Annotated in this window: 82 protein-coding genes (1 of these 82 running past the window's edge); 24 read left to right on the forward strand and 58 right to left on the reverse strand. The window is 70.3% G+C overall.

All coding sequences use genetic code 11. The annotated features are described in order from the left end of the window. The 4 genes from MJ607_RS12225 to rpmB form a co-directional block, all read right to left on the reverse strand. Nucleotides 1-135, reverse strand: the start of a protein-coding gene (locus tag MJ607_RS12225) for an alpha/beta hydrolase (protein WP_243075879.1). The gene continues 966 nt to the left of window position 1, outside the view; the window shows 135 of its 1,101 coding nt (coding positions 1-135); the start codon lies at nt 133-135; its stop codon lies off the left edge, out of view. Between the two features lie 157 nt (nt 136-292). Next, a complete protein-coding gene (gene rpsN / locus MJ607_RS12230) occupies nt 293-598 on the reverse strand; it encodes a 30S ribosomal protein S14 (protein WP_243075880.1) in 306 nt (101 codons plus the stop codon). Between the two features lie 4 nt (nt 599-602). After that, complete coding sequence (gene rpmG / locus MJ607_RS12235) at nt 603-773, reverse strand: 50S ribosomal protein L33 (RefSeq protein WP_005051772.1); 171 nt, start codon at nt 771-773, stop codon at nt 603-605. Continuing rightward, nucleotides 773-1,009 (reverse strand): 50S ribosomal protein L28, encoded by a 237-nt coding sequence (rpmB, locus tag MJ607_RS12240; RefSeq protein ID WP_165140428.1) that lies wholly within the window; start codon nt 1,007-1,009, stop codon nt 773-775. Before rpmB ends, rpmG begins: the two co-directional genes overlap by 1 nt. A 339-nt stretch (nt 1,010-1,348) precedes the next feature. On the opposite strand from rpmB, the gene MJ607_RS12245 reads away from it, so the two are divergent. Further along, nucleotides 1,349-6,238 (forward strand): DUF2157 domain-containing protein, encoded by a 4,890-nt coding sequence (locus MJ607_RS12245; RefSeq protein ID WP_243076264.1) that lies wholly within the window; start codon nt 1,349-1,351, stop codon nt 6,236-6,238. Nucleotides 6,239-6,260: 22 nt separating this feature from the next. Here MJ607_RS12245 and MJ607_RS12250 read toward each other — a convergent pair whose 3' ends face one another. From MJ607_RS12250 to MJ607_RS12285, 8 genes are read right to left on the reverse strand one after another with little or no spacing between them, the layout of a single operon-like run. After that, on the reverse strand, nt 6,261-6,932 hold the full coding sequence (locus MJ607_RS12250; RefSeq protein WP_374238058.1) for a DNA-3-methyladenine glycosylase: 672 nt from the start codon (nt 6,930-6,932) through the stop codon (nt 6,261-6,263). Next, entirely contained in the window at nt 6,929-8,404 is a 1,476-nt protein-coding gene (locus MJ607_RS12255; RefSeq protein ID WP_243075881.1) for a hypothetical protein, read from the reverse strand. The genes MJ607_RS12250 and MJ607_RS12255 overlap by 4 nt, the downstream gene beginning before the upstream one ends. Next, nucleotides 8,394-9,149: a TIGR03943 family protein gene (locus MJ607_RS12260; RefSeq protein ID WP_243075882.1), complete on the reverse strand. Its 756-nt coding sequence runs from the start codon at nt 9,147-9,149 to the stop codon at nt 8,394-8,396. Before MJ607_RS12260 ends, MJ607_RS12255 begins: the two co-directional genes overlap by 11 nt. After that, on the reverse strand, nt 9,142-10,173 hold the full coding sequence (locus MJ607_RS12265; RefSeq protein WP_374238053.1) for a permease: 1,032 nt from the start codon (nt 10,171-10,173) through the stop codon (nt 9,142-9,144). The genes MJ607_RS12260 and MJ607_RS12265 overlap by 8 nt, the downstream gene beginning before the upstream one ends. Next, nucleotides 10,160-10,573: a Fur family transcriptional regulator gene (locus MJ607_RS12270; protein ID WP_243076255.1), complete on the reverse strand. Its 414-nt coding sequence runs from the start codon at nt 10,571-10,573 to the stop codon at nt 10,160-10,162. The genes MJ607_RS12265 and MJ607_RS12270 overlap by 14 nt, the downstream gene beginning before the upstream one ends. A 12-nt stretch (nt 10,574-10,585) precedes the next feature. Beyond that, entirely contained in the window at nt 10,586-11,509 is a 924-nt protein-coding gene (locus tag MJ607_RS12275; RefSeq protein ID WP_243075883.1) for a metal ABC transporter permease, read from the reverse strand. Beyond that, a complete protein-coding gene (locus MJ607_RS12280; protein WP_243075884.1) occupies nt 11,506-12,339 on the reverse strand; it encodes a metal ABC transporter ATP-binding protein in 834 nt (277 codons plus the stop codon). Before MJ607_RS12280 ends, MJ607_RS12275 begins: the two co-directional genes overlap by 4 nt. Further along, the gene (locus tag MJ607_RS12285) at nt 12,336-13,298 is read right to left on the reverse strand and encodes a metal ABC transporter solute-binding protein, Zn/Mn family (protein WP_243075885.1); all 963 of its coding nucleotides are present in this window, start codon (nt 13,296-13,298) and stop codon (nt 12,336-12,338) included. The genes MJ607_RS12280 and MJ607_RS12285 overlap by 4 nt, the downstream gene beginning before the upstream one ends. A gap of 130 nt (nt 13,299-13,428) precedes the next feature. On the opposite strand from MJ607_RS12285, the gene MJ607_RS12290 reads away from it, so the two are divergent. Further along, a complete protein-coding gene (locus MJ607_RS12290; protein WP_243075886.1) occupies nt 13,429-14,082 on the forward strand; it encodes a hypothetical protein in 654 nt (217 codons plus the stop codon). Between the two features lie 130 nt (nt 14,083-14,212). Here MJ607_RS12290 and MJ607_RS12295 read toward each other — a convergent pair whose 3' ends face one another. From MJ607_RS12295 to MJ607_RS12310, 4 genes are read right to left on the reverse strand one after another with little or no spacing between them, the layout of a single operon-like run. Beyond that, nucleotides 14,213-15,598, reverse strand: coding sequence for a dihydrolipoamide acetyltransferase family protein (locus MJ607_RS12295; protein ID WP_243075887.1), 1,386 nt, complete (start codon nt 15,596-15,598; stop codon nt 14,213-14,215). A gap of 15 nt (nt 15,599-15,613) precedes the next feature. Continuing rightward, on the reverse strand, nt 15,614-16,579 hold the full coding sequence (locus MJ607_RS12300) for an alpha-ketoacid dehydrogenase subunit beta (protein WP_243076256.1): 966 nt from the start codon (nt 16,577-16,579) through the stop codon (nt 15,614-15,616). A 50-nt stretch (nt 16,580-16,629) separates the two neighbouring features. After that, nucleotides 16,630-17,790: a thiamine pyrophosphate-dependent dehydrogenase E1 component subunit alpha gene (locus MJ607_RS12305; RefSeq protein WP_243075888.1), complete on the reverse strand. Its 1,161-nt coding sequence runs from the start codon at nt 17,788-17,790 to the stop codon at nt 16,630-16,632. After that, complete coding sequence (locus MJ607_RS12310) at nt 17,787-18,908, reverse strand: histidinol-phosphate transaminase (protein ID WP_243075889.1); 1,122 nt, start codon at nt 18,906-18,908, stop codon at nt 17,787-17,789. The genes MJ607_RS12305 and MJ607_RS12310 overlap by 4 nt, the downstream gene beginning before the upstream one ends. A gap of 91 nt (nt 18,909-18,999) precedes the next feature. On the opposite strand from MJ607_RS12310, the gene MJ607_RS12315 reads away from it, so the two are divergent. Next, nucleotides 19,000-19,392: a phage holin family protein gene (locus tag MJ607_RS12315; RefSeq protein ID WP_243075890.1), complete on the forward strand. Its 393-nt coding sequence runs from the start codon at nt 19,000-19,002 to the stop codon at nt 19,390-19,392. On the opposite strand, the gene MJ607_RS12320 is transcribed toward MJ607_RS12315, so the two are convergent. From MJ607_RS12320 to MJ607_RS12330, 3 genes are all read right to left on the reverse strand, one after another. Continuing rightward, nucleotides 19,364-20,695: a hypothetical protein gene (locus MJ607_RS12320; RefSeq protein WP_243075891.1), complete on the reverse strand. Its 1,332-nt coding sequence runs from the start codon at nt 20,693-20,695 to the stop codon at nt 19,364-19,366. The two genes, MJ607_RS12315 and MJ607_RS12320, sit on opposite strands and share 29 nt — an antisense overlap. Nucleotide 20,696: 1 nt before the next feature. Beyond that, entirely contained in the window at nt 20,697-20,948 is a 252-nt protein-coding gene (locus tag MJ607_RS12325) for a hypothetical protein (protein WP_243075892.1), read from the reverse strand. 112 nt (nt 20,949-21,060) lie between these two features. Beyond that, nucleotides 21,061-23,805: an ExeM/NucH family extracellular endonuclease gene (locus MJ607_RS12330; RefSeq protein WP_243075893.1), complete on the reverse strand. Its 2,745-nt coding sequence runs from the start codon at nt 23,803-23,805 to the stop codon at nt 21,061-21,063. A gap of 165 nt (nt 23,806-23,970) precedes the next feature. Here MJ607_RS12330 and MJ607_RS12335 point away from each other — a divergent pair, with 165 nt between their 5' ends. Then, on the forward strand, nt 23,971-24,477 hold the full coding sequence (locus MJ607_RS12335) for a low molecular weight protein-tyrosine-phosphatase (protein WP_243075894.1): 507 nt from the start codon (nt 23,971-23,973) through the stop codon (nt 24,475-24,477). Between the two features lie 41 nt (nt 24,478-24,518). Further along, complete coding sequence (gene purB / locus MJ607_RS12340; RefSeq protein ID WP_243075895.1) at nt 24,519-25,934, forward strand: adenylosuccinate lyase; 1,416 nt, start codon at nt 24,519-24,521, stop codon at nt 25,932-25,934. On the opposite strand, the gene MJ607_RS12345 is transcribed toward purB, so the two are convergent. The 17 genes from MJ607_RS12345 to rpsF all read right to left on the reverse strand — a co-directional run bounded on the left by MJ607_RS12345 (nt 25,931) and on the right by rpsF (nt 38,651). Continuing rightward, a complete protein-coding gene (locus MJ607_RS12345) occupies nt 25,931-26,272 on the reverse strand; it encodes an amino acid transporter (RefSeq protein ID WP_243075896.1) in 342 nt (113 codons plus the stop codon). The two genes, purB and MJ607_RS12345, sit on opposite strands and share 4 nt — an antisense overlap. Beyond that, complete coding sequence (locus tag MJ607_RS12350) at nt 26,269-26,943, reverse strand: acyl-CoA synthetase (RefSeq protein WP_243075897.1); 675 nt, start codon at nt 26,941-26,943, stop codon at nt 26,269-26,271. The genes MJ607_RS12345 and MJ607_RS12350 overlap by 4 nt, the downstream gene beginning before the upstream one ends. Before the next feature lie 206 nt (nt 26,944-27,149). Then, nucleotides 27,150-28,328, reverse strand: a complete 1,179-nt coding sequence (locus tag MJ607_RS12355) for a cystathionine gamma-synthase (protein ID WP_243075898.1) — start codon at nt 28,326-28,328, stop codon at nt 27,150-27,152. Beyond that, nucleotides 28,325-29,329, reverse strand: coding sequence for a pyridoxal-phosphate dependent enzyme (locus MJ607_RS12360; RefSeq protein WP_243075899.1), 1,005 nt, complete (start codon nt 29,327-29,329; stop codon nt 28,325-28,327). Before MJ607_RS12360 ends, MJ607_RS12355 begins: the two co-directional genes overlap by 4 nt. Nucleotides 29,330-29,525: 196 nt before the next feature. Then, nucleotides 29,526-30,191, reverse strand: a complete 666-nt coding sequence (locus MJ607_RS12365) for a hypothetical protein (protein ID WP_243075900.1) — start codon at nt 30,189-30,191, stop codon at nt 29,526-29,528. Further along, complete coding sequence (locus tag MJ607_RS12370) at nt 30,188-30,664, reverse strand: MarR family winged helix-turn-helix transcriptional regulator (RefSeq protein ID WP_243075901.1); 477 nt, start codon at nt 30,662-30,664, stop codon at nt 30,188-30,190. Before MJ607_RS12370 ends, MJ607_RS12365 begins: the two co-directional genes overlap by 4 nt. Nucleotides 30,665-30,705: 41 nt before the next feature. Continuing rightward, a complete protein-coding gene (locus MJ607_RS12375) occupies nt 30,706-31,632 on the reverse strand; it encodes a S1C family serine protease (protein WP_243076257.1) in 927 nt (308 codons plus the stop codon). Nucleotides 31,633-31,827: 195 nt separating this feature from the next. Further along, nucleotides 31,828-32,625 carry an alpha/beta fold hydrolase gene (locus MJ607_RS12380; protein ID WP_243075902.1) on the reverse strand — a complete coding sequence of 266 codons (798 nt, stop codon included), beginning with the start codon at nt 32,623-32,625 and terminating at the stop codon, nt 31,828-31,830. A 54-nt stretch (nt 32,626-32,679) separates the two neighbouring features. After that, entirely contained in the window at nt 32,680-33,423 is a 744-nt protein-coding gene (locus MJ607_RS12385) for an SUMF1/EgtB/PvdO family nonheme iron enzyme (protein ID WP_243075903.1), read from the reverse strand. A gap of 19 nt (nt 33,424-33,442) precedes the next feature. Continuing rightward, nucleotides 33,443-34,288 carry a hypothetical protein gene (locus tag MJ607_RS12390; protein ID WP_243075904.1) on the reverse strand — a complete coding sequence of 282 codons (846 nt, stop codon included), beginning with the start codon at nt 34,286-34,288 and terminating at the stop codon, nt 33,443-33,445. Nucleotides 34,289-34,332: 44 nt separating this feature from the next. After that, a complete protein-coding gene (locus tag MJ607_RS12395; RefSeq protein WP_243075905.1) occupies nt 34,333-34,611 on the reverse strand; it encodes a putative quinol monooxygenase in 279 nt (92 codons plus the stop codon). Nucleotides 34,612-34,671: 60 nt separating this feature from the next. Further along, nucleotides 34,672-34,896, reverse strand: coding sequence for a YkvA family protein (locus MJ607_RS12400; RefSeq protein WP_243075906.1), 225 nt, complete (start codon nt 34,894-34,896; stop codon nt 34,672-34,674). Nucleotides 34,897-34,962: 66 nt separating this feature from the next. Beyond that, entirely contained in the window at nt 34,963-36,339 is a 1,377-nt protein-coding gene (gene dnaB / locus MJ607_RS12405; protein WP_243075907.1) for a replicative DNA helicase, read from the reverse strand. 671 nt (nt 36,340-37,010) lie between these two features. Further along, on the reverse strand, nt 37,011-37,463 hold the full coding sequence (gene rplI, locus MJ607_RS12410; RefSeq protein WP_243075908.1) for a 50S ribosomal protein L9: 453 nt from the start codon (nt 37,461-37,463) through the stop codon (nt 37,011-37,013). A 10-nt stretch (nt 37,464-37,473) separates the two neighbouring features. Next, entirely contained in the window at nt 37,474-37,728 is a 255-nt protein-coding gene (gene rpsR, locus MJ607_RS12415; RefSeq protein ID WP_005054609.1) for a 30S ribosomal protein S18, read from the reverse strand. Nucleotides 37,729-37,752: 24 nt separating this feature from the next. Next, complete coding sequence (locus MJ607_RS12420) at nt 37,753-38,262, reverse strand: single-stranded DNA-binding protein (RefSeq protein ID WP_243075909.1); 510 nt, start codon at nt 38,260-38,262, stop codon at nt 37,753-37,755. A gap of 5 nt (nt 38,263-38,267) precedes the next feature. Next, the gene (gene rpsF / locus MJ607_RS12425; RefSeq protein ID WP_243075910.1) at nt 38,268-38,651 is read right to left on the reverse strand and encodes a 30S ribosomal protein S6; all 384 of its coding nucleotides are present in this window, start codon (nt 38,649-38,651) and stop codon (nt 38,268-38,270) included. Nucleotides 38,652-38,835: 184 nt separating this feature from the next. Here rpsF and MJ607_RS12430 point away from each other — a divergent pair, with 184 nt between their 5' ends. The 3 genes from MJ607_RS12430 (at nt 38,836) to MJ607_RS12440 (ending at nt 43,332) form a co-directional block, all read left to right on the forward strand. Continuing rightward, nucleotides 38,836-39,834 (forward strand): hypothetical protein, encoded by a 999-nt coding sequence (locus MJ607_RS12430; protein WP_243075911.1) that lies wholly within the window; start codon nt 38,836-38,838, stop codon nt 39,832-39,834. Continuing rightward, nucleotides 39,831-41,051, forward strand: coding sequence for a DUF3137 domain-containing protein (locus tag MJ607_RS12435; protein WP_243075912.1), 1,221 nt, complete (start codon nt 39,831-39,833; stop codon nt 41,049-41,051). The genes MJ607_RS12430 and MJ607_RS12435 overlap by 4 nt, the downstream gene beginning before the upstream one ends. A gap of 202 nt (nt 41,052-41,253) precedes the next feature. Continuing rightward, nucleotides 41,254-43,332 carry an immune inhibitor A gene (locus MJ607_RS12440; RefSeq protein ID WP_243075913.1) on the forward strand — a complete coding sequence of 693 codons (2,079 nt, stop codon included), beginning with the start codon at nt 41,254-41,256 and terminating at the stop codon, nt 43,330-43,332. A 65-nt stretch (nt 43,333-43,397) separates the two neighbouring features. Here the strand turns inward: MJ607_RS12440 and MJ607_RS12445 are convergent, their stop codons facing one another. The 8 genes from MJ607_RS12445 to MJ607_RS12480 all read right to left on the reverse strand — a co-directional run bounded on the left by MJ607_RS12445 (nt 43,398) and on the right by MJ607_RS12480 (nt 54,759). Then, entirely contained in the window at nt 43,398-45,092 is a 1,695-nt protein-coding gene (locus tag MJ607_RS12445) for an ABC transporter ATP-binding protein (RefSeq protein WP_243075914.1), read from the reverse strand. Beyond that, on the reverse strand, nt 45,089-46,078 hold the full coding sequence (locus tag MJ607_RS12450) for an ABC transporter permease (RefSeq protein WP_243075915.1): 990 nt from the start codon (nt 46,076-46,078) through the stop codon (nt 45,089-45,091). The genes MJ607_RS12445 and MJ607_RS12450 overlap by 4 nt, the downstream gene beginning before the upstream one ends. Then, the gene (locus tag MJ607_RS12455) at nt 46,078-47,154 is read right to left on the reverse strand and encodes an ABC transporter permease (RefSeq protein WP_243075916.1); all 1,077 of its coding nucleotides are present in this window, start codon (nt 47,152-47,154) and stop codon (nt 46,078-46,080) included. The genes MJ607_RS12450 and MJ607_RS12455 overlap by 1 nt, the downstream gene beginning before the upstream one ends. Nucleotides 47,155-47,237: 83 nt before the next feature. Beyond that, complete coding sequence (locus MJ607_RS12460) at nt 47,238-48,875, reverse strand: ABC transporter substrate-binding protein (RefSeq protein ID WP_243075917.1); 1,638 nt, start codon at nt 48,873-48,875, stop codon at nt 47,238-47,240. Nucleotides 48,876-49,053: 178 nt separating this feature from the next. Next, nucleotides 49,054-51,219 (reverse strand): 4-alpha-glucanotransferase, encoded by a 2,166-nt coding sequence (gene malQ / locus MJ607_RS12465; RefSeq protein ID WP_243075918.1) that lies wholly within the window; start codon nt 51,217-51,219, stop codon nt 49,054-49,056. A 68-nt stretch (nt 51,220-51,287) separates the two neighbouring features. Then, the gene (locus tag MJ607_RS12470) at nt 51,288-51,686 is read right to left on the reverse strand and encodes a DUF779 domain-containing protein (RefSeq protein ID WP_243075919.1); all 399 of its coding nucleotides are present in this window, start codon (nt 51,684-51,686) and stop codon (nt 51,288-51,290) included. 82 nt (nt 51,687-51,768) lie between these two features. Continuing rightward, on the reverse strand, nt 51,769-53,316 hold the full coding sequence (locus MJ607_RS12475; RefSeq protein ID WP_243075920.1) for an aldehyde dehydrogenase family protein: 1,548 nt from the start codon (nt 53,314-53,316) through the stop codon (nt 51,769-51,771). 123 nt (nt 53,317-53,439) lie between these two features. Next, nucleotides 53,440-54,759, reverse strand: a complete 1,320-nt coding sequence (locus MJ607_RS12480) for a GAF domain-containing protein (protein ID WP_243075921.1) — start codon at nt 54,757-54,759, stop codon at nt 53,440-53,442. Between the two features lie 169 nt (nt 54,760-54,928). Between MJ607_RS12480 and MJ607_RS12485 the strand changes: the two genes are divergently transcribed. Continuing rightward, nucleotides 54,929-55,288, forward strand: coding sequence for a PadR family transcriptional regulator (locus tag MJ607_RS12485; protein ID WP_243075922.1), 360 nt, complete (start codon nt 54,929-54,931; stop codon nt 55,286-55,288). Next, nucleotides 55,285-56,334 carry a hypothetical protein gene (locus tag MJ607_RS12490; protein WP_243075923.1) on the forward strand — a complete coding sequence of 350 codons (1,050 nt, stop codon included), beginning with the start codon at nt 55,285-55,287 and terminating at the stop codon, nt 56,332-56,334. Before MJ607_RS12485 ends, MJ607_RS12490 begins: the two co-directional genes overlap by 4 nt. Nucleotides 56,335-56,371: 37 nt before the next feature. On the opposite strand, the gene MJ607_RS12495 is transcribed toward MJ607_RS12490, so the two are convergent. Further along, complete coding sequence (locus MJ607_RS12495) at nt 56,372-56,710, reverse strand: helix-turn-helix domain-containing protein (RefSeq protein ID WP_243075924.1); 339 nt, start codon at nt 56,708-56,710, stop codon at nt 56,372-56,374. A 79-nt stretch (nt 56,711-56,789) separates the two neighbouring features. Here MJ607_RS12495 and MJ607_RS12500 point away from each other — a divergent pair, with 79 nt between their 5' ends. Further along, on the forward strand, nt 56,790-57,443 hold the full coding sequence (locus tag MJ607_RS12500; RefSeq protein ID WP_243075925.1) for an FMN-dependent NADH-azoreductase: 654 nt from the start codon (nt 56,790-56,792) through the stop codon (nt 57,441-57,443). A 49-nt stretch (nt 57,444-57,492) separates the two neighbouring features. Here MJ607_RS12500 and MJ607_RS12505 read toward each other — a convergent pair whose 3' ends face one another. The 3 genes from MJ607_RS12505 to MJ607_RS12515 all read right to left on the reverse strand — a co-directional run bounded on the left by MJ607_RS12505 (nt 57,493) and on the right by MJ607_RS12515 (nt 88,680). Then, nucleotides 57,493-58,920 carry a CCA tRNA nucleotidyltransferase gene (locus MJ607_RS12505; protein WP_243075926.1) on the reverse strand — a complete coding sequence of 476 codons (1,428 nt, stop codon included), beginning with the start codon at nt 58,918-58,920 and terminating at the stop codon, nt 57,493-57,495. A 134-nt stretch (nt 58,921-59,054) separates the two neighbouring features. After that, nucleotides 59,055-86,951 carry a calcium-binding protein gene (locus tag MJ607_RS12510; protein WP_243075927.1) on the reverse strand — a complete coding sequence of 9,299 codons (27,897 nt, stop codon included), beginning with the start codon at nt 86,949-86,951 and terminating at the stop codon, nt 59,055-59,057. A gap of 184 nt (nt 86,952-87,135) precedes the next feature. Next, nucleotides 87,136-88,680, reverse strand: coding sequence for a methyltransferase (locus MJ607_RS12515; RefSeq protein WP_374238054.1), 1,545 nt, complete (start codon nt 88,678-88,680; stop codon nt 87,136-87,138). Nucleotides 88,681-88,788: 108 nt separating this feature from the next. Here MJ607_RS12515 and MJ607_RS12520 point away from each other — a divergent pair, with 108 nt between their 5' ends. The 5 genes from MJ607_RS12520 to MJ607_RS12540 all read left to right on the forward strand — a co-directional run bounded on the left by MJ607_RS12520 (nt 88,789) and on the right by MJ607_RS12540 (nt 94,764). Continuing rightward, entirely contained in the window at nt 88,789-91,032 is a 2,244-nt protein-coding gene (locus MJ607_RS12520; RefSeq protein WP_243075929.1) for a DUF6049 family protein, read from the forward strand. Next, nucleotides 91,029-92,627 carry a murein biosynthesis integral membrane protein MurJ gene (murJ, locus tag MJ607_RS12525; protein ID WP_243075930.1) on the forward strand — a complete coding sequence of 533 codons (1,599 nt, stop codon included), beginning with the start codon at nt 91,029-91,031 and terminating at the stop codon, nt 92,625-92,627. Before MJ607_RS12520 ends, murJ begins: the two co-directional genes overlap by 4 nt. Before the next feature lie 115 nt (nt 92,628-92,742). Then, a complete protein-coding gene (gene trxB / locus MJ607_RS12530) occupies nt 92,743-93,729 on the forward strand; it encodes a thioredoxin-disulfide reductase (protein ID WP_243075931.1) in 987 nt (328 codons plus the stop codon). Between the two features lie 64 nt (nt 93,730-93,793). Then, a complete protein-coding gene (gene trxA, locus MJ607_RS12535) occupies nt 93,794-94,117 on the forward strand; it encodes a thioredoxin (protein WP_243075932.1) in 324 nt (107 codons plus the stop codon). A gap of 218 nt (nt 94,118-94,335) precedes the next feature. Further along, nucleotides 94,336-94,764, forward strand: a complete 429-nt coding sequence (locus tag MJ607_RS12540) for a YciI family protein (RefSeq protein WP_243075933.1) — start codon at nt 94,336-94,338, stop codon at nt 94,762-94,764. Nucleotides 94,765-94,777: 13 nt separating this feature from the next. On the opposite strand, the gene MJ607_RS12545 is transcribed toward MJ607_RS12540, so the two are convergent. Continuing rightward, nucleotides 94,778-95,125 (reverse strand): tryptophan synthase subunit alpha, encoded by a 348-nt coding sequence (locus MJ607_RS12545; protein WP_243075934.1) that lies wholly within the window; start codon nt 95,123-95,125, stop codon nt 94,778-94,780. A gap of 53 nt (nt 95,126-95,178) precedes the next feature. On the opposite strand from MJ607_RS12545, the gene MJ607_RS12550 reads away from it, so the two are divergent. Further along, a complete protein-coding gene (locus MJ607_RS12550; RefSeq protein ID WP_243075935.1) occupies nt 95,179-96,489 on the forward strand; it encodes an RNA polymerase sigma factor in 1,311 nt (436 codons plus the stop codon). On the opposite strand, the gene MJ607_RS12555 is transcribed toward MJ607_RS12550, so the two are convergent. From MJ607_RS12555 to rpmH, 9 genes are all read right to left on the reverse strand, one after another. Further along, a complete protein-coding gene (locus MJ607_RS12555) occupies nt 96,486-97,487 on the reverse strand; it encodes a ParB/RepB/Spo0J family partition protein (protein ID WP_243075936.1) in 1,002 nt (333 codons plus the stop codon). The two genes, MJ607_RS12550 and MJ607_RS12555, sit on opposite strands and share 4 nt — an antisense overlap. Next, nucleotides 97,487-98,422, reverse strand: a complete 936-nt coding sequence (locus MJ607_RS12560; RefSeq protein WP_243075937.1) for a ParA family protein — start codon at nt 98,420-98,422, stop codon at nt 97,487-97,489. The genes MJ607_RS12555 and MJ607_RS12560 overlap by 1 nt, the downstream gene beginning before the upstream one ends. Nucleotides 98,423-99,189: 767 nt before the next feature. Next, nucleotides 99,190-99,519, reverse strand: a complete 330-nt coding sequence (locus MJ607_RS12565; RefSeq protein WP_243075938.1) for a GIY-YIG nuclease family protein — start codon at nt 99,517-99,519, stop codon at nt 99,190-99,192. 2,181 nt (nt 99,520-101,700) lie between these two features. Beyond that, entirely contained in the window at nt 101,701-102,333 is a 633-nt protein-coding gene (gene rsmG / locus MJ607_RS12570; protein ID WP_243075939.1) for a 16S rRNA (guanine(527)-N(7))-methyltransferase RsmG, read from the reverse strand. A gap of 19 nt (nt 102,334-102,352) precedes the next feature. Then, nucleotides 102,353-102,865 carry a R3H domain-containing nucleic acid-binding protein gene (locus MJ607_RS12575; protein ID WP_243075940.1) on the reverse strand — a complete coding sequence of 171 codons (513 nt, stop codon included), beginning with the start codon at nt 102,863-102,865 and terminating at the stop codon, nt 102,353-102,355. Between the two features lie 57 nt (nt 102,866-102,922). Continuing rightward, the gene (yidC, locus tag MJ607_RS12580; protein ID WP_243076258.1) at nt 102,923-104,062 is read right to left on the reverse strand and encodes a membrane protein insertase YidC; all 1,140 of its coding nucleotides are present in this window, start codon (nt 104,060-104,062) and stop codon (nt 102,923-102,925) included. A gap of 12 nt (nt 104,063-104,074) precedes the next feature. Further along, nucleotides 104,075-104,425, reverse strand: coding sequence for a membrane protein insertion efficiency factor YidD (gene yidD, locus MJ607_RS12585; RefSeq protein WP_243075941.1), 351 nt, complete (start codon nt 104,423-104,425; stop codon nt 104,075-104,077). Further along, nucleotides 104,422-104,760, reverse strand: coding sequence for a ribonuclease P protein component (rnpA, locus tag MJ607_RS12590; protein ID WP_243075942.1), 339 nt, complete (start codon nt 104,758-104,760; stop codon nt 104,422-104,424). Before rnpA ends, yidD begins: the two co-directional genes overlap by 4 nt. A 9-nt stretch (nt 104,761-104,769) precedes the next feature. Further along, nucleotides 104,770-104,907 carry a 50S ribosomal protein L34 gene (gene rpmH, locus MJ607_RS12595; RefSeq protein WP_036304730.1) on the reverse strand — a complete coding sequence of 46 codons (138 nt, stop codon included), beginning with the start codon at nt 104,905-104,907 and terminating at the stop codon, nt 104,770-104,772. Nucleotides 104,908-105,217: 310 nt separating this feature from the next. Between rpmH and dnaA the strand changes: the two genes are divergently transcribed. From dnaA to MJ607_RS12630, 7 genes are all read left to right on the forward strand, one after another. Further along, nucleotides 105,218-106,657, forward strand: coding sequence for a chromosomal replication initiator protein DnaA (gene dnaA / locus MJ607_RS12600; RefSeq protein WP_243075943.1), 1,440 nt, complete (start codon nt 105,218-105,220; stop codon nt 106,655-106,657). Between the two features lie 537 nt (nt 106,658-107,194). Further along, nucleotides 107,195-108,346 carry a DNA polymerase III subunit beta gene (gene dnaN / locus MJ607_RS12605; protein WP_243075944.1) on the forward strand — a complete coding sequence of 384 codons (1,152 nt, stop codon included), beginning with the start codon at nt 107,195-107,197 and terminating at the stop codon, nt 108,344-108,346. 61 nt (nt 108,347-108,407) lie between these two features. Further along, nucleotides 108,408-109,583: a DNA replication/repair protein RecF gene (gene recF / locus MJ607_RS12610; protein ID WP_243075945.1), complete on the forward strand. Its 1,176-nt coding sequence runs from the start codon at nt 108,408-108,410 to the stop codon at nt 109,581-109,583. Further along, a complete protein-coding gene (locus MJ607_RS12615; RefSeq protein ID WP_243075946.1) occupies nt 109,576-110,121 on the forward strand; it encodes a DUF721 domain-containing protein in 546 nt (181 codons plus the stop codon). The genes recF and MJ607_RS12615 overlap by 8 nt, the downstream gene beginning before the upstream one ends. A gap of 125 nt (nt 110,122-110,246) precedes the next feature. After that, nucleotides 110,247-112,283 carry a DNA topoisomerase (ATP-hydrolyzing) subunit B gene (gene gyrB / locus MJ607_RS12620; protein ID WP_243075947.1) on the forward strand — a complete coding sequence of 679 codons (2,037 nt, stop codon included), beginning with the start codon at nt 110,247-110,249 and terminating at the stop codon, nt 112,281-112,283. Between the two features lie 81 nt (nt 112,284-112,364). Beyond that, on the forward strand, nt 112,365-114,926 hold the full coding sequence (gene gyrA, locus MJ607_RS12625) for a DNA gyrase subunit A (protein WP_243075948.1): 2,562 nt from the start codon (nt 112,365-112,367) through the stop codon (nt 114,924-114,926). Next, nucleotides 114,923-115,327, forward strand: coding sequence for a DUF3566 domain-containing protein (locus tag MJ607_RS12630; RefSeq protein ID WP_243075949.1), 405 nt, complete (start codon nt 114,923-114,925; stop codon nt 115,325-115,327). The genes gyrA and MJ607_RS12630 overlap by 4 nt, the downstream gene beginning before the upstream one ends. The last annotated feature ends 16 nt before the right edge of the window (nt 115,328-115,343 follow it).

Here is a 115,343-nt window from a genome sequence, read left to right on the forward strand (position 1 = left end):
GGCGGCCGCCGGGAAGGCGACACGCCCGAACGGCAGCAGCGTGGCGAGCCGGGCCCGCATCTCGGTGATCGCCTTGTCGGCGAGGTATCGCCGGTGGACGCGGAGGCGCTCGGCGAAGACCGGATCCAGCGGCATCCCACTCCCCTCCCTTCACCTGCCGAGAGTGTAAGCAGCCTCCTCGCCGCGCAGCGGGGGGCTTGCGCAATGCGACGGGGCGTATCTCGTACGGGGCGGGAACGCGAAAGGGCGGGAGTTCCGAGGAACCCCCGCCCTTTCGGCGGTCAGCGAATGCTTACCAGGACGACTTGGTCACGCCGGGCAGCTCGCCACGGTGCGCCATGTCGCGGAAGCGGACACGCGAGATGCCGAACTTCGAGAGGTTGCCGCGGGGGCGACCGTCGATGACGTCGCGGTTGCGCAGGCGCACGGGCGACGCGTTGCGCGGCAGCTTCTGCAGGCCGAGGCGAGCGGCTTCGCGCTGCTCGTCGGTCGACTCGGGCGAGACGAGCGCCTTCTTCAGTTCGGCGCGCTTGGCGGCGTAGCGGTCGACGACCACCTTGCGCTGCTCGTTGCGCGCGATCTTGCTCTTCTTGGCCATGGGATCAGCGCTCCTCTCGGAATTCGACGTGCTTGCGGATGACCGGGTCGTACTTCTTGAGCACGATGCGGTCGGGGTTGTTGCGGCGGTTCTTGCGCGTCACGTAGGTGTACCCCGTGCCGGCCGTCGAGCGCAGCTTGATGATCGGACGGACGTCCTGAGCCTTCTTGGCCATCAGAGCTTCACACCCTTCGCGATGAGGTCCTTGACGACGGACTCGATGCCGCGTGCGTCAATGACCTTGATGCCCTTCGCCGAGACGTTGAGCTTGATGTTGCGACCCAGCGACGGAACGAAGTAGGTCTTCTTCTGCACGTTCGGGTCGAAGCGGCGCTTCGTCCGGCGGTGCGAGTGCGAGATGTTGTGACCGAAGCCGGGAACTGCTCCAGTCACCTGGCACACTGCTGCCATAGTGATGTCTCCTTAGTACCGTGAGGCCGGACGGCCCCACCCAAGATCCCTTGTCTGCACCCACGCCTCAGTCGACCGTTTCCGGTCTGGAAGAGGGAGTGGGCACGAAACTGCGTGCAGGAGTGCGCGCAGACGAAGAGTCAGTCTAGCACGGAGGACACCTGTCCCCAGAACGGCGGACAGGCGAGAGCCTTTGGCTCGCCTCCACAGGCGAATCGCCGCGCGCGTTATCAACAGGCTACAAAGATTCGCGGATGCGGCGCGGTACAACTGCCATCATGGACGCCTCTTGGGGGAGACGACTTGGGGAGACGATGATGTCTCGGAATGCGAGGAGCGATGACCGCTTCGCCTGAACGGCCCCGCCTGTGGCCGTCGTCACCGTACGAGATCGCGGACGCCACACGGTGCCCCTCGTGCTTCGCCCCGGCTTCGCCGCCGATCTGCGACCAGTGCGGCCTGCTGCTGGACGATCCGCGCACGCCGCGCCTCGTCGAGCTGGGCGGCCAGATCCTGTCGATCGAGCTCAAGCGCCAGGCCATCATGGACGCGATCCGCCTCACGCAGCTGCAGGCCGCCGCCGCTGCGGCGGCTGCCGCGATGGCCCCGCCGGTCGTCGAGGTCGTGTCGATTCAGGATGCCGCTCCCGCCGCCGTCCCGATGGCGGTCGTCGACTCCGGGCCCATGCTCCTCGCCGAACCCGTCCCTGCGGCACCGGCCGCGATCGTCGAGGCGCCTCCGGCCGCCGCGGCATCCCCTTCCGCTCCTGCCGCCCCGACCCTGCCGCCCCCCTTCCGGGGCGAGCCGCCCGTCGCGGCGGCTCCGCCGGCTGAACCGCGCGCACCGCGACGCAAGCTCTCGGTGCCGGTGCTGCTCCTCATCGTCGGCGTGACGCTCGTGGGCGTCGCCGCGATCTTCTTCCTCGTGTACGCGTGGTTCGTCTGGGGGATCGCCGTCCGGGCCCTCATCATCGGGGCGATCACGCTCGCGTCGATCGCCACGGCGTCGCTGCTGCGCCGTCGTTCACTCACGGCGACGGCCGAGGGCATCGCGGTGCTCGGCGTCGTGCTGCTGGGACTCGATGCCTGGGCGGTGCGTGCCAACGACTTCTTCGGCACGGGCGCGAGCGATCCGGCCGTCTACGCGGGCGTCTCGGCGCTCGTCATCGGGGTCATCTGCCGCGTATGGGCGGGAGTGTCGAGACTGCGAGGACCGGATGTCGCGGCGGCCCTCGCGCTCCCCGCGGGTCTCGGACTCGTCATCGGCGGCGTCCTCGACCTCCCCTCGACGGAAGCGCTCGTCGCGGGCCTGCTGGGAGCGGCGGCCGGCGGCCTCCTCCACGCCGTCCCTGCTCCGTGGTCGTCCGCCCGCACCGGCGCCGAGGCGATCCCCGAGCGCACGGTGCTCGCCGTCATCGGCGTGGCCTCGCTGACGGCGGCGGCGGCAGCCGCGGCGCTCCTGACGGCCGACGCCGTGCCCGTGCTCGTCTGGTCGACGGCCGGCGTGCTCGGGGTCGGCATCGCGCACGCCGTGCTGCTGCGCACACGCGAAGGGGCCGAGCCCCTGCCCGCCGCCCGCGGACTCGCCGAAGTCGCGTCATCCGTCGCCGTCGCCGCCGTCGGCCTGCTGGGCTGGCAGCTCGCATTCCGCGTCGTCGAACCCGTCTACAGCATCCTCGTCGCGCCGCTCCTCGCCGTCGGCACGGCCGTCGCCGTCGACGCGCTGCGCGCCCGCCGCGGCGGGATGAAGGCTGCGTGGGCGACGTCGGGCATCATCGGCGCCCTCAGCGTCGTGAGCGTCATGATCTCGTGGGCGTACACCGGGGTCGGTGCCCTCTCGTCCGACTGGTCGACCTGGACGACGGATCCGTTGGCGGTGCACGGCGGCGCGGACGCGCCGTTCCTCGCGCTCCCCGTTGCGATCGTGCTCGCAGCGCTCCTGTTCGCGGCGCCGTCGCTGCGCCGCCGCGGGTTCGGCGACGCGCGCGTCGTCACCGCCGCGCTGCTGATCCTCGCGGGGGCAGCCCGATCCGGGGTCCCCGCGCTCCTCGTGGGCGTCGCGGTGCTGATCGCGGTGGCCGCGACCTTGGCGCTCGTGCGGGCGACCTCGCGCCCGGGCTGGCTCCTCGCCGCGGCATCCGCGACCGTCATCGCATACGGAGTCGGGACGGCGGCGCCGTGGCTGTGGCTCATCGGCGTCGCGATCGCGATCGCGCTGCCCATCGCCGTGCGCGCGCTCCTGCGCCCGGCCGGCGAGATCGCCGTGGTGCTCGCGATCGCGCCGGTCGCGATCGCGGCGCTCTCGGCCCTGATCGCTCCCGCGGCTCTCAGCGCGGTCACGGGGATGTCGGGGGGCGAGTGGCAGGTCGCCGTCGCGCTCCTGCAGTGGGTCGCCCTCGCGACGCTGGCGGTCGCGCTCATCGCACGCACCGACGAGACGACGCGCTCGGCACTCGCGCTCGCCGCCTGGACTCTGGTCGCCTCGACGCTCGTGTGGACGGCGGCCGGGTACTCCTTCATCGCGGATGCCGCGGCCGACGCCCCGCTGCGCGGCGCCATCGCCGACCCGGCTCTCGGGATCGTCCGCGGCGTCGCACTCGTGGCCGCCTTCGCTCTCATCGCCACGGGCCGCACGCGGCTGCGCGGCACGACCGCGTACCTGTCCGCCGCCCTCGTCGCGCCATCCCTCGCGTACGCGATCCACGAGACCCTCGGGGTGCTCGGGGTCCGCAACCTCGGCGCCGTCCCGATCGTCCCGGTCACGGGTGCCGTCGCGGTCGTCGGGATCGGCGCGTGGGCGGCGCTCGCGCGCGATGACACCCCGGCGCTGCGGATGACGCGCCTCGCCGCCGACATCGGAGCCGTGGCCACGGCGCTCATCGTCGTCTGGACCATCGGGTCCGAGTACGTATGGGAAGTGTGGGGCCTCGCGGCGCTCGGGTTCACGGCCCTCGCCGCCACGACGGGGTGGGCGGCACCCGCCACCTCCCCCGAGACCGACGTCTTCGCGACGCGCACGACCGGCGCACCCTTCCCGGCCGCGCCGCGCCGCATCCTCGTGTGGCCCGCCGTCATCGCCCTCGTCGTGGCCTGGTGGTCGCTGCTCGGGGCCGGCACACCGGGCACGGTCTTCACGACCGAGGTCGAGTCGATCCCCGCAGGCGTCGCCTTCATCGCCTTCGCGGCACTGCTCGTGTGGCTGCGTCGACGCGGCGAGGCCGCGGTCGCCCTCGGGGCGGGCCTCGCCCTCGCGCTGTGGCCATCGGCGGTCGAAGGGTGGAGCGGCGCCCCGCTGCGCGGCACGCTCGTCGCAGTCGCCGCGGCCGTGATCTGCCTCGCCCTCTCGGCACCGCCGCTGCGCGGCATCCGTCCCCCCGCTCTCGCGGGTGCGGGAGTGGCCCTCGTCGGCGTCGCACTCGTCACGATCGAGCGGGCGCTGAACGACCGACCCGAAGGGTCGGCGTGGCTCGTGCTGCTCGTCGGCGTCGCATACGCGTCGGGCCTGGGCATGGCGGTCGCGCGGCCCGCGGACATCTCGACGCGGGTCTTCGCGCTCCTCGTCCCGGTCCTCGCGCTGGGCGTCTCGGTGATCGCGCTGTACCCCTCGACGGATGTCCCCGCGGTCGTCGCGGTGGCCCTCGGCGTCCTCGCGGCGCTGCATCTCGGCGCCGCAGCGCTGCACCGTCTGCCCCTCACGGGCGTCACCCGGTGGACGGCGGTCGGCGGTGCCGCGGTCGTCGCGACCGGGGCGATGCTGCAGGGTGGGGCCGACGACGTCGAGTGGGTGTCGCTGCCGATCGCCGCGATGCTCCTGGCCGGCGCCGTCCTGGGCTCCCTCCGGCGCCGCCGTGAATCGCAGATCCTGCCGGGTGCCGAAGCGCCCGTGTGGCTGGCCGGCCTCGTCCTCGCGACGCTCCCGAGCATCATCGCCCCCGCCGAGCCCGCACGCGTCTGGACGGTCATCGTCGCGGCACTCGTCGCCGCCGCGGCGGCCGCCCTCTCGCGCATCCCCGACTCGTGGACGGTGCGCGAGCCCAGCGCACTCCTGCTCGGCATCGCCGCCGTCGCGATGGGCGCACGGGCGCTCGCCGAGCCGTCCCTCGCGAGCGCCGAGGCCGCGGCGGTCACCGCCGCGTGCGGCGCAGTGGCGGTCGCCGTCCTCCTCGTGGCGACGTCGCGCGCCGACCGCGCGACCTGGCCGCCGACGCTGCTCGCGGCACTCGGCTCCGGGCTGCTCGTCTACGTCGTCCTCGCCCGCTCGGACGGCGAGCTCGCGACGTCAGCCGTCACTGCGGCGCTCGGCGGGGCCGTCGGCGTTGTCGGCGCGGCCCTGCTCGGCATCCGGCGGTGGACGGGGGTCGCGGGTGTGCTCTCGATCGCCGGACTCGTCGTCGCGGTCGCGGCCTGCGGAGTGCGCTTCGCGGCCGTCCTGACGCAGCCGGGGTTCGAAGCGGACTTCTGGGTGCTCGCGGGAGGCGCGATCGTCCTCGCGATCGTCCTCACGGCCCTGCGCGCCGTCCCGACCCGCAAGATGGGCTCGGCGGCGGGTGCAGTCCTGGGTGCGGCCGTCGTCGCCTTCGCCGCGGCGGAGTTCCTCGTGCTGCAGACGCAGTCGGCGCTCGCGCAGCCCGAGGCCGTGCAGGATGCGCGCACGGTGCTCACGATGAGCGTCCTGACCGCGGCAGCCGTGGCCGGCGCGGTGTGGCGCACGCGGATCGACGTCACGATCTTCATCGCCGCGGCGGCCGCCGCGCCGCTCTTCGGCATCGCCGCCGTCGCCGTGGTCGGGATCGAACCCTTCGAGCTCGTCTCCGTGCCGCCCGCGCTCGGCGGCATCGCGTACGGGGCCTTCCGGCTCACGCGCGATCCCGGCGTGCGCACGTGGCCCTCGCTCGGCCCGTGGCTCGCGCTCTTGACCGTCCCGTCGCTCGTGCAGGACTTCGGGCAGACGGAGCTGTGGCGGGTCGTGGCGCTGGGCGTCGTCGGCATCGCGATGGTCGTGGTCGGGGCGGTCCTGCGGCTGCAGGCTCCGCTCGTACTCGGCTCGATCATCGTCGTGACGCACGCCGTCGCGCAGCTCTGGCCGTGGATCCGCGCCGGCTACGATGTCGTGCCGTGGTGGCTGTGGCTCGGCATCGGCGGGGCGCTGCTCATCTTCCTGGCCGCGACCTACGAGCGCCGCGTGCGGCAGATGCGGACGGCGTTCGTCGCGGTGACGTCGCTGCGGTGAGGTCTCGAGGCGCCGGCGCCGCTCAGCTCCCGTTCGCCACGGCGGCGCCTCTGCCCCACCGGAAGGCCGAGACCGTCGGGTCGCCCGGGATCCAGAAGCGCCAGGGGAAGGCGTCCGTGCCCGCGTGACCCGCGACGCCGACCCGGGGTCCCGCCGCGAAGGAGACGAGCGGCTCGGCAGGCAGCTCGAGGCGTGCGACAGCGCCATGCCACGGGGCCCCCGTGATGGCGTCGATGCCGTCGTGCACGGGATGCCGCAGCCCCACGGCGTCGCCGAGGCGGCCGGGACCCCGCGCGAGATCGCGATCGGAGCGCGCCGCGGGGCGGCGCCGGCGTGCGGCATCCACTCCCTCGACGACCTCGGCCCCGCGCAGCAGGATTCCGCCCGCGACGCCCTCGGGCCCGCACACGACGTTGACGCACGAGTGGATGCCGTGGCTCAGGTACACGTAGAGGTGACCGGGTTCGCCCCACATCGTGGCGTTGCGCGCCGTCGGGCCCATCCGGGCGTGCGAACCGAGGTCGACGACGGGACCCGTGCCGCGCCCGTGGTACGCCTCGACCTCCGTAAGACGCACCGCGATCGTCTCGTCCGCGATCGCGACCCGCAGGACGCCGCCCAGCAGCCGCGGCGCGACCTCGGCGGGGAGGCCGAGGAAGTCGTCGCGGCGGGCCGCGCGCAGCGCGGTCGTCACTGCGGCGGCACTCGGCACCACGAGCTGTCGAAGCCCGAGAGGGCGACGACGGGCTCGCCGGTCGCGATCTCGACGATGTGGCTCTCGGACTGCTTCGGCATCGGCAGCAGGTACGTGTCGTAGGGGTTGGCGATGATGTCGGGCGCGACGACCCACAGGGCGTAGCGTCCGCTCGGCGAGACGCACGTGCGGATGACGGAGTCCTCGCGCGGCGCCGTCGCGACGACGCTCGAGGTGCCGTCTTCGGCGACGAACGAGAGCACCGAGCCGTCCGGGATGCCGTCCGCGTCGAGCGGCGCCGAGAGGCGCAGCGTCCCGCCGCCGGGCACGGCCTGCACCGTCCGCAGCTGGCCCGCATCGGTGTCGGGCTCCACGAGCGGCGCGTCGGTCGCCGTCGTGAGGTCGAGCAGCACGAGGCCCTCGGCCCGCTCCACGACGGCGCCCGACGCCGTGACGTCGTCGAGGGCGAGCGCCGTGCCGAGCGAAGTCGCGCCCTCGGCCGCGGCATCCGTCAGCCACAGGGTCCCGTCGAACCCGATGAACAGGACGCTCCCCGAATCGGGTACGAACCGCCACTGCACGACGCGGCTGTCGGCGCCGTCCACCTCGATGGGAACGGGCTCGGCGTCGGGGTCCTTGAGGGACGTCGTGAAGAGCATGCTCTCGCGCCCGCCCGACGCGCCGAGCGAGTCGTCGGTGAAGGTGTAGCCGACGAGCTCGCCGCGATCGGCGCTCTGCAGGTTCGTGATCGAGCCCTCGCCCGGCAGCGGGAGCGTGCGCTCGTCGCCGCCGTCGAGGTCGGTCACGACGAGCGCGGCGGGACCGAACGACCCCCGCTCGTCGGACGGCGCGGCGCCCCGCACCGAGACGACGAGATGCGACGACGTCGTGCGGAAGTCCTCGATATGAGGGTGCCGGTAGACGGGAACCGCGTCCTCGCCCGTGAGGTCGGTGCGGAAGATCGTGTCCTGCTCGTCGCCGCGCTGCAGGACGAACAGCTCGGCCTCGGCCGTGCGGAACGTCTGCTCGATCGTGCGGGCGGGGCCACCGCCGACGCCCTGGACGTCATCGATGCGGATCGTGTACTGCGTGTCGTCCCACAGCGGGTTCGCGAACCGGATGCCGACGCTGCGACCCGCCGTATCGACGGCGAAGGGCGTCGCGGGCGTGATCGTGACCTGCTCGGGCGTGACATCCTTCAGCGCCTGCGACGTCGTGATGATGAGTCGGGCGCCGGATGCCGCGACCGCCGCCGCGGGATCCACCTGCACGTCCGTGGCGCGCGGTCCCCGCGCCGTGCTCGCCGCTGCACCCGCGATGCCCACGAGCAGGAGCGCGCCGACGACGCCCGTGAACGCGAGCGCGAAGGCGCGGCCGCGGCGCCGGCGCGACCGGGCTCGCCGCGTTCCGGGCGCCGAGCCGCGGGGCGCCGACCCACGCGTCACGGCGGGTGCGGGGGTCTCAGTACTCATACGGGTCACCCGGCTCGTCGATGCGCTCGACGCTCTCGGCGACGATCGACAGGCGCCCGTCGGCGCTCGCGCGGACGGTGCCCGTGATGCGCAGCCACGTGCCCGTCTCGGGGGCGGCCGCGCCGATGTCGACGGGGATGCTCGCGGGCTGCGCGTCGATGACGCAGTGCGTGATGACGAGGCGCGTCAGGTCGAAGCCCGTGTCGCCCGGCGTCGCGAAGCCCGTGAGCGTCACGGGGTCGCCGTCGTAGGTGTCGGGGTTGGTCGCCGTCGCGAACACCGTCGCCCACTCGCCGACGCCGAACGACGCCGTATCTCCCGAGGTCGCGAGGGCGACGGCATCCGCTCCCGCGAACAGCGGCGGGGCGTCGATGTCGCGCGACATCGCGAGCTCGGCGGACAGCGACGCGGGCGGGGCGACGAGCGCCGTGAGGACGAGGACGGATGCCGCGACCCCGCCGATCGCGGTCGCGGCGGCAGCGAGCGGCCGTCGGCGGTGCTCGCCGTGGTCGTGACCGTGGTCGTGACCATGTTCGTGGTCGTCCTCGGCGCCGAGCGGCAGCAGGAAGCTCAGGACTGCTCCGACGAGCACGACGACGGCCATCGCGACGGCGAACCAGGTCGAGTCGGGGTTGATGTACAGGCCGAGGCGTCCCGTCGCGGCGAGCCCCAGCGTCAGGACGGCGAGCACGCTCGCAAGCCCGACGCCGAGCCAGCGGGTCGAAAGTGCGCGAAGGCTAGGCAATGAGGTTCACCACCGTTCCGATCGCGAAGGCGGAGACGACGACGATCACGACGAGCCCCACGAGGACGCGCGTCGTGAAGGTCGTGCGCAGGAGGGCGAGCATCTTGACGTCGACGAGCGGGCCGACGAGCAGGAACGCCACGATCGACCCCGGGGTGAACGTCGAGGCGAACGACAGCGCGAAGAACGCGTCGACGTTGGAGCAGATCGAGACGACCATCGCGAGGACGATCATCGCGACGATCGACAGGGCGGGGTCCGAGCCGATCGCGAGCAGCGCGTCGCGCGGGACGAGCACCTGCACGGCCCCGGCGAGCGCCGAGCCGATGACGAGGGCGGGCAGCACGGCGCGCAGCTCGACGACGAACTGCGCGAGGCTGCGACGCCCCCGCCCCGTGAGCGCGGGGCCCTCGGCCCACCGGAGTGCGCGCGTGTCGGCGAAGCGGTCGGTCAGGAGGGCGTCGGGGTCGGGATGCCGGCTGTACAGCCAGCCGATGAGGTTCGCGATCGCGTACCCGCCGAGCAGGCGCGCGATGAGGATGCCGTCGTCGAAGCCGAACGCCTGATGCGTCGTGATGATGACGATGGGGTTCACGATCGGCGCCGCCATGAGGAACGTGAGCGTCTCGGGCACCGTGAAGCCGCGCAGCAGAAGTCCGCGCGCGAAGGGGACGTTGCCGCACTCGCAGACCGGCACGACCATGCCGAGCAGCGACAGCACGGCGCGGCGCGCCCACGCGCGGCGCGGCATCCATCGCTCGATGACCCCCGGGGGGATCCACACCTGCACGACGATCGACAGGACCACGCCGAGCACGACGAACGGCAGCGACTCGATGAGGACGCTGAGCGCGAGCGTCAGGCCGTCCTGCACGCGCGTCGGAAGCGCGACGGGGTAGAGCGACGGCGCGAGCGCGTCGATCGCGAAGAGCAGCCCGATGAGGGCCGTGCCGATGACCAGCCAGACGATCCCGCGACCCCGTCCGGGGCGCGCGGCGACCGCCGCCGGCTCAGTCCGCGTCACGCTCGCTCGCCCGGGCCGCGGCGCAGGAGGCGCACAGCCCGAAGATGTCGACGATGTGCTCGGCCTCGATGAAGCCGTTCGCGGCGGCCGTCGCCTTCGCCCACTGCTCGACGTCCTTCGCCTCGATCTCGACGGCGAGCCCGCACGAGCGGCAGATGAGGTGGTGGTGGTGGCCGCGGGTCGCGCAGGCGCGGTAGAGGCTCTCGCCCTCGGGGCTCTGCAGCGAATCGGCGTCGCCCTGCGCCGCCAGCCCCGCGAGGGCGCGGTACACGGTCGCGAGTCCGATGCCCGTGTTCTCGCCGCGGAGGGTCGCGTGCAGCGACTGCGCGCTCACGAAGCCGCGGGCGTCTGCGAGAGCCTCGCGGACGCGCTCGCGCTGCCACGTGTTGCGCTGGACCACCATGCCCGGATTCTACCCGCGGGTCCCTGGAGCAGCCTGGGCGGCCGCTCCGGCGAGCGAGCGCGCGGACGCGGCATCCCGCTCGCGCTGCACGCGTCCGCGGCGCGCGCCGATGAGGCGGCAGACGACGTACACGAGGAACGAGATCGTCGTGATGTAGGGGCTCACGGGCAGGGTGCCGGCGATCGCGATGAGGATGCCGACGACGGCGGAGGAGAACCCGAACACCGCCGCAAGCACGGGCACCGAGACAGGTCCCGACGCGATGCGCATCGCCGCGGCCGCGGGCGTCACGAGCAGCGCCATGACGAGCAGCGCCCCGATGATGTGCACGCTGACAGCCACCACGAGCCCCAGCACGAGCATGAAGCCGAGCGAGACAGCCGTCGTCGGCACGCCGCGCGCCGCCGCCGACACGGGGTCGAGCGAGTCGAACCGCAGCGGCCGCCACATCAGCACGAGGGCGAGCAGGGCGACGGCGCTGATCGCGATGAGCAGGCCCAGCTGATCGTTCTGCACGGAGACGATCGAGCCCGTCAGGAGGCTGAACTGGCTCGCCGAGCGCCCGGGGTAGAGCGAGAGGAACAGGATGCCGAGGCCCATCCCGAAGGGCATGAGCACGCCGATGATCGAGTTGCGGTCGCGCGCCTTCGCGCCGAGCCAGCCGATGAGCAGGGCCGCGGCGACCGACCCGACGATCGAGCCCGTCACGACGTCGACCCCGAGCAGCAGGGCGGCCGCGGCTCCCGCGAACGAGAGTTCGCTGATGCCGTGGACGGCGAAGGCCATGTCGCGCTGCATGATGAAGACGCCGATGAGCCCGCCGACGAGGCCCAGCACGGCGCCCGCCCACACGGCGTTGGAGACGAGCGCGAGGATCTCGCCGTAGACGGGCAGACCCCCGAACATGGCCTGCCAGACCTCGTCCCAGTTCATGCGTGCGCCCCCGCCCCGGCGTCCTCGTCGTCGTCGTGATGGTGGTGGTGCGGCTCCTCCGCGTCGGGCGCGCCGACCACGACGAGCCGGCCACCGGCCCGCAGGACGTAGACGGGCGCTCCGTAGAGGTCGCTCAGCACGCGGGAGTCGAGCACCTCGTCGGGGCGGCCCAGCATGAACCGGCCGCCCGCGAGATAGAGGATGCGGTCGACGATGCGCAGGACGGGGTTGATGTCGTGCGTCACGAAGAGCACCGCGGCATCCGTCTGCCGGCGGTGAGCGTCGATGAGCGAGACGACAGCCTGCTGATTGGCGAGGTCGAGGCTCGTGAGGGGCTCGTCGCACAGCAGCACGCGGGGGTCGTCGGCGAGGGCTTGGCCGATGCGCAGGCGCTGCTGCTCGCCGCCCGACAGGATGCCGACGGGCTTGTCGGCGAACGCCTCGGCCCCGACGGCGCGCACGAGCCCGTCGACCCGCTCGCGGTCGGCCCGGCTCGGGAACGGCAGTCCCCAGCGGTGGCCGTCGACGCCGAGCGAGACGAGGTCGCGCCCCCGCAGCGACGTGTCGCGGGGCAGCGGCCGCGACTGCGGCACGTAGCCGATGCGCCGGTTGCCCTTGCTGCGGACGGGCTCTCCGAGCGCCGTGATGGTTCCCTCGCTGAGCGGCTCGAGGCCGAGGATCGCGCGCAGCAGAGTCGTCTTGCCCGAGCCGCTGGGGCCCAGGATCGCGACGAACTCGCCCGGTTCGACGGCGAGGTCGAGGTGTGCCCAGAGTTCGCGGTCGCCGCGGCGCAGCGCCGCGCCCTCGATCCGCAGCAGGGCGTCCGTCACTCCTCCAGCGCGTTCTGGAGCTGCTCGATGTTCTCCTGCATCCACGAGATGTAAGTGTGGCCCTCGGGGAGCGTCTCGGCGAACTCCGCGATCGGGATGCCGTTCGCGTCGGCCTCGGAGGCCACCTGCGCCGTCTCGGCGCCCGCGGTCTGCGCATTGATCAGGACGATGCGCACGTCGCCGCCCTCGAGCAGCTTGATCGACTCGAGCAGCACCGCGGGAGCGACATCCTGCCCCTCCTCGACCGCCTCGGTGAAGGCGGGCGGAGCGACGTCGGTGAGCCCCGCGGCCTCGACGAGGTAGAGCGGAACGGGCTCGGTCGCGAAGACGTCCTCACCCGCGTGGGCGGCGGCGATGTCGGCGAGGGATGCCTCGAGCCCCGCGATCTCGGCGACGAGCCGGTCGGCGGCGGCCGCGAACGTGTCGGCGTCGTCGGGGCTCAGCGCCTCGAGCTCTGACGCGATCCCCTGCACGAGCGCCGCCATCGTCGCGGGGTCGTACCAGACGTGCTCGTTGAAGCCCTCGATGTGCTCGTGGCCGTGGTCGTCGGCGTGGTCGTCGCCGCTGTCGTCGTGCGCGCTGCCGCCCGTCCACAGCGGCGAGAACTCGACGGCGGAGATCACGTGCGCGCTCGTCCCGCTCGCCTCGATGAGGTCGTCGATGAAGGGGTCGTAGCCTCCGCCGTTCTCGATGACGAGGTCGGCGGAGGCTACGACGAGCTGGTCCTGCGCGCTCGCCTGGAATGCGTGCGGGTCCTGCGCCGTCGAGGTGATGAGCGAGGTCACGTCGACGACATCGCCGCCGATCTCCTCGACGAGCTGGCCGTACACGTTGGTCGATGCGACGACGTCGAGACGGCCGTCGTCGCTCGGCTCCGCCCCCTCGCTCGTCGCGCAGCCGGCGAGCAGGAGGGCGGATGCCGCGGCGAGCGCGGCAGCGGACAGACGGCGGGAAGTCATGGCCCGACTCTACCGTTAGTGATAATCGTTCTCAACTCGGCGCCCGCGTGCCCGGTGCCGGACGGGTCCCGCCGCGGCGGGCGGCTAGTCTCTCGGACAAGCGGTCGCCGGACCGCGGGGGAGAGGACCGATGGCGACGCGCACGAAGGATGCGGCATCCATCCCCTCCCTCGGCGCGCGCGCCCGCCGTGCCGCGCTGCTCGCGCTGCCGTTCCAGGTGGGCTCGATCGTCATCGCGCACATCGTGGCCGCCACCGGGCGACTCGTCGATCTGCCGCTCACCTATCTGCTCGTCCTCGCATACGCCGTGCCCATGCTCATCGAGCTCGTCTTCCGCACGTCGCTGCCGCGTGTCCTGCAGCTGACCTATCTGACCTTCATCGCGGCGAGCTCGTTCGCGGGGAGCGCCCTGCAGGTGTACTGGAACTTCCCGCCGTGGGACTTCATCGTGCACGCCTATTCGGGACTCATGCTCGCGTGGCTCGGGATGCTGCTCCTCCGGCGCGTCGAGGAGCGCATCGGCGTTGGACTTCCGGTCTGGTTCTCGTGCACCGTCATGCTCCTGTTCGCGATGGCGGGCGCCGCGGCGTGGGAGCTGTCCGAGTTCGGCAGCGACATCATCATCGGCACGGCCGCGCAGCACAGCAACGAGGACTCGATGACCGACATGCTCGCGGGGACGCTCGGCGGGGCGATCGCGATCCTGATCGCCCTCGTGCTGCGGCGGCCCGAGAGCCTCGCGCCGGAGTCGCTCCTGCGGCGACCGTCTCGACCCGGTCGTTGAGCGAGGAGCGCAGCGACGAGACGAAACGCTCGCGCACGGCAACGTCCTGAGGCCTGGACAGCGCTCGAGCGTTTCGTCTCGCTCCGCTCGCTCAACGAGCGGGAGTCGGCGACGGCGCTCGAGCGTCGACCTAGTCGAGCAGGAGCGCCGGCTCCTCGAGGATCGAGGCGACGTCGGCGATGAAGCGCGACATGCCGTCCCCGTCGATGACGCGGTGGTCGAAGGATCCCGCCACGGTCGTGACATAACGGGGGCGCACTTCGCCGTCGACGACCCACGGCTTCTGCCGGATCGTGCCGAGAGCCAGGATGCCGGCCTCGCCCGGGTTGATGATCGGCGTGCCGGCATCCATCCCGAACACGCCGATGTTCGTGATCGTGATCGTGCCGCCCTGCTGGTCGGCGACCGTCGACTTTCCGTCGCGCGCCGTGAGCGTGAGCTTCTCGAGCGCCCGCGCGAGATCGCGCAGCGAGAGGTCCTGCGCGTCCTTGATGTTGGGGACGAGCAGGCCGCGCGGCGTCGCGGCCGCGATGCCGAGGTTGACGTAGTGCCGCAGGCGGATCTGCGCGCCGTCGGCGGTGTCGACCCACGCGGCGTTGACCATCGGCGTGCGGCGGACGGCCCAGATGACGGCGCGCGCCACGATGAGCAGGGGCGAGACCTTGACGTCGGCGAAGTCGGGCGAGGTCTTGAGCCGCCGCACGAGCTCCATCGTGCGCGTCGCGTCGACGTCGGTCCACACCGAGACGTGCGGCGCCGAGTACGCGGACTGCACCATGCCGCTCGCGACGGCCTTGCGCACGCCGCGGACCGGGATCGACTCCTCGCGCTCGCCGAGCTCGGCGACGGGGCGCGGAGTCGTCGTCGCGGGTGCGGGCGCCGGGGCGGGGGTCGCGACGGGGATCGTGACTTCGCGCTCGGCGGGCCACTCGGGGGTCTCGATGTTGCGGAACACGCTCGCCTGCGACGCGTGCCGCACGACGTCGTCGCGCGTCACCTCGCCCGCGGCGCCCGTCGGGACGACGGCGGCGAGCTCGACCCCGAGGTCGCGCGCGAGCTTGCGGATCGGCGGCTTCGCGACGACTCCGACGGATGCCTCGACCCGCTCCTGCGCCGTGACGGCCGGCTTGCGGCGCCGCGACTGGGCGTGACCGCCCGTGCCGTAGCCCACCAGGACGGCGCCCCCCTCGGGCTCGGCGGGAGCCGGGGCGCCGTGCTCGCTCTGGCCGACGACCGAGGGACCGGCGGATGCTGCGGCATCCGTCCCCTGCGCGGCGGGAGCCGTGATCGTGATGATCGCGGTGCCCACGTCGACCGTGTCACCCTCGGCCGCGAGCAGCTCGCCCACGGTGCCCGAGAACGGCGACGGCAGCTCGACGAGGGACTTCGCCGTCTCGATCTCGACGAGGACGTCGTTGACCGAGACGGAGTCGCCGGGCGCGACGCGCCACGACACGATCTCGGCCTCGGTGAGACCCTCGCCGACGTCGGGGAGGAGGAAGGTCTGAGTGCTCATCCGGATGCTCCTGGGTCAGTAGGCGAGGGCGCGGTCGACGGCCTCGAGGATGCGGTCCGCATCGGGGAGGAACTTGCCCTCGAGCTTCGCGGGCGGGAACGGCACGTCGAAGCCCGACACGCGCAGGACGGGGGCCTCGAGCGCGTAGAACGCCCGCTCCATGACGGTCGCGGCGATCTCGGAGCCGAGGCTCGTGAAGCCGTGCGCCTCCTGCGCGTAGACCATGCGGCCCGTGCGCCGGACCGAGTCGAGGATCGGGCCGTAGTCGACGGGCGAGAGCGACCGCAGGTCGATGACCTCGCAGCTCGTGCCCTCGGACTCGGCGAGCGCTGCGGCCTGCAGGAGCGTCGTGACCATCGCGCCGTGGCCCACGAGCGTGACGTCGGTGCCGCGGCGGACGAGTCGCGACGCGTGCAGCGGCAGGGCGCGCGAGGTCGTGTCGACCTCGCCCTTCTGCCAGTACTTGGCCTTCGGCTCGAGGAAGATGACCGGGTCGAGCGAGGCGATGGCGTCCTGGATCATCCAGTACGCGTCGTTCGCCGTCGAGGGGCTCACGACCCGCAGGCCCGGCGTGTGCGTGAAGTACGCCTCGGGGCTCTCCTGGTGGTGCTCGACGGCGCCGATGTGACCGCCGTACGGGATGCGGATGACGACGGGGAACGAGAGCGCGCCCTCGTGCCGGTTCGTGAGCTTCGCGAGCTGCGTCGTGATCTGGTCGAAGCCCGGGAAGACGAAGCCGTCGAACTGGATCTCGCACACGGGGCGGAAGCCCGTCATCGCGAGCCCGATCGCCGTGCCGATGATGCCCGACTCGGCGAGCGGCGTGTCCAGCACGCGTCGGTCGCCGAACTCGGCCTGCAGGCCCTCGGTGACGCGGAACACCCCGCCGAGCGGGCCGATGTCCTCGCCCATGAGCAGGACGCGGTCGTTCTCGGCGAGCGCGCGGCGCAGCCCCGCGTTGAGGGCGCGGCCGATCGGCATCGTCTCGATGCCCGTCGGTGTCGCCTGGTCCACCACTGTCGAACTGTCGGTCACGATGCCCCCTCCTCGAAGGATGCCTCGTACTCGGCGAGCCACGTCCGCTGCTCGTCCATGAGCGGATGCGGCTCGGAGTACACGTGCGCGAACATCGAGTCGGCTGCGATCGAGCCGAGCTGCGTCGTGCGGGTCCTGACGTCCTCGGCGACGGACTCGGCCTCGGCCTCGACGTCCGCGAAGAAGGCGGCGGACGCGCCGCGCGACTCGAGGTAGGTGCGCATGCGGCGGATCGGATCGCGCCGGGCCCACGACTGCTCCTCGTCTGAGGTGCGGTACTTCGTCGGGTCGTCGCTCGTCGTGTGCGCGCCCATGCGGTAGGTCAGCGCCTCGATCGCGCGAGGGCCTTCGCCCGACCGCGCCTCGTCGAGCGCGACGCGGGTGACGGCGTAGCTCGCGAGCACGTCGTTCCCGTCGATGGGGATGCTCGGCATCCCGTATCCCTCGCCGCGCTTGTAGAGCGGGAAGCGGGACTGCGTCGCTACGGGCACCGAGATGGCCCAGTGGTTGTTCTGCAGGAAGAAGACCTCGGGCGTCCGGTAGCTCGCGGCGAACACCATCGCCTCGTGCACGTCGCCCTGGCTCGACGCGCCGTCGCCGTAGTAGACGATGACTGCCTCGTCGCGCTCGGGGTCGCCCGTGCCGCAGCGCCCGTCGAAGACGAGTCCCATCCCGACGCCGGTCGCGTGCAGCGTCTGCGAGCCGAGCACGAGGGTGTAGATGTGCGTGTTGCCGTTGCGCGGGTCGGTCGGATCCCAGCCGCCGTGCGTCAGGCCGCGCATGACGCGGATGATGTCGAGCGGGTCGACGCCGCGGATGCGGGCGACGACGTGCTCGCGGTACGAGGGGAAGATGTGGTCCTGCGCGCGGGCGGCGCGCGCCGAGCCGACCTGCGCTGCCTCCTGGCCGAGGCTCGGGGGCCACAGCGCCAGCTGGCCCTGCCGCTGCAGGTTGGTCGCCTGCTGATCGAACGTCCGGATGACGAACATGTCGCGATACAGGCCCTCGAGCTCGCTGTCGCCCAGTGCGTCGATGAGAGGGAGGTACCGCTCCGCGGCTGGACTCGGCGCGTAGGCGCCGTCGGCGTCGAGCACCCGGACGACCGCGGAATCCGCGGTGGCCGAGACGGGAGGAACCGAGTCTTCGGTCGTGGTCACTTCTCCACGCTAGCCGCTCGTCCCCGGTGGCCTTCTGGGAGCGTCCCCACAACGGAGCCCGCGATCCCTAGGACCTTCTCCACTGACTCATGCTCACCGACGGATATACGGATGCCGTCTCCCGCGAACGGGCGGACGATGAGCCCGGCCTCGACGAACCGCTCCGCGATGTCGATCGTCTCGTCGCCCGCGGGCAGCCAGACGAAATTGCCCTGCGCATCGGGGACGTCCCATCCGGTCTCGCGGAGGGCGGCGACGAGGGCGTCCCGGCGTGCGGCGATGACGCTCACACGCTCGAGCAGCTCGGACTCGGCGTCGAGGCTCGCGAGCGCCGCGACCTCGGCGTGGGCCGTGACCGACAGCGGGATGGCCGTCGACCGGGCCGCGTCGAGCACCCGGGGATGACCGACGGCGTAGCCCACGCGGAGCCCCGCGAGCCCGAACGCCTTCGAGAACGTGCGGAGCACGACGACGTTGGCGCGGGGGTGGCCGCCCGGCGCGCGCAGCCCGTCGACCGCGTCGGGGGCGGTCACGAACTCGGCGTACGCCTCGTCGAGGATCACGAGCACGTCGGCGGGCACCTTCTCGACGAACGCGTCGAACTCCGCCTGCGTCACGACGGGCCCCGTCGGGTTGTTCGGCGAGCAGACGATGATCGCGCGCGTGCGCTCCGTGATCGCGGTGGCCATCGCGTCGAGGTCGTGACGGGCGCCCAGTCCGAGCGGCACGGGCACCGCCGTCGCTCCGGCGACGATCGCGAGCCACGGGTAGGCCTCGAACGACCGCCACGCGTAGATGACCTCGTCGCCGGGACCCGCCGTCGCCTGCACGAGCTGCGCGAGGATCGACACGCTGCCGGCGCCGATGTGGACGGCGTCGTCCGACACCCCGAAACGCTCGGCCAGGCGCGCGCGCAGGCGCGCGGCCGAGGCATCCGGATACCGGTTGAACCCCCCGATCTCACGGACCTGGTCGAGCACGCCGGGCAGCGGGTCGAAGGGGTTCTCGTTGCTCGAGAGCTTGAACGCGTCGGAACCGGCCTGGCGGCCCTGCTTGTAGGGAGGCAGCGCGGCGACCTCGGGGCGCACGCGGACGGGGATATCGGAGGCGTCGGTCACCCTCCGAGTTTAGGAGCGGGTGCCGGATCGAGGTGCGCCCCGAAGATCTCTGCCGGAGCCGGGCGGGTCTTCGTGACAGACTGAGCGCACCATGGGCTTCCTCATCCGCGTCGTCGTCAACGCCTTCGCCATCTGGGTCGTGACCCTCATGCCCGCGTTGCAGGTCTCGGTCATCGCCTTCCCGCCCGGCGACACGCTGCAATACGTCCTGACGCTGCTCATCGTCGCGGCGATCTTCGCGATCGTGAACACGTTCATCGGCACGATCGTCAAGATCATCTCGATCCCGCTCTACATCCTGACCCTCGGCCTCATCGGCCTCATCATCAACGGGTTCCTGCTGTGGTTCACGGCGTGGATCACGAGCTTCTGGGGCTGGGGCCTGCGGGTCGAGGACTTCTGGTGGGGCGTGCTCGCCGCCATCGTCATCTCGATCATCAACTGGATATTCGGCATCATCCTGCGCCCCCGCACGAAGCGCTGACGTTCGTCGCGGGGACGCCGGCGCGCTGCGCGGCGTACTCCGTGACGGTGACGGATGTCGCGCCCTCGAGCCGATCGAACCGTTCGCGCACGGTGTCCATGCGCGGATCGGCCGACTCGTCGAGCATCACCGCGGTCTTCTCGTACTCCGCGAGGTGATGCGGGCCGAGGGTGACGTCGTCGACGCTCGGCGGCGGGTCGACGACGCGCTCGGCGACGAAGCTGCCCGGCGCCCCGACCGACGTGTCGTGACCGCCGCCCGCGAGCGTCGCGACGAGATCGTCGGTGTGCCGGACGCCGACGCTGAGCGTGTCCGCGCCGACGTCGGCCTCGACGGGCGAGCCGAAGGTCACGAGGGTCTGCGTGTCGAACCCGCCCTCGAGCGCGAGGTGCGACGCGATCATGGCGCCCTGCGAGTGCCCGAAGGCGTGGACGACATCGCCGCGCTCGGCGCCCGCGTCACGGAGCGCGGCGAGCACCGCCTCGTACGACGCCGAGCGCTCGCCTCCGTAGAGCTGCTCGTTGGACTTCATGTCGAAGGGTGGCGAGCTGGTGCCCCTGATGTACACCGCGAACTGCCGCGAGCCGTCCGCCATCGTGTAGCGCTCGACGCGGATGTGGGCGGCGCCCGTCGGGATCCGCTCCGCCGCCGAGGCGAGCGAGACGGGCGACGGCGTCGACAGGTGGCGCGCCGGGACTTCGCGCAGCTCGACGGGCTGGACGGGCCCCGTCAGGCGCGCCCCCGTGGGGATCGCGCCGTACCCGCCCTGCCGGAGCGCGGCGGGCAGCGCCCACGCGCCTACGGTGAGCGCCGTTCCGAGGCCGGGGCCTGCCGCGAACCCCACGGCGGTCAGCTGCGCGGCGAAGTCCGCCGGCCACGTTCCCGCGCGCCACACGCCGTCCCACCAGCCGACGAGCCGCGCCCCCGGATGCTCGCGATCGATCGTGTCGAGCCGTGCGTCGATGCGCGCCATCGCCGCCGTGTCGCCGGCGGCCTCGGCGGCGGCGCGCTGCGCCCGCAGCTCGATCGTCTCGTACGACGCGGCGAGCACGCGCAGTCGCCGCGCGAGTCCGCGCGGAACCTGCGCGAGCATGTCGGCCCGCTCCGCGAGGAAGAGCGCGCGCGAGTCGCCGTAGATCGTGTCGCTGCCGGGGAGGGCGCCGATGTGCGCGGCGGCTCGGCGGAACGTCGCCGCCGTGCCTTCGAGCCCGCCGCCGAGTCCGTCGAGGCGGTCGGCGGCGGCGTGCAGCGATGCCGTGTCGACGGCGACGACGCCGCCGCTGCGGATCTCGAGGTCGCCCATCTCACCGCATCCCGACAGACGATCGCGCCCACGCGTCGCGCAGCTCGTGCTCGAGCACCCGCGCGGCGTCCCGCAGGGCCTCGAGCTCGCCGTCGAGCCGGCCGAGCCGCGCACGGAAGCGGCGTGCCGCCTCGCACTCCCATGCGGTCTCGGCGCGGATGCTCTCCGTCGTCGCCGCCATCGTCGCGAGGGCGTGCCGCGCCGCCGGCAGCAGCCCGTCACCGCCCGCGGCGGCTCCCCACATCGTGTCCATCGCACGAGGATGCCTCCGCCGCGGCTCCGCGCGACGCGTCGTCCCGGGTCCCAGGACAACGCGCCGCGCGGACGGCGCTGGGGAGGAGCGGCCGCTCCGCCCCAGCGGTGCATCACCGCAGGATCGCGGTCCCCACGACGACCTTCGTCGACGCGGTCGTGCTGTTGCCCGCGGCATCCGTCGCCCTGTAGGTGAAGGTGTACACCGCCTTGTTGACGGCTCGGACCCGGAACGACGTGTCGGTGACTGTGACGACCTCCGCCTTCTTCGCCCCCGCGGCCTTCACCTCGATCAGCTCGACTGTCGGTGCGTCACCGCTGTCGTCAGCGGCCTGCACGGCGATGGTGATCGGGCGCAGCGTGCCCGTGGGCAGGACGATCCACTTCTGCGACGGCTGGACCGTGAGCGTCGGCGGCGTCGTGTCGAGCTCGATGCCGACGAGCACCGGGTCGTGGTCGCTCGACCGGTAGGCGTCGGGGGCATACAGCCCCGCCACCTGCGGAGCCGGCTTGAACTCCGTGTTGTAGTCGAGCACCTGGGCCTCGTCGGCGTTGATCGACCATGTCGAGGCGCCTGCGACGTCGCCCACGAGTCCCGGTCCCGCGAGTGCGTGGTCGAGGTAGCCGAGCTGCCCGTCGAAGACGTACGAGTAGGCGCCCTCGCCCTGGAACTGCAGGAGCAGGTCGGTGTACCCGGCGCCGGTCAGCACATCGATCGGGTCCTCCTTGTCGTACGAGTTGAGGTCGCCGATGATGAGCGTGCGGTCACCGGTCCCCTGGCCCGTCGGGTCGCCTGCGAGCCAGTCGGCGAGTGCCTCGGCCGCAGCCGTGCGGGTCTGGTTGCAGTTGCCCGATCCGTCGCCCGTGTCGGGGTCGCCCGCCGCCGTGCAGGCGGAGCTCTTCGACTTCAAGTGGTTGACGACGACGGTGAACGGCTCGCCGCCCGCTCTCCCGCCGAAGGTCTGGGCGAGCGCGGGCCGATTGAGCGAGTCGATGAACCGCGGGTCCACGTCCGACGTCAGCAGCTCGGGGTCGCCGAGCGGCTCGACGGTCGCCGTCTTGTAGACGAAGGCTGTCGTGATGACGTCGGTGCCGATCTTTCCGGTGTCGATGTACGAGTACGCCTCGTGACCGACGGCCAGGTTGAGCGCCTCGGTGAGCGTCGCGACGGCCGGGGTCTCGGCATCGCCGTTGTTCTCGATCTCGATGAGGCCGAACACGTCGGCGTCGATCTCGACGAGCGCCGCCACGATCTTCTCCTGCTGCCGCGTCAGCTCGAACGGCGTGCTCGCACCACGCGAGCCGATCGTCGTGAAGTAGTTCAGGACGTTGAAGCTCGACACCTCGAGGTCGCCGCCCACGTCGGGCGCGGCCGTCCGCGGGTTGTGCACCTCGTAGCCGGGATCCTGCGTCGGCTGGATGCCGTACGAGAAGACCTGCGGGGTGTCGCCCGTTCGCACCCGCTGGTCGAGGATGCCCGTCACGCCCGTGAGCACATCGCCGCCGCGGAAGACGTGCTGGAGGGTGAACGGGTCGCCGTCCGGGTGCAGGAGCGGGTCGGGGTTCTGCCGCGTGCGCGCGTCGTCGACGATGATCTGCTCGGCGATGTTGGATGCCGCGAGCGCCTGCTGCTCGGCGGAGCCGGGCTCGTAGGTCGCGGTGGGCTGGTACTGCCGGCCGAGCGACGCCGTCACGGTGTTGAAGCGGCCGAACTCGAAGTACTCGGCGATCGTGAGGGGCTGCGCGAAGGTCACGTACATGCCCTCGAAGGCCTCGCGCTCCTCATCCGAGAGCGGAAGCGCGAGGACGATCGGGGCGGGCACGGCACCGCCGGTGGTGCACACCTCGGTATCGGCGGCCGTGACCTCGGTGAGTCCCTGGAACTCGCTCACGGCGCCCGCGACGTTCACGACGTCGCCGACCTGGACGTCGGTGATCCCGTCGCCGTTGCCCGGCGTGTTGTCGGGGTCCTGCTGGTACACGAAGACTCCGTCGGACGTCTCCGCGACGCCGTCGCCCACGTCCTGCAGGTAGAAGCCGTCGAGATCGGTGTGCTGGAAGTCGGCAACGACCGTGCCCTGGATGCGCACGACCGAGCCGGCGGCGGGCGACGCGGCGCCGGCGCCCTGCACCGAGCCGATCGTCACGCTCGTCGACGTGCAGTCGGCGTCCCCGGCGGGGGCGTCGGGCTTCGGCACGAGCGCATTGGCCGCGCCGGGAGTGTTGAACGCCTCGCCGAAGTCGGGTGTCCCCGCGATGTTCGGGATGCCGGCGAGATCGAAGTCGTTGCGGACCCAGTCGGCAACGCTGTCGGTGTCCGTGCCGTCCGGGATGCGCGATGCGCCGCCCGGGAGGAAGGTCACGCCGTCGAAGGATGCCGTGAGTGCGACGCCGCCGTACGCGCGGTCGCCGGCCCCGCCGTCGCTGATCGCGATCGCGTCGACGACGGTGAGCGCGGGATCGTCGACGACGCCGTCGTCGTTCGCGTCGATGTCGGAGCCGGCGGCCGGGATCGTCCCCGTCACGAGGAGCAGGCTCACCGTGCCGTTCTCGAGCTCGTTGGCGGGGAGCGAGAGCAGGACCCGCCCCGCGGCATCCGGTGTCCCCGGCGCGAAGACGCCGTCGACGGTGCCTGTCGCGGGCGCGTCGCCCTCGATCTCGAGCACGCGGTAGCCCGACAGGTCGGCGCCCGGCGCCGCGAGCAGCTCGATGAACTCGACATCGGTGCCGGCGGTGCTCGCGGAGAATTCGTTGATGACGGGATGCTCCGCCGCGGCGGCGGGAGGTGCCGCGACGAGCGTCGCCGCAGCGACTGCTCCTGCGGCGACGAAGACGGATGGGCGGACGAACCTGTTCACGGGGCCTCCTCGAGCGTGCACGCGGAAAGGAGGCCTCGTGGGCCCCCGCGGTCACGCTAGGGGAGCCGCTGCGACGGCGGTAGATCTTGCGGTGGCCGTCGGGTGAACGATATGGGGGCATCCGGGGCTGTGCGATAGCTCGCCTCAGGACACAGAATGGAACGCATGACCTCGAGCACCGTGGAGCCCTTCCGCGTCGTGTTCGTCTGCACCGGCAACATCTGCCGCTCCCCGATGGCCGAGATCGTGTTCCGGGAGTTCGCGGATGCCGCGGGCCTGCGCGAGCGCGTCGGCTCGACGAGCGCCGGCACGGGCGACTGGCACGTCGGCGAGCGCGCCGACCTGCGCACGATCGAGGCCCTCCAGCGCCGCGGCTACGACGGCGGCCAGCATCGCGCGCGGCAGTTCACGCTGGGTGACTTCGCCCACAGCGACCTCGTCGTCGCGCTCGACCGCAGCCACGAGCGCATCCTGCGCGGGTGGGCGCGCACCGAGGCGGACGCCGACAAGATCGCGCTGCTCATGTCGTTCGACTCGCAGGCGCAGACGCTCGACGTGCCCGACCCCTACTACGCGGGGCCCGGAATGTTCGACGAGGTGCTCGGTATGATCGAGAGCGCGAGCCGGTCGCTCTTCCGGCAGCTCGAACCCGCGATCCGCCCCGCCGTCTGAGACGGCGCCGGGCTCGCGTGAAGCGTCCCGACGGGAGTCCCGTGACCACCTCCGCCCTCGGCATCCAGCCCCTCAGCCCCCTCGACGGGCGTTATCAAGCCGCCGTCGCCGGCCTCGGCGACTACCTCTCGGAGGCGGGCCTCAACCGCGCCCGCGTCGAGGTCGAGGTCGAGTGGCTCATCGCCCTCACCGACCGATCGCTCTTCGGCACCCAGCCGCTCGGCGAAGTCGAGAAGGACCGCCTCCGCGTCCTGTACCTCGACTTCGGCACGGACGACATCGCGTGGCTCGCCGAGCGCGAAGCCGTCACGCGTCACGACGTCAAGGCCGTCGAGTACCTCGTGCGCGACCGGCTCACGCAGCTCGGCCTCGACCGCATCGCCGAGCTCACGCACTTCGCGTGCACGAGCGAGGACATCAACTCCACCGCCTACGCCCTGACCGTCAAGCGCGCCGTCGAAGAGGTCTGGCTGCCGGCGCTGCGCTCGGTGAGCTCGACCCTCGCCGCCCTCGCGCGCGCGCACCGCGATGCCGCGATGCTCTCGCGCACGCACGGCCAGCCCGCGACGCCCACGACGATGGGCAAGGAGCTCGCCGTCTTCGCGTGGCGCCTCGACCGCGTCGCGGCGCAGATCGCGGCATCCGACTTCCTCGCGAAGTTCTCGGGTGCGACCGGCACGTGGTCGGCGCACCTCGCGGCCGAGCCGGACGTCGCGTGGCCGACCGTCGCCCGCGAGTTCATCGAGTCGCTCGAGCTGGGCTTCAACCCGCTCACGACGCAGATCGAGTCGCACGACTGGCAGGTCGAGCTGTACGACCGGATCCGGCACGCGGGCGGCATCCTGCACAATCTCGCCTCGGACATCTGGACCTACATCTCGATCGGCTACTTCACGCAGATCCCCGTCGCGGGCGCGACCGGGTCCTCGACGATGCCGCACAAGATCAACCCGATCCGCTTCGAGAACGCCGAGGCGAACCTCGAGATCTCGGGCGGGCTGCTCGCGACCCTCTCGCAGACGCTCGTCACGAGCCGTCTGCAGCGCGACCTCACCGACTCGACGACGCAGCGCAACATCGGCGTCGCCCTCGGCCACTCGCTGCTCGCGCTCGACAACCTGCGGCGCGGGCTCGGCGAGATCTCGCTCGCAGAGGACGTGCTCCTGGCCGACCTCGACGGCAACTGGGAGGTGCTCGGCGAGGCGATTCAGACCGTCGTGCGCGCCGAGATCGTCGAGGGCCGCTCGCAGATCACCGACCCGTACGCACTGCTCAAGGAGCTTACGCGCGGCCGTCGCGTCGGCGCCGCCGAGCTCGCGGAGTTCGTGCGCGGGCTCGACATCGGCGACGAGGCCAAGGACCGCCTCGTGGCGCTCACGCCCGCGACCTACGCGGGGCTCGCCTCCGAGCTCGTGGGTCTGCTCGGGGAAGCCCCCGCCTCGAGCCCCGAGGACTAAGCGCGCGGCTGATCACCGGATGCCGCGGCATCCGGTGCATCGCCGTCGGCGGGCTTCTCGTCGGGCAGCAGGACGGCCCGGTCGACTGTCTTCTCGACCTGCGCGGGATCGACCGCGAGCAGCAGCAGCGAGACGATGAGCAGGACGGCGATGAAGGCTACGCCGGCGGCGACCGCCGCGACGACGCCGACCTGCTGCAGCTCCTCGCCCGTACGCTGCTGGAAGAAGCCCATCGAGACGAGCGTCACGATGCCCGTGAAGGCGGCGGCGCCGAACGCGAGGCCCAGCAGCTGGACGGGCTTCATGAGATCGCGGCGGGTGGGCTTTTCGTCGGTCATGAGGGGTTCTCCTGATCGGATGCCGCGGTCGCGGCCTCCGTCGAGGGCTCGAGGGCTGCGCGGCGAGGCGAGAAGCCCGCGATGCCGAGGTAGACGGCGATGATCGCGGCGTAGCCGCCGAAGACGCCCACCCCGATCGTGATGCCGGTGAGGGTGAAGGACTGGCCCGCGTCGGCGATGTAGTAGTCCAGCGCGTACTGCGTCGGGACGACCGCGAGACCGACCGCGAGCAGCAGCGTCATGATGCCGACCGTGAGCGCGTCGCGCGCCTCACCGCGGGCCTGAGGGTCGTGGGACTCGGCCGCGGTGCGCCGGGCGCGCAGACCCGCCGCCGTCTCGATGACACCCGCGAGAACCGCCCACACGATCACGACGACGAAGAAGATCGTCGTCGTGCGCCACGTCGAGACGCCGCCGACCATTCCCGCGATGACGGTCACGATGCCGAGCAGCACCGACGGCCAGCGGCTGCCGGCCGGGTAGACGAGCCAGATGGCGACGAAGAACACGATCGAGGTCGCGATCGCCCAGCCGCTGAAGACCGCCATGCCGACCGCTGCGGAGTGGTCGGGCGAGAAGGTGATCATGACCGCTGCGAGCGCCGCGAAAGCGGCGCGCGCGAGCTGCACGTGGCGCACTTCGAAGGTGCGCGGGGCAGGGGATGTCGACACGGGTCCACTCGACGGAGAGGCGGAAAGGGATGCTTCCAGTCTAGGTCGCCCCGCGATCAGGCGTTTCCTCGCGGCGGTCGCGGCGGATCCACAGGTCAACCACGCGAGTGCAGGTCGAAATCCGGCGGCCATATCGTCCTGTGAACGCGTGGTTGACCTGTCGGCGCGGGGTCGAGGCAAGCCCGGTGCCGCCGCAGGATGCGGTCTCAGAGGAGTGCGAGAGCTCCGTCCAGGTCTGCGAGGAGGTCGTCGATCGCCTCGATGCCGACCGAGAGACGCACGACCTCGACGGGGACGGCGAGCTCGGTGCCGCGCACCGACGCGTGAGTCATCTCGTCGGGGTAGTTGACGAGCGACTCGACGCCGCCGAGCGACTCGGCGAGCTGGAACATGCGGGTCGACTCCGCGAACCGCCGAGCGGCCGGCCCGTCGGCGAGCGCGAGCGACACGATCCCGCCGAATCCCGACATCTGGCGGGCCGCGATCTCGTGCCCCGGATGATCGGGCAGACCGGGGTAGTACACGTGCGCGACGCGTTCATGCCGCGAAAGGAATTCAGCGACCGCACCCGCGTTCTCGCTGTGCCGCTGCATGCGCACGGCGAGCGTCTTGATGCCCCTCGTCGTGAGGAACGCGTCGAGCGGTCCCGAGACCGCGCCGACGGCGAACTGCAGGAACTTGACCTTCTCGGCGAGCGCGTCGTCGTCGACGACGAGCGCCCCGCCGACGACGTCGGAGTGCCCGCCGAGATACTTCGTCGCGGAGTGCACGACGACGTCGGCGCCGAGCGACAGCGGCTGCTGCAGCGCGGGCGAGGCGAACGTGTTGTCGACCACCACGAGGGCTCCCGCCTCGTGGCCGAGCCGTGCGAGGCCCACGATGTCGGTGATCTTGAGCAGGGGGTTGCTCGGCGTCTCTACCCAGAGGATGCGGGCGGGGCGCTCGGCGAGGCTCGCCGCGACGGCATCGAGGTCGCTCATGTCGACGACGCGGACGCCGACGCCCCACGGCCCGAGGACGCGGGCGAGCAGCCGATAGGTGCCGCCGTACACATCGCTGCCGAGGAGCACTTCGTCGCCGGGCTGGAGGACGGCGCGCAGCAGGGCGTCCTCGGCCGCGAGACCCGATGAGAACGAGAACGCGTGCAGGCCGCCCTCGATCGCAGCGAGCTGCCGCTCGAGCGCCGTGCGCGTCGGGTTGCCGCTGCGCCCGTACTCGTATCCGTTGTGCAGGCCGCCTATGCCTGCCTGGGCATACGTCGTCGAGAAGTGCACGGGCGGGATGACGGCGCCCGTCGTCGGGTCGAAGGCCTGGCCCGCGTGGACGGCGAGGCTCTCGAAGCTCCGGGCGGGAACCGTCGTGCGGGCGGCGGGCGATTCGGTCACGCGGAGCTCCTTGCGCTCGTGTCTGCGGATGCGGGGTCTTCAGCGTCGATGGAGTACCCATGCGAGGTCATCCAGTCGTCGTCGAAGAGCTTGCTCAGGTACCCGCGGCCGTGGTCGGGCAGCAGGACGACCATGACGGCGTCCGCGGGGAGGTCGCGCGCCGCGCGGAGCGCGCCGACGACGGCCATGCCGCTCGAGCCTCCGACGAGCAGCCCCTCTTCGCGCGCGAGCCGGCGCGCCATCGCGAACGACTCCGCATCGCTGATGCGGTGGATCTCGTCGACGACGGAGGGGTCGTACGCGGCGGGCCAGAAGTCCTCACCCACGCCCTCGACGTCGTACCCGTGAACGGGCCCGCCCGAGTAGATCGACCCGACGGGATCGGCCGCGATGATGCGCACCTCTCCCGCGGATGCCTCCTTGAGGAAGCGTCCCGTCCCCGTGATCGTCCCGCCTGTGCCGACGCCCGCGACGAAGTGCGTCACGCGACCCTCGGTGTCGCGCCAGATCTCAGGACCCGTGGTCTCGTAGTGGCTGCGCGGGCCGTTCTGGTTGGCGTACTGGTTGGGCTTGAAGGCCCCGGGGATCTCGCGCACGAGCCGGTCGGACACGCTGTAGTACGAGCGCGGATCCTCGGGCTCGACGGCGGTCGGCGCGACGACGACCTCGGCGCCGTACGCGCGCAGCACGCCGCGCTTGTCCTCGGCGACCTTGTCGGGCACGACGAAGATGCAGCGGTACCCGCGCTGCTGCGCGACGAGGGCGAGACCCACGCCCGTATTGCCGCTCGTCGGCTCGACGATCGTCCCACCGGGCCCCAGGAGTCCCTCGCGCTCGGCTGCGTCGATGATGTTGGCGGCGATCCTGTCCTTCGACGATCCGCCGGGGTTGAAGTACTCCACCTTCGCGAGCACCGTCGCGGCGATGCCGGTGGTGACGCGGTTCAGGCGGACGAGGGGGGTGTTGCCGACGAGGTCGGCGACGCTCTGCGCGTATCGCACGGTGTGTCCTCAGGGTAAGGCCGCGCTGAGATCGCGCGGGAGCTGTCGGGGTCGTCGAAGGCGAGTGCGAGGCACTCAGCGACAACAGCGACAGGTCAGCACGGTTCGTAGCCTACGTTCGGCCGCGCGGCGCGGCGCCTTTGTTACGTGATGTCACGCTACGCCGCGGCGCGGACCGCGTCGATGGGGGCGGCGCTCACGGGATGTTCCGGCGCACAGCGTCCATGAAGCCCTCGACGTCGTCGGTCCACAGCCGCACGACGGTGACGAGCTGCTCCCCGCCCTTGGGCGCGCGACCGGGCAGCCGTACGGGCGTCGGGCCCTCGAGGGCGATCTCGACGTTGGTCTCGTGCTGCATGCGCAGCGACAGCATCCGTCCGTCATCATCCTCGGTGATGCGCGGCGTCTTCGGCTCGTCGATGCGCGCGCTGCGCGAGACCGACGCGATGTCGTCCCACGAGAGCGGGATGTCGGTCTCGAGGCCTTCACGCACGCGGATGCCCTCCGGCCCGACGGTGTGGGGCCGCATGAGGTACGCGCAGAGGAGCCCGATCATCCACGTGACACCCCAGATGCCCAGGATCAGCAGCGCGATGCGCGGCACGGGCCAGCGGTGCACGATGAGGTCGATGATCGGGATCTCGACCGCCGAGAGCCCGATGAACACGAGCAGGATCGTCAGCACCGGCCGGTGGTAGCCGAAGCCGGCGGCGCCGGGGGCGATCGCGGGACGGCGTGCGATCGCGCGTGCGATGTTCGCGTAGATGCGCAGCTCGAGCAGCACGACGCGGACCACGAGCGACCACCAGCCCCTGAGCCGCTCGAGGGTCGTCGCGGCTGCGAGGGTCTGCGACGCGGTCATGAGGGGGTTCCTGATGCCGCGGCCCGCGCCGCGCCCTGTGCCTCGGCCTCGGCCAGCAGGAGCGCGAGCCGATCGGCGATCGCCTCGACACCGCGCTCGACCGCCTCGCGGTCGTCGGGGCGCACCGCATCGAGCAGCGTCGCACTGAGTTCGCCGTGCTCGCGGACCGTCGTCTGCATGAGCTCGACGCCGAGGGGCGTGAGGCTCACGAGCACGGCGCGACGGTCGGTCGGATGCGGCGCGCGGTGCAGATAGCCCGCCTCCTCGAGCACGTCGACGAGGGCCGTGATGTTGCGCGGCGTCACCTCGAGGGCCTGCGCCAGGGCGTGCTGCCTCGTGGGCCCCGCGTGGTGGACGACCCAGAGCACCCGCATCCGCGCCGCCGACAGCGGCGTGCCCGCGAAGGCGCGCGCCATGTCCCGCTCGAACAGGGCGCCGATGAGCAACAGGCGGTCGAGGATCGTGACGGACATACCGTTACATTACTACATCGTTACCTGTGTTCACTAAATGCTCAGCCGGCGCGGAGCTCCTCAGGTTCCACGACGACGTCGACGAGGGCGCCGCTGCGCCAGAGGGTCATCTCGATCCGCCGGCCGATCGCGTGCTCGACCATCTGCCGCTGGACTCCCGTGACCGACGTGATCGGCGTGCCGTCGAGTGCGATCACGATGTCGCCGCGGCGAGCGCCCGCTTGGGCCGCGGGGCTTCCCTCGACGACCGACGCGACCTGCATGCCCGTGCGCGAGCCGACCTTCGCAGCGATAGGCGGCGCGAGCGGCACCTGCGCGCCGGCGACGCCGAGCCAGGCGCGGCGCACCCGGCCGGTGCGGATGAGCGAGTCGATGATCTCCCGGGTCGTGGGGTTGATCGGCACCGCGAGCCCGAGCCCGATGCCGGCGACCGCCGTGTTGACGCCGATCATGCGACCGCGGCTGTCGGCGAGCACGCCGCCGCTGTTGCCGGGGTTGAGCGCGGCATCCGTCTGGATCACCTCGTCGATCACCCGACCCGACCGGGTCGGCAGCGAGCGCCCGAGGGCCGACACGATGCCCGCCGTCACGCTTCCCGCGAGGCCCAGCGGATTGCCGAGGGCGACGACGAGCTGCCCGACCTTGAGCGCCGTCGCGTCGCCCCACGGCACGGGCGGCGGCGTGGCGCCGTCCGCGCGCAGCACAGCGAGGTCGCTCAGCGGGTCGCTCCCCGCGACGGTCGCCGGCAACTCGGTGCCGTCCGCGAAGGCGATCGAGACGCGGGCGGCGCCTTCGACGACGTGCGCGCTCGTGAGCAGGTGGCCGTCGCGCGAGATGACCGAGGCGCTGCCGCCGCCGGAGCCCCGGTCGGAGCGCACCGTCACGGCGGCGACCGATGGGAGGACGGATGTCGCGACCGCCGTCACGGCGCGCGAGTACGCGTCGAGCACCGAGTCGTCGTCCGGCATCGCATCTGCGTTCACGAGGCCATCCTGATCCCGCACGGGGGGAGGTGGCCGCGTGTTCGCGGTGGGCTGAGCAGCCGCCGACCTCTCGGGCAGCTCGAGGACGGTGCGGCCGGGAGAGCCGTGACGGCCGCGCGCCGTTCCCTGACGGTCCTGCGCGAGTGTGCGGCGAGCCTGCCGCGAGCGTGCGGCGGTGGGTCACCGCTCCGACAGGTAGGCGATCGCCTCCTGGCGGAACACCCGCGACCCCGGCGCATTGAAGTGGTGGCGCTCGGGGATCTCGAGGAAGGTTCCGCGCGGCGTGGCGGCCGCAAGCTGGCGCGACTGCTCCAGGATCGCGTCCTGACTTCCCGTCGCGAACAGGACGGGCTGCGGCGGCGGGTTCGCCGGATCCGGGTCGGCGTCTCCGAGCCGCATGCCCTCGGCGAGCGCGACGAGCACGCCGAGATCATTGCCCGGCACGCGCTCCGCGAGGGTCACGTAGTTCAGCGTGACGCGATCCGTCACCGGGATGCCGCTCTCGGCGTAGGCGCGCGCCTGGTCGATGTCGACCCGCGCGAGGGGCCGCCCGTCAGGGATCCCGCCCAGCACGCCGCGTGTGACGCGGTGCGGCGCATCGACCAGGAGCTGCCAGCCGACGCGGCCGCCGAGGGAATACCCCGCGTAGAGGACGGTGTCGAGCAGGTAGGTGTCGAGCACCGTCAGCAGGTCGCCGACGAGCGCGGGCATCGTGTAGTCGCGGGGGTCATGCGGCTTGTCGCTCGCGCCGTGACCGCGCTGGTCGACCGCCAGGACGCGGAACCCGGCCCGCGTGAGGTCGCGCACCCACCCCGTGTCGACCCAGTTGTCGCGCGTGCTCGACGCGAAGCCGTGCACGCACAGCACGGTGTCGGCCGAATCGTCGCCCCACGCGTAGGTCGCGATGCGGTGCCCCTCGGCCGACATGATGTACTGCGGCGGCGGCATCTCGGTCAGGCCGGCGGGGGTGCTCTCCATGACTCCCACAATGGCCCCTCTCGCGACAAGTCGCACGGAGCCCGACACGCGAGGTCAGCGGCGCGGCGTCCACCCGGGCGGCAGCGGGTCGTCGATCGCCGCCCGTTCGCGGTCGGCGGCAGCCGACCACCCCTGGGCCTCGCCGGGTGTCGAGAAGCTTCCACGCGCGACCCGCAGGCCGACGTCCTCGTGATGCATGCGCGGAGCGCCGCCTCGTCTCGTCGACGCGCGGACGCTCCACGCGTCATCCGCGAATCCTCCCCCGCGGAAGACGCGATAGTCACCGTAGCGTGCGGGATCCAGCAGATCCCAGCACCACTCCCACGCGTTGCCGAGCGTGTCGAACAGGCCGTGGAGATTGGGCAGCTTGCCGCCGACGTCCTGCGGAGCGCGCACGCCGTCGGCGCCCGTCCACGCGACCTCCGCGAGCGGTCCGTAGTGCGGGCCGGTCGAACCCGCGCGGCACGCGTGCTCCCATTCCGCCTCTGTCGGCAGCCGGAACCCGTCGGCCTCCACGTCCCACGCGACATCTTCGCCGTCGAACGTGTAGACCGGGTCGAGGCCCTCCCACTCCGAGGCCGCGTTGCAGAAGCGGACGGCCCGGAGCCAGCTCACGTCGGTCGCGGGGCGACGGGGGTGGGATGCCGCCTCCCCCAGCATCTCCGAGAGCTGCTCCTGCGTCACGGCGTAGACGCCGAGATCGAACGGCTCGAGCTCGACCGTCCACCGGCGCTTGCGGCGCGCGTCGTGCAGCTGGACGGTGCCGCCGGGGATGCGCGTGAGCTCGAGGTCCGGCATCCGTCCAGTCTTCCAGCCGTCAGGGCCCGTCGGCGTAGACGATGACCTGGCCCTCGTGGAGGACGAACTGCAGGGCGCTGCCGACGGGGAACTCGTCGAGCACAGCGGCGGGCAGGCTCTCGGTGATCAGGATTGCGGCGGTCGGGTCGAAGTCGCCGGCGCCGCACCCCGCGCCGAGCAGCGTCGAGTTGCGCGAGTCGGGGACGACGAACAGGCACGGCAGCTTCTCGTCGCCGTAACCCCAGTTCTGCGGCACGAGGACCACTTTGAGGCCGTGAAACGTCTGGTAGACGGTGCCGCCGTCGGGCCGGTCGCCGAGGGAGTCGGGCCACGGCTCCTCGGAGTCCGCGCTCAGCACTCCGACGCTTCCCGGGTGGAACTGCATGGTCGTGTAGGTGAGGATCGCCCCGGCGAGCAGGGCGAGGGTCAGCGCACCCGCCCAGATGAGTGCGCCGCGGCGGCGCGGCGTCGTCGTCTCGTCCTCCGCGTCGTCCTCGGCGTCGGGGCCGGCCGGGTCGTCGGCGCCGGCCGCGGCGTCGGAGGCCGTGTCGTCGGGGTCGGTATCGCCGAGTCGGGCGGGGTCCCGGGCGATCGGCTCGAAGGCTCCGCGCTCGAAGCGCTCGGGCTCGGCATCGGGCTCATCGGCTGGCGACTCGAGAGACGCGGGCCCGAACGCGAGCTCGGAGTCCGTCTCGATCCCAGCTCCCGCACCGGCGACCGTGAAGACCGGCTTCGCGTCGGCCTGCGCGCGCTCCTCGAGATCCCGCAGGCGCTCCACGGCGGCGGGATCCTCGTGGATGTCGGCATTGCGCCCGTACGCGCGTGCGCGCAGCGAACGCAGCTCATCCCCAGACGGCTCGTGCATCAGGGCAATCGTCTCACCCTGACGGCCGGCAGTCTCCGCCCGCTTCAGAGTCCTTCGATCGCGTACCGGCGCTCGATCCCCGCGGTCGCGCGGCCCCACTCGCTGTCCGCGGTGCGCACCTGATGCTCGTGGAAGGATGCGGCATCCCGGAACACCTCTTCGACCGACCAGGTGCGCTCGTCACCGGTCGCCGCGACCTCGAATGCGACACAGCCCGGCTCGCTGCGCGTCAGCTCGACGTGCCGATCGAGATGACGTGCGATGATCTCGGCTTCGCCCTCGCTGCTGCAGATGAGCTGGCCCTTCAAACGGATGTCCGTCATGAACCCATCATGCCTCTGTGGTTCGCGGACCGTGGGTCCGCGTGCACCGGTGGCCGAAGCTCACGACCCCAGGCTTTCCTTCCATCGCCGCTGCTCGCGGAGGAAGAGCGCCGCGAAGATTCCCCAGATGCCGATGTCGTCCGCGAACCCCAGCGGCCCGAGAACGAGCTCGGGGATGAGGTCGATCGGCGAGAACGTGTAGACGACGGCGGCGATCGCGACGACCCACGTCGTCGGCGCGACACTGTACTCACGGCGCTTGACAGCCTTCAGGAACCTCCGCATGCGTCAAGTGTGCGGCACAGCGGGCGGAACGCGGGCGGGCGCTACCAACTCGTGACCTTTCGTGGGTCAGGCGAAGTCGCCACCCGGCGCCATGTCGGTGAAGCGCGAGAAGTGCCCCTGGAAGGCGACGGTGATCGTGTCGGTCGGGCCGTTTCGGTGCTTGGCGACGATGAGGTCGGCCTCGCCGGCGCGCGGGCTGTCCTTCTCGTACGCGGCCTCGCGGTGCAGCAGCACGACCATGTCGGCGTCCTGCTCGATCGAGCCCGATTCACGCAGATCCGAGAGCGCGGGCTTCTTGTCGGCGCGCTGCTCGGCGCCACGGTTCAGCTGCGAGAGGGCGACGACGGGTACTCCGAGCTCCTTCGCGAGGAGCTTGAGGGCGCGGGAGAACTCCGAGACCTCCTGCTGGCGCGACTCGACGCGCTTGCCGGACGTCATGAGCTGCAGGTAGTCGATCACGACCATCTTGAGCCCCTCGCGCTGCTTGAGCCGGCGGCACTTCGCGCGGATCTCGACGAGCGTCATGTTCGGGCTGTCGTCGATGAAGAGAGGCGCGTCGTTGATGCGGCCGCGCACCGAGGCGATCGTCGTCCAGTCCCGCGAGTCGAGCGTGCCCTTGCGCATGTTCTGCAGCGGCACCGCTCCCTCGGCGCTCATGAGGCGCATCGCGATCTCGCTGCGCCCCATCTCGAGCGAGAAGAAGATCGTCGGCATGTTGTGCTTGATCGCCGCCGTGCGGGCGAAATCCAGAGCGAGCGTCGACTTACCCATCGCCGGGCGTGCCGCGATGATGATCATCTGGCCCGGGTGCAGACCGTTGGTCAGCTGGTCGAGTCCCGAGAAGCCGGTCGGGATGCCGGTCATCTGGCCGTCGCGGCCACGGGCCGCCTCGATCTCGTCGACGGCCGCATCGACGGCGATCGTGAGCGGCACGTAGTCCTCGGCGGCCTCGGCTCCTGTGACGGAGTAGATCTCGGCCTGCGCGTTGTTGACGAGGTCGAGGGCCTCGCCCTGTCCCGAGTAGCCCATCTGCACGATGCGGGTGCCCGCGTCGACGAGGCGGCGCAGCAGCGCGCGCTCGCTCACGATCGAGGCGTAGTACCCGGCATTCGCGGCTGTCGGCACGATGGAGGTCAGCGTGTGGAGGTAGTCCACGCCGCCGGCGCGCTGCAGCTCGCCGCTCTTGATCAGCTCGTCGGTGACCGCGACGACGTCGGTCGGCTCGCCGTGCGAGTAGAGCGTGAGGATCGCCTCGAAGATCAGCTCGTGCTTCGGGACGTAGAAGTCGACCCCGCGGAGCGTCTCGATGACGTCGGCGACGGCGTCTTTCGACAGCAGCATGCCACCCAGGGCGCTCTGCTCGGCGAGGAGGTCATGCGGAGGCGTGCGCTCCGGCTGGCGCGGTCCGCCCAGGCGATCTTCGGAGATGTCGGCGATCGACAATTGCTTTTCCTCCTGATGATGCGACGGGCTCGCTTCGGGTTGCGCGCGGACATGCGTGGCGGGAGCGGCGAGCACTTCCCAGGTGTCTCGTCGTTCAGTTCAGCATCGGCACCCGACATCCACGTCGAACGCCGCGCCTCGCCCGCGGGCCGCACCCCACGCTAGAGACGGCCCCTCCGCATCGCAACACAGCCTGTGGATAAGTGTGTGGACAATCTGAGAGAAACGCCGCAAGACCTGTGGGCAACCCCTGTGGACAACATTCGATGATTGCCACCGACGTCGAGCAAATAGGTAGCCTGACCAGGGATTTGAGTTTCCACACCCTGTGGATGCAGATGTGGTTGAAGTCGGGCTTGAAGGTTGCGTCTGATAGGCGAGGTTGTGCACAGGTCGCGGCAGTCGATTCTCTCCGCGAGCGTCGAAACCTCTGGACAAGCCTGAGGCGCAGGAGTAGCTTCAGCTGTCGCTCATCACCCCCAGACGGCGTTCACCGGCGAACGTCCGCCCGCCCGGTGTTCGACGTCCGCCCGCCACGGCCTCCAGCGCCCTCCTGAGCCCCTTCCCGCACGCCTTCCGCCCACACATCGACCTCGAGAAACACGAATGCCGCGAACCCCGAAGGGTTCGCGGCATCCATGGTGCGTCAAGAGCACCAGCCGGGGGCTGGACTACTTGGCGGCGACCACCTGCAGCGTGATCACGGCGGTGAGGTCGTCACGAAGGCGGATCGTCGCCTCGTGCTCGCCCACCGACTTGATCGGAGAGGTGATGTGGATCTTACGCTTGTCGAGGTCGCCGAAGCCGGCGGCCTTCACAGCGTCGGCCACGTCGGCGGTCTTGACGGAGCCGAACAGGCGGCCCTCGGCGCCGGCCTTGACGGCCAGACGGACCTTGTTCGACTCGAGGGTGTCCTTGAGGGCCACGGCCTCTTCGTGGTCGTGGATCGCGCGCGACTCGCGGGCGGCGCGGATCGACGCCACCTGCTTCTCGCCACCGCGGGTCCACGCCACGGCGAAGCCCTGGGGGATGAGGTAGTTGCGGGCGAACCCGTTCTTGACCTCGACAACGTCACCGGCGCTTCCGAGCCCGGCGACCTCATTCGTGAGAATCAGCTTTGCCATTGGGTGCTCCTTAGCGGCCAGCGCCGGCGTAGGGCAGGAGCGCCATTTCGCGCGCGTTCTTGATCGCCTTGGCGATCAGACGCTGCTCCTGCACCGAGACACCGGTGATACGACGGGCGCGGATCTTCCCGCGCTCCGAGATGAACTTGCGAAGAGTGGCGACGTCCTTGTAGTCGATGACGCCGACACGGATCGCCTTTGCGGGGGCCGCGTTCTTCGCGCCCTTCCGCGGCTTGCGGCGGTCGCCGGTTGCCTTTCCAGCCATGGGTTTTCCTTAGATCAGTAAGAGTTAGAAGGGGGTGTCGTCGCCGTAGGACGTGCCGGGCGTGCTCCACGCGTCGGCCGAGCCGGAGCTCGACGCCGACCCGGGGGTCGACCAGGGCTCGTCGGCGACCTGCGGACGGGACTGCCCGCCGCCGCCACCACCGGAGCCGCCGGCAGCGCGCGTCACCTGAGCGGTGGCGTAGCGCAGCGAGGGTCCGATCTCGTCGACCTCGAGCTCGATGGAAGTGCGCTTCTCGCCTTCCTTCGTCTCGTAGGAGCGCTGCTTGAGGCGACCCGTCGCGATGACGCGCGAGCCCTTCGTGAGCGATCCTGCGACGTGCTCGGCGAACTCGCGCCACACGCTCGCGCGGAGGAACAGCGCTTCGCCGTCCTTCCACTCGTTCGCCGCACGGTCGAAGCTGCGCGGCGTCGACGCGATCGTGAAGTTCGCGACGGGGAGACCGTTCTGCGTGTAACGCAGTTCGGGATCAGCCGTGAGGTTGCCCACCACGGTGATGATCGTCTCGCCGGCCATCGTCGTTACGCGTCCTGCTTGGCAGGCTTGGCGGGACGGGCAGCCTTGCGGGCGGCCTTCTCTTCCGAGCGCTTCGCTTCGGCGGCGACCTGGGCGATCGCCTCTTCGGCACGCAGAACCTTGGTGCGCATGATCTGCTCGCTCAGGTTCAGCTGGCGGTCGAGCTCCTGCGTCGCGGCGCTGGTCGCCGTGAAGTTGACGACGGCGTAGATGCCTTCGGTCTTCTTCTGGATCTCGTAGGCCAGACGGCGCTTGCCCCAGATGTCGACCTTGTCGATCGAGCCACCATCGTTAGTGATGACCTTCAGGAACTTGTCGAGATTGGGAGCGACCTGTCGCTCGTCGATCTCAGGGTTGAGGATGACCATGAGTTCGTACTGGTGCGTCACTTACCCACCTCCTTCGGACTAGAACGGCTGCCGGGCATTTCCCGGCAGCAGGAGGGTGTGTTTTGCACGTGTCCGAGGCGTACGCGACGTGGGTCGCAGCCCGGACAACCCTCCTATGCTACCGGATGCCCCGGTCGAGCCCGAATCCGCACTCTCGCAGGCGGCCGCCGGTAGCGTGACAGGCATGGAATGGACAGCGGATGTCGCATTCGGCGAGTGGATCCGCGCGCGAGTGGACGATCCCTGGCGCGCGACGATGCACGACGTCGTCCCCCGCGGATTCGAGGCCTACGCCCGCATCTTCCACGCCGCAGACCGCGATCGCCCCGTCGGCCGGGCGTGGCCGCCCCTGCCGTATGGCGCGCATCAGGACGAGTGGGACGCCTTCCAGGCCGCCGCACCCGACATCGAGTCGGAGCGCATCTCGTGGGCCGAGTCCGCGACGGCGTTCGGCACGACGATGCACGCCCTCGCGCAGTGGGATCACCTCGTCGAGCGGTTCCGCGAGGTCGAAGGTGAGGACGGGCCTCGGGATGCCGCGGGCTGGCGCTACGGCCGACCCATGTGGGGGCAGCTCGCACCGGACGCCCTCGCGATCGTCGCCGGCATCCTCGCGGAGCACACCACGGCACCGGATGACGCGTACGCGGCCGTCTGGGAGGGCTGGGGCGGACTCGTCGGCGGCATGGGCCACGGACCGTCCCGCGTGCTCTTCACCCTCTCTTCCGGCGACACGCCCGCCGGCGACGCCCCGCAGCACGAGGACTTCCTCGCGCGCTCGGCGCAGGACCAGCTGAACAACGCGTTCCGCAAGCCGACCTGGCAGCCGGGGATCCTCTCGGACGACATCTCGCGCGGGCCGCGCCTCGAGCTCCCCGGCCGCGCGCACGTCGTCTTCCGCGGGAGCGTCCGGGAGTTCGCCGATCCGGAATGGGAGCACCGGATGCCGTGGGCCGATCACGCCGGGGAGGAGTTCGAGCGGGCGGCGACGGCCGAGTCGCCGAGCCTGCTCTGGCCCGCCGATCACGCGTGGGTGCTCGTGAGCGAGGTCGACTACGACTCCACGATCGTCGGAGGCTCCCCCGCCGCGATCCGTGCGCTGTGCGCCGACCCGCGCCTCGAGGCACTGCCGATCCCCGCCGGCGCATACCTCACGTGGGACGCCGACGAGGTCAATCGGTGAGCGACCCGCGCAGCGCGGGGGCCCTCCCCTTCGACGCGCGTCCGCTCGTCGACGCCGTCGATCGCCCCGCGGCCCGCGAGTTCGCGCGGCGCCTGCGGGCGCAGGGCCGCGTGACGGGCTGGGGATCGGCGACCACGATCGTGACGATCGTCGTGGTCGCGGTCATGGTGCTGGCGTTCGGCGGCACGTTCGTCTCGATCTTCGTCAGCATCCTCACGACGGTCTTCGCGAGCGGCGGCCAGGGAGCCTGGATCGGGACGCTCGTCCTGATCGTGCCGCTCGTCCTCTTCGGCGTCGTCGCGGCCGCGATCGTCGTCGGTGTGATCCGCGGCACGGCGGGGCAGTCCGAGCGCTGGTGGCGCCTGGACCGATTCGCGCGCGCGAACGCGATGTCGTACCTGCCGCACGTCGGGCAGCCCGCTCTGCCGGGGATGATCTTCGGCATCGGCAGCTCGCGCGCGGCGAGCGATGTCGTCCGCGGAGATCGGCCGAGGTTCGTCGAGTTCGCGAACTACCGGTATACGACCGGGTCCGGCAAGAACCGCACGACCCACGCGTGGGGTTACGTCGCCGTCAAGCTCGACGTGCCGCTGCCCAACATCGTGCTCGATGCGCGCGGCAACAACGCGATCTTCGGCACCAACCTGCCCGCGACGTTCGACGCCGACCAGCGCCTGCACCTGGAGGGCGACTTCGATGAGCACTTCGCCCTCTACTGCCCCGAAGGCTACGAGCGGGACGCGCTCTATCTCTTCACGCCCGACATCATGGCGCGGTTCATCGACCATGCCGCAGCGCTCGACGTCGAGATCGTCGACGACTGGCTCTTCCTCTACGCCAAGCGCGACTTCTCGACGCTCGACCCCGCGACCTGGGCGTGGCTCTTCTCGGTCGTCGCGGCGCTGCTCGACAAGCTCGCGCAATGGGGTCGCTGGCGGGACGAGCGCCTCGCCGAGGCGGCGGCGGATCCCGTCGCGGGGACGGCGATGGCCGCGGCCGGCGGAGCGGTGCGGGATGCGGCATCCGGAGCCCTCGTGGGCGGCGCCGCTGTGCCGTTCGCCGCCCCTGCAGGCCTGTTGCGTCCCCCGCCCGGCGTCGCTCCCCAGGGGCGCCGACTCACGCGCCGGGTGTCGTGGGTGTCGATCGCCCTGATGGTCGCGATCATCGTGTGGTGGATCGTGAGCCAGACAGGGATGCTCGGGCTCTTCTTCCGATAACCGCACACTCTTATATCGCGCGGAGTCGTGCGGCAGAAGTCCCTAGACCTGACGCGCTCTCAGTGATCTACTGGCCCAGGCGACGGACCAAGGACGGTCCGCCGCAGATCCGACTGGTCACGCCCGAGACCACGAGTCCCGCGCGAGGCACGACTCTGGAGGTATTCCCGTGGCACGATCTCGACGCCGGACAATCGGCGCGATGACAATCAGCGGCATAGCCGCTGTGGCGATGACACTCACCGCCGCCGCCCCCGCCCTGGCCGCTCCCGGCGACCCGACCATCACTCTGCCGATCAACGACAGCGCCGCCGGCGGCACGTACAGCCAGGACTTCACGCGCGTCTACGACGGCGTGACGCCCGACGGCACGCCCGTCTACATCTACGTCCCCAAGGACACACCGCTGGACGGCAGCGCTCCGGCCGGCGTGGCGAGCCTCGATCCCGCGTTCGACCATGACCCGGGCGACGACTTCACGCCGTGCGCCGACGCGACAGCGGCTGAGTTCACCATCACGCAGGCGCAGATCGACTACATGGGCGACCAGCTCGCGAACCACATCGTCGCGATCGACGAGGAGCACTACGGGCCCATGGGCGACGCCGTCCCCGGTGACGACTCGACCGACGCGCTCGTCATGGTCGTCTACAACGTGCAGGACGACGCGTACTACGACTGCGCCGAGACGAGCTACACGGCGGGATACTTCGCACCCGACTTCCTCGAGGACCCGGGCATGAACGTCATCGTCATCGACGCGCTCGACTGGGCCAACCGCGTCGGCCCCGCCGATTCGCCGTGGAACGACGGCGACGCGACGAACGACCGCCCGACGCTCTATGAAGGCGTCATCGCGCACGAGCTCGAGCACCTGCTGCACAACTACAGCGACCCGGGTGAGCTCTCGTGGGTCGACGAGGGCCTCGCGGACTTCGCCGTCTTCCTCAACGGCTACGACGTCGGAGGCTCGCACCTGTCGAACCATCAGGTGTTCTACGCCGACACGTCCCTCACGAGGTGGGGCGGATCGCTCGCGAACTACGGCGCCGCGTACACCTTCTTCCAGTACGTCTGGGAGCAGGCGGGCGGCAACGGCGACGGCACGTACACGCCGGACTTCGAGTACGACGGGGCCGGCGGCGATCTGCTCATCAAGCTGATCTTCCAGAACCAGGCCGACGGCATGGACGGCGTCCAGGCCGCGATCGATCAATTCAACGCCCAGACCGGCGCGAACCTGCGCTCGGCGAAGACGATCTACCAGGACTGGGCCGTCGCGGTCTACCTCGACGACGAGGGCTCGAGCCTCTGGGACATCAAGGCCGTCGACTTCGGCAACCCCGCTGACACGCGCTGGACGATGGACATCGCCGACAACGACTTCTGGGGCGGCCGCGGCAGCAACCAGGGTGCGCAGCCGGACGCGAAGTGGAACAAGCGCTCCAACGGCCAGGTTCCCGTCGCCGTCCCGTACGGCATCCAGGTCGAGCGCTTCCGCAACCCGGGCCCGAACGTGACGGTCTCGCTCGACGGCGACGACTCGACGGTGATCGCACCCCACACGGGTGAGACGCACTGGTATGCCGGGTATCAGAGCCAGTTCGACAGCATCCTGAATCTGGATGTCGCGGCCGGCGTCACGTCGCTGGACTTCTGGACGTGGCACTTCATCGAGGAGGGCTGGGACTACGGATTCGTCGAGGCGCTCGTCGGCGGCGAATGGGTCACTGTCCCGCTCGTCGACGACGCGGGCACCACGGTGACCTCGAACGACGATCCTCACGGCGGCAACCCCACGGGCAACGGCCTGACGGGAACCTCGGGCGGCGCGTACTTCATCGACGACCCGGAGTACATCCACCTCACGGCGCAGCTGCCCGCAGGGGCCACGGACGTCCGGTTCCGCTACTCGACCGACGCCGCGTACCTCGACACGGGATGGTTCGTCGACGACGTCATGGTCAACGGCGCCGCGGCGACTGTCTCGGCCGACAGCGACTGGTACGAGACGACCGGCGAGCAGAACAACAACTGGACGCTCCAGGTCATCTCGACGTGCGACCTCACGCCGGGCGTCGTCTCGCCCTTCGAGATCACGGACGGCCAGGGCAACTACGTCTACCGGCTCGAGGGTGACGCGATCACGCAGGGCGGGTTCAACACGAAGTGCGCGAACGGCAAGAACCGCGACTTCGCGACCCTCGTGTCGAACCTCCCGACGGGTGACCTCACGTTCCTCGACGCCGGCTATGCGCTGACGGTGAAGAACAAGAAGTAGGCACACCGCACAAGGAAGGAGCCCCGGGTGATCCGTCACCGGGGGCTCCTTCTCTGCGCGGATCGTCAGACCGGGCGCGTCGCCTGCCATACGGCGCGGCGCGCGGCCTGCTCGACGGGGTCGGGCACGGGCAGCGACGCCAGCAGGCGCTTCGTGTAGTCGTCCTTCGGTGTCGTCAGCACCTGCACCGTCGTCCCCTGCTCGCGGATCTCGCCCTGACGCAGCACGATCACACGGTCGGCGACCTCGTCGACGACCGCGAGGTCGTGGCTGATGAACAGCGACGCGAAGCCGAACTCGCGCTGCAGCTCGGCGAACAGCTCGAGCACGCGCGCCTGGACCGACACGTCGAGCGCGCTCGTCGGCTCGTCCGCGATGAGCAGCTTCGGGTTCAGGGCCAGGGCGCGCGCAAGCGAGGCGCGCTGCCGCTGGCCGCCCGACAGCTCGTGCGGATAGCGGTCGCCGTACGAGGTCGGCAGGTGCACGGCATCCAACAGCTCATCGACGCGCTTGCGGGCCGCCTGCGCCGACAGACCCCGCCGATGCACGACGAGCGGCTCGGCGATGCACTCCGCGATCGTGAGGAGCGGGTTGAAGCTCGTCGCGGGGTCCTGGAAGACGAAGCCGACGTCGGGACGGATCCTCGCGAGCTGCCGCGGCTTGACGCCCTTCATCTCGAGGCCGAGCACTTCGAGCGATCCTCCGAGAACTTCGGTCAGGCCCACCATGGCGCGGCCGATCGTCGTCTTGCCCGAGCCGGACTCGCCGACGAGGCCCAGCACTTCGCCGGGCCCGATCCAGAAGTCGACGCCCTTGACCGCGATGACGCCCGCAGCGCCGAAGCGTCCCGGGTAGCCGATCTGCACCTTCTGCGCCACGACGAGCGATCCCGCGGGCGGCTCGGTCGGGGCAGGGGTCGCGGGATTCTGGGTCGAGCTCTTTCCTCGTCCGACGTGCGGGACGGCCGCGAGCAGCTGCTTCGTGTACTCCTGCTGCGGGTTCGCGAAGAGTTCGTGGACGGGCGCCTGCTCGACGATGTCCCCGCGGTACATCACGATGACGCGGTCGGCGAGGTCGGCGACGACTCCCATGTTGTGCGTGATGAGCACGATCGTCGCGCCGAAGTCGTCGCGGCACGCGCGCAGCAGCTCGAGGATCTCGGCCTGCACCGTGACGTCGAGGGCGGTCGTGGGCTCGTCGGCGATGATGAGCTTCGCGTCGAGCACGAGCGCCATCGCGATGACGACGCGCTGCTTCTGGCCGCCTGAGAACTGGTGCGGGTAGTCGTCGACGCGCTTCTCGGGATCCGGGATGCCGACCTTCCGGAGGATGTCGACGGCCCTGGCCTTCGCCTCAGCCTTCGACAGCCGCTCGTGGGCCTGCAGACCCTCGGCGATCTGGAACCCGACCGTGAAGACGGGGTTGAGCGCGGTCGAGGGCTCCTGGAACACCATCGCGGCATCCCGTCCGCGCATCTCCTGCAGCTGCGCGTGCGACGCGTGCACGACGTCGGTCTCGCCGCCGTCGCGTCCCCGGATGACGACGGCGCCGGAGAGCGTCGCCGTCTCGGGCAGGAGCCCCAGAAGCGTGTTCGCCGTGACGGTCTTGCCCGAGCCGGACTCGCCGACGATCGCGAGCACTTCCCCCGAGTGCGCCTCGAGGCTGATGCCCGTGACGGCCCGAACGGGGTCGCCGTCGGTCGCGAACGTGACCCGCAGATCGCGGACGCTCGCGACGGCGGTGTCATCGACGGTGGTCATACTGCACCTCCTGCACGGCGACGGCGGCGCAGCCGCGGATCGCTCAGATCGTTGATGCTCTCGCCGACGAGAGTGATGCCGAGCACGACGACCACGATCGCTATGCCTGGCGGGATGGCCGTCCACCAGATGCCGCTCGAGACATCCGCGACGGAGCGCCCGAGGTCGTAGCCCCACTCGGCCGCGGCGGTCGCCTCGATGCCGAACCCGAGGAAGCCGAGACCTGCGAGAGTCAGGAGCGCCTCGGACGCGTTGAGCGTCACGATGACCGGGATGGAGCGGGTCGAGTTGCGCAGCACGTGGCGCGTCAGGATGCGGTAGGTCGGAACGCCGATGACCCGCGCCGACTCGACGAACGGCTCGGCCTTGATGCGCACGACCTCGGCGCGGATGACGCGGAAGTACTGCGGCACGAAGACTACCGTGATGGCGAGCGCCGTCGAGATGATCCCGCCCCACAGTGTCGACTGTCCGCGCGAGATGGCGATCGCGAGCACGATCGCGAGGAGCAGTGAGGGAAGGGCGTAGATGGCGTCCGCGATGACGACGAGGACGCGATCGAGCCACCCTCCGAAGTAGCCGCTCACGAGACCGAGGAAGATCCCGAGGAAGATCGAGAAAAGAACGGCGAACAGGATGACGAACAGGGCGGTCTGCGCACCCCAGATCACGCGTGAGTAGACGTCGAAGCCGCCCACGGTCGTGCCCCAGATGTTGACGGGGTTCGGCGGCATCTGCGTTCCGAACGACACACCGTCCACGCCGCGCTGCGCCCAGCCGAACGGTGCGATCCATTGTGCGAACGCGGCGACCACGACGAAGACGACCGAGAGGACGATTCCGAACAGGAGCATTCCGCGCTGGAGGCCCACACTCTGGCGCAGATGGGAGATGACCGGAATGCGGTCGAGGAGCGGCACCTTGCGGGGTGAGACCGCCTGCGGAGCGGCATCCGTCGCCTGCGAAGGTGAGTTGTCTGCGGACATCAGTACCTCACGCGCGGGTCGATGACGGCGGCGATGATGTCGACGAGGAAGTTCGTGAAGGCGACGATGATCGCGATCATGATGATGATGCCCTGCACGGCGACGAAGTCGCGGGCCTTGATGTACTCCGAGAGCATGAAGCCGATGCCCCTCCACTCGAACGATTTCTCGGTGAGGACCGCACCCGAGAGGAGCAGGGCGATCTGCAGTCCCATGACGGTGACGATCGGTATGAGCGCCGGTCGGTACGCGTGCTTCGTGAGGAGCCGGTATTCGTTGACGCCGCGCGAGCGGGCCGATGTGACGTACTGCGAACCGAGGGTGCCGATGACGTTCGTGCGCACGAGGCGCAGGAAGATCCCGGCGGTGAGCAGTCCGAGCGCGAGACCCGGGAGCACCGCATGCCACAGGACATCGGTGACGGCGGCGGGGCTGCCGAGCCGGATCGCGTCGATGAGGTAGATGCCGGTGGGACTCTCGAGGCCCTGCAGGCGAAGCTCCGTGCGCGTCGACGCGCGGCCCGCGACGGGAAGCCAGCCGAGCCACACCGAGAAGACGAGCTTCAAGACGATCGCGACGAAGAAGATCGGCGTCGCGTAGAAGAGGATCGCGCCGAACCGGAGCAGGGCGTCCGGCACTCGGTCGCGCTTCGCCGCAGCGAGGATCCCCAGTGGGATGCCGACCGCGAACGCCACGACGAGTGCGTAGAAGGCGAGTTCGAGCGTCGCCGAGCCGTATGTCAGGAGGATCACGCCGACGGGACGGTTGTCGGTGATGGTCGTGCCGAAGTCACCGCGGAAGACCCCCGCGAGGTACTCGAAGTACTGGATGATCACGGGCCGGTCGTAGCCGGCTGCCGCGATGCGCTCCGCCAGCTGATCGGGCGGGAGACGCCCGCCGAGCGCGAAAGTGATGGGGTCACCCGTGAAGCGGGTGAGGAAGAAGACCACCGTGACGACGATGATCACGGTCGGGATGATGAGGAAGAACCTCACCAGGATGTAGCGCCACATCCCGCCGCTCTTGGGAGAGACGAGCGGGGATGAGGCGACTCCTGCATCGGTCACTGTGACCATGGAGAACCTTCGGGCTTAGGGCACGAACCGGGGTCCGGTCGGCGGGACGAACCCGTCGGCCGGACCCCGGCACGCACTGACTGCTACTTGTGGATCGGCGCGTAGCGGAACTTGAACGACCCGTCGAGGGTCGTTCCCTCGACAGCCGCGCCCACGACGGCGATCTGCGCACCCTGGAGCATCGGCAGCGTCGAGAGGTCGGCCGCGACGAGATCCTGGATCTGGCCGAGGTCCTCCTCGCGGGTTGCGGCGTCGGTCTCCGTCAGCTGCGTCGAGATGAGGTCCTGCACCTCGGTGTTCTCGTAGTGGTTCGCGAGGAAGTTGTCCGCGGCGAAGAACGGACGCAGGTAGTTGTCGGCATCCGAGTAGTCCGGGAACCAGCCCAGCTGGTACTCGGGGTACGCGTCGGCGACGCGGTCCTTCGAGTACTGCCCCCACTCGGTCTGCGCGAGGTTCACCGTGAACAGGCCGGTCTCCTCGAGCTGCGACTTGATCGCGGCGTACTCGTCACCCGACGAGGGGCCATAACGGTCGCCCGCGTACTGGAGGTTGAGGGTCACGGGCGTCGCGACTCCCGCCTCCTCGAGGCGTGCCGCAGCCTTGTCGGCGTCGGGGCCGCCGTTGCCGTCGCCGTAGAGGCCCTTGAGGGCCTCGTTCGCGCCCGTGAGCCCCTGCGGGACGTAGGAGTAGAGCGGCGTGTAGGTGCCCTTGAAGACGTCCTTCGAGATCGCCTCGCGGTCGATCAGGTCGGCCGCCGCCTGGCGGACGGCGAGCGACTTGGCGGCGTCGGCCTCGGGGGTCGTCGCGCCGAACGGCATCGTGTCGAAGTTGAAGACGATGTAGCGGATCTCTCCACCGGGCCCGTCGACGATCTTGACGGCGTCGTTCGTGGACAGGTCGTCGATGTCGGTCGCCGAGAAGCTGCGGAATGCCACGTCGATGTCACCGCCCTCGACATCGAGCTTCATGTTGGAGGCGTCGGTGTAGTACTTGACCGTGACGCCGGCGTTCTCCGCCGCACCGAGGTTGCCCTGGTAGTCGGCGTACGGCGAGTACGAGATGAGCTCGTTGACCTTGTACGAGTCGATGACGTACTGGCCCGCGAAGGGCTTGCCCGCGACGATGTCGGCGTCGGCCGTGACGCTGTCGGCCGAGAAGACGTCCTCGTCGACGATCGGGGCGGCGGGGCTCGAGAGGATCTGCTCCCACGTCTGGTCGTTGCCGCTCTTGAGCGTGAAGACGACTGTCGTGTCATCCACGGCCTCGGTGCTCTCGAGGTTGCCGAGCAGCGACGAGGGACCGTTCTCGTCCGCGATGGCGGTCTGACGATCGAAGCTGAACTTGACGTCCGACGCGGTCAGGTCGTTGCCGTTCGCGAACTTCAGACCCTCCTTGAGCTTCACCGTGTACTCCGTCGGCGAGGTGAACTCAGCCGACTCGGCGATGTCGGGGGTGACCTCAGCGGTCCCGTAGACGCTGTTGAGGAGGAACGGGTAGATCTGGTTCATGACCGCGAACGAGCCGTTGTCGTACGAACCCGCGGGGTCGATGGACGTGATGGTCTCCGTCGTGCCGACGATGAGCGGCTCGCCCGATGCGTCGCCGCCGTCGTCGGTGGTGTCTCCCCCGCCGCCGGCGCATCCGGCGAGGAGGAGTGCCGAGGCCCCGAGGGCCCCGATGGCGAGACCGAGACGGCCGCGCCCGCTGTGGTGCAGTGACATAGTGCTACCTCTGCTGTGAAAGGGGTCGACCGCACCCAGGTGGCGCGGTCCTCGGGATATCCTCACCCCGCACCAGGCAAAGGGCAATCGAGTGAACGATTCGTAACGAGACTGCAATCCAGCGAAAGTGGCACGGGATGCCGCATCCGCCGTGCGACATGCTCGGCGCGGACGTCGATCAGCCCAGCGGATTGCGCAGTGCGCGGCTCACGGCCGCCGTGAGCGAGACGAACCGCTCGTTGGCGGCGAGGTCCTCGATGAGGATGCACGCGCCGTCCGGGCCCGCGAGCGGCACCTGCCAGTTCGGGTACTCCCGGTGCGTCCCGGGCTGGTTCTGCACACGCCGCTCGCCGACGGCGTCGACGAGCCCGACGCCGAGCAGGAGCGAGGGCGACGCCGTCAGCAGCACGTGGAGGGCCTCGACGACCTCCTGTTCCGTGGCATCCGCTCCGATGAGTCCACGCTCGCGCAGGACCTGCAGCATCCGGTCGCGCTCGGCGATCGCCTCGGCGCGGACTTCTTCGAGAGGCTGCGTGAGCAGACCGAGGCGCGCGCGCAGATCGACGTGCTCGAGCGCGAGGTAGCCCGCCGTCGGCGGCAGGTCGTGCGTGTTGACGGTCGCGAGCACCGCCTCGCGGTAGTGCTCGGGCGGGCGGAACGACTCTCCCTCGTACTCGAACCACAGCACCGACGTGCCCAGCACGCCCCGCGACGAGAGGTAGTCGCGCACCCAGGGCTCGACGTTGCCGAGGTCCTCGCCGATGACGACCGCGCCGGCCCGCTCGGCCTCGAGCGCGAGCACGCCGATCATCGCCTCGTGGTCGTAGCGGACGTAGGTGCCTGTCGTAGGCCCCTGACCGGCGGGGATCCACCACAGCCGGAACAGGCCGATGACGTGGTCGATGCGCAACGCTCCCGCGTGCCGCAGGAGGTTGCGGATCATGTCGCGCAGCGCCGCATACCCGGTCGCCGCGAGCGCCGGCGGAAGCCATGGCGGCTGGCTCCAGTCCTGGCCCTGCTGGTTGTACATGTCGGGCGGGGCCCCGACGCGGATTCCCGGCGCGTAGAGATCGCGCAGGGACCAGGCATCCGATCCCTTCGGATCGACGCCGACGGCGAGATCGTGCATGACGCCGATGCTCATGCCCGCCTCGCGCGCCGCGCGGTGCGCCGCCTGCGCCTGCTCGTCGGCGACCCACTGCAGCCACGTGTGGAACGCGATGCGGTCGGCGAGCTGTGCGCGCAGCTGCGCGACGAGCGGAGAGCGGATGTCGCGCGCCTCGTCGGGCCGCGTCGTGCCCGCGGGCAGTCCCGCGTAGTGCTCCTCGAGCGCGCACCACAGGGCGAAGTCCTCGAGCGCCGTGCCGCCCGCCGCGGTGAAGGCGTCGAGCGCGTGCTGGCGTGCCGCCGTGCGCGGCGCGGCGTGGACGATCTCGAGGGCCGCGAGCTTCGCGGTCCACGCGAGGTCGCGGTCGACGCGCTCGGCATCGGTGTCGGTCGCAGCGGCGGGCGCCTTCGCGGCGGCGAGGAGCGCGCGGTCGGCGGCGCTCAGGTACGACGCCTCGCGGATGTCTTCGGGGCGCACATAGAGAGGAGCGATGAACCGCCGCGTCGCGGGAAGGTACGGCGACGGCTCGATGGGCGTCGTGACCTCGGCGGCGTGGATGGGGTTGACGAGCAGGAAGTCCGCGCCGTGTTCCGCCGCGACGGTCGCGAGGTCGCCGAGGTCGGCGAAGTCGCCGATGCCCCACGATTCCCGCGAGCGCACGGAGTAGAGCTGAGCCATGAGCCCCCACGCGCGGTCGCCCGCGCCCCGGCGGGTCGGCGGCGGAGAGATGCGGTCGGGCGTGACGACGAGCGTCGCCTGCCCCGCGCGCGAAGGCACGCCGTGCCGATGCTCGCCCGCGCGCAGCAGGTGCCAGCCGAGCGGCAGATCCGGAGGGAGCGGCACCCGCACGCGCCACACCCGGCGGCCGTCGATCGTGCGGGACTCCGGTTCTTGATCAGGGATCGGGATGCTGCGCCGCGAACCATCCTCGAGGGTCACGGCGATCTCGACGTCGCAGCCGTCGGCGACGTGCACGAGCACCTCGCCCGCACCGCGCCGCACGACGGCGGACGGCGGCAGGAGGCTGCGCCAGGGCGCCTCGTCGGCCGCGGCGAGCGCCGCCGCGGCCGAGGGCTCGTCCTCGGCATCGATCCCCATGGCATGCAGGATCAAGCGCAGCGTCGTCGCGGGCACATGCACCCGGTCGCCGAAGAACGACCAATACTCGGTCGCGATGCCGTGTGCGTCTGCGAGCGCTGTGAGCGTCGGCGTGGGACTGTCGTCGTTCGCGGTCATCGGGACCCCCCGTCACCACGATCCTTGCAGGGGGAGGGAGGCCGCGGCTACCGCGTGCCTTGGGCCGGTCAGTCGGCGGGTCCCAGCCCGAAGTGCTCGAGCTCGGGCGGCGTGAGCATGCGGCTGCGGATGATGAAGCGCCGGCCCGTCGGACCCTCGACGCTGAAGCCCGCGCCGCGGCCCGGGACGACGTCGATCGTGAGGTGCGTGTACTTCCAGTACTCGAACTGCGACTCCGAGATGAAGACGTCGATGACCGCGCCCAGGCCGACGTCGAGCGCGCCGAGATGCACGTCGCTCGGGCCCGTGAGGAACATGCCGACGGGGTAGCACATGGGGGCGCTGCCGTCGCAGCATCCACCGGACTGGTGGAACATGAGCGGCCCGTGCTGCGTCGTGAGCTCGCACAGCAGCGCGGCCGCGGCATCCGTCACCGCGACTCTGGAGTGCGTCGTCGTCTCTGTCATCGTCGTTCCTTCTGTCGCTCGCGCCCCGCCCGACGACCGTCAAGGGGACCCGGTCGTCGGGTGAGGGCGGCGAGGTCGGGGCTCAGAAGAAGCCCATGGCTCCTTCGGCATATGACACGAGGAGGTTCTTCGTCTGCTGGTAGTGGTCGAGCATCTTGAGGTGGTTCTCGCGCCCGATGCCGGACTGCTTGTACCCGCCGAACGCGGCGTGCGCGGGGTACTGGTGGTAGGTGTTCGTCCAGACGCGGCCCGCCTCGATCGAGCGGCCGGCGCGATAGGCCGTGTCGCCCGAGCGGCTCCAGACACCCGCGCCGAGGCCGTAGAGCGTGTCGTTGGCGATGTGGATCGCGTCGTTGAAGTCGTCGAACGACGTCACCGAGACGACGGGTCCGAAGATCTCCTCCTGGAAGATGCGCATGCTGTTCTGGCCCTCGAACACCGTCGGCTGCACGTAGAAGCCCTCGCTCAGGTCGCCGCCCAGGTCGACGCGCTCGCCGCCCGTCAGCACCTTCGCCCCCTCCTTCCTGCCGATGTCGATGTAGCTCAGGATCTTCTCGAGCTGGTCGTTCGACGCCTGTGCGCCGATCATCGTCGCCGGGTCGAGCGGGTTGCCCTGGATGATCCTGCCGACGCGCTCGAGGCCGTCGCCGAGGAACCGGTCGTAGATCGACCGCTGTATGAGCGCGCGCGACGGGCAGGTGCAGACCTCGCCGCCGTTGAGGGCGAAGAACGTGAAGCCCTCGAGCGCCTTGTCGTAGTAGTCGTCCTGCGAGCGCGCGACGTCCTCGAAGAAGATGTTCGCGCTCTTGCCGCCGAGCTCGAGCGTGACGGGAATGAGGTTCTGCGACGCGTACTGCATGATGAGGCGGCCGGTCGTCGTCTCGCCCGTGAACGCGACCTTGCGGATGCGCTTGTGCTGCGCGAGCGGAGCGCCCGCCTCGATGCCGAAGCCGTTGACGATGTTGACGACGCCCGCGGGCAGCAGGTCGCCGATGATCTCGAAGAGGAACAGGATGCTGGCGGGCGTCTGCTCGGCGGGCTTCAGCACGACGCAGTTGCCTGCCGCGAGCGCCGGCGCGAGCTTCCACGTCGCCATGAGGATCGGGAAGTTCCACGGGATGATCTGGCCGACGACTCCGAGCGGCTCGTGGAAGTGGTACGCGACGGTGTCTTCGTCGATCTGGCTGAGCGACCCCTCCTGCGCGCGGAGCACCCCGGCGAAGTAGCGGAAGTGGTCGACGACGAGGGGGATGTCGGCGGCGAGCGTCTCGCGCACGGGCTTGCCGTTGTCCCAGGTCTCGGCGACGGCGATGGTCTCGAGGTTCTGCTCGATGCGGTCGGCGATCTTGTTGAGGATGTTCGCGCGCTCGGCCGGTGTCGTGCGCTTCCAGGACTCGAATGCCTGCCACGCGACATCCACCGCGCGGTCGATGTCTTCGACGGTGCCGCGTCCGACCTCGGTGAAGGGCTTGCCGTTGACCGGCGAGATGTTCTCGAAGTACTGGCCCTTGATCGGCTCGACGAATTCGCCGCCGATGTAGTGGCCGTAGCGCGGGCGGTAGTCGGCGACCGAGCCGCGCTGCCCCGGGGCGGTATAGACGCTCGAGACGCCCTCTTCCACGATGGTCATGTGTGTCTCCTTCGACGCTCATCCGCGGCTTCGGCGCCGCGTTGCGTCGACGGTAGGCCGGGGCACGTTGCATGACGTTGCACGGGATGCCGCACCCCAGCCGCGGGAGACCGGAGACCGCGGCTACTCGGCCTGGAGCCGCTCGATGCGCGCCACGAGGCCCGCGCGCTTCGGCGAGCGCGCCGGCAGCATCGAGAGGCAGAGCCGCAGCACGTCTTCGTCGTCCGCGCCCGCGGCAGTGTCGGCGAACGCGAGGAGGACGTCGACGGAGGCCTCGGCCATGAGCGCTTCGCGCAGGGCCGTGCGGACGCTCGCACGGAACTCCTCGACCCCCGGTGCGTTCGAGTCGGGGAGCACCTCGCCGCGATAGGCGGCGAGCGCGACGCGGTGCGCGCCGCGGTCGAGGAGCGAGAGCACCTGGTGCGCGTCGGTCTCGACGGTCGCACCCAGTCGGTAGGGGCGCGAGTCGATCGTGACGTGCGGCGCCGACTTCTCGAGCGCCTTGCGCAGGCGCACCATCTCGGCGCGGAGCGTGACGCTCGCATCGGGGTCGCCGTAGACGAGCTCGCCGAGCCGCTCGCCCGAGACACCCTGCCGGTGGGTCGCGAGCATGAGCAGCAGCTCGGCGTGCCGCGCGCCGAGCTCGGAGACCGTCTCGATGCCGTCTCCCGCGACCTCGAGCAGCGCACGGTCGCGGCCGAGCACCCGCAGCGTCGCGCGGGCCGTCTCGGCGCGGCGCGCGGGACGGCGGGACGGCGTGCGTTCGCGCGCCCGCAGCCGGGCGAGGAGCAGCTCCCCCTCGACGGCGCGGGCCGTGGCATCCACGAGCAGCTGGGCCTGGGGCGTCACGACCTGATCGCCGCCCGTCACGTCGATGACTCCGAGGATGCGGCGGGTCTCGGGATCGTGCACGGGCGCCGCGGTGCACGACCACGGCTGGACGAGGCGGTTGAAATGCTCGGCGCCGCGGATCTGCACGGAGCGGTCGAGCGCGATCGCCGTGCCCGGTGCCGAGGTGCCGACGGCGCGCTCCGACCAGTTCGCACCCGGCATGAAGCCCATGTCACCCGTCAGAGCGCGGATGCTGCGGTCACCCTCGACCCACAGGAGGCGTCCCGCGGCATCGCCGACCGCGACGACAACCCCCGCGTCGTCGACGTCGCCCGGCACGAGCAGTCCGCGGATCATGTCGATCACTCCGGCGAGCGGATGTGCGCGGCGGTACTCCTCGAGCTGCGGCGCGGGCAGATCGAGAGGCGGGAGGTCCTCGGCGCCGACGAGTCCCGCGACCGACCTCCGCCACGAGTCCCGCACGAGGGGCCGCACGTCGTCGAGCCGAAGGTCGCCCGCATTGCCCGACACGAGCTCTTCGTGGGCGCGCTCGATGAGGAGTCGCGAGTTCTCGGGGGAAGCCTCGCGCCTCGTAGACCACGGTGAACTCATCGCGGGCTCCGATCGCCGTCGGGGAGCGTGCGTCCAGTGTAGGCGGGCGGTGCGTGCGGGTCTCCTGCCGCGATGCCGCATCCCCTGGCAGATCGCGGCAGTGTGTCGTGCGCACTAGTACGCAGTCCGTGGTACCGTGCCACTCACAACAGTCCGACGAGGAGCCCGCATGGATACGACCCAGCTGCTGAAGGGGGTGCTGGATGCCGCCGTGCTCGCCGTCGTCCAGCACGACGACGGCTACGGCTATGACATCGTGCGGCGCCTGCGCGACGCGGGGCTCGGCGATGTCGGCGACGCGTCCGTCTACGGGACGCTCCGCCGGCTGTACAGCGCCGGAGTGCTCTCGAGCTACGTCGTCCCGTCGGACGGCGGGCCGCACCGCAAGTACTACGCGATCAACGCGCAAGGGCGCGAGATGCTCGCGGCGCAGCGCACCGACTGGACGTCGTTCGCGACCGCGATGACGGGACTGCTCGCCGAGCCGTCGCAGACCAAGACCCTTCGCACGATCGGAGAGAACCGATGACCCTCGCGACGATCGACGAGCGCATCACGGCGTTCGCGGCCTCTGTCCGCTCCCACCTCGACGACCTGCCGGCCGAGGACGTCGACGACCTCGTCGAGGGGCTCGAGGCCGACCTGGCCGAGCAGGCGGCCGAGAGCGGCGAGGACTTCGAGATCCCGGATGCCCCGGCCTACGCCGACGAGCTGCGCGCCGCCGCGGGGTTCCCCGAGCGCGCGACCTCGACCAGGCGGGTGCCGATGAGCGCGCGGTTCGCGGCGCGTCGGGCAGCGGCATCCCGTTCCCTGCGCACCCACCCGCTGGGGGCCTGGCTGCTCGACCTCGCCCTGGTCCTGCGGCCCGTGTGGTGGATCGCGCGTGGCTGGGCGATCTACTTCCTCCTGACATTCTGGGTCGGCTCCGGCCCGATGCCGCCGACGATCCTGCACTGGGCGCTGCTGCTGGGCAGCGTGCTCCTGAGCATCCAGTGGGGACGCGACCGGTGGATGCCGCTCCCGTGGCTGCGCATCGTCCGGACGATCGCGGGCGTCGTCGCCGCCATCACCCTGCCGATCGCGCTCGTGGCGTTCTCCCAGGCGGTGACCCAGTCGCAGAACATGGTCGAGTACGTGGACTCGAGCCAGCCGGGCCTCACGGTCGACGGCGAGCGCGTGCGCAACATCTTCGCGTACGACCAGGACGGCCGGCCGATCGAGGCGGTGCAGCTCTTCGATCAGGACGGCCGCCCCCTCACGACGGTCGGCGACCAGGCGCAGTACGAGGACTGGCAGTGGGACTACTACTTCTACGCCGGCTACGGCAGCGGTCCCGTGCCCGTGCCGTACACCGAGACGGGCCGCGCGCCACTGTGGAACGTGTTCCCGCTGAGCGAGGCGAGCGTCGGCGTCGACGGCGACCTCGACCCGGCCGATGCCCTCGTTCCGCAGCATCCGTTCGTGCAGGTGCCGGCCGTCGCCGGGACCGATGACGAGTCGACGGATGCCGCGACCCAGCCCGAGCCGTCGCCCATGTCGACCGACCTGGCCGAGACGCCCGCGCCGACGCCGTGAGCGATCGGGAGCGGCCCTGACCGTCGCGCCCGCTCGCTCAGCGCGCGGGCGCCGCGAGGTTGCCGGAGGCCCAGCGACCGAGATCGTCGAGGATCGGGAGCAGCCGTCGACCGCTGTCGGTCAGCGAGTACCCCACGGCGACGGGCGGCCCCGGATCGACCTCGCGCACGACGAGTCCTGTCTCTGAGAGCTCGGCGAGGCGGTCGGACAGCACCGCGTCGCTGATGCCCGTGACGGCGCGGCGGAGGCCGACGAAGCTCGTCGCACCCGCCCCGAGCGACGAGACGATCATCCCGTTCCACCGCTTGCCGAGCACGGAGAACGCGAGCGTCACTGCGGCGTCGCAGGCGCTGTGATCCATGTCGCTCTCGGCCATACCCTCATGCTACCCGTGCTACAGTCTCGATAGCCGCTATGTTTTTCTTAGTCGCTCTCATTCGCTGATCGGAGTTCTCATGTCGCTCTTCCGCCTGGACGCCAGCATCCTTCCGTCCTCGTCCGCCAGCCGCTCGCTCGCCGACCTCGTCGAGGCCGAGTGGGTCGCCGCCCACCCCGATTCGACCGTCGTGCGCCGCGATCTCGCGGCCGACCCCGTCCCGGCGACCGCCTGGGCCGATGCCGTGACGTCGGGCTTCGTCGACGCCGAGCAGCGCACCGAGCGTCAGCTCGAGGCGCGCGCCCTCGCAACGTCGTTCGCGGACGAGCTCATCGGCGCCGAGGCGCTCCTGTTCGCCGTGCCGCTCTACAACTACGGCGTCTCGCAGCACTTCAAGACGTGGTTCGACCTCGCCTACACCGACCCCCGCATCGACACGCAGGGCACGGCGCTGCGCGGCAAGCCCGCGACCCTCGTGACGGTGCTCGGCGGCAACTACGCGCCCGGCACCCCCAAGGAGGGCTGGGACCACTCGACCGCGTGGCTGCGGCGCGTGCTCGAGGATGTCTGGGGGCTCGACCTGCGAGTCGTCGAGCGTCCGTTCACGCTCGTGGGCGTCAACCCCGCGCTCGACGCCTTCGCCGACACCGCGGCCGCGCTCAAGGAGAAGGCCGAGACCGCCGCGACGGCCTACGGCCAGGAGATCGCCGCGCTGCGCGGCCGCGTGGCCTGACACCTCGTGTGCGCCGGGCTCGGGCGTTTCGCACGGGCCCGGCGCCGACTCAAGCCCGGGCGGCCCACCACTCGGTGAGGCGGCGCTCCGCCTCGGCCTCGCCGACGAGCCCTTCGTCGAGGCGCAGGTCGAGCAGGAAGCGGTACGCCTCGCCGACCTCGCGCCCCGGGCCGATGCCCAGCAGCCCCTGGATGCGGTTGCCGTCGAGCTCGGGCCGCATCGCGTCGAGCTGCTCCTGCTCCGCCAGCTCGGCGATGCGCCGCTCGATGTCGTCGTACGCCCCCGCGAGCCGCGTCGCCTTGCGCTTGTTGCGCGTCGTCACGTCGGCGCGCGTCAGGATGTGCAGGCGGTCGAGCTCTGCTCCGGCATCCCGCACATAGCGGCGCACGGCGGAATCGGTCCACGCGCCCTCGGCGTAGCCGAAGAACCGCAGGTGCAGCTCGATGAGCCGCGAGACGACGCCGATCGTGTCGGAGTCGAAGCGCAGCGCCTGCAGGCGCTTCTTCGCCATTCGCGCGCCGCGGATGTCGTGGTGGTGGAAGGTCACGCCGCCGCCGGGCTCGAGCTTTCGCGTGGACGGCTTGCCGATGTCGTGCAACAGCGCGGCGAGGCGCAGCGGGACGTCGGGAAGGGCATCCGGATTCCGCGCCTGCTCGAGCGCGATCGCCTGACGCAGCACCGTGAGCGAGTGCTCGTAGACGTCCTTGTGGTGGTGGTGCTCGTCGACCTCGAGGCGCAGAGCCGAGATCTCGGGGAGGAAGACGTCGACGATCCCGGTGTCCACGAGCAGACGGATGCCGCTCACGGGGTCGTCGGCCTGCAGGAGCCGTGTCAGCTCGCCCTGGATGCGCTCGGGGCTCACGATCGACAGCGTCTCGCGAAGCTCTCCGATCGCGGCCGCGGTGCCGGGATCGACGTCGAACTCCAGCTGCGATGAGAAGCGAGCCGCGCGCAGCATGCGCAGCGGATCGTCGCCGAAGCTCACGCGCGGGTCGATCGGCGTGCGCAGGCGCTGCGCGAGGAGGTCTTCGACTCCTCCCGTCGGGTCGACGAGCGTGCGCCCCGGGAGGCGGAGCGCCATCGCGTTGACGGTGAAGTCGCGGCGCACGAGGTCGCCCTCGAGCGTGTCGCCGAACTCGACGGTCGGCTTGCGCGTGACGCCGTCATAGCTGTCGGCGCGATACGTCGTGACCTCGACCTGCTCGCCCGCGATGCGGGCGCCGATCGTGCCGAACTCGCGGCCGACATCCCACTGCGCCGAGCTGATCGGCGTCACGATCTTCAGGATTTCGTCGGGCAGGGCGTCCGTCGTGAAGTCGAGGTCGTTCGTGCGGCGGCCGAGCAGCGCGTCGCGCACGGGACCGCCGACGATCGCGAGCTCACGGCCCGCGTCGGCGAAGGCCCGGCCGAGCGTCGCGACGACGGGCGACTCGGCGAGCGCGCCCAGGCGCTGCACGCCCTCGGCCATATTGAGCATGCATCGAGCCTACCGAGCGGGATGTGAAGAGCCGGAGCGGCGTCGGCCGGGCCGCCGCTCGCGGACTCGACGAGGGCACGAGGATCCGGCGGTGCGGTGACGAGGGGACCTTTCAGCTCGCGCCGCGCCGGTGGTCAGTCGTCGTCGAGGATCGTGATGATGCCGGTGCCGTCGGCGATGGTGGCGCCGGCACCGACACTCGTGATGCCGACGATGATCGTCTCGGTGGGCTCGTCGATCTTGTCGCCTGTGATCGTGAGCGAGAACGTCGCCGTCGTCTGGCCCGCAGCGATCGTGAGAGTCAGGGTGGTCGCGCCCTTGTAGTCGGCGCTCGTGGCCGTCCCCCCGACGATGGACACGACGATCGTGACGGCGGTGGTCGTGGGCGCCGACAGCGAGATCGTGAGCGATGCCGCCGTGCCCTTGCCCGTCGAACCCTCGGTCACCGTCGTGTCCGAGATGCTGACGGTCGGAGCGGGCGGGGGCTCGACGGGGTCGGGCACGATCTGTCCGCCGCTGTTGCCGTGCTGATCGAGGTCCGAGCCGTAGTTGTTGTACTTGTCGAACTCGTTCATCTGCGTCGAGATGAGCGTCGCGTTGCCGCTCGCGAGCGCGGCGTTCGTGCGGGCGATCACCTGAGTCGTCGTGTACGGGTACGCGATGTCGGGGTGCGCCGACGACAGGAGCGCAGAGACGGCCGCCCGCAGCAGGGCGTCGATGCCGCCGCCGCCCGTGCCGAGCGCAGCGAGCAGCGTGCGGCCCGCATACGCCGCCGGCGCCGAGGCGAAGACGCTCCCGACTGTCTGGTCGGGACGGAAGACGAGGGTGCCGTCGGCGTTGCGCGGCCAGGCCACGGCGCCCCAGTTGGCGGCGTTGGTCTTCCAGAAGCCCGGCGTGTGGCCCTCGGCGCCGCCGATCGCCGCACGGTAGGCCGCGGCGTCACGATCGGTGGCGACGGCACCCGATACGGGGTCGGTGCCCGTCGCGGTGGCGATGTTCGTGTAGTTCGTGCTGCGGACCGTTCCGGTCGCCGAGTAGAGCCACACCTCACCCGGATCGAGCAGGCCGTTGCCGTTCGTGTCGCCGCCGACGCGGGACGGGATGAAGTCGTCGGGGTCGGCCGTGCCGTTGTCGTCGACGAGGCTCACGGCGAGCGAGGTGTTGCCGGTGTTGCGCACGAGGTAGGTCCAGGTCACGGTCGCGCCCGGCAGCAGCTGCGGACCACCCGTGTCGGCGTCCTCGAGACTTGTCGGCTGCCACGCGTTGAGGGCGTTGATCGCCTTCTCGACGTCGATGCCGAGCACAGCGCCGAAGACGTGTGCCGGGTCGTCGTCGGAGTAGAGGGTGCCGTGCTGGTCGGTGCCCGTCACGCGGGCGACGTTGCGGAGCAGGCCGGCGACCGCGACGCTCGTGAAGCGATAGCGCCACACCTCGTCCGCGTCGAGCAGTCCGTCGCCGTCGAGATCGCCGGACAGCAGGGTGAGGGTCAGGTCGTCGGCGGGGTCGGCGGTGCCCCGATCGTCGACGACCGTGACACCGGCGAGGGGCAGCGCTCCGGAGATCGAGCGCACTTCGAACGTCCACTCGATCGTCGCGCCGACGACGACGCGCACGGCGGTCGCCTCGGTGTCGGCATCCTGCCCGTTCGCCTTCTTGAGGATCGTGATCGACGTCGGCGGCACGACCACTCCCGTCGCGTGGGCGACGTCGGTGTCGTTCGCGACGATCTCGGTGCCGGGGACCCGGCCCGTGACGGTCGCCGTGTTGACGTAGTGCCCGATCGCCGCGGTGCCGGTCTTGCGGAACAGCCAGACCTCGTCGAGGTCGAGGAGGCCATCTCCGTCGGTGTCGCCCGAGATGTAGACGGGGCTCCAGTCGTCGGTCGTCGTGCCCGGCGTGCCGTTGTCGTCGACGAGCACGACCGCGAGTGCCGTGTTGCCCGTGTTGCGGACCTCGTACGTCCAGACGAGCTCGCGTCCGACCGGGACGACGACGCCCGGCGCCGTCTCGGCATCCTGTCCGTTCACGTACTTCTTGACGTCGGTGCCTGCGATCGCCCCGAAGTAGAAGGCTGCGTCCTGCGCCGTGACCGACGCGCCCGAGTCGTCGCGCGCGGTGGCGTAGGCGATGTTGCCGTAGAGACCGGCGCGCGCCGATGCCGTGACGACACCCGCCGACGTGAAGAGCCACACTTCGCCGGGATCGAGTTCGTGATCTCCGTCGGTGTCGCCCGACAGGTAGACGGGCGTGATGTCGTCGTCGGGGTCGGTCGTGCCGTTGTCGTCGACCACCACGACGTCGCGCAGGCTGACCTGCGTGAGGTTCCGCACCAGGTAGGTCCACACGACGAGGGTCCCGGGTGCGAGGAGCTTGGCCACCGCAGCCGTGTCTGCGTCGTCGGCAGCGGTCGGCGAGAGCGGCGACGCGGCGTTCACGGCCTTCTTGATCGAGACGCCGCTGATCGGGATGCCGAGATAGCTCGCGGCATCCGTGTCCACGAGTGCGCGGCCTCCGCCGGTGCCGCGGACCGTCGCGGTGTTGGTGTACTGGCCGACGATCGCCGTGCGGACGGCCCGGTAGAGCCACACCTCACCGGGATCGAGGATGCCGTCGCCGTCGGTGTCGCCCGAGACGTAGACGGGCGCGAAGTCATCGGATGCGTCGAGCGGCGTGCCGTTGTCGTCACGGAGCGCGATGCCCGTCACGAGCCCGCCGAGCGACGAGACCAGGTAGGTGAAGACGACCTGTGCGCCGGTGCGGACTGTCGGACCGGTCGGGGTGTCGGCGTCCTCCCCGGCGGTCGGGTGGAGGGGGTCGACCGCGTTCACCGCCTTCTCGACGTACAGGAACACGTCGCCCGTCGTGGGCAGGCCGTTGTAGACGGCGGGGTCGCTGTCGCGCACCGCCTGGCCGTTGGCGCCGACGCCCTCGACCGTCACGACGTTCATGTAGCGGCCGGCGCGCGCGGTGCCCATCGCGCGGAAGAGCCACGTCTCTCCGGGATCGAGCCAGCCGTCTGCGTCGAGGTCGCCGCTCACGTAGGTCGGGACGAAGTCGTCCGTCGGGTCTGCGGGAGTGCCCGCGTCGTCGAGGATGCGGGCCAGCTGCACCGCGACCGTGCCCGGGTACGTCGTGACTTCGTACGTCCACACCACGGCCGAGCCAGCCGTGATCGTCGGGCCGCTCTCGTTTGCGTCGTCGCCGTTGACGTACTTCACGACGCGCACGATCGTGAGCGGGTCGCACGGGCAGTGCAGGGTGGGTCCGCCGACATCGTCGCGCCCTCCGCCCGGGAGGTTGCCCGGCTGGGGGTCGCGCGGTCCACCGTGCTGGTCCTGCCACAGCGCACCGTCGCTCGGCTCGACGAGCGCCTCTTCGTCGAACGGCTCGCCCGCCGGGATCGCCGGGCCCTCATCGGAGCCGCCCGCCTCGGACAGAGCGCGCACGAGGTCGCGGATCTGCGGGCTGAAGCTGCGGTTCACTGTCGGCGATCCGAACGGGCTGAACGGCACGATGAAGCTGTTGAACTCGCCCGACCAGTCGAACATGCGGTCCTGCGCCGTGTTGGCGATGAGCACGTCGCGGCCCGCGCCGCCGTACGCGAAGTCGCCGTCGCGGAACCGCGGGTCGTCGTTCTCGGGCTCGGTGTTGGCGCCGCCCGCGGTCTCGAGGTTGTCGTCGAGCTGCAGCAGGTCGTCGCCGAAGCCGCCGAACAGCCAGTCGCAGTTCGTGCCGCCCACGAGCCAGTCGGCGCCGAGGTCGCCGTAGAGGCGGTCGCGGCCGTCGTCGCTCTTGACCTTCACGCCGTCGATGTCGATCGGCAGGCGGGTCGCCTCGTCGAGCACGTACGCGTCGAAGTTGAGCAGGAAACCGGGGATGAGCGAGCGCGGGTCGTCGGCGTCGTACTGCGCGAACATCGTCGTGTCGGCGTCGTAGTGCAGCGGGTCGACGTCGACGAGCGGAAGCTCGGTCGCGAGGCGGCTCAGCGCGCCGAGGCGCAGGTCGCGGTTGTAGAAGGCCTGCATGGCCTCCGCGCCCGACATCGCGTCGCTGCCCTCGCCGCCGTGCAGGAAGTCGTCGCCGAGTCCGCCGTACATCGTGTCGTTGTTGACGGACCCGACGATCCAGGTGTGCAGGTCGGCGCGCTTGAGGAGCTCGCCGAGGATGTAGATCTCGGCGCCCGTGAAGGGTCCCGGCAGCGACACGAACTGCTCGGCGTCCGCCGCGCCGACGTGGTGGAGCGGTTCGGTCCGGCCGTTGCGGCTCGTCTGGATGACGCCGTCATCGCCCAGCATCCCGTCGATCCCCGTACCGCCGTAGAGCCGGTCGTTGCCCCAGCCGCCGTAGATGTCGTCGTCCTGGCCTTCGCCGAAGAGCACGTCGTCGCCGAGCTGGCCGTGGATCGTGTCGTCGCCGTCCTCGCCGTGGATGAGGTCGGCGACGCCGATCCCGATCGGGGAGCCGGCCGTGTAGTCGAGCAGCGCGTACGCGCGCGGCAGCAGACGCTGCGATCCGGCGTAGTCGTCGTAGGTGAAGGAGAGGAACCGGGTCGTGCCGCCGACGACCGTCACGAGTCGGAAGATCGTGCCGTTGTCGCCGAGGATGACGTCGCTGTCGGCCGCGTGCCCGCCCTCTTCGAGGTCGCCGTGGTTGTTGCGGACGAGGCGGATGCCGGCACCGCCGAAGATCGTGTCGGCGCCGTCCGGTCGGCGTGAGGCGGTGGTCAGGCTGAAGATGTCGGAGCTGCCGCCGATGAGGTCGTCGCGGCCGAGTCCGCCGAAGATGACATCGCTGCCGCCGTTGCCCTCGATCCAGTCGTCGCCGTCGCGTCCGGGTCCGGCGAGGTCTTCGACCGACTGACGAGTCGTGCGCACGTCGATCGTGATGACGCCCGAGTCGTCGATCGCCGAGCCGTCGCCCTGGATCCAGTCATCGCCGAGCTGCCCGAAGATCAGGTCGTCCTCGGCGCCGCCCGCGATGACGTCGTCGCCGTAGCGGCCGACGGGCGTGGACGTGTCGTGGTCGTACAGCTGCACGTCGCGCTCCTTGACGCCGCGCGGGTCGTCGAAGACACTCGTCACGCCCGCCCCGCACGTGCCTGTCGTGAGGAGGGGGCATCCGGTGTCCTGCTGGAAGATCGCGGCGCCCGTGAGCGTCTGGAACCGGCGGCTCGAGATGTCTCCCGTACGCAGGAGGTTCGCGTTGTCCCCCGCGATCGCGTCGTTCTGATCGCCGCCGTCGATGAAGTCGCCGGTGTCGCTGCCGCCCACGACATTGTGTCCGCCGATGAGGTCGTCGTCGCCCGTGCCGCCCGTCATGCGGTCGGCACCCTGGCCGCCGATGATGACGTCCTCGCCGGCGTTGCCGCGGAGGAGGTCGCTCGCGCCGCCCGCCGCCGCGCCGGTGTCGATCGACGTCCAGGCGAACGGGTGTGCAGCGAGCGGCATGTTCAGGGGCAGCAGTTCGAGGAAGATGCCGATCTGTCCGTTGAACTCCCGCACCGCGTCGACCCGGCCGTGGTCCCCGACGATCAGATCGTTCCCCTCGTCACCGCTCACCGTGTCGCCGCCGGTGCCGCCGAAGACGATGTCGTTGCCCGAGCCCCCCGAGATGACGTCGGCCGCGCCGGCGTTCGGGTCCTGGGTGCGGATGAGCTCCCACGTGCCGTCCGCCGCGACCTGCCACGGGGGGATCCCGCCGTCCTGCAGGAGGCCGTGATCGCCCAGGATGATGTCGGCCGCGGTGCCGCCCGAGATGAGGTCGGACCCGTTCCCGCCGAGGATGACGTCCCGGTCGTCGCCGCCCGAAATGACGTCGTCGCCGGCCGGGACGAGCGGATCGGTCGTCGTGATGAGCCGCACGATGCCCGACGGGGTGTCGATGACGATGCGGCCGTGGTCGCCGAGGAGGATGTCGCGCCCGCTGTCGCCCGTGATGACGTCGTCGTCGTTGCCGCCGAGGACGATGTCGTCTCCGGCGTCGCCCGAGATCGTGTCGGGTCCCGCGAGGGCTGCGGGGTCGGTCGTCTCGATGAGGGAGATCATGCCGACTCCGGGGTTGTAGGCGACGCGGCCGTGATCGCCGAAGACGACGTCGCGCCCGTCGTCGCCCGAGATCGAGTCGCCCCGATCGCCGCCGAGGATGACGTCGTCCCCCGCGTCGCCCGAGATCGTGTCCTCGCCGGCCGGCACGGTCGGGTCGGTCGTGTAGACGAAGCGGCGGAAGCCGTCGGGCGTCGCGAGCTCGACGCGGCCGTGGTCGCCGAAGACGACATCGTCGCCCGCGTCGCCCGAGATCGTGTCGTCGCCGTTGCCGCCCGCGATGAGATCGTCGCCGTCGTCGCCCGAGATGACGTCGTCGGCCCCGTTGCGGGGCTCGACCGTCGCCACCGCCAGCACGAGCCGCGTCGTCTGCAGCCGGACGAACACGGCGGGTCCGAGCAGCGCCGTGCGCTCGTATGGCACCGCCTGCTCGACGACGCCGTGGTCGCCGAACACGATGTCGCCGCGGTCGCCTCCGGCCGCGCTGCCCGCGCCTTCGCCGTGCAGCTCGTCCTCGCCCGCGACGAGCGCGTCGGCGTTCGACGCGGTGCTCGTGTTCACGGTCGAGATGTCGAGCCGCCGCGTGATGACCTGCACGTTGACGCCGGAGTCGCCGTAGATCTGATCGGCGCCGCGCTGCCCCAGGATGAGGTCGTCGCCCGAGCCGCCCGCGAGGAAGTCGCCTGTCTGCGAGCCGTAGATGGTGTCGTCGCCCGCGCCGCCGTACGCCGTGATGCCGACGGTCGACTGGTCGGCGCCTGCGAAGAGCGCGCGCGCATCGATGACGTCGTCGCCGGCATGGTCGAACGGGCTCGCCAGCGGGACGCGGTAGCGCTCGTCCTCGTCCGCGACGCCCGGGAACTGGTCGAAGCCCTTGGGCCCGAGGTCGCCGGCATCCTGTGCGTCGGGGCGGCCTGAGTACCAGAAGCCGTCCTGCGACGTGTCGCCGTAGACGACGAGCGGCGATGCGGGTCCGGCCCCGCCGGTGATGACGATCGTGTCGCCGCCCATCGCACCGCCCGCGAGCGCCTGGTTGCCTCCACCGTGCACGACGGTCAGCACACCGTGCGCCGCGGGCGGGTCGACGAGCGTCGCGGGATCGCCGTCGTCCTCGGGTGCCGCCTGCAGCGTCCCCGCGATCGTGAGGCGATCGTTCCCGGCGCCGAGCAGCAGGTTGAGCACCTCGATCGTCGAGGTCGCGGCATCCGTCGAGATCCCCGTCGTGTGCCCCGCGGCATCCGTCGCGAACGAGAGCTGGCCGAAGGTGATGCCGCCCGCGACGGCGGTCGGCTCGCCGAACGCCGTCCCGCCCGGGACCGTGTAGCCCGCGGGGAGCCCTGTGCCGGTGAGGCTCGTCGAGGTGAGCGTGCGGACGTGATCCTCGATGCTCGAATCGTCGAAGATGTTCAGGATGTCGATCTGCCGGCCCTCCGGCACGACGGCCGCGGCGCCGATGCCGAGGAGCGGCGAGTCGGTCTCGCCGGGAAGCTTGATGCCGTTGAGGAGCGAGCGGTCGGCACGGGTCGTCCCTCCCTCGACGGAGACGGGACCGGCGAGCTGCGAGAGCGGATGCGGCTGCACGGCGAAGGTCTTGACTCCCTGGCGGACGAGCGGGAGGTCGAAGAAGGGGTCCGCGCGGAGCGTCACCGTGACGGGCGTCATCCAGTTCGCGGCCGTGAACGTGACGACCACGGCGACGCGGGTGATCGTCACGACGCCCGCAAGCGTGGGGAAGGGTGACGCGGCGGTGAGCTCGATGACGTCGTCGTGCGTTGCGTTCGTCCCCCGGATGACGGCGATCTTGAAGGAGGTCGCGCCGCCGTCGAACGAGATGAGCTGGCCCTCGAGGAAGCCGTCCGCGAGGAAGCTGCCATGATCGGCGCGCGTGATCCGTCGTGCGGCGGGGTCTGCCGTGATCGCGCCGGTGAACAGGCCGCGGGTCGCCGAGCCGATCGCCTTGATCGTTCCTCCGACGACGTCCGTCAGACCGTCGGTGAGGATCGCGACGTCGACCGCAGCCGTCGGCGCCGTCGTGAGCCGGATCGTGTAGTCGTCGGTCGCACCGCCGGGGACGACGGTCGTGCCGGTGCCGCTCTGCGTCACGACGACCCCCGCCGAGTCGTCGTCGCGCACGTCGACGGCGAGGCGGACGTCGGGGAAGGCATAGCCTGCGGGACCGCTCACGAGGGTCGCGACGATGCGCGCGAAGGCGGCGTCCTGCCGCACGGCGTCGTCGATCGCGAGGATCCGGATGCGGACGGGCGTCGTGTCGCCCGCCGCGAACGTGATGATGCGGGTCACGGGGTCGAAACGGGTGTCGGCGGCGTCGCCGCGGACGAGGCGCAGGCGGCCGTCGGGGAGGTCGAGGCGGATGCGCACGATGCCCGTCGCGGGGCTCGAGAGCGACACGAGGATGTCGTCCGAGATGCCCGTGACGTCGTTTTCGAGCACGAGGGTCGTGTCATCCTCGATCGTCGTCCCGGGGGCGACCTCGATGATCGTGACACCGGGCACGTCGTTGTCGCGGACGAGCACCTCGACGTTGCGGACGGCGGCGCCGTCGAAGCCCGCCGTGCGGTCGGCGGGGTCTGCCGCGATGACGCTGTGGCTGATCGCGACGACCTGGTCGCCCTCGCGGGCCGTGTCGTCGACGGCGTAGACGTGGACGGTCTGCGCGAGGTTCCAGTTCGTCGTGTCGAACACGAGCACGACCGCGCGCTGCGGCTCGTCGACGACCGATCCGTCGTCGACGAAGTGCCGGCGGAACTCCGCGAACGCCGAGTCGCACGCGGCCGCGGCGCCCGTGCAGAGCCACACCGTGTCGGCCGCCCCGGCGTCGGCGCCCGGCCGGGATGCCGAGACCGTCACGTAGACGCGGCCGGCCGGCATGCGCGAGAGGCGCACCGTGTACGAGTCGAAGGCATCGATCTGCACGCCGTCCTCGCGCACGGAGGTGCCGCCGCCCGTCTCGGTGAGGACGACGAGGCCCTCGCCCGTGCCCGCCACGTGCAGGTCGATGCCCGTCACGATGAGTCCGTCGTACCGGATGTCGCCCGAGGTCACGAGGTGGTCGACGGCGCCGCTCGCGCCCTCGATGTCGCGCACCGCGATGTCGGTCGAGACGTCGCCCGCGATGTTGATCGTGTCGCTGCCGAGGCCGCCGATGATCCGGTACGCGACGCCGAACGCCGTCGACTGCACGAAGAACTCGTCGTCGCCCTCGAGACCGTCGATCTCGATCGCCTCGACTGTCGTGTACCGGATGCTCATGCCCGCGCCGTAGATCGCGGTCGACGTGACGACGATGTCGTCGGCGAACTCGGTGCCCAGGACGACGACCTTGTCGAAGCCCTCGCCGCCGTCGATCGAGACGGGGGCGTTCATCGTGTAGCGCACCTCGTCGGCACCGCCGCCTGTGCGGATGTCGAGCGGGCGTGCCGCGGACGATCCGATGATCGGCTCGGCGACTCCGGCCGCGTTCGTGCGGATCGTGCCGTCGGGGTTCGTGCGGGCCAGGGCGAAGGCCCGGACGACGAAGAGGTCGTCGCCGTCCTCGCCCTCGAGCCGCAGCTCGGCCTGGTTCGCGTAGACCGTGAACCGGTCGTCGCCCGCGCCGCCGAGCGCGACGAGAGGGGCGCTGCTGCCGGGGCTCAGGTAGCCGCGCGTCGTGGCGATGAGCCGCGGGAAGGCGTCGGCAGGTGCGAGGCCCGCCGAGGCGTCCCGTGGCGAGCCGAACAGCTGCCCGAAGTGGAAGTCGTCGTCGCCCGCGCCGCCGTCGAGCGTGATCGTGACGCTCGTGTCGTCGACGGCGAACGTGTCGTCGCCGGCGCCCGCCTCGACGAGCAGCCTGCCGTTGAGCGCCGTGTCGTAGTTGATCCGCTCGACGCCCGTGCCCGCCGCGGTCGCGGCGCGGAGCGCGTCGGGGGTGCCGTGGACGAGTGCGACGAAGGCGGGCCGGTCGGCCGTCTCGCCCGGGATCGTCGTGACCTTCCGCAGGAGGAAGACGTCTGCGTCGCTCGTGCCGACCACGACGGCCTCATCGGCGCCGTCGTCAGGAGCTCCCGAGTCGAGGATGTTGATCGTGTACGTCCGGGTCGCGACGCTCGTCGTCTCGATCCGGTAGTGGTCGGTCCCCTGCTGACCGTCGAGGGTCAGGGTGTGCGCGGCGGGAAGGTCGGGTGTGCGCAGCGCCAGGACGCGGAAGTCGTCCTCGCCGTCGCCGCATGCGGTCGGCAGGACAACCGCGGCGCAGATCGGGCGATCCGTCGCCGAGAGGTCGCCGCTGCCGTGGACCCGGACGGGAGCGCCCAGGAGCGTCGCGTCGAACACGAAGTGGTCGACGTCGTCGTGCCCGAAGATCAGCACGCGATCGGTGCGGTCGTTCCCGCCGCCGAGGTCGAAGATCCCGCCGATGCGTCCCGCGAGGGTGATGGTCGTGCCGAATCCGGATGCCGCGGTGCCCACGTTCGCGTGGGTGTCGGCGTCGACCGCGGACGGCCTGCCGAGGGGATCGGGGTCGACCGCCGAGACGGCGCCGGGCAGGCGGTTCGCGTCGCCGTGCAGGAAGATCGTGCCGCCCGCGACGATGTCGGTGCCGACGGGGGCGACGAAGTCGTCGCCGAACCAGAGGGAGAGGTCGAGCAGGGCCCAGAGTCCGCTCCGCGTCGTGGTCGCGGTGTCGGATGCACCGGGGGTCGTGAGGCGCGGCCGGCCCTCGCTCACGAGGCTCGAGCCGCTCACGAGGAGGATGAGGTCTTCCGTGCGCACGGGAGGGCCGCGCACCGCGATCGTGTCGGGCACCGTGAGCCGCACGTTCCCCTGCGTCGAGGTCACGGCGAGCACGTACAGCTCGTGCTGCGTCTCGGTGATGAACACCGAGAGGGTCGACTCGACGTAGAGGCGGCCCGAGGCCGTGCCCGACACGGAGGTGTCGACGTCGAGGTCGTTCGCGGGCAGGCCGACGCCGCCGCCCGTCGCGCGCAGATCGATGCGGTCGGCCACGACATCGGCCGCGACGTCGTCGAGCCCGTCGAGGATCGAGCCGGCGCCCGCGACGAGCGCGACATCCGTGATCTTCGACAGATCGACCTGGTGCGACGTGACGAGCCCGACGCGCAGGTCGCCGATCGTCTCGAACAGGTGGATCCCGAGCGCCGCCGTCGCATTCAGGATGCCGCCCACGGGCGTGCCTGCCACGCCCATCGTGTCGAGCAGGTTGATCTCGAGGAAGTCGCCTTCCGTGCCGATCGAGCCGTTCGCCGCCGTGAGGGTGATGTTCACGCCCTCGACGTCACGGGGATCGGTCGGGTTGGTCGTCGCGTCGGCCGGGTCGCCGTCCAGGATGCTGCGGTCCGCCGTGAGCGTCACGTCGGCCGTGCGCGACCGGATGAGTCCGACGCGCAGGTCGTCCGCGACCTCGATGAGCGTGACCGAGCCGTCGATGTCGACGTCGACGAAGCCCGTGCCCGTGCCGCCCGCCGTGAGGTCGATCCAGCCCCGCAGCGTGATGACGGGCGGGGTGCCGGCATCCGGGGCGTCCGGACCGTTCGCGAGCCCTTCCGTGTCGCGGATCCGGATGTCGTCGCCCGCCGTGACGCCGGGAACGCCGGCCGCGAGGGGGGTCGTCGAGAAGAGGACGAACTCGCCCGCGGCGGACGTCGGCTCGAACATCTCGAGGCTCGACCCGAGGATCGTCGTCTCGCTGCGCGGCAGCGGGTCGTTGCGTCGCTGGAGCAGGTAGGTGCTGTCGATCTCGGTCGAGGTCGCGCCGACGTAGGCCGCGGGGTCGCGCAGCGCCGAGACTCCGGCACGCGCGGGGTCGTGGCCGGCGAGCGTGTTCGTGCCGCGGAAGTGGAATCGGTGGATCTGCTCCAGGAACCACAGCGACGATGTCGACTCGGTGCTCACCCGCACCCGGACGTCGGCCGCGATGTTCGACGCGACCTGCACAAGCGCCGTCCGCAGTTGGATGTCGGCGTCGCGACCGGCCCTCGCGACATCGATCGCGATCGTCATCGCGGACGGTGCGGTCAGCGTCCGGTCGAGGCCGCGGAGGCTCAGGAAGGCGTCGGTGCCGGCGATCGCGATGAGGCGGGGATCGCGGACGCCGCTCGCGGTCGGGGCGTCGACGCGGGGCAGGGCGGTGAAGCGCACGAGGTCGACGGCGAGCCGTCCGCCGGCTCGCCCGATCGATCCGGCGGATGCCTCGACATCGAGCAGATTCGTCACGACGAGGGCCTGAGCGCCCGCGAGGATGTCGGCGAGGACGCTGATGATGCGGGTCAGACCCAGCGGGTTGTTGACGAGGCCTGTGAGCGTCAGGGTCCCGTCGCCCCGCTTCTCGAGGTCGACGTAGGCGGGCGCGGACGAGTGCCGCACGTCGAACTCGAGAGTCGTGTTCGAGCGGTAGCCGCCCGCCGCCGAGCGCAGCAGCACGAGCGGCGGCGTCGTCGAGGTGTTGACGACGTCGATCCTCGAGACCGTGACGTCGAGGCCCGAGTAGTCGACGATGACGACGGAGGGCAGTGTGTCGCGGAACTCGAACGTGGGCCACGGCTGGTTCGGGTTGCCGTCGGTGCTCGACGCGTAGTCCTCGTTGTCGATCTGATCGTCGGCGCTGAAGAGCACGTCGGCGTAGCCCGAGTTCGTGATCGGGTCGATCGTGTAGCGGCCGTCGCCGTCGGGGTCGACCTGCGTGGGGTTCGGGCCGCCCGCGATGGGGACGACTCCGCCGTTGATGGTCACGCCGTTCGCGGCGACGACGAAGCCGTCGGCATCCACGACGAGGAGCGGGGCCCCGTCGAGCCCGCCGAGGATCAGGACGTCGGCATCCCAGTCGATGTCGCCGTTGCGGACCGCGATCGAGTTGTCGTCGTTGTGGTAGCGGTCGCGGTCGGTGGGCGGCGCGTTGTCGACGACGATCAGGATGTTGTCGGCCTGGACGTACAGCGCGAGGCTGCCGATGCCGCTCGGCGCGTCGAGACCCGAGGCCGGGTCGGTGCGACGCGCGCCGGCGATGACGAGCACGCCGCGGTCGGCATCGACCTCGTTGTCGAAGTCGTCAGTGCCGCCGGCATCTGCATCCTGCGGCGGGATGAGCGCGACCGCGAGCCGCATCGCGTTGCGGATGATCGTGACGCCCGACGTCGTCGCCTGCAGGTCGACGCCGCGGTCGCCGCGGACGATCGTCGTCGTGGGGCCGTTGCCGTCGATCTCGACAGCGACGTCGGACTCGATGTTGACGTCCGCGTTGGCGAACGCCGTCGCGACGCCGAGCAGGATCGGGTTGACGCCGAGGGCCTTCGCCGTGGCGATCGCGATCATCAGGACGACCGCCGCGTGCAGATCGACCGTCGAGCCCGTGATGCTCGCGCCCTGCCCGATGAGCACCTTGGTCACAGCCGGGTCGGCGTTCGTGCCGATCGTGACGCCGCGATCGTCGTTGGTGTTGTCGGAGTCCGCGCCCGCGCCGAGCGCCCACGACTCCGTGTCCGAGAGCGTCGTGCCGATCGTGGCGGACTGGCTCAGGATGCGCACGTGGCCGTTCGCCTCGACGACGGCGCCCGCGCCGACCGTCGCCGTCGTGTCGTTGTCGATGCGCGCGGTCGTCTCGGCGATCTTTCCGGCGATGACGCCGCCGCCCTTCGACTTGGCGGTCGCCTGGATGCCGTGGCTCGAGATCGCGCGGACCAGGACGTCGCCGCCCGCCCGCACGACGGAGCCGGCGTCGATGTTGGCCGAGGTGATCGCGGTGTCGAACACGACGTCGGCGTGCGCCTCGCCCACCGAGATGCCGCCGCCGCCGGACGTGTCGGCCCAGGCGCTCGCGCGGGTCGCGCCTGTCGAGACGACCTCGACCGAGCCGCCCGCCGACGTGATCGCCGCCGCGAGGGCGGCGGTCACGACGGGAGCGCCCGTGACCCGGGCCGAGGGGACGCTGATGTCGGCGATGATCCCGCCCGAGCCGCCGTTCGTCGTGGCACCGGACTTGCCGTCGCCGGGCGTCGGCGAGAGTGTCGACAGCTCCTCGCCGCCGGGGCCCGTGAGCGAGTGGGTGCCGGCCGGCAGAGTGCCGAGCAGCTTGGCGTAGAGCGCCTGCGTCCCGTCGCCCGCTTTGAGGTCGACCTCGACGAGCCCGAAGCGGTGCGGACCGGGGCGCCCGGCCGCCGAGAGCACGATGGAGGCCCCGCCCGTCGGCGTCGCGGCGAGCTCGACGGAACCGCTCGGGATGCCGCCTCCCGTGCGCGTGTAGTAGGTCTGGCCGTTCCGCAGGCCGGCGAGACTCCGCTCGATCGAGTGCCGCAGGGATTCGGCGCCGGCGAGGCTGAGCACCAGCGCCGTCTGCGCGATACCGTCATCGGCGCATCCCGTCGCGTGGCAGAGCGTGTCGGCGAGCTGGATGGCGCCGTTCGCCCGGACGATGACGTAGTAGGTGGTGCCGCTCACGAGCCCGCCGATGGCCGTGCCGTCCAGGGCCAGGTAGAGGACGGCATCCCCGGTGTGGAGTCCTGCCGTGATATCCGTCCCGACGAAGATGTTGTTCGCCGACGCGACATGGTCGATCGTCACGGTGTTGTCGGCGTGCGTCGTGCTCTGCGGCACCCACACCGGGTCGCCTGTCACGGGGTCGGTCACCTGGACGGGGGTCACGTCGACGGCACCGCCGATGAACGTCGCGGTGACGGGGGCCAGGTAGACGACGGCCGTCCCGTTCGGCTGGGACGCGAGCGTCGCATCCTCGAGACGGTTCCCGTTGATCGTCGGCGTGAGCGGGGCCTCGGTCAGGGCCGTCGCCGCGCTGAGCGTGGTCGTGAGCTTGATGCGGAACTCGTCGATCCACCGCACGTAGAAGGTGGGCAGGCCCGACGTGCTGCACGCGCCAGCCGCCGACGAGGCGTTCACGAGGATCGAGGTGCCGCCGCGCGGGTCGTAGACGACGCAGTCGCCGCTCACGAAGCCGTGGGCCGTCGCGAACGTGATGATCTCGGTGAGGGGATCGACCTGCGCGGCCGAGAAGAGCGATCCGAGGCGGATGGCTCCCGTCGTGCCCGTGTCGAGCACGGTGTACGTGCTGCCCTCGTGCAGACCCAGGATGCCGGTGCCCGACGCCTGATAGGTGACGGAGGCGCCCTCGCCGATGCCGGGGTACGAGAAGGTCATGGTGTTCGCCGCGATGTCGATCGCCGTGATCCGGTCGGTCAGCGTCACGCTGGGCGCGTCCGAGAGGTCTGCCGCGACGCGGATCGAGCCGCCCGCGTAGAGGCGCGTCGTGGACGCGGTGCCGGGGAGGCCGATGAAGGCGCCCACCGTGGGCGTGATCGTCGTCGTCGCCAGCGGGATGCCGACCTGCACGCCGCCGCCGCCGTACGAGTCGCCCGTGGAGTCGGCTTCGGCCTTCGCGGTCGCCGAGACCGTGACCCCGCCGAGGATGGGCACCGGTGCCGAGGGGATCGTGAGGTCGCCGATCGTCACGCCGTTGCCGATGAACGCCGAGACGTCGGGGTCGGAGGTCGCGTAGGCCTGCGAGCCGCCGATCGACACGGCGCCGCCGGTGCCGACGACGACCTGCGTGTTCGCCGACGCCCCGAGCAGCTGCGCGCGGATGTCGACGCCGCCCGCGCGGACGATCGTCGTGCGGCCGACGATGGTCGCCGAAGTGGCGCCCGTGATCGTCGCGTCCGCGATGAGCCACGTCACGGCGCCGATGCCGCCGGAGCCGCCCTGGACCTTGCCGCGCGAGGACTGCGTCGCCGTCGCGAGGATCGAGATGGAGCCGCCCGTGTCGAGGGTCGTGATGCCGCCCGCGAGCGAGCCGATCTGCGCGACCGAGTCGACGTCGACGTCGGCGTCGACGCGCGCGCCCGAGCCGCCGATCGCACCGATCGCGACGACGACGAGCAGCGCGTCGGCGACCGACGTGTTGTCGGCGGTCACCGAGATCGACGCCGCACGGATGCTCACGGCATCCGCGATGCTCGCACGGGCGATGCCGTAGAGCGCGACCATGACGCCCATGCCGCCCACAGCGATGATGCCGCCCGCGGCATTGGCCGCCGTGACCCGGACGGTCGGCGTGTAGTGCGACGAGACCCGCACCTGCCCCGAGGCGTAGATGAGCGTGCCGCGGCGGACCTCGGCGGAGGCGGCCGCCACGCCGGACGTGCCGATCGTGACGTTGAGGACGCCGGCCGAAACGCCCAGGGGCCCGCCCGCGAGCCCGAGCAGCGTCACGGCGGCGTTGCCGAAGGAGCCCATCGAGACGGTGTTGGCCGCCTGGATCGTCACGTCGCCGACCGTTGCAGCCGGCGTCGTCGCGCCGATCTGTGAGCCGACGCCCGTGTAGGCGAGCGCCGAGCCCGTCGACTCGACGACCTCGACCGTCGCGGCGAGGGCTCCGAGGAAGAGGGCGCCCGCGACGGCGATCGCCGAGGCCGCGATGTGGACGATGCGGTCCGCCGAGATCAGCACGGAGTCGGCGCCGCTGATGAGGACTCCGAACGCCCCCGCGTCTTCGAGGTAGGCAGAGACAGTGCCGCGGTCGATGACGACGACGACGGATGCCGCGATCCCCACCATCTGGCCGAGGCCCGCCGTCACGGACAGCACGTCGAGCTTCGCGTTCAGGGCGGCCTGCAGTGCGACCGCGCCACCGGCCCGGACGATCGCGCCCTGCCCGACGAACGTCGTGACGTCGTCTTCGAAGACGAGGATCGCGATGCCGGCGCCGACACCCGCGAGGCCGCCCGCCAGGCCGCCGCCCGCCAAGACGATCGAGGCGTGTTCACGGGCGTCGAGCCGGACGTCGCCGCCCGCGTCGATGCGGGCGTTCCGGCCGATGAAGGCCGTCGTGCCGCCGGGGATCGTCTGCGTGCCGACTGTCGTCGCCGCCGCGGGCGCGCCCGTCGAAGCCGCGATCGCACCCGAGGGCGCCTTCGCCGCGAAGGCGTCGCCCGCCGACCCCGCGGTCGAGCGGATGTCGCCCGAGTTCTGCGTCGTGCCGGCGCCCGGCCCCGGATCCTCGAGATCGCCGAGCGCTCCGGTCGCGCCCGACCCCGTGATGAGTCCGTCGACCTTCGCGATCGTCGACGTCGATCCGTTGTCGTCCTCGCCGACGAGCGCGTCGGCCGAGCGGGTCGTCGGCTGGTCGCTCTGCGTCCGGTCGCCGTAGGCGTAGGTGCTCACGAGGTTGCTGCCGAGCGTCCAGACCGACACGGCCGCACCGAGTCCGACACCGGCGAGACCCGCCGCGACGGCGACGCTCGTGATCGAGCGATCCGAGAGGGCGCTCACGGTGATGTCGCTGCGCGCGCGCACGTCGGAGCCGGCGATGAAGGCGGTGGTGTCGTTGTGGATCACGCCGATGTCGACGCCGCCCGCGAGTCCGACGATGCCGACGCCCAGAGCCCCCGCGATCGCGAGGATCGTCACGTCGTTCACCGCGACGACCCGCACGTCCTGCGCGGCGGACGCGGCATCCTGATCCATCGTGTTGATGAGCGCGCCGCCGTCGATGTACGCGCGCGTATCGGAGTCGACGACCTCGACCGTGACAGCTCCGGCGACTCCCGCGACCAGGCCGCCCGCGCCGGCGAGGGCGACGGACAGGATGTCCTCGTCGCTCGAGGCCACGACGATCACACCGTGCACGTCGTCGGCGGCGTCCGTCGTCCCGAACGAGCCGTCGGCGCCGAGCGAACCGTCGTAGACGTCGACGCGCAGCGAGTTGCCGGCGGCGTCGACGGTCGCGCTGCCGATCCAGGCGCGCGTGTCCTTCGTCACGACACCCACGCCGATGCCCGCGCCGATGCCGGCTCCTTCGACGCCGATCCCGGCGCCGATCGCGATGAGGTCGATGTCGGTCGAGTCGGAGGCTGCGACGACGACGTTGCCCCCTGCGCGGACCGTGGCGCCTGCGCCGATCGACGCGAAGGTCTCGTCGTCGAGGACGACGACGGCGAAGGCGCCGCCCGCGCCGACGGTGTCGCCGCCGGCGATGGCGATCGCGATGACGAGGATGTCCTCTTCGGCCTGCGCCCGCACTTCGACGTCCCGACGGGCCTCGACGACGGCGGAGGCGCCGATCGTGGCCGAGACGTGCTGGACGACGACGCCCACCTGGACGCCGGGGGTCACGCCTACCTCGCCCGCGATGCCGGCGCCGCCGACGATGCCGAGCAGCTGGTAGTCCTGGGCCGCCGCGACGAGGACGCTCTGACCGCTTCCTTCGGCGCCCGCCGCCGCGTTGATGCGCGCGAGGTCGTCGATCGAGGCGGTCGTCGTCGAGACCATGACGTGCACCGCGCCGGAGATCTGCACGCCCACTTCTCCCGACAGGGCGGCGCCGATCGCGACCATTCCGATGTCGGTGCGGTCGAGGGCCGTCACGGCGACGCCCGTGAATCCGCTGCGGGTGGTCGGCGTCACGACGCGCTGCCCCGTGAGCTGCGGGTCGGTCAGCGGGTCCTGCGCGTCGGCCTGGTTCGGGTCGTACCCGACGTCAGAGTTCGAGATGGCGGGCGGCGCGACCTGGTCGGGGTCTGTGCTGTAAGACGGCGCGAAGCCTGCGGCGAGCCCATTCAGGATGTCGAGCCCCGGCCGGAGTCCGCGACCGTCGACCACCGCGCGGGCGCCGATAGAGGCATCCGTCGTCTTCGTCACGACAGGAACGACGATGGCGCCGCCGAGACCCGCATCCCCGCCCCACGCGAGGTTGCCGGCGATGACGTCGACCTGCGTGTCGCCCGACGCGAAGACCTGAACGGTGCCTTCCGCCATGACCGTCGTGGCCGCGGCTCCCGCGAGGGTGCCACGGATCTGCGCCTTCGTCTGGATCACCAGCACGTACACGTCGAAGGCTCCCGCGAGCCCCACGTCGCCGCCCGCCGCGACGCCTCCCGCGACAGAGACGATCGTCTCCTCCGAAAGGGCGAGCACGCGGATGTCGCGCTGCGCCTGCACGCGGGCTCCGCTGCCGATCCAGGCCTCGGTGTCCTTCGTGAGCACGCCGACTTCGGCGCCCACGCCGATGCCCGCGGTGCCGCCGAGGGCCGCGGAACCCGCGACACCCACGTGGACCGTCTGGTCGGAGGCGATGACGAGGACGCTCTGGTCGGCATCCTCATTCGCCGTGCCCTGGTTGATCCGCGCGCCGTCGCCGATCCACGCGTGCACCGAGCGGACGATGACGGTGACCGAACCCGAGCCCGCCACGCCGAACTGGTCGCCGCCGCCGAGGCCGATCGCGATCGTGTGCACCGACTCGAACGACGTCGCGCTGACCGCGAGGCCCTTCACGAGGAACGACTCGGGAGCCCCCTGCGCGTTCTTCGTGCCGGTCCGGACCATGACCCCCGCGGTGTTACCCCGCGCATCGACCGTCGCTCCGTCGCCGATGTAGGCCTTGACGCTCGATGCATCGATCTGCAGCGGCACGGCGATGCCGGCCGCGTTCTGACCGACGGCTGCGCCTCCTGCGACCGCGATCGCCGTGAGGTCGTCGACTGCCTGAACCAGGATGCTGCCGCCCGCGTCGACCGCGCGCGAGCCGGTGATCGCCGCGACGATGTCGTGCGCGATGACGTTGATCGCGATCGAGCCGCCGATCGCCAGCGAATCCGCGGCGGCCGCACCGATGGCGACCGCGACGATCGTGGCGGTCCACGCCGCGCCCGCCGAGGTGCTGGGGTCGCCCGGGATCTCTACCGTCACGGCGCCGACGGTCACGGCGCCGGGCAGCGCCGAGATCGACGGCGAGTACCCCGCCCTCACTTCGATGTCGCCGCCGGCCCGGACGCGCGCATTGCGGATCGTCGCGCTGATCTGGTCGGTCGCTTTGGTCGAGCGGTTGACGTGGTCGGGGTTGGCGGGGTCGAAGGCGCCGCCGATGAAGTTGTACGAGATCGCGGCGCCGAGCGCGCCGCCGTGCAGGGCGAGGCCGACGCCGCCGGCCACCGACACGAGCACGACCGACTCGGTCGCCGTCACGAGGATGTCGGCACCCGCGTGGATGTCGGGGCTGTCGGCGATGTGCGCGTCGATCGTGTTCGAGATCGAGTTGACGATGAGCGTTCCGCCGATGCCGAGATTGCCGCCGGCGAGGCCTGCGCCGAGGCCGATCGCGACGAGGATGGCCGCCGAGCTCGCGGTCACGGCGATGTCGGAACCCGTCCCGCGCGCGTCGAGCGAGACGTTCTCGATCGACGCCTCGATCTCGTTCGAGATCAGGTTGTAGCTGACCGCCGCGCCGACGGCGAGTCCGCGATCGGACGCCGCGACCCCGCCCGTGATCGACACGACGAGCGAATTGTCCGTCGCCGCGACCGTGACGGGTCCGCCGACGCTGATGACCGACGAGCCGATCGGCGACAGCGGGACGCTGTCGCCGATGGTCGCCTTGACCGTGCCGTCGATGATGTTGATGAGGAGGGATGCCGCGCCCGCGAGGCTGCTTCCGTCGAGGAGCGTCACTCCGACGCCGACGGCCACGCCCGAGATCTCGCCGCTCGTGGTGGCGGTCACGACCAGCGCGCCGTCCGCGGTCAGATCGACGTCGTCGATCGTCGCGAGCACGTCAACGTCGATCTCGTTGTAGCCGAGGGCCGCGCCGATCCCGAGCGCGCCGAGCGTGAGCCCCGCGGCGCCCGTGATCGCGACGATGCCCGAGTCGTCGGTCGCCGCGACTGTCGTGTTCACCGCGCCGGGCGTGCCGGCCTTCTCGACGATGACGCTGCTCACGATCTCCGCCTGCGTGACGCCGACGATGATGTTGATCGCGAGCATCGCGCCGATGCCGAGGTCGGAGTCCGGCCCGAGCGTCGCGCCGACGCCGGCGCCGAGGGCGACGATGCGCTGTCCCGATACGGGATTCACGTTCACGGCGGTCACGGCGAGGACCGTCCCGCCGATCGTGAGGCGCGAGCCCGCGATCGTCGCCCGGGTGATCGTGGGCTTGCCGTCCTCGCCCAGGAGGTTGAGGCCGACGCCGAGTCCGACGCCCATCGATCCCGTGCCGAAGGCGATGCCGCCGCCGATCGCGATGATGCGGGAACTGTCGGATGCCGAGACCCGCACATCGCGATCGATCGAACCGATCATGCCGCGGACGGTCGCCTCGGTCGTGTTGAGGACGATGTTCGCCGCGAACGAGCCAGCGACGGCGAGGCTCTGATTGCCGTTCGCGCCCGAGAGACCGGCCGAGACGGACGACAGGTCGCCGCTGCGGGTCGCGATGACGGCGAGCGAACCCGGCGTGACGAGGTCGGACGCCACGATGAAGGCGAGCGTCTGCACCTCGATGTCGTTGACGCTGAGAGCGCCCGCGATCGCGACGCTGCCCGACCGCGTGCCCGAGACGAAGGCGGCGCCGCCCGTCATCGCGAGCTGGAAGAAGTCGTCGAGCGCCGTGACCGTGACGCTTCCGGCGCGGAGGAGTCCGGCATCGCCGATCGAGGCCTGGACGACGTCGTGGACGATGTTGAGGGATGCCGCGCCCGCGACTCCGAGGCCGGTGGGCGGTGTCGTCGTGGTGGCGCCGAGCACCTGCAATGCCTTGGCCGGCGAACCGGCGGGCGGCGCCGGAACGGGCTCGCCCGGCTTCGAGACTGCGCCGGCCACGGAGAACGACCAGAGGTCTCCGTCGACCTTCGCGAGGACGTCGATCCTGCCCGAGACTGTGATGTTCTGCGTGCTTCGCGCGGCGGCGCCGTTCGTCGAGACGGCGGTGGGCGACCCGATGACGGCCTTGGTGGAGCGGTCGAAGTCGTTGACGGCGCCCGAGATGCCGAGCCCCACACCCTCGCCGACCGTGACGGCGCCGACCCACGTGACCTGCGTCGTGAGGTCGCCCGCGTAGAGCCGCACGTCGCGGCCCGTGATGACGGCATCCGATCCCAGCTGCACGAGGGTGTCGCTGTCCTGGCCGACGTAGGCGATCGAGCCGGCGAAGGCGAACGTTCCGCCTGTCGAGCCGGATTGCACGAGGACGATGTGGAAGATCGCCTCCTCGGCCTTCATGTTGAAGCCGCCGTCGAACCCGCTGAAGATCCGGGCGCCGTCTTCGACGATCGCGTGCGTCGTGTTCTTCTGAACGAAGATGTACAGCGCCCCGCCCGCACCGCCCTTGTCGCCCGCCGTCCCCGCGGGGTTCAGCGTGATGCGGTCCCGGAACTTCGCGCCCTTCTCGTCGAGGTCGATGTCGGGGAGCGAGAAGATGCCCGCCATGTCGATGAGCTGCTGGTAGTTCGTCGCCTCGACCGAGACGGTCTGCTCGCCCGTGTCGTTCGCGTGGCCGGCGCCCCATTCCGGGGTCTGATTGATGCGCGCGGCATCCGTCACCAGCGCGACAGCACTGTTGGTCAGCGTGATGACCGTGACCGCTCCGGCGACTCCGATGTCGTCGCCGTTCGCCGTGGCCGCTGTCCAGGTGTTGAAGAAGGCCTCCTTGAGGCCGAGCGTCGAGGTCAGGTACTTCGTCACGGCCGCGGGACCCTCGTTGCGGATCGCGTCGACCCACTCGCCGTTCGAGAGCGGGATGTACTGGTCGAACCGCGTCAGGAACGGGTACCAGACGTCGGCGATGACCCTGCTCGCGCGAAGCCCGTCGAGCTGCGCGCCGATGCGGTTGCCGTTGGCGTCCGTGCCGCTCTGCAGCACGGCGGTGGCGCTGTTGTCGACGACCCCGACCGAAACCCCGACGCTCACCATCGTCTGCGCGTGCCCGCTGTTGGTCTGGGGCGTGACGCCCACCTGCAGGTCGGCGTCCGCCTGCGCGCTCAGGATGAGCGTCTGCGCGATCGTCGCCTTGATCTCGAGGTCTTCGTTCGAGCGGATGACGCCGGTCGGGGCGATCGTCGTGACGACGTCGTGATCGGCGAACGTGAAGGCGAGGGCACCGGCGACCGAGAGCCCGCTGTTGGCGGCGACGCCCGTGAGAGCCCGGTTCTCGATGTAGCTCGCCGTGAGCTTGTCGAGCAGGAGCGACGGCAGGTTGGTGCCGACGACGTCCTTGAACTTCTTCCACAGGTTCGGGTTGAGCTCTTCGCTCTCGAGGCCCGCCGAAACCGACGACGCGTCCTTCGCCGTGAGCTGCGAGATGATCCCGATGCCCGTCGCGTAGCCCGCGTCGAGCACGTGCTTCGCGGCGAGCCAGAAGCCCGTCGCCGCGGCGGACACGCTTCCGATGTCGATGAGGACGCCCGCGCGCGCTTCGTTCTCGGTCTCGGCGAGACCGATGACCTGCGCGTCGGCGAAGCGTGTGTTGCCCTGCAGGTTCGTCTGGTTCGTGCTCGCCGCGACGTAGTAGGTCTTACCGTCCTCGAGCCCCGCGATCGGCGCGCCGCCCTGGTGGTAGACGACAGCCTGCCCGAGCTCGAACGTGTTGAAGACGCCGCCCGTCCAGTGGAGGGTGATCTTGTTCGCCGCGCCGTCGACGTCCGCCCCCGTGAAGGACCGATTGCTCGTCTCGGTCGCCGGGATGCCGCCGCCCTTCTTGAGGTCCACCACGAACTGGCCGATGCACGCGAGGTACAGGGCGTAGTCGGCGCTGTCGATGTCCGAGTCGCCGTCGAGGTCGGCCACGCCGCACGTCGCCGCCTTGATGGCGGACTGCTCGTTCGGCGCGAGCGCGATCCACTGCGACTCGTTGGCGGTCGTCGTGGCGTCATCGGCGAGCCACACGACGAAGTACGCGCGTCCGTCGACGAGGTTGCCGATCGCCGTTCCGCGACGGACCGTATAGGTGACGACGTCCTCGGTCACCAGGCCGTGTCCGCCGACGTTGATCCGGTTGTTGTCGTAGTCCACGTAGCCCGGGTTCGCGGAGTTCGCCTCGAGCGGGTCGATCTCGATCTTGACGGTGTAGTCGGGATCGACGTGGGCGATGACCGTGCCCTCGATCGTCGTGCGGATGTCGGCATCCGAGAGCTCGATCGAGAAGGCGAGACCCGCCGTTCCGTCGGCGAACATGCCGGACTCCGCCTCGGATGCGGACTCGACCTTGCCGGTTGCGATGAGGTTGGCCGTCTTGCGCGCCTCGACGACGGCCCCCTTGGCGACCGTCAGGTGCGAGATCGCGACGGCGTTCGTGATCGCGAGGGCGAGTCCCATCTGCGCGGACCCGGGATTCGGGATGCTGTCGAGCGACCGCGACGTCGAGGCGCTCATCGACGCGATGGCGTTGGCGGTGCTCGTGAAGACGATGGCCGCCGTGCTCGTGATGAGGGCGTCCGTCTGGACATCGACGATCGACGTCGCGGACGCCTGGGCGTAGCCGATGCTGAAGATGCTCCCCGCGACGCTCCCCGTCGCGTCGGCGGTCGCCGTCGCGTACATGCCGACTGTGTCGTCGCCGAGGAGCTGCGCGCGGGCGCCGATCGTGATCGTGGCGGTCGAAGACTTGTAGAGGACCTTGCCCGGGACCGCGACGAGCCCGTCGAGCAGGCTCGCGAGCGGGCTGAGGACGAAGTTCTCGACCTCCTTGCTGAGGCCGAAGTACTCCGCGAGGCTGCGGTCCTCGGCCTGCGCGAGGATGTAGATCCCGGTCGCCGCGAGGATCGCGTCGTGCTCGACGGTGACCGACGCGGCGCGGGTCGAGACGAACAGCGGCGAGCGGTTCTCGAGGAACGCCTTGCCGATCTGCCGCGCCCGGAGCGTGATCCACCCGGCTCCCGCATCGAGGCGGACGCCCGCCGCGACGGTGATGGCAGAGCCGTAGGCCTCGAGGATGCCGCCCTTCGTGTCGACGCTCCCCGTGAAGAGGATCGTGTCGACCGCCGAGTCGTCCACGAAGACGGGGATGTCGTCGGCCCGTCGGTTCCCGTAGACGAAGAGCGTGGCGCCCGAGCGCCAGCCGGTCGGGAGTCCCGCGATCGTGATGGTGTCGGCGCCTTCGCGGCCCTCGATGACGAGGGACTGCGTCGGGACGATGACGTCGAATCCCGATCGGGTCGTGCCGGTCGGCGCGTCGTACCAGACGACACCGTTGAACTCGATGTGCACCGTGGTGGCGTCGGCGCCCGCCGAGATCGTGATGCGATCCGAAGCGCCGGTTCCGCGGATGATGCGGACCTGGTCGTCACCGGCGACCACGGTGCGGCGGTCGAGGCCCGTGTAGTGGACCGACACTCCGGCGTAGATGGCCGTGCCGCTGCTGTCGGCGCCGGCGGGGTTGTACAGGGCTGCCTGCGTGGCGGTCGAGGCGATGATCAGTGCGTCGGCGCCGCCCGCGCCGCCCGCGATCGTTCCCGAGAGGCTTCCGCCGAAGGCGATCGTGAAGATGTCCGAGTTGTTCGTCGCGCCGACCAGGTTCTCGAACGAGGTGAACGCGATCCCGGCGACGCTGCCGGCATCCACTCCGTCGATGGTCCACTCGACGACGTCGTCCGGAGGTCCGCGGATCGTGTCGGTCATGCCGCTGCCGTCGATCGCGTCGATGTCGACGAAGTGGCCGACTCCCGTCGAACGGCTGGCGGGCGGGAGGTATGCGACCGAGATGGCATCGCCGTCCTGGAAGGGCGACGGCGAGCTCGCGTCGACGACCGACACCGCGAGCTTGCGGTAGCTGGGCACCCCCACGGGAGGGTTGAGCACCTGGAAGAGGATCCACTTCGACGTGTCCTCGGGATCGAAGAGTCGGATCTGGCCGAACCCGGCGGATCCGTCGATGTGGTCGATCGCCGTGATGATCTGCGTCGCCGTCGTGTCGGCGGCGTCGAGGTAGATCACGGTCGCGGCGTTCTGCGTCGTGCTGTTGAGGCGCACCTGGCCGGGGCCCGGATCGGCATCGGCCGTCGCGGTGGAGAAGAGCATGTCGAACGAGAACATGCCGCCCGAGAGGATCACGGTGACGGGCGCCCCGAACACCGTGTACACGATGCGGTCGACCGCTTCGGAGTCTTCGACGGCGGGACCGCCCTCGATCCATCCCGTGATCGAGCCGCCCGCCTGGAACGAGAACGTGTCGTCCGCGCTCCCGCCGATGAGGTTCTCGACATGCGAGAAGGGGAGGCCGTTGAGGTCGCCCGCTCCCGGTCCCACGATCGTCCACTCGTTGGCGACGTTCGCTGCGACCACCGCATCGTCGCCTCCGCCACCGTCGATCGATCCGGAGAGCGTCGCCGCGGCAGGCGTGTCGGCGGGACCGATCGTCGAGACGACGAAGACGTCTCCACCGGTGCCGCCCACGAGGTTCTCGATCGACGTGAACGTCGTCGTGTCGACGGATCCGGCATCCGTTCCCGTGAGGACCCAATCCGTGTCGGCATTCGATCCGCGCAGCGTGTCGTTGCCGGCGCCGCCGTCGATCGTGAGCGTCACGAGGGTGGACAGCGTGCCGAGCGTGAAGCGGTCGGCGCCCGCGCGGCCCTTGACGAGGAGGTTCAGCGCGGCCGCGAGCGAGAAGCTGTGCATCTCGCCTGTCCCGTTCGTGAACTCGACGGTGAGGTTCGTCGCGCCCGTGCTGTAGATCGAGATGTCGTGGTCGACGTCGTCGGACGCCGACAGCGTGCAGGTCGCCGTGCAGGCCGCGCTGATGTCGATGGGTTCGAGTCCCGCGTACCGGATGCTGCTGCCGTCGCGCGTGATGACGCCGGACTGCGGGCCGGTCACGGCCGACTCGATCGCCGCGAACGAGCCGGAGCCGAGCGAGAGCGTGTCGAAGCCGCCGGGTCCGCCGTCGACGAGGCCGATCGAGCCCGAGCCCTCGACGACGAACGTGTCGTCGTTGCCTGCGGCGCCGCTCAGTGTCTCGACCCCTGTGAAGGCGACGGCGAAGCCGCCGGACACCGCCGCACCCGCGCCCGAGCCCTGCACGATCCATCGGGTGTCGCTGGAGGGTCCGGCCAGGATGTCGTCCCCGCCCGCACCGTCGAATCGGATGTCGAGCCCTGCGAGCGCCGCGCGTGCGCTGTCGCCGATCACGAATACGTCGGCGCCGCTCGACCCCACGATGAGGATCGACGTCACGGTGGCGAGTTCGCGCCGCTCGTCGCCCACGACGATCCAGCCGTCTTCGACGCGGATCTCGACGATGCCGCCCGTCAGGTGAATGGTCCACGGGCCGGGCTCGATCGTCGCGGCCGTCGGCTCGGCCGGGGCTTCCGACTCGGCCGGGGCTTCGAGTGCCGCCGCGGTCTCGGACGCTGTGTCGAGCGCGACCGCGGCAGCGTCCGGCGTCGCGGCGGACTCGGCCTGCGGGACAGGAGCGGTCTCGGTCGCCGCGGCGCCGTCCGACGCGGTCGCCTCGGCCGGCGCGGGTTCCTCGACGGCTGCCGGCGGCTCGGCCGGCGTCTCGCTCGGGGGGCTCTCGACGACAGGCTCGGCCGGCGCTTCGGTGGCGGCCGCGGGGTCCTCCTCGGTCGCGACGCGCAGCGGCAGCGAACCGCCGTCTGCGAGATGCCGTGCGACGTCGGCTCGGCCGCCGTGGTCCGCGCCGATCGTGAGGTGGCGTTCGCCCGTCCCGAGACGCGCGCTCATGATCGAGCTGTCGTGCACGTCGGCGCGGCCGAGCAGGTGCCCGATCTCGTGCGCGAGCACGGTCCGCAGGTCCATGCGTCCGAAGGCGGGCGATCCGGATGCCGCCGACGCGACATCCCCCGACCGCACCGTGAACTCCGACGACAGCGAAGGTGTCGCGTCGACGAACCAGCCGTAGCCCGCGGCGGTCGGATCGACGGTGATCGTGCGGCCGGACGTCGTGGCGAGCCGGTCGCCCGCGACGTCACCGACCACGATGCGGGAGCCGTCCGGCAGATCGTCGAGTCCCCACATGCCGAGCGCGCTGTCGAGGACGCGGGCGACGCCGTCGTCCGAGAGCCCGGCAGCGTTCGAGGAGGCCGCGACCCCCGAGACCGCGCGGAGCGCCTGTGCCTGCGGAGCGTAGAGGGCCGCCGGGACGAGGACGGGCGCCGCCACGAGGCTCGCAGCGACGAGGGCGGCGATGGCGCGGGCGCGGCGAGTCAGCCGCAACGCGATCGTCGACCCCGAATCGTCGTCCAAGAGCTGCTCCTCCGCGCGAAGGCGGTAAGAGGGCGAGCGCCGTTGCCCCATTGCCTGCAGAAGATGCAGGCCGCGCCCCGCCGGCATCCATGCCGGCAGCCCCAGTGTCTCGAATGCTGGCGTGCGCTCGACTGCTTGTCAACAGTCCCGCGCAACCGCTCCCATTGTTGGACTCGGTCGCTTTTCAGTCGGTGAGTGCGAGGAACCCCGTGAAGACGAGCTCGCGCACCTTCGGCAGCAGGTCCGCGCGCAGCTCACCGGCGTCGACCTCGAGCAGGTCGGCGATCGCGTCGACGAGCACGCCCACGGCGAGGTCGCCGTCGCACGCGCCCACGAGCGCCGCGAGCGCGGGGTCCGCCGCGATCGTGCGTCCGAGTCCGCCGCCCTGGCGCAGCTCGATGACGCGCGGCGCCTCTTCGCCCGGCATGTGGTGGCGGGCCTCCGTCACGTGGGCCGACACCTGGAGGACGGATGCCGCGAGCCCGTCATCGTCGAGCGGCGCGAGCGCGTCGTGGGCCCCGAGCGCCTCGGCGAGATGCCGGCCGAGACCCGCCCCCGTGCGGGCTTCACCGACCCGCTCGTAGCGCGCGAGCGTCGGCTCACCCGTGACCGGACGGCGCAGCAGGACGTAGCCGAAGCCGATCGCCGAGACCTCGCGCTCCGCGAAGTCGTCGAGCCAGGCCTGCGCGAGGCGCGCGAACTCGGGGTCGCCAGGGACCGTCCCGCCGTCCCGGATCCACAGCTCGGCGTAGGCGAGGGGATCGAGGCTCTCGCGCTCGATGACCCACGCGTCCAGCGGCACGGGCGACGCCGCGACCCAGCCGCGCACGCGGTCCATTCCGTCGACGTCGGCGCGCGTCTCCCAGTTGCCGAGCAGCTGCGCGACGCCACCGGGAGCGAGGTGTGCGCCGACTCCCCGCACGAACTCGGCGATGAGGTCGTCGCCCAGCATCCCGCCGTCCCGGTACTCATAGGCGGGCACGCCTTTCACACGGGGCGTGATGACGAACGGGGGATTCGACGCGATGCGATCGAACTCCTCACCCGCAACCGGCGCGAACAGGCTGCCCTCGCGCAGCTCGATCGCCTCGACGCCGTTGAGCAGCGCGTTGAGCCCGGCGAATCGCAGAGCGCGCACAGAGATGTCGGTCGCGACGACCTCTGCGAGGTTCCGGCGCGCGCGCAGCGCCTGGATGCCGCATCCCGTTCCGACATCGAGCCCCCGCTGTGCGGGGGTCGGCAGCTGCAGGGCGGCGAGCGTCGTCGAAGCGCCGCCCACTCCGAGCACGTGGTCCTCGGGCAGCGGGCCGCCGAGCGCCGCCTCATCGAGATCGCTCGCGATCCACCACTCGCCGTCGCCCGCCTCGTCGGCGAAGGACTGGGGGCGCACGAGAGCGAGGGGACGGATGCCGTCGCCCTCCGCCTGCGCGATGCCGAGGCCGATCAGCCCGTCGACGCCCGTGCGCGGCAGGGCCGAGGCGACGTGCGCGGCGGTCTGCGGCATCCCCAGCACGAAAAGGCGGGCGAGGACGGCGAGGGGATCCGTGCGACCCTCGAGGGCGCGGACGGCGGGGAAGCGCAGTCCGCGTGCGATGGCGTCGTCGGCAACGTCGCCCCAGGCCGCACGGATCGCTGCGGCGCGGTAGCCCGCACCGCGCAGGTCGTCGGCGAGCGCGTCGCACAGAGCGGAGTCGGGCACGGGGAGCGGGAGTGGCGGCACGATCTCCATTCAACCCTCGTGCGGCAGTTGCCGGTGGGTGGTCGGGGTGCTCGAAGGGCGCGCACGTAGAATCTGACTCGATCGTGCGGTCCCCATCGCACAGGAGCGAAGCCCAGCATGATTGAGTCCCCACCGCGCCCCGCGCTGTCCGCGCGCGCCCTCCGCGCGCGCGTCGGGGTGGTGGCGGGCCTGGCGGCTCTGCTCGTCGGACTGTGCGCGGGGCCCGCGACGGCGGTCTCGACGGTTTCGACGCCCAGTCCCACGCCGTCGCCGACGGCCGATGCGGGCGGCGTGGTCGAGCCGGGCGCGGCGGCGTTCACGCTCTCCCCCATCTCGGGCGGCGTTCTGCACGCGGGCGCTCCGCTCACGGTGTCGGTCACGATGACGAACGGGCGGGTCACCCCGACGACGGCCGGCAGCGTGACGCTCGGGTTCGGACCCACGGCTCTGGCAGATCGCGACGAGCTCGCGGAGTGGCTCGCGGGCGACGGGGAAGCCGACACCGTCGACGTCGCCTCGGTCGCGTTCCCCGAAGTCGAGCCGGACTCCGATCTGACGCGCGGCGTGATGGTGGAGGAGGCGGGCCCGGTGCTCGCGAGCCTCGCGCCCGGTGTCTATCCCGTCGTGGCGACGCTCACGACGGCGGACGAGTCCTTCACGTCGACGAGTGCGGTCGTCGTGCCCGACGAGGCCGCCCCCGCGGGGGGCGTCGGGGTCGTCGTGCCGGTGACGGCGGATGCCACGGGCGAGGCGCTGCTGACGGCGGACGAGCTCGTCGAGCTCATGGGTCCCGAGGGATCGCTCACGAACATCCTGGATGCCGTCGAGGGGACGGATGCGATCCTCGCGATCGATCCCGCCATCCCCGCCGCGATCCGCGTGCTCGGCACCGCCGTGCCAGAGACCGTCGCGCTGTGGCTGCTGCGGCTCGAGGAGCTTGCCAACACCCGTTTCGCGCTGCAGTTCGGCGACGCGGACGTCTCGGCGCAGGTGCAGGCCGGCATCGTCCCGCCACTGGGGCCCACGTCGCTGCAGTCGTTCATGACGCCGGACGCGTTCGTCCCCGTGCCCGCCCCCACCCCGACGCCGTCCGCGAGTCCCACCGCAGACCCCACTCTGCCGGTCTACCCCGACCTCGCGACGCTCCTCGGCGTGGGAACCGCGCGCGCCGCGACCTTCTGGCCCGCGACGGGCACCGCGGGAGCCGACGTCGTGTCGGCGCTCGGCGGCATCACGGTCGACGAGGTCCAGGGGCTCACGCTCATCCCGTCCACGACGACGGCAGCGGGCGCCGACGGCTCGACCGTGACGGCCCGCGGCGACGCCGACGGATCGCCCGTCCTCGTGTACGACGGGGTGGTATCGCAGGAGCTCCAGGCCGCGTCGGAGATGGATGCCGCTCCCCTCCGCGGCGCCCACCTCGCGGCCGCGACGTCCTACCTCGCGTTCGCCCTCGATGACGCGCGCGGCGCGCCCCTCCTCGTGACGGTCGACCGCGGCGAGGACCGCTCGCGGGTCGCGCTGCGCACGAGCATCACGACGGCGCTCGCGACGCCCTCCGCCGTCCCGGAGTCGCTCGACACACTCGTCGCGGCGCCCGGTCAGCAGGTCGAGGTGCTCGACATCGCCGCCGACGAGGTGCGTGCCGGCGCGGCATCCGCTCTGCTCGCCGACGAGGACTCCCTCGGACAGTTCGCGACGATCCTCGACGACCCGGGGCTCATCACGCAGCCCGAGCGCGCCGAGATCCTCCAGCTGCTCGGCAACGCGTGGCGCCCCGAGCCCGCGCTGTGGGCGGCGGCCCTGGCCGAGCACCGCGCCGACTCGGCAGCGACGCTCGACTCCGTCGGCATCCTGCGCGCGAGCCCCATCCAGCTCATCACGTCCGGCGCCGTCATCCCGGTGTGGGTCCGCAACGACCTGCCGTACCCCGCCAACGTGACTCTCTTCGCGACCCCCGACGACCTGCGCCTGCGCGTGCAGCAGACCACGACCGTCGTCGCCCAGCCGCAGAGCAACACGCGCGTCGAGGTGCCCGTGCAGGCCCAGCTCGGCAGCGGCGACGTCATGATCGCGCTCGAGCTGCGCAGCCCGACGGGCGTCCCGATCGGCGCTCCGCAGACGCGCGAAGTGCATGTGCGCGCCGAGTGGGAGGGTATCGGCCTGATCGTCATCGGCATCTTCGGCGTCGGCTTCCTGCTCCTCGGCGTCATCCGCATGGTGCTGCGCCGCCGCCGGCGCGGGGCGGATGACGCGGGTGCCGACGGAGATCGCGGGAGTGCGGCGACCGACGACGTGGCCCTCGGGACGGCCGACGACGCCCTGAACGGCGGGACTCCCGCAACGAAGGACGACGCATGAGCGGCATCGCGCGCGCGAGCGCCCTCATCGGCGCCGGGACGCTCGTTTCGCGCCTGACGGGCCTGTTGCGCACGATCGTGCTGGTCGCGGCGATCGGCTCGGTCGGCAGCCGCGCGGGCGACGCCTTCGCCGTCGCGAATCAACTCCCCAACAACATCTACGCGATCATCTCGACAGGCCTGCTGACCGCCGTCATCGTGCCGCAGATCGTCAAGGCCGCTGCGCACGCCGACGGGGGTCAGGCCTTCACGTCGAAGCTCCTCACCCTCGGCGCTGTCGTGCTGCTGGCCACGACGGCGGTGGCGATGGCTGTGGCCCCGTGGCTTGTCAGCCTCTACGCGCCGGAGTACCCGCCCGACCAGCTCGCCCTCGCGACAGCCTTCGCTTACTGGTGCCTGCCGCAGATCTTCTTCTACGGCCTGTTCGCCCTCCTCGGCGAGATCCTCAATGCGCGACGCGTCTTCGGCCCGTACACGTGGGCGCCGATCGTCAACAACCTCGTCTCGATCGCGGGCTTCGCGGTCTTCATCGTCCTCTTCGGCACCGAGCAGACGATCGTCGCCGAGTGGACGGACGGCATGATCGCGCTGCTGGCGGGCACGGCGACGGCCGGCATCATCCTGCAGACGCTCCTGCTGCTGTTCTTCTGGCGTCGCGCCGGATTGCACCTGCGCCCCGACTTCCGCTGGCGCGGGGTGGGTCTCAATCAGCTCGGTCGGCTCGCGGGCTGGACGTTCCTCATGGTGGTCGCCGGTCAGCTCGCGGGGCTCATCCAGTCGCGCGTCCTGTCGGCGGCGTCCGGCGACGGCGCATCCGTCTTCGCGTCGCAGAACGCGTGGCTCATCTTCATGCTTCCGTACTCGATCATCGTGCTGTCGATCGGAACGCCGTACTTCACTCAGCTCAGCGAGCACGCCCACGCGGGACGCGACGACGACGTCCGCGCCGACATCGGCACCAGCATCCGCACCCTCGGGCTGTTCACGATGCTCGCGACCGCGGCCCTCGCCGTCGCGTCGGTGCCGGCATCCCGCATCTTCACCAACTCGCCGGCGCAGGCGCAGCAGGCCGCGCTCGTCCTGGTGTGCTTCCTCGTGTCCCTTGTGCCTCTGGCCGTCCTTTTCGTCGTGCAGCGCACGTTCTACGCCTACGACGACACCCGCACGCCGTTCTTCTTCACTCTCCTGCAGACGGCGCTCGTCATCGGGACCGCTCTCGTCGCACAGGCCACGCTGTCCGTCGGGTACCTCGCGGCGGGCGTCGCGCTCGGGCAGTCGATCTCGAGCACGATCCAGGTCATCGTCGCCACGTGGCTGCTCAACAGGCGCCTCGGCGGCATCGGCGTCGGGGGATGGATGCTGTCGCTCGGCCGCTTCGCGATCGCCGCGGTGCCGGCGGCCGCGGCCGGCTGGGGCACGTTCCTGCTGCTCGGGGGCGTCGACGGCTGGACGGTGTCGGACCGCCTGCTCGGTGCGATCGGCACGGCCGTGATCGGGAGCGTCGCGGCCGTCGTCTACCTCGGAACGCTCGCGCTGCTGCGCGCCCCCGAGCTCGCGGCCGTCAAACCGCTGCTGCAGCGCCTGCGCCGACGCTGAGCGGCGTGCGAGTTCGCCCCACAGGTTCTGTGAACCGCGTCACACGCGCGGGCCACGGAATAGCCCGCGTCTAGCATTGGTTGAGTCATCCGGAACTCACAGAGGGGGGTTTGACGTGCGTCACGTCATCATCATCGGATCCGGTCCTGCCGGCTACACCGCGGCCATCTACGCCGCGCGAGCCAACCTCGAGCCGCTCGTCATCGCGAGCTCGGTCGAAGCCGGCGGTGAGCTGATGAACACGACCGACGTCGAGAACTTCCCGGGCTTCCCCGAGGGAATCCAGGGCCCCGACCTCATGACGAAGATGCAGGAGCAGGCCGAGCGCTTCGGCGCCGAGGTGCTCTACGACGACGTCGTCGACCTCGACATCTCGGGCCCCGTCAAGCGCGTCACGCTCGGCAGCGGCACCGTCCACGAGGCCACGACCCTCATCTACGCGACGGGCTCCGCTCATCGCAAGATCGGCATCGAGGGCGAAGAGCGCCTCTCCGGCCGCGGCGTCTCGTACTGCGCGACGTGCGACGGCTTCTTCTTCCGCGAGCGCACGATCGCCGTCGTCGGCGGCGGCGACTCCGCGATGGAGGAGGCGACGTTCCTCACGAAGTTCGCGTCGAAGGTCTACGTCATCCACCGCCGCGACGAGCTGCGCGCGTCCAAGATCATGCAGGAGCGCGCCTTCGCGAACCCCAAGATCGAGTTCATCTGGAACAGCGCCGTCGTCGACATCGTCGGCGAGGACGTCGTCTCCGGACTCGTCGTGCGCTCGACGGTCGACGGCTCGGAGCGTGAGATCGCCCTCGACGGCGTCTTCGTCGCCATCGGCAACGACCCCCGCACGCACCTCGTCCACGACAAGCTCGAGCTGACCTCGGCCGGCACGATCTGGGTCGACGGCCGTTCCTCGCGCACGTCGCTTCCCGGCGTCTTCGCCGCCGGCGACGTCATCGACCCGACCTACCGCCAGGCGGTCACGGCGGCGGGCACCGGCACGGTCGCGGCCCTGGATGTCGAGCACTTCCTCGCCGCCGTCGGCGAGGCGGGAGCGCCCGACGTCGACGCCGACCAGATCGAGGGCCTCGCCGAGGTCGACGCCGCCTGACCCCGGGAACAACCGCGCCCCGGCGTGCGTTCCCGCCAGTAGGACTTTCATCTAAGGAGAAACCATGACCGCCAAGTCCACCAGCTCCAGCACGTGGAACGAGGACGTCCTCCAGGCCGAGGGCCCCGTCCTCGTCGACTTCTGGGCGGAGTGGTGCGGCCCGTGCCGCATGGTCTCCCCCATCCTCGACGAGATCCAGTCGGACAACCCCGACAAGATCACGATCCTCAAGCTCAACGTCGATGAGAACCCCGACCTGGCCATGAAGTACCAGATCACGTCGATCCCGGCGATGAAGGTCTTCAACAAGGGCCAGGTCGAGACGACCATCATCGGCGCCAAGCCGAAGTTCGCGCTCGAGCAGGACCTCGCGACGTACCTCGCGTAAGCGTTCACGGCCTTCGAAACCCCGGTTTCGCGCGGATTTCTCCGCGGGGAACCGGGGTTTCGGCGTCTCCTGCGAGTTCATGCCCGTTAAGGCATCCTCGATTCTCCGGAGAGTTTCGCGCAGGATGTCGATATCGGCGTCGCTCGTTCGACGCACGGTGTGAGGGGCCGGAAGCGCCGCCTCCGGGCTCGATGCCCGACGATGAGAAGGAGCACGAAATGCGCTGGATGCTGATCATGCAGGTCGACCCCCAGACCGCCCCTCCGATGGAGAGCCTCGACCTCGGCGAGGTCATCAAGGTCATGGGGGCGTACAACGAGGAGCTTCAGAAGGCCGGGGTGTTCCTCACGGCCGAAGGGCTCTCCGACGCGAGCGAGGGCTTCCGCGTGGACTTCTCCTCCGAGCCGCCGGTCCTGACCGACGGTCCGTTCGCGGAGTCCCGCGAGGTGTTCACGGGGTTCTGGATCCTCGAGGTCGCGACCCGCGAAGAGGCCGAGCACTGGGCGCGCAAGTGCCCACTGGGACCGGGCACAACCCTCGAGGTGCGCCGCGTCAACGAGTTCGCGGACTTCGACCCGACGCTGGCCGACGGCGCCGTGGGCGAGTGGGCCACGAAGGCGCAGGAGTGGCGGGCGGCGAACGCCTGACCGCATGCAGCTGCTACGAAGCGTCGGCGCGCACCACCGCATCCCAGCGGCGGTGCGTGTTGGCGTCTCCGAGCAGTCGCCACACGGCGCGCGTGAGCGCCGGGTAGTCGAGCGCGATCTGCCTCAGGACGCGGTAGTGGCGGGCGGCGCTGGGTCGCATCCCGCCGTCGGCGGCGATGTTCTCGGCGCGCAGGGTGAACACGACAAGCTCGTCGACGCTCGGCAGGTCCTCCATGAAGTCCCATGGATCCTCGCCGGCACGCAGCCGTTCATGCACGAGGACCGCCAGCTCATCGGCGGCCTCTGCTCGCAGCACCTCGACACTCGCCCTGCGGCGGGGGTTCTCGTCGCGCGTCGCCATTCCTCCACCCTACGTGCCGCCACGGACCTCGAGTCCCGCCGGGGAGGTGGCCTGTGACCCCCGATGACACACACGCCCGGCGTGCCGTCGAGGCCGTGTGGCGTGCGGAGTCCGCCCGCATCGTCGCGGCGCTGACCCGCCGCACGGGCGACTTCGCGTGGGGCGAGGACCTCGCTCAGGAGGCGCTGCTCGAAGCGCTCTCAGCCTGGCCGGCCTCCGGCATCCCCGACAATCCGGGCGCCTGGCTCCTGTCCGTCGCGAAACGGCGGGCGATCGACGGGTGGCGACGGCGCGAGCGGCTCGAGCAGCGGATCGGGATGCTGGGACACGACGCCCTCCTGGCGGAGCACGACGACGCCGTCTCCGTGGCCGGCGACCCGGACCGGATCGACGACGACGTCCTGCGGCTCGTCTTCGTGGCCTGCCACCCCGTGCTCCCGCCCGCCGCACGCCTCGCCCTCACGCTGCGGACGGTCGCGGGCCTCACGACGGAGCAGATCGCACGCGTGATGCTGCTGACCGTACCGGCGGTGCAGCAGCGGATCGTCCGCGCCAAGCGCGCGCTCGCCGATGCGCACGTGGCGTACGAGATCCCCGACCGTGCCGAGCGCCCGGCCCGCCTCGCGAGCGTCCTGCAGGTCGTGTACCTGCTCTTCACCGAGGGCTACGCTCCGACCGACGGCACGCACCCCGTGCGCATCGACGTCGCGCGCGAAGCAGTGCGGCTCGCGCGGCAGCTCACCGCTCTCGTGCCGAACGAGCCCGAGGTCTACGCGCTCACGGCGCTCATGGAGTTCCAGTCCTCGCGGTTCACGGCGCGGACGGATGCCGAGGGCCTGCCCCTCACGCTCGCCGAGCAGGACCGCTCACGATGGGACCGCTCCGCGATCGCCCGTGGGCGCGCGGCCCTCGCGACTGCCATGGACTTCGAGCGCGGGCTCGGGTACTACGGCCTGCAGGCGGCGGTCGGCGAGTGCCACGCGATCGCCCCCACCGCCGACGCCACAGACTGGCCACGGATCGTCGCGCTCTACGACGGTCTGCTCGAACTCGCGCCGTCGCCCGTCGTTCGACTCAATCGCGCCGTCGCGGTGTCGATGGTCGACGGCCCGGCGGTCGCGCTCGTCCAAGTGGACGCGCTCGAGCCCGAGCTCGCCGGCTTCCGGCCGTTCCACGGAGTGCGGGCTGAGCTGCTCGAGCGGACGGGGCGGACGGATGCCGCGGCTGCCGCGTTCCTCGCAGCCGCTGCCCTTCCCGGCAACGCGGCCGAGACCGAAGTCCTGCGGCGGCGAGCCGCGGCACTTACCTCCGGCGAGCTCTCCCCGTCGCGCTCGGCGCCCGAGGCGGACGCGGGATCCGCCTAGCGGGTGCCGTACTCGGTCTCGCCGAGCTCTTCGAGGATCCGGTTGAGATCCTGGATACTGGCGAAATCGATGTTGATCTGGCCTTTTCTCGCAGTCAGGCCGATCCGCACGCGCGTGTTCAGACGGTCACCCAGGCGCTCGGCTACCTCGTCGAGATGTGCACGGCGCGCACCGGGCTGCGGCTTCGGGGGACGCACGGAGCCGGCATCCGGTGCCTTCGCTGCCGCTTCTGCGGCACGCACCGAAAGGTCCTCGTTGACGATCTTGTCGGAGAGTCGCTGCATCGCGTCGGCGTCATCGAGCGACAGGATCGCCCGTGCGTGACCGGCCGACAGCACGCCCGCTGCGACGCGCTGCTGCACAGGCACGGGGAGCTTGAGCAGTCGGATCGTGTTGCTGATCTGGGGGCGAGAACGTCCGATGCGCGTCGCAAGGGCTTCCTGCGTGATGCCGAAGTCCTCGAGGAGCTGCTGGTAGGCCGACGCCTCTTCGAGCGGGTTGAGCTCGCTGCGGTGGAGGTTCTCGAGCAGCGCGTCGCGTAGCAGGTGCTCGTCGGCGGTGTCGCGGATGACGGCGGGGATGGAGTCGAGACCCGCCTCGCGTGCGGCGCGCGTGCGGCGCTCGCCCATGATGAGCTCGTAGGTGCCCTCGCCCGTGTCACGCACGACGACGGGCTGGAGCACGCCGAACTCCCGCACACTGTGGACGAGCTCTGCGAGATCGTCGGCGTCGAAGTGGGTGCGCGGCTGGCGCGGGTTGGGCACGATCGAGTGCGGGTCGATGTGGACGAGGCGTGCGCCCGGCACCGCGACGAGCTCGGGGTCACGCGCGAGCTCTTCCCGGCGCTCTTCACCGTCGGAATCCGGCTCGAGCACGGCCGTCGCGGTCGCCGGAGCGGCGCCGCGGGGGAAGAGCACGTCTACGGGGCGGGTGTCGGTGGGCTCGCTCGTCGGGATGAGCGCGCCGATCCCTCGGCCCAGTCCGGTTCGCTTGGCCATCAGGAGGACTCCTCTGTGTTCGGAACGGCGCGGTCGCGGTGAATGAGCTCCACGGCCGCTTCGCGGTAGGCGACCGCGCCGGCCGACTGCCCATCGTAGGCGATGACGGTCTGGCCGAAGCTCGGCGCTTCTGAGACACGGACGGATCGCGGGATCACGGTCTCGAGCACCTCCTTCGCGAAGTGGGTGCGCACCTCTTCGGCGACCTGCTGCGCGAGACGCGTCCGCGCGTCGTACATCGTCAGGAGGATCGTCGAGAGGAAGAGCCGCGGATTGAGGTGCTTCTGGATCATGCGCACCGTTCCGAGCAGCTGGCTGAGCCCCTCGAGCGCGTAATACTCGCACTGGATAGGGATGAGCAGCTCCTGCGCCGCGGCGAAGGCGTTGATCGTGAGCAGGCCGAGCGACGGCGGGCAGTCGATGAGCACGAAGTCGAGACGCTCGTCGAGACCACCGAGGTAGTCGTCGAGCGCCGTCCGCAGCCGGTGCTCGCGCGCAACCTGCGAAACGAGCTCGATTTCGGCGCCGGCCAGGTGGATCGTGCTCGGCGCACAGAGCAGATTCGGCGACTCCGGGCTCGTCTGGATGATGTCGGCCAGCGGGAACTCGTCGATCAACACGTCGTAGACCGACGGAATATCGGCGGTATGCGGCACCCCGAGCGCTGTGGAGGCGTTCCCCTGCGGGTCGAGATCGATGACGAGCACGCGCGCACCCACCGAGGCGAGGGCTGCGGCGATATTGACCGTGGTCGTCGTCTTTCCGACGCCACCCTTCTGGTTCGAGACAGTCAGGACGCGGGTTCGGCCCGAGAGGGCGATCTGCGTGTCGTCGAGAGCACGGCGACGGGCTGTGAGATCCGCCAGTTCACGTGCGAGAGGGGTGTCGTCGAACGAGAAGGATGTCGCGGCCTCCGCGTTCTCGGGTTGTTTCACGTGAAACACTCCACCTTTCGGGTGCCGTCCAGAGCTCTCTTCCACTCTAGCCGCGCCCACCCCCACGACCCCCTTCGACTCCCCCTCCGCGCCTTTCGCCCCGCCCACCGGTGGCCGACCGCCCTCCCAGCGCCGCATCCGCGCACATTCGCAGGCCGAGTAGGCGCGCCAGCCCCGTATCGAACGCCTCGGCCTCGCCGCCCGGTGGTTGAGTAGGCGCGCCAGCGCCGTATCGATCACCTCGGCTCGCCGCCCGGTGGTTGAGTAGGCGCGCCAGCGCCGTATCGATCACCTCGGCTCGCCCCCCGGTGGTTGAGTAGGCGCGCCAGCGCCGTATCGAAACCAGCGCGCAGGTACTTCCCCGTACCCTCCGCCCCCGCAACCCCGGTGGTTGAGTAGGCGCGCCAGCGCCGTATCGAAACCAGCGCGCAGGTACTTCCCCGTACCCTCCGCCCCCGCAACCCCGGTGGTTGAGTAGGCGCGCCAGCGCCGTATCGAAACCAGCGCGCAGGTCCTTCCCTGTACCCTCCGCCCCCGCAACCCCGGTGGTTGAGTAGGCGCGCCAGCGCCGTATCGAAACCAGCGCGCAGGTCCTTCCCTGTACCCTCCGCCCCCGCAAACCCCGGTGGTTGAGTAGGCGCGCCAGCGCCGTATCGAAACTAGCGCACCGTGAAGAAGGTCTCACGGCGTGCGCACGCTTCGACCGACGCTGCTCTATCGCCTGCTTGCTCGACTATCAGGCGCCCACCCACGACAGTGGCCTCCGCTCACGGTTCATCGATCCCCGATGTTTCACGTGAAACACTCCCCCTCCTTCGTACCCACACCTTCTTACTCAGCGGCGCGAGCTTCTCCGGTGTCTCCTTGACCAGCGCCAGCCGCTTGGATCGGCTCCACCCCTGCACCTGCTTCTCGCGGCGGAACGCATCCTCCACACGTTCGAAGTCCTCGCAGTACAGCAGCTTCACCGGTAACCGGCACCGCGTATACGCAGATCCCATTCCTGCGTTGTGTTCCCAGAGCCGCTTCTCCAAGTCTCGGGTGCTCCCCACGTAGAGGCTGCGGTCACTGCATTCGAGGATGTACATGTGTGGCATTCCGCGATCATGGAGGAGTGGCGCCGTTGCGCCTCCTCCAAGCCCGCCGGTTGTGAGTGGCCGCCGGAGCGAGGCGTCTGTGTAGGACCGGTGTCGTCGGGTGATGTTTCACGTGAAACACTCACCCGTGGCGCTGATCTCGATACGCGGGCTTCGCTCGCTACTCGATCACCAGTAAGTCACCGCCGTATAGAGACCATCCACAACGACGATGTTTCACGTGAACACTCGCGCATGGCACTGATCTCGATATCCGGGCTTCGCTCGCTACTCGATCACCGGTAAGGCAGCGCCATGTCGAACCCATCGGCAACCGCCATGTTTCACGTGAAACGCTCACGCGTGGCGCTGATCTCGATACGCGGGCTTCGCTCGCTACTCGATCACCGGTAGGGGTAAGGGTGTTGAGCGACCCCGGTGGTTGAGTAGGCGCGCCAGCGCCGTATCGAAACCATCGACGACCACCAACGTTTCACGTGAAACGCTCTCGCATGGCGCTGATCTCGATACGCGGGCTTCGCTCGCTACTCGATCACCGGTACGGGAATGGTGTCGGGCGACCCCACCCCCGGTGGTTGAGTAGGCGCGCCAGCGCCGTATCGAAACCACCGACAACCACCACGTTTCACGTGAAACGCTCGCGCATGGCACTGATCGCGATACCCGGGCTTCGCTCGCTACTCGATCACCGGTACGGGAATGGTGTCGAGTGACCCACCCTCGGTGGTTGAGTAGGCGCGCCAGCGCCGTATCGAAACCACCGACAACCACCACGTTTCACGTGAAACGCTCGCGCATGGCACTGATCGCGATACCCGGGCTTCGCTCGCTACTCGATCACCGGTACGGGAATGGTGTCGAGTGACCCACCCTCGGTGGTTGAGTAGGCGCGCCAGCGCCGTATCGAAACCACCGACAACCACCACGTTTCACGTGACACTCAAGTCTGGGTTTGATCTCGATACGCGGGCTTCGCTCGCTACTCGATCACCGGTAAGGCAGCGCCGTGTCGAACCCATCGGCAACCGCCATGCTTCACGTGAATCGCTCACGCGTTGCGCTGATCTCGATACGCGGGCTTCGCTCGCTACTCGATCACCGGTAGGGAATGGTGCCGAGCGACCCCACTCCGGTGGTTGAGTAGGCGCGCCAGCACCGTATCGAAACCATCGACAACCACCACGTTTCACGTGAAACGCGCACGCGTCGCACTGATCTCGATACTCGGGCTTCGCTCGCTACTCGATCACCGGTAGGGGAATGGTGTTGAGCGACCCCGGTGGTTGAGTAGACGCGCCAGCGCCGTATCGAAACCTCGACAACCACCAACGTTTCACGTGAAACGCTCACGCGTGGCGCTGATCTCGATACGCGGGCTTCGCTCGTTACTCGATCACCGGTAAGGGGGCTTCAACTACGCCACGCGGTGGTTGAGTAGGCGCGCCAGCGCCTTATCGAAACCATCGCACCCGGAACAGAGGCAAAGCTGCGGGGGATCGCGACGCGCACGCTTGACGCAACGCGGGATTACAGATCCGCGGCAGCGGCCCACCACGCTCGGGCTCTGGCGCCCGTTCACTGCGAGTCAGCTCTACGCATCCGACTACATCCTTCACATTCCGCCATGTATCACGTGAGACGCTGGCGTCCTGGATTGGTCTCGTTACGCGGGCTTCGCTCGCTACTCGATCACTAACGCCGGGAGCAACACGAGGCAGCCCATGCGCCCACCCACCGAGGCTCCACGCTCGCTGCTCAATCACCGGACGCGCGGTCTCGAGTGGGTCACTGCCGGTGGTTGAGTAGGCGCGCCAGCGCTGTATCGAACCATCGACAACCACCACGTTTCACGTAAAACCCTCACGCGTGACGCTGATCTCGATACGGGCTTCGCTCGCTACTCGATCACCAGCAGAGGCCGACCACTCGAGCATCCGCAACCCGCAGGACTGGGGGAGCTCGATACGCTCGCTGTGCTCGCTGCTCGATCACCGCAACCGCGCGGTGCTCTCGTAGCCCGGTCGGTGATCGACGGGACAAGCCGCTCCCGCAGACGATGGATCTCTGTTCGCACGATTGCCGGAACAAAGCGAGTCCCTCGCGGCCCGGTGGTTGCGCAGGCGCGCCAGCGCCGTATCGAAATCAGTCCACCCGACCCCCGACAACCGGCAAAACCGCAGGTCAGCGCCGAATCGTGCCCCGAACAACGCGTGTCGGCTCGGCGAGAAGCGCCTCACCGACGACCTCGACGCGGGCATCCGCGATGCCGTACTTGCGCAGCGGCTTGACCGCGGCGTCGATCTCGGCGCCGGCGTTGGCGCCCTTCAGAAGGATGAGCTCGCCGCCATCCTTCACGAGCGGTGCGGTCAGCGGAACGAGCGTGCGCAGGGCGCTCACGGCCCGGGCTGTGACCGCGTCCAGAATCGGTCCGCGCTTCCAGTCCTCGGCGCGGGCGCGCAGCACCTCGACATTGTCGAGCCCGAGAGAGTCCACCTGTTCGTTGAGCCAGGCGACCCGGCGCTCCATCGGCTCGATCAGGATCCACTCGACATCCGGGCGTGCGATCGCGAGCACGAGGCCCGGCAGGCCCGCACCTGAACCGATGTCCGCGACCCGACCCGAGAACAGGGGTGCGACGACAGCGCTGTTCAGGACGTGACGCGACCACAGTCGTGGCGGCTCAAGCGGCCCGATCAGGCCGCGCTCCTCGCCTTCGTCGGCCAGCGCCTGCGTGAAGCGGCGGGCAACGTCGATCCGGTCGCCGAAGATCTCAGCGGCAACCGCCGGCTCGACCTCTACCTGTGTCTCGCTCATCGCCGTTTCACGTGGAACGTCAGTGGCGACGGATGACGGTGTGGCGCTCGGCGCCTTCGCCGTACGACTCCGAGATGAAGCCACGCTCGGCGACGAGGTCGTGCACGAGCTTGCGCTCGTAGCTCGACATCGAGGGGAGCGAAGCCTGCGTCGCACCATCGTCGAGGCGCGCGATCGCACGATCGACGAGCACCGAAAGCTGCTTCTCACGCGTGTCGCGCGATCCGCCGATGTCGAGGATCAGGCGCGAGAATCGACCGGTACGGCTCTGCACCGCGATGCGCGTCAGCTCCTGCAGCGCCTGCACGGTGTCGGGAGCCGAGAGAGGCGAGAGTGCGCCCTCGTCTTCGGCCTCGATGGAGACATAGGCGCGCCCCGCCCGGACGTCGAGGGCCAGGTCGCCGTCGATGTCGGCGATGTCGAGCAGCTCCTCGATGTAGTCGGCGGCGATGTCGCCTTCCTGCTCGAGCTGCTCCACTGTGGGAGCCACGCGCTCGGCGGTGGCGGTGTCGACGGATTCGGTCGTGGTCATGGCGTCCTCGCTCATCGGGTCGGGCGTGTCAGTCGGGAGTGTCACCGGTGCGGCCGCTCAGCTGTCCGCTGATCCGGCCGAACCTGCGTCACTCGGGCGGGTCGAGCCGGGATTCGTCGAACCCGGGTTCGACGAGCCGCCCTTCTGGCCCTGCTTCTTGGCGCGCTGCTTGCTCACGGGCTGCTGACGCTTGGGCGTCGCTGCGCGGGCACGCTCGGCCTCTTCGAAAAGGCGCTGCTGCTCCGCCTGGTACTTCTCCATCGGCACGACCTTGCCCGACGAGTCGAGCGCCTTCCCCTTGCGGGCCAGCCGCTCCTCGCGCTGCTTGGCAGCCTCCGAGCCGGGAGTCGGCATCTCGCGGATGACGAGGAACTGCTGAGCCATCGTCCAGAGGTTGGAGATGAACCAGTAGATGACGACGCCGAGGGGAAAGAAGACACCCGAGAAGACGAAGCCGAGGGGGAGGATCCAGAGCATGATCTTCTGCATCTGGTACGCCTGGCCGGTCTTGGCCTCGGGCGACAGGTTCTTCGAGATGATCTGAAGCTGCGTGAAGAACTGCGACGCGATCATGAGCACGACGAGCGTCACCAGAATGACGATCGAGGTCGTGTTGTTCGAGTTGATCGCGTCGATCAGCGTTTCGTGGAGCGAGGCGACGCCGAACAGCTTCGCGTTGTAGAACTCGAGGGTGAGCTCGGGTGTGAGCGGTCCCACACCGCCGTTGCCGTCCTCGGCATTGAGCTTGATCGAGCTGAGCACCGAGTACAGTGAGAAGAACACGGGCATCTGCACGAGCAGCGGAAGGCAGCTCGACACAGGCGTCGTGCCGTGCTTCTTATACAGCGCCATCGTCTCGCGGCTCATCGCCTCGCGAGACAACTGGTCCTTCTTGCCTTTGTACTTCTCCTGAACTTTCCGCAGTTCAGGAGCGATTTCCATCATCTTGCGCTGGCTCTTGATCTGCCGCACGAAGAGGGGAATGAGGGCGGCACGGACGACCACGACGAGGCCGATGATCGCGAGCACCCACGTGATGCCGGCAGCCGCCGGAAGGCCCATAGCCGTGAAGAGGGCGTGCCACCCGACCAGGACGAGCTCGACCAGCCACTTGAGCGGCCACAGGATGGTGCCGAGGAGGTCGAAGCCCCCCGACGCGGCAGCCGGTGCCGGCGTGCTCGTGGCGAGGTACAGCAGATCCGTCACGGATCAGTCCTTTCTCAGGGGCACGACGTAACCGTGCGAGGTCAGGTCGTAGCGGAACCGCCGATGAGGCGGGACGTCATCGATGCCGCCGCGCGCCCAGGGGTGGCAGCGGCCGAGGCGCACGGCTGTCAAGCCGACGCCTTTCACCAGGCCGTGCTGCTGAACCGCACCGACGGCATAGGCAGAGCACGAGGGGTAGTACTTGCACACGTCGCCATAGGTGTGCGAAATCGTCGCGCGGTATCCGTGCAGGAGGGCGAGCCCGAGGTTGCGAGGCAGCAGGGGAACGGCACGCAGAGAATCGGATGCCTCGAGCCGCGCATCTCCGAGGGCGTAAGCGGGAAGCACGCTCATGCTGCGGCCCTTCGGGCGAGGCAGCGCTCGACTTCGTCGCGGAGTTCTCCGAAGTCGGCGGTCGCAGCGGAAGGCAGCGCGCGGATGACGACATCCGATCCGTGCCGGACGCCTACGAGGGCCTCGGAGCACACGGCTTTCAGTCGGCGGCGGACGGTGTTTCTCACGACCGCCGATCCGACCTGCTTGCTGACGATGAAGCCGAAACGCGCGGGGCGTTCGTCATCGGAGGTGACGACGTAGGTCACGGTGTGCGCAGACGCACACCGACCGCCCCTACGGACGACGGCCTTGTACTCCGCTCCGCGGGTGAGTCGGTTCGGCCTCGCCAGCACCGCTCGATGTCAGGCCGAGAGCTCGGTGCGGCCCTTGCCACGACGAGCCGAGAGGATGGCGCGGCCGGCACGCGTGCGCATGCGGGCGCGGAAGCCGTGCTTCTTGGCGCGACGACGGTTGTTGGGCTGGAAAGTGCGCTTGCTCATGGAATCACTTCCGGATCAGGTGTCACCGGGACGCTCAGACCGGAGACTGCTTGGTTACAGGAATCTGCCGCGAGGGCATAAGTCAACCGATTAAGGCTACGTCTCCTGGGCCGATAACTCAAACTGAGCCATGCCGGCGGGCATTATCCACAATCGGTGTCGCTGACCCTGGCACCGACACGCGCCCGGTTCTACAGTGGAGTTTGCTCGTGAGTCGCCCGCTGACTAGCGTTGCTCCGGCAGTTATCCACAGGCACCGGGGTGTTCCCATCCTCTGATCCTGAGGTGCAGTTTCGACCCCGGGGGGGCCATGTCGCAGCACGAGATTCCAGATGTTCCTGTCTGGACGGCGGTGCTCGACGAACTCACCGTCGACGACCGCGTCACCCCGCAGCTGCACGGATTCCTCAATCTGGCGGTCCCACAGGGCGTCATGAGCGGGACGCTCTATCTCGACGTCCCCAACGACCTCACGGCCGCGCAGATCAACAAGCGCATGCGGGCGCCGATCATGGAGGCGCTCGCGCGCATCCCGCAGGATCCGCCCGTCGCGTCGACCTTCCGCGTCGTGGTCAATCCGGATCTCGTCGACCAGCACATGACTGTTCCCATCCAGGTCCAGTCCGCCGCCGCCGCAGCCGCCGAGCCTGTCGCTGCCTCCGCGCCCACCGCTCTTCGCCAGCGCTTCGAGGAGCCGGTCGAGACGCCGTCGCGCAACGACTCGCGCCTCAACCCGAAGTACACGTTCGACAACTTCGTCATCGGGCAGTCCAACCGCTTCGCCCACGCCGCGGCGGTCGCGGTCGCCGAGGCACCGGCGAAGGCGTACAACCCGCTCTTCATCTACGGCGACTCGGGACTCGGAAAAACCCACCTCCTGCACGCGATCGGCGACTACGCGATCAGCCTCTATGCCGGCATCCGCGTCCGGTACGTCTCGAGTGAAGAGTTCACGAACGACTTCATCAACTCGATCGCCAACAACCGCGGATCGGCTTTCCAGGCGCGGTATCGGGATGTCGACATCCTGCTCATCGACGACATCCAGTTCCTGCAGGGTCGCGCCGAGACGCAGGAAGCCTTCTTCCACACCTTCAACACGCTCCACGACCACGACAAGCAGGTCGTGATCACGAGCGATGTCCCGCCGAAGCACCTGACCGGCTTCGAGGACCGCATGCGCAGCCGGTTCGAGTGGGGTCTCATCACGGACGTCCAGGCGCCCGACCTCGAGACCCGCATCGCGATCCTGCGCAAGAAGGCCCAGTCCGAGCGGCTGCACATCCCTGACGAGGTGCTCGAGTACATTGCGACGGTCGTCTCGTCCAACATCCGCGAGCTCGAGGGCGCGCTCATCCGCGTCTCGGCTTTCGCGAGCCTCAACCGATCGACGCTCGACATGTCGCTCGCACAGACGGTCCTGCGCGACATCGTCGATCAGGACGACGCCAACGTCATCTCGCCGACCGACATCATCACCGCGACAGCGGCCTACTTCAAGCTGACGGTCGACGATCTCTACGGGTCGAGCCGCTCCCAGTCCGTCGCGACGGCGCGTCAGATCGCCATGTACCTGTGCCGCGAGCGCACGAGCCTCTCACTGCCCAAGATCGGGCAGCTCTTCGGCAACCGCGACCACACGACGGTCATGTACGCCTACAAGAAGATCAGCGACCTCATGAAGGAGCGGCGCTCGATCTACAACCAGGTGTCCGAGATCACGGCACAGCTCGGCCGCAACGGCCGCTGACCCCTCGTTCTCCTCGCGCCGGCCTCGGCGCGCCCTTCGCCGACCCCACGGGCCGCCGGAGGGCTCTTCGGCGCTCACATGCCGATGAGGCGATCGGATGCCGCCTCCCGCCTTCGTCGGCCGGCGGCCATGTGCCGTCATATGCCGCGGTCAGCGCTTGACACTGCCTGTGCACGGGGCCAAAATGCCCGTTCTTCACAGTGTGGAAAACCTGTGGATAACTCGAATCTCCTGCGGAGAAGTGTTGGCCGTCGGGCCATGACCTGTGGAGGAGCGATGTGGAACTTGTCATTCGGTGCAGCCGCGACATCCCGCTCATCCGCAGGCATTCCACAACTCACAAACGTGTAGTTCCCATGCGTCGACAGTGATCGGCCGACTTATCCACAGTTTCCACAGCGGTTAACAACATGACAGAGAACTTCTGATTAACACCCCGTCCGATCACCTCGACGCCGAAACGGGCCCTCTTGGGGTCGGGGCAGAACAGGGCACTAGCATGGGTAACCCAAGCCCCAGGACGACAAGGGAGCGCCAGTGAGGTTCCACGTCAATCGCGATGTCTTCAGCGAGGCGGTTTCGTTCGTCGTCAAACTGCTGCCCCAGCGCAACCCGCAGCCGATTCTCGCCGGCGTGCTGATCGAGGCCAGCGCGGCCGGACTGTCGCTCGCGGCATTCGACTACGAAGCCTCGGCCCGCACGACGATCGAAGCGACCGTCGACGAGCCCGGCACGATCCTCGTGCACGGCCGCCTCCTCTCGGACATCGCGAGCCGGCTGCCGAACGCGCCGATCCAGATCGAGGTCGACGACGACGGCGGCATCGTGCTGACCTGCGGCTCCGCGCGCTTCACGCTCGCCTCGATGCCGGTGCAGGAGTACCCGGCGATCCCCGAGGTCACGGGCGACTCCGGGCTCGTCCCGGCCGAGGACTTCGCCACCGCCATCGCGCAGGTCGCCTTCGCGGCATCGCGCGACGACGTCACCCCCGTGCTCACGGGCGTGCAGCTCGAGGTCTCGGGCACGCAGCTGAGCCTCGTCGCCACCGACCGCTACCGCGTTGCGCTGCGCGAGATCCCGTGGGACGGCGGCACGACAGCCTCCGACGAGCCGACGACGGCGCTCGTGCCGGCGCGCACGCTCACAGAGGTCGGCAAGACCTTCGCGCACAGCGGGCAGATCTCGATCACGTTCTCGGGCTCGGGCGATCGCGAGATCATCGCGTTCACGGCGGGCAACAAGACGGTCACGTCGCTGCTCATCAAGGGCAACTTCCCTCCGGTGCGTCGGCTGTTCCCCGCGCAGACCGAGCACCAGGCGGTCCTGAACACGGCCGACCTGTCCGAGGCGGTGCGTCGCGTCTCGCTCGTACTGGACCGCTCCGCCCCGCTGCGGTTCACCTTCACGCCCGAGGGCGTGTCGATGGATGCGTCGGGCACTGAACAGGCGCGCGCCTCCGAGTCTGTGGATGCGACGCTCGTCGGCGACGACGTCACGCTGGGCCTCAACCCGCAGTACCTCCTCGAGGCGCTGTCGGCGGTCCGCAGCGAGTTCGCCCGTGTCACGTTCACCTCGAGCGACAACGCGAACAAGCTCAGCCCCGTCCTCATCACGCCGCAGACCTCGGTCGAGAAGGGCGGCGAGCAGAGCTTCAAGTACCTGCTCCAGCCCAACCTCCTCCTGCGCTGAGCGGCACCGCGGCGCTGACCGCCCCGGCCGAAACGTCGGGGCTGCGAACTAGGTTTGATTCGTGATCGTGGAGCAGCTGAGTCTCGTCGACTTCCGCAACTACGCGGTCGCCGAGGTCGCGCTGGGTCCCGGTCCGAACGTCTTCATCGGACGGAACGGTCAGGGCAAGACGAACCTCGCCGAGGCGATCGCCTTCTTCGCGACGCTCGGCTCGCATCGCGTCTCGTCGGACGCCCCGATGGTGCGCGACGGTGCCGAAGCCGCCATCCTGCGGGCGCGGCTCGCGCACGGCGAGCGGCGGGTGCTGCTCGAGGCGCAGGTCAATCGTCAGGGGTCGAACAAAGCCCGGGTCAACGGCTCGGCCGTCAAGATGAGCGAGCTGCCGCGCTACGCGCAGGTCGTGCTCTTCGCTCCGGAAGACCTGCAGATCGTCCGTGGCGATCCGTCCGCGCGTCGCCGCTTCGCGGATCAGCTTCTCGTGCAGCGCTCACCGCGCATGAGCGCCGTGCTGGGCGACTACGACCGGGTCGTCAGGCAGCGCACGGCGCTGCTCAAGTCGGCGCGCGCGCGGGGAATCCGCGGAGACGCGCTCTCGACGCTCGACGTGTGGGACGAGAAGCTCGTCGCACTCGGCACGCAGGTGATCGAGGCGCGTCTCGCCCTTGCCGACGAGCTCTCCACGCCGCTCGCCGACGCGTACGCGGCCATCGCCGGCGCCGACCACCAGCCCGAACTGGCGTGGGCCCTCTCGGTGACGGGCGGCGATCCCGAAGAGGGGGCTGCGCTGCGGCAGGCGAAGGATTCCGAGACGGATGCCGCGTCCCCCGTGCGCATCGACGATCTCTTCCGCGCGGCACTCGCCGACCGGCGCGCCGCCGAGCTCGATCGCGGACTCACGCTCGTGGGTCCCCATCGCGACGATCTCGTCCTGCGCGTGCGCGGGCTTCCCGTCAAGGGGTATGCGTCGCACGGCGAGTCGTGGTCGGTCGCCCTCGCGTTACGGATCGCCTCCGCCGAGCTGCTCCGCGCCGACTCCCGCCTCGGGGATCCGGTCGTCATCCTCGACGACGTCTTCGCCGAGCTCGACACCGATCGCCGCACGCGGCTCGCCGACCTCGTCGCGGGCTACGAGCAGGTCGTCGTGACGGCCGCCGTCGAGCAGGATGTCCCTCCAGGCCTGCGTGCGCGCGTCGTGCGCGTCGAGGCGGGCCGGATCGTGGAGGCGACGGATGCCTGACCCGGCCGACCCGCGGGACGCGGCATCCGTCATCCGCTCGACGTTCACAGGAGACTCCGGCGATCTCCCCGAGACGATCGCGACGTATCTCAGGCTGCGGGGTCTCGAGCCTTCGGCACGGTCGTTCCGCAAGCGCCGCCGCCGGCCGAGCGACGACGACGAGCACGCGCCGTTCATGCCGGGGCGCGACCCGCACGGACTCGGCGACGTGCTCTCCGCCCTCACGCGGGACGCGGGCTGGAATCCCCAGCTCGCCCGCGAGGACGTCGTGCGCAGCTGGAACGAGGTGGCGGGCGCAGACACCGCAGGCCACACGAAGCCGGTCGCTTTCGCCGACGGCATCCTCACGGTGCAGGCCGACTCCACGGCATGGGCGAAGCAGCTCCAGCTCATGCGCGTGCAGATCCTCTCCGAGATCGTCCGCAGGTTCCCCGAAGCAGGTGTCGAGGCCATCCGCTTCATCGGGCCGGACGTCCCCTCGTGGAAATGGGGTCCCAGAGCCATTCCAGGGCGCGGTCCGCGCGATACCTACGGGTAACCCACCTCCGGGACTGTCCGCGCTCATTTCAGCGCGCCACAGGGCCGTTCAGGCGTCGTTACGAGGCCTCGTCTTGGTAGACTGGAACCGATCCCCGACGACCGATCTGGAGCGCTCGAGAAGATATGACGTCTGTGAATCCCGAAAACGCTGCCGGGGAACCCGGATCGACCGCGCCAGGAAAGCCGCTCAGCGACTACGGCGCCGATGCCATCCAGGTGCTCGAGGGACTCGAGGCGGTCCGCAAGCGTCCCGGCATGTACATCGGGTCGACGGGTCCGCGCGGACTCCACCACCTCGTCTACGAGATCGTCGACAACTCCGTCGATGAGGCTCTCGCAGGATTCTGCGACCTCATCGAGGTCACGATCCTGCCGGACGGCGCCGTGCGCGTCGTCGACAACGGCCGCGGCATCCCGGTCGACATGCACAAGACGGAAGGCAAGTCGACCGTCGAGGTCGTGCTGACGGTCCTGCACGCCGGCGGCAAGTTCGGCGGTGGCGGCTACGCCGTGTCCGGCGGCCTGCACGGCGTCGGCTCGTCAGTCGTCAACGCCCTCTCGACGCGCCTCGAAGTCGAGGTCAGGCGCCAGGGTCACGCGTGGCGGCAGTCGTTCAGCGACGGCGGAGTGCCGCTCGCCCCGCTCGAGCGCGGCGAGGCGAGCGACGAGACCGGCACGACGATCACGTTCTGGCCGGATCCCACGATCTTCGAGACCGTCTCGTTCGAGTACGAGACGCTCCGCACCCGGTTCCAGCAGATGGCGTTCCTCAACAAGGGGCTGCGCATCGACCTCATCGACCAGCGCCCCAGCGAGGCCGTCGAGTCGGAGGAGGACGGCGCGATCGTGCTGTCGCAGCCGAGCGACGTGTATCTGTACGAGCGGGGTCTTGTCGACTACGTCGAGTACCTCAACAAGACGCGTCACGCCGACGTCGTCAACGACCAGATCATCGAGGTCGAGTCAGAGGACACTGAGCGGCACATCGCGCTCGAGCTCGCGATGCAGTGGACGACGAGCTACACCGAGAATGTCTTCACCTACGCGAACACGATCAACACGCACGAGGGCGGAACGCACGAGGAAGGCTTCCGCGCAGCACTCACGACGCTCGTCAACAAGTACGCCCGCGCGAACAACCTGCTCAAGGAGAAGGACGAGAACCTCTCGGGCGACGACGTGCGCGAGGGCCTCACCGCCGTCCTCTCGGTCAAGCTCTCCGAGCCCCAGTTCGAGGGTCAGACCAAGACCAAGCTCGGCAACACCGAGGCGAAGGCCTATGTGCAGAAGGTCGTCGGCGACAAGCTCGGCGACTGGTTCGAGCGCAATCCCGCGCAGGCCAAGCTCGTCGTGCGCAAGGCGATCGACGCGGCGACCGCGCGGCTCGCCGCCCGCAAGGCCCGCGAGACGGCGCGCCGCAAGAGCGTCTTCGAGAGCGCCTCGATGCCCGACAAGCTCAAGGACTGCACGTCGAAGGATCCGTCGATCAGCGAGATCTTCCTCGTCGAGGGCGACTCGGCCGGCGGATCCGCGGTGCAGGGTCGCGACCCGCACACCCAGGCCATCCTGGCCCTGCGCGGCAAGATCCTCAACGTCGAGCGCGCGCGCCTCGACCGCGCTCTGGGCAACAACGAGATCCAGGCCATGATCGCCGCCTTCGGAGCCGGCATCGGCGAGGACTTCAACGTCGAGAAGGCGCGATATCACAAGATCGTGCTGATGGCGGATGCCGACGTCGACGGCCAGCACATCACGACGCTGCTGCTCACGATGCTCTTCCGCTACATGCGCGGGTTCATCGAGGCCGGCTACGTCTACCTCGCGATGCCCCCGCTGTATCGCCTCAAGTGGTCGAACTCGGCGCACGAGTACGTCTACAGCGACCTCGAGCGCGACGCGCTGCTCGCAGACGGCCTCGCGAACGGCAAGCGCATCCCGAAGGAGAACGGGATCCAGCGCTACAAGGGCCTCGGCGAGATGAACGACAAAGAGCTGTGGGAGACCACGATGGACCCCACGACGCGCACGCTGCGTCAGGTCACGATCGATGATGCGGTCGCCGCCGACACGATCTTCACGACTCTCATGGGCGAAGACGTCGAGTCGCGCCGCCAGTTCATCCAGAAGAACGCGAAGGACGTCCGGTTCCTCGACATCTAGTGGCTTCGCGCGCGCTCGCGACCGGCATCCGGTCGCTGAGCGGGCGAAGCGAGACGAACCGGACCAACGGAAGAGAAACGCATGGCTGACGACAGCACCACCACCGCGGCATCCGATCACAATCACGGCCACATCGAGCAGGTCGACCTGCAGGGCGAGATGCAGCGCAGCTATCTCGACTACGCGATGGCCGTCATCATCGGCCGCGCGCTGCCCGACGTGCGCGACGGCCTCAAGCCCGTGCACCGCCGCGTCATCTACGCGATGTACGACGGCGGCTACCGTCCCGACAAGGCGTTCTCGAAGTGCGCTCGCGTCGTCGGCGAGGTGATGGGTCAGTACCACCCGCACGGCGACACCGCGATCTACGACACCCTTGTGCGTCTCGTGCAGCCGTGGGCGCTGCGCTACCCGCTCGCGCTCGGTCAGGGCAACTTCGGCTCGCCGGGCAACATGGGCGCCGCAGCCCCGCGTTACACCGAGACCAAGATGGCTCCCCTCGCGCTCGAGATGGTGCGCGACATCGAAGAAGAGACCGTCGACTTCCAGGACAACTACGACGGCCAGACGCAGGAGCCGTCGGTCATGCCGGCGCGGTTCCCGAACCTGCTCGTCAACGGCTCGGTCGGCATCGCGGTCGGCATGGCGACCAACATCCCGCCGCACAACCTGCGCGAAGTCGCCGAGGGCGCACTGTGGGCGCTCGAGCACCCCGACGCGACGCGCGAAGAGCTGCTCGACGCGCTCATGCAGCGCATCAAGGGCCCGGACTTCCCGACCGGCGCGCAGATCCTCGGCACCCGAGGCATCCACGAGGCGTACCGCACGGGACGCGGCTCGATCACGATGCGCGCCGTCGTCGAGATCGCCGAGATCCAGGGCCGCACGTGCCTCGTGATCACCGAGCTGCCGTACCAGGTCAACCCCGACAACCTCGCGCTGAAGATCGCCGACCTCGCGCGCGAAGGCAAGATCTCGGGCATCGCCGACATCCGCGACGAGACGTCGGGACGCACGGGTCAGCGCCTCGTGATCGTTCTGAAGCGGGATGCCGTCGCCAAGGTCGTTCTCAACAACCTGTACAAGCACACGCAGCTGCAGGAGAACTTCGGCGCGAACATGCTCGCGATCGTCGACGGCGTGCCCCGCACGCTGGCGCTCGACGGCTTCATCTCGAACTGGGTGGATCACCAGATCGAGGTCATCGTGCGCCGCACGCGCTTCCGCCTGCGCAAGGCCGAAGAGCGCATGCACATCCTGCGTGCGTACCTCAAGGCGCTCGACGCCCTCGACGAGGTCATCGCGCTCATCCGTCGCTCGCCGACCGTCGAAGAGGCCCGCGAAGGACTCAAGGCGCTCCTCGAGATCGACGACATCCAGGCCGACGCCATCCTGTCGATGCAGCTCCGCCGCCTTGCGGCGCTCGAGCGTCAGAAGATCATCGACGAGGCGACCGAGCTCGAGGCGCAGATCGCCGACTACCACGACATCCTCGCGACGCCGGAGCGCCAGCGCACGATCGTGCGCGACGAGCTCACCGGCATCGTCGACAAGTTCGGCGACGAACGGCGCACCGACATCGTGTTCGGCTTCGACGGCGACATGACCGACGAGGACCTCATCCCCGAAGAGGAGATGGTCGTCACCGTCACGCGCGAGGGCTACATCAAGCGCACGCGCAGCGACAACTACCGTTCGCAGCACCGCGGCGGCAAGGGCGTCAAGGGTGCGCAGCTGCGCGCCGACGACGTCGTCGAGCACTTCTTCGTCACGACGACGCACCACTGGCTGCTCTTCTTCACGACGAAGGGGCGCGTCTACCGCGAGAAGACCTATCGGGTCCCCGAAGCGGGCCGCGACGCCAAGGGCCAGCATGTCGCGAACCTCCTGGCGCTGCAGCCGGGCGAGGAGATCGCGCAGATCCTCGACATCCGCGACTACCGGGTCGCGACGTATCTCGTGCTCGCGACGCGCAGCGGCCTCGTCAAGAAGACGCGGCTCACCGAGTACGACACGAACCGCCAGGGCGGCGTCATCGCCATCCGCCTCCGCGAGGACGACGAAGTCGTCAGCGCGCTGCTCGTCGACGAGGGTGACGACCTGCTGCTCATCAGCCGGCACGGGATGTCGCTCCGCTTCACCGCGACGGATGAGGCCCTGCGCCCGATGGGTCGTTCGACCGAGGGCGTGAAGGGAATGTCCTTCCGCGGTCACGACAGCCTGCTCTCCGCATCGTTCGTCCGCGACGACGGATTCGTCTTCGTCGTGACGGAGGGAGGCTGGGCCAAGCGCACCGAAGTCGCCCAGTATCGCGGCCAGACGCGCGGTGGAATCGGCATCAAGGTGGCCAAGCTCAACGACGATCGCGGCGACCTCGCGGGCGGCCTCATCGCCGCCGAGGACGACGAGGTCTTGGTGGTTCTTGCCAGCGGCAAGGTGGTACGCTCTGCCGTGGCCGAGGTGCCCGCCAGGGGCCGCGACACCATGGGTGTCGTCTTCGCCCGCCCCGACGACGACGATCGCATCATCGCGATCGCGCGCAACGGCGAGCGCGGATTGGCCGATGCAGAGGCCGCCGAGGACCAGGAGTCCCCGGCTCCCGAGGCCTCCGCCGAGATCCCCCAGGAGAGTACTGACGCATGAGCACCGTAGCCGACAAGCTCGCCAAGAAGTCGAGCCACAAGAGCAGCGCCAAGCAGGTCCGCCTGCGTCTGGTCTACATCGACTTCTGGTCGGCGGTGAAACTGTCGTTCCTCGCGGCAGTCGCGATCGCCATCGTCACGGTCGTGTCCTTCTTCATGATCTTCATGGTCGTGCAGGCGACGGGCCTCATCTCGCGCGTCGACGAGTTCTTCCAGAGCTTCTCGGACGGCGGCGTCACCCTGAGCCAGTTCGTAGGCCTCCCGCAGGTCATGGCGGTCGGTGCGATCGTCGCGATCCTCAACCTCGTCGTCGTCACGGTGCTCGGCGCGGTCATCGCGGGCATCTACAACCTCGCGGTCAAGATCACGGGCGGACTGCTCGTCGGGTTCACGAGCAACTGACGCGGACGGATGCCGC

The sequence above is a fragment of the Microbacterium sp. SS28 genome (genome assembly GCF_022761035.1).
Lineage (GTDB): Bacteria > Actinomycetota > Actinomycetes > Actinomycetales > Microbacteriaceae > Microbacterium.

Coding starts and splice junctions, on each gene's coding strand:
- rpsN (WP_243075880.1), bottom strand. CDS start 598: ATGGCCAAGAAGAGCAAGATCGCGCGCAACGAGCAGCGCAAGGTGGTC.
- rpmG (WP_005051772.1), bottom strand. CDS start 773: ATGGCCAAGAAGGCTCAGGACGTCCGTCCGATCATCAAGCTGCGCTCG.
- rpmB (WP_165140428.1), bottom strand. CDS start 1,009: ATGGCAGCAGTGTGCCAGGTGACTGGAGCAGTTCCCGGCTTCGGTCAC.
- MJ607_RS12245 (WP_243076264.1), top strand. CDS start 1,349: ATGACCGCTTCGCCTGAACGGCCCCGCCTGTGGCCGTCGTCACCGTAC.
- MJ607_RS12255 (WP_243075881.1), bottom strand. CDS start 8,404: ATGAGTACTGAGACCCCCGCACCCGCCGTGACGCGTGGGTCGGCGCCC.
- MJ607_RS12275 (WP_243075883.1), bottom strand. CDS start 11,509: ATGAACTGGGACGAGGTCTGGCAGGCCATGTTCGGGGGTCTGCCCGTC.
- MJ607_RS12285 (WP_243075885.1), bottom strand. CDS start 13,298: ATGACTTCCCGCCGTCTGTCCGCTGCCGCGCTCGCCGCGGCATCCGCC.
- MJ607_RS12290 (WP_243075886.1), top strand. CDS start 13,429: ATGGCGACGCGCACGAAGGATGCGGCATCCATCCCCTCCCTCGGCGCG.
- MJ607_RS12295 (WP_243075887.1), bottom strand. CDS start 15,598: ATGAGCACTCAGACCTTCCTCCTCCCCGACGTCGGCGAGGGTCTCACC.
- MJ607_RS12300 (WP_243076256.1), bottom strand. CDS start 16,579: ATGCCGATCGGCCGCGCCCTCAACGCGGGGCTGCGCCGCGCGCTCGCC.
- MJ607_RS12315 (WP_243075890.1), top strand. CDS start 19,000: ATGGGCTTCCTCATCCGCGTCGTCGTCAACGCCTTCGCCATCTGGGTC.
- MJ607_RS12320 (WP_243075891.1), bottom strand. CDS start 20,695: ATGGGCGACCTCGAGATCCGCAGCGGCGGCGTCGTCGCCGTCGACACG.
- MJ607_RS12325 (WP_243075892.1), bottom strand. CDS start 20,948: ATGGACACGATGTGGGGAGCCGCCGCGGGCGGTGACGGGCTGCTGCCG.
- MJ607_RS12335 (WP_243075894.1), top strand. CDS start 23,971: ATGACCTCGAGCACCGTGGAGCCCTTCCGCGTCGTGTTCGTCTGCACC.
- MJ607_RS12345 (WP_243075896.1), bottom strand. CDS start 26,272: ATGACCGACGAAAAGCCCACCCGCCGCGATCTCATGAAGCCCGTCCAG.
- MJ607_RS12365 (WP_243075900.1), bottom strand. CDS start 30,191: ATGACCGCGTCGCAGACCCTCGCAGCCGCGACGACCCTCGAGCGGCTC.
- MJ607_RS12370 (WP_243075901.1), bottom strand. CDS start 30,664: ATGTCCGTCACGATCCTCGACCGCCTGTTGCTCATCGGCGCCCTGTTC.
- MJ607_RS12375 (WP_243076257.1), bottom strand. CDS start 31,632: ATGCCGGACGACGACTCGGTGCTCGACGCGTACTCGCGCGCCGTGACG.
- MJ607_RS12380 (WP_243075902.1), bottom strand. CDS start 32,625: ATGGAGAGCACCCCCGCCGGCCTGACCGAGATGCCGCCGCCGCAGTAC.
- MJ607_RS12385 (WP_243075903.1), bottom strand. CDS start 33,423: ATGCCGGACCTCGAGCTCACGCGCATCCCCGGCGGCACCGTCCAGCTG.
- MJ607_RS12390 (WP_243075904.1), bottom strand. CDS start 34,288: ATGCACGAGCCGTCTGGGGATGAGCTGCGTTCGCTGCGCGCACGCGCG.
- MJ607_RS12395 (WP_243075905.1), bottom strand. CDS start 34,611: ATGACGGACATCCGTTTGAAGGGCCAGCTCATCTGCAGCAGCGAGGGC.
- MJ607_RS12400 (WP_243075906.1), bottom strand. CDS start 34,896: ATGCGGAGGTTCCTGAAGGCTGTCAAGCGCCGTGAGTACAGTGTCGCG.
- rplI (WP_243075908.1), bottom strand. CDS start 37,463: ATGGCAAAGCTGATTCTCACGAATGAGGTCGCCGGGCTCGGAAGCGCC.
- rpsR (WP_005054609.1), bottom strand. CDS start 37,728: ATGGCTGGAAAGGCAACCGGCGACCGCCGCAAGCCGCGGAAGGGCGCG.
- MJ607_RS12420 (WP_243075909.1), bottom strand. CDS start 38,262: ATGGCCGGCGAGACGATCATCACCGTGGTGGGCAACCTCACGGCTGAT.
- MJ607_RS12430 (WP_243075911.1), top strand. CDS start 38,836: ATGGAATGGACAGCGGATGTCGCATTCGGCGAGTGGATCCGCGCGCGA.
- MJ607_RS12440 (WP_243075913.1), top strand. CDS start 41,254: ATGACAATCAGCGGCATAGCCGCTGTGGCGATGACACTCACCGCCGCC.
- MJ607_RS12445 (WP_243075914.1), bottom strand. CDS start 45,092: ATGACCACCGTCGATGACACCGCCGTCGCGAGCGTCCGCGATCTGCGG.
- MJ607_RS12450 (WP_243075915.1), bottom strand. CDS start 46,078: ATGTCCGCAGACAACTCACCTTCGCAGGCGACGGATGCCGCTCCGCAG.
- MJ607_RS12455 (WP_243075916.1), bottom strand. CDS start 47,154: ATGGTCACAGTGACCGATGCAGGAGTCGCCTCATCCCCGCTCGTCTCT.
- MJ607_RS12460 (WP_243075917.1), bottom strand. CDS start 48,875: ATGTCACTGCACCACAGCGGGCGCGGCCGTCTCGGTCTCGCCATCGGG.
- malQ (WP_243075918.1), bottom strand. CDS start 51,219: ATGACCGCGAACGACGACAGTCCCACGCCGACGCTCACAGCGCTCGCA.
- MJ607_RS12470 (WP_243075919.1), bottom strand. CDS start 51,686: ATGACAGAGACGACGACGCACTCCAGAGTCGCGGTGACGGATGCCGCG.
- MJ607_RS12475 (WP_243075920.1), bottom strand. CDS start 53,316: ATGACCATCGTGGAAGAGGGCGTCTCGAGCGTCTATACCGCCCCGGGG.
- MJ607_RS12480 (WP_243075921.1), bottom strand. CDS start 54,759: ATGAGTTCACCGTGGTCTACGAGGCGCGAGGCTTCCCCCGAGAACTCG.
- MJ607_RS12485 (WP_243075922.1), top strand. CDS start 54,929: ATGGATACGACCCAGCTGCTGAAGGGGGTGCTGGATGCCGCCGTGCTC.
- MJ607_RS12490 (WP_243075923.1), top strand. CDS start 55,285: ATGACCCTCGCGACGATCGACGAGCGCATCACGGCGTTCGCGGCCTCT.
- MJ607_RS12495 (WP_243075924.1), bottom strand. CDS start 56,710: ATGGCCGAGAGCGACATGGATCACAGCGCCTGCGACGCCGCAGTGACG.
- MJ607_RS12500 (WP_243075925.1), top strand. CDS start 56,790: ATGTCGCTCTTCCGCCTGGACGCCAGCATCCTTCCGTCCTCGTCCGCC.
- MJ607_RS12505 (WP_243075926.1), bottom strand. CDS start 58,920: ATGCTCAATATGGCCGAGGGCGTGCAGCGCCTGGGCGCGCTCGCCGAG.
- MJ607_RS12515 (WP_374238054.1), bottom strand. CDS start 88,680: ATGGAGATCGTGCCGCCACTCCCGCTCCCCGTGCCCGACTCCGCTCTG.
- MJ607_RS12520 (WP_243075929.1), top strand. CDS start 88,789: ATGATTGAGTCCCCACCGCGCCCCGCGCTGTCCGCGCGCGCCCTCCGC.
- murJ (WP_243075930.1), top strand. CDS start 91,029: ATGAGCGGCATCGCGCGCGCGAGCGCCCTCATCGGCGCCGGGACGCTC.
- trxA (WP_243075932.1), top strand. CDS start 93,794: ATGACCGCCAAGTCCACCAGCTCCAGCACGTGGAACGAGGACGTCCTC.
- MJ607_RS12540 (WP_243075933.1), top strand. CDS start 94,336: ATGCGCTGGATGCTGATCATGCAGGTCGACCCCCAGACCGCCCCTCCG.
- MJ607_RS12545 (WP_243075934.1), bottom strand. CDS start 95,125: ATGGCGACGCGCGACGAGAACCCCCGCCGCAGGGCGAGTGTCGAGGTG.
- MJ607_RS12555 (WP_243075936.1), bottom strand. CDS start 97,487: ATGGCCAAGCGAACCGGACTGGGCCGAGGGATCGGCGCGCTCATCCCG.
- MJ607_RS12565 (WP_243075938.1), bottom strand. CDS start 99,519: ATGCCACACATGTACATCCTCGAATGCAGTGACCGCAGCCTCTACGTG.
- rsmG (WP_243075939.1), bottom strand. CDS start 102,333: ATGAGCGAGACACAGGTAGAGGTCGAGCCGGCGGTTGCCGCTGAGATC.
- MJ607_RS12575 (WP_243075940.1), bottom strand. CDS start 102,865: ATGACCACGACCGAATCCGTCGACACCGCCACCGCCGAGCGCGTGGCT.
- yidD (WP_243075941.1), bottom strand. CDS start 104,425: ATGAGCGTGCTTCCCGCTTACGCCCTCGGAGATGCGCGGCTCGAGGCA.
- rpmH (WP_036304730.1), bottom strand. CDS start 104,907: ATGAGCAAGCGCACTTTCCAGCCCAACAACCGTCGTCGCGCCAAGAAG.
- dnaA (WP_243075943.1), top strand. CDS start 105,218: ATGTCGCAGCACGAGATTCCAGATGTTCCTGTCTGGACGGCGGTGCTC.
- MJ607_RS12615 (WP_243075946.1), top strand. CDS start 109,576: ATGCCTGACCCGGCCGACCCGCGGGACGCGGCATCCGTCATCCGCTCG.
- gyrB (WP_243075947.1), top strand. CDS start 110,247: ATGACGTCTGTGAATCCCGAAAACGCTGCCGGGGAACCCGGATCGACC.
- gyrA (WP_243075948.1), top strand. CDS start 112,365: ATGGCTGACGACAGCACCACCACCGCGGCATCCGATCACAATCACGGC.
- MJ607_RS12630 (WP_243075949.1), top strand. CDS start 114,923: ATGAGCACCGTAGCCGACAAGCTCGCCAAGAAGTCGAGCCACAAGAGC.